The 109596-nt window shown below is 64.3% G+C and carries 116 protein-coding genes, 2 tRNA genes and 1 other RNA gene (2 of these 119 cut by a window edge); 60 read left to right on the top strand and 59 right to left on the bottom strand.

Annotation, left to right across the window (positions count from 1 at the left end):
• On the bottom strand, window positions 1-309 hold the 5' end (the start) of the coding sequence (gene xseA / locus LV82_RS10815; RefSeq protein WP_104071573.1) for an exodeoxyribonuclease VII large subunit. The gene continues 1146 nt to the left of window position 1, outside the view; the window shows 309 of its 1455 coding nt (coding positions 1-309); its start codon is at window positions 307-309; its stop codon lies off the left edge, out of view.
• Window positions 310-377: 68 nt separating this feature from the next.
• On the opposite strand from xseA, the gene purD reads away from it, so the two are divergent.
• A complete protein-coding gene (gene purD, locus LV82_RS10810; RefSeq protein ID WP_104071571.1) occupies window positions 378-1649 on the top strand; it encodes a phosphoribosylamine--glycine ligase in 1272 nt (423 codons plus the stop codon).
• A 3-nt stretch (window positions 1650-1652) separates the two neighbouring features.
• Here the strand turns inward: purD and LV82_RS10805 are convergent, their stop codons facing one another.
• Genes LV82_RS10805 through LV82_RS10795 form a run of 3 tightly spaced genes read right to left on the bottom strand, consistent with a single transcriptional unit; the run spans window position 1653 to window position 3908 of the window.
• Window positions 1653-2957, bottom strand: a complete 1305-nt coding sequence (locus LV82_RS10805; protein ID WP_104071569.1) for an MATE family efflux transporter — start codon at window positions 2955-2957, stop codon at window positions 1653-1655.
• Window positions 2950-3474 carry a PaaI family thioesterase gene (locus LV82_RS10800; RefSeq protein ID WP_104071567.1) on the bottom strand — a complete coding sequence of 175 codons (525 nt, stop codon included), beginning with the start codon at window positions 3472-3474 and terminating at the stop codon, window positions 2950-2952. The genes LV82_RS10805 and LV82_RS10800 overlap by 8 nt, the downstream gene beginning before the upstream one ends.
• Window positions 3471-3908 carry a PaaI family thioesterase gene (locus LV82_RS10795; protein WP_104071565.1) on the bottom strand — a complete coding sequence of 146 codons (438 nt, stop codon included), beginning with the start codon at window positions 3906-3908 and terminating at the stop codon, window positions 3471-3473. The genes LV82_RS10800 and LV82_RS10795 overlap by 4 nt, the downstream gene beginning before the upstream one ends.
• Before the next feature lie 99 nt (window positions 3909-4007).
• Between LV82_RS10795 and LV82_RS10790 the strand changes: the two genes are divergently transcribed.
• The 7 genes from LV82_RS10790 to LV82_RS10760 all read left to right on the top strand — a co-directional run bounded on the left by LV82_RS10790 (window position 4008) and on the right by LV82_RS10760 (window position 12255).
• Window positions 4008-5165, top strand: coding sequence for a putative manganese transporter (locus LV82_RS10790; RefSeq protein WP_104071563.1), 1158 nt, complete (start codon window positions 4008-4010; stop codon window positions 5163-5165).
• Between the two features lie 57 nt (window positions 5166-5222).
• Window positions 5223-5594 (top strand): MerR family transcriptional regulator, encoded by a 372-nt coding sequence (locus LV82_RS10785; RefSeq protein WP_104071561.1) that lies wholly within the window; start codon window positions 5223-5225, stop codon window positions 5592-5594.
• A 191-nt stretch (window positions 5595-5785) separates the two neighbouring features.
• Window positions 5786-6178 (top strand): MerR family transcriptional regulator, encoded by a 393-nt coding sequence (locus LV82_RS10780; RefSeq protein ID WP_104071686.1) that lies wholly within the window; start codon window positions 5786-5788, stop codon window positions 6176-6178.
• 31 nt (window positions 6179-6209) lie between these two features.
• Complete coding sequence (locus LV82_RS10775; RefSeq protein ID WP_104071559.1) at window positions 6210-7988, top strand: acyl-CoA dehydrogenase C-terminal domain-containing protein; 1779 nt, start codon at window positions 6210-6212, stop codon at window positions 7986-7988.
• 99 nt (window positions 7989-8087) lie between these two features.
• Window positions 8088-8726: a glutathione S-transferase family protein gene (locus LV82_RS10770; RefSeq protein ID WP_104071557.1), complete on the top strand. Its 639-nt coding sequence runs from the start codon at window positions 8088-8090 to the stop codon at window positions 8724-8726.
• 12 nt (window positions 8727-8738) lie between these two features.
• Window positions 8739-9950: an acetyl-CoA C-acetyltransferase gene (locus LV82_RS10765; protein ID WP_104071555.1), complete on the top strand. Its 1212-nt coding sequence runs from the start codon at window positions 8739-8741 to the stop codon at window positions 9948-9950.
• A gap of 103 nt (window positions 9951-10053) precedes the next feature.
• Entirely contained in the window at window positions 10054-12255 is a 2202-nt protein-coding gene (locus tag LV82_RS10760; RefSeq protein ID WP_104071553.1) for a 3-hydroxyacyl-CoA dehydrogenase NAD-binding domain-containing protein, read from the top strand.
• Window positions 12256-12328: 73 nt separating this feature from the next.
• Here LV82_RS10760 and LV82_RS10755 read toward each other — a convergent pair whose 3' ends face one another.
• From LV82_RS10755 to mbfA, 6 genes are read right to left on the bottom strand one after another with little or no spacing between them, the layout of a single operon-like run.
• Window positions 12329-13240: an ornithine cyclodeaminase family protein gene (locus LV82_RS10755; RefSeq protein WP_104071551.1), complete on the bottom strand. Its 912-nt coding sequence runs from the start codon at window positions 13238-13240 to the stop codon at window positions 12329-12331.
• Window positions 13237-13857 (bottom strand): HAD family hydrolase, encoded by a 621-nt coding sequence (locus LV82_RS10750; RefSeq protein ID WP_104071549.1) that lies wholly within the window; start codon window positions 13855-13857, stop codon window positions 13237-13239. The genes LV82_RS10755 and LV82_RS10750 overlap by 4 nt, the downstream gene beginning before the upstream one ends.
• A 10-nt stretch (window positions 13858-13867) precedes the next feature.
• Window positions 13868-14701: an S-formylglutathione hydrolase gene (gene fghA / locus LV82_RS10745; protein WP_104071547.1), complete on the bottom strand. Its 834-nt coding sequence runs from the start codon at window positions 14699-14701 to the stop codon at window positions 13868-13870.
• A 16-nt stretch (window positions 14702-14717) separates the two neighbouring features.
• Entirely contained in the window at window positions 14718-15647 is a 930-nt protein-coding gene (locus LV82_RS10740) for an AEC family transporter (protein WP_104071545.1), read from the bottom strand.
• A 3-nt stretch (window positions 15648-15650) separates the two neighbouring features.
• Complete coding sequence (locus LV82_RS10735; RefSeq protein WP_104071543.1) at window positions 15651-16358, bottom strand: nitroreductase family protein; 708 nt, start codon at window positions 16356-16358, stop codon at window positions 15651-15653.
• Window positions 16359-16387: 29 nt separating this feature from the next.
• The gene (mbfA, locus tag LV82_RS10730; RefSeq protein ID WP_104071541.1) at window positions 16388-17362 is read right to left on the bottom strand and encodes an iron exporter MbfA; all 975 of its coding nucleotides are present in this window, start codon (window positions 17360-17362) and stop codon (window positions 16388-16390) included.
• Window positions 17363-17556: 194 nt separating this feature from the next.
• Between mbfA and LV82_RS10725 the strand changes: the two genes are divergently transcribed.
• The 3 genes from LV82_RS10725 to LV82_RS10715 all read left to right on the top strand — a co-directional run bounded on the left by LV82_RS10725 (window position 17557) and on the right by LV82_RS10715 (window position 18834).
• Window positions 17557-17745 (top strand): hypothetical protein, encoded by a 189-nt coding sequence (locus tag LV82_RS10725; protein ID WP_104071539.1) that lies wholly within the window; start codon window positions 17557-17559, stop codon window positions 17743-17745.
• 156 nt (window positions 17746-17901) lie between these two features.
• Entirely contained in the window at window positions 17902-18543 is a 642-nt protein-coding gene (locus tag LV82_RS10720) for a TetR/AcrR family transcriptional regulator (RefSeq protein WP_104071537.1), read from the top strand.
• 12 nt (window positions 18544-18555) lie between these two features.
• Window positions 18556-18834 (top strand): acylphosphatase, encoded by a 279-nt coding sequence (locus tag LV82_RS10715; RefSeq protein WP_104071684.1) that lies wholly within the window; start codon window positions 18556-18558, stop codon window positions 18832-18834.
• A gap of 178 nt (window positions 18835-19012) precedes the next feature.
• Here the strand turns inward: LV82_RS10715 and LV82_RS10710 are convergent, their stop codons facing one another.
• From LV82_RS10710 to rpiA, 6 genes are all read right to left on the bottom strand, one after another.
• The gene (locus tag LV82_RS10710; RefSeq protein WP_104071535.1) at window positions 19013-20467 is read right to left on the bottom strand and encodes a DegQ family serine endoprotease; all 1455 of its coding nucleotides are present in this window, start codon (window positions 20465-20467) and stop codon (window positions 19013-19015) included.
• 190 nt (window positions 20468-20657) lie between these two features.
• Window positions 20658-20861, bottom strand: a complete 204-nt coding sequence (locus LV82_RS10705) for a DUF2065 family protein (protein ID WP_104071534.1) — start codon at window positions 20859-20861, stop codon at window positions 20658-20660.
• Window positions 20861-21733 carry a protease modulator HflC gene (gene hflC, locus LV82_RS10700; RefSeq protein WP_104071532.1) on the bottom strand — a complete coding sequence of 291 codons (873 nt, stop codon included), beginning with the start codon at window positions 21731-21733 and terminating at the stop codon, window positions 20861-20863. Before hflC ends, LV82_RS10705 begins: the two co-directional genes overlap by 1 nt.
• The gene (hflK, locus tag LV82_RS10695; RefSeq protein ID WP_104071531.1) at window positions 21733-22896 is read right to left on the bottom strand and encodes an FtsH protease activity modulator HflK; all 1164 of its coding nucleotides are present in this window, start codon (window positions 22894-22896) and stop codon (window positions 21733-21735) included. The genes hflC and hflK overlap by 1 nt, the downstream gene beginning before the upstream one ends.
• 61 nt (window positions 22897-22957) lie before the next feature.
• Window positions 22958-24316, bottom strand: coding sequence for a glutathione-disulfide reductase (gorA, locus tag LV82_RS10690; protein ID WP_104071682.1), 1359 nt, complete (start codon window positions 24314-24316; stop codon window positions 22958-22960).
• Window positions 24317-24329: 13 nt separating this feature from the next.
• The gene (rpiA, locus tag LV82_RS10685; protein ID WP_104071529.1) at window positions 24330-25118 is read right to left on the bottom strand and encodes a ribose-5-phosphate isomerase RpiA; all 789 of its coding nucleotides are present in this window, start codon (window positions 25116-25118) and stop codon (window positions 24330-24332) included.
• Window positions 25119-25354: 236 nt separating this feature from the next.
• Here rpiA and LV82_RS10680 point away from each other — a divergent pair, with 236 nt between their 5' ends.
• Window positions 25355-26731 (top strand): L-serine ammonia-lyase, encoded by a 1377-nt coding sequence (locus LV82_RS10680; protein ID WP_104071527.1) that lies wholly within the window; start codon window positions 25355-25357, stop codon window positions 26729-26731.
• Between the two features lie 4 nt (window positions 26732-26735).
• Here LV82_RS10680 and LV82_RS10675 read toward each other — a convergent pair whose 3' ends face one another.
• Both LV82_RS10675 and LV82_RS10670 read right to left on the bottom strand, forming a co-directional pair.
• Window positions 26736-27392, bottom strand: coding sequence for a sulfotransferase family 2 domain-containing protein (locus tag LV82_RS10675; RefSeq protein ID WP_104071525.1), 657 nt, complete (start codon window positions 27390-27392; stop codon window positions 26736-26738).
• A gap of 10 nt (window positions 27393-27402) precedes the next feature.
• On the bottom strand, window positions 27403-28323 hold the full coding sequence (locus LV82_RS10670) for a DMT family transporter (protein WP_104071524.1): 921 nt from the start codon (window positions 28321-28323) through the stop codon (window positions 27403-27405).
• 94 nt (window positions 28324-28417) lie between these two features.
• Between LV82_RS10670 and LV82_RS10665 the strand changes: the two genes are divergently transcribed.
• The 3 genes from LV82_RS10665 to LV82_RS10655 all read left to right on the top strand — a co-directional run bounded on the left by LV82_RS10665 (window position 28418) and on the right by LV82_RS10655 (window position 31888).
• Window positions 28418-30043, top strand: a complete 1626-nt coding sequence (locus tag LV82_RS10665; protein ID WP_104071522.1) for an AMP-binding protein — start codon at window positions 28418-28420, stop codon at window positions 30041-30043.
• A gap of 121 nt (window positions 30044-30164) precedes the next feature.
• The gene (locus LV82_RS10660; RefSeq protein WP_104071520.1) at window positions 30165-31298 is read left to right on the top strand and encodes an aminodeoxychorismate synthase component I; all 1134 of its coding nucleotides are present in this window, start codon (window positions 30165-30167) and stop codon (window positions 31296-31298) included.
• Window positions 31295-31888, top strand: a complete 594-nt coding sequence (locus tag LV82_RS10655) for an aminotransferase class IV family protein (protein WP_245873143.1) — start codon at window positions 31295-31297, stop codon at window positions 31886-31888. Before LV82_RS10660 ends, LV82_RS10655 begins: the two co-directional genes overlap by 4 nt.
• A 15-nt stretch (window positions 31889-31903) precedes the next feature.
• Here the strand turns inward: LV82_RS10655 and betA are convergent, their stop codons facing one another.
• The 3 genes from betA to betI all read right to left on the bottom strand — a co-directional run bounded on the left by betA (window position 31904) and on the right by betI (window position 35652).
• On the bottom strand, window positions 31904-33559 hold the full coding sequence (gene betA, locus LV82_RS10650) for a choline dehydrogenase (RefSeq protein ID WP_104071516.1): 1656 nt from the start codon (window positions 33557-33559) through the stop codon (window positions 31904-31906).
• Window positions 33560-33622: 63 nt separating this feature from the next.
• Window positions 33623-35074, bottom strand: coding sequence for a betaine-aldehyde dehydrogenase (gene betB / locus LV82_RS10645; RefSeq protein WP_104071514.1), 1452 nt, complete (start codon window positions 35072-35074; stop codon window positions 33623-33625).
• On the bottom strand, window positions 35071-35652 hold the full coding sequence (gene betI / locus LV82_RS10640; RefSeq protein WP_104071512.1) for a choline-binding transcriptional repressor BetI: 582 nt from the start codon (window positions 35650-35652) through the stop codon (window positions 35071-35073). Before betI ends, betB begins: the two co-directional genes overlap by 4 nt.
• A 220-nt stretch (window positions 35653-35872) precedes the next feature.
• On the opposite strand from betI, the gene LV82_RS10635 reads away from it, so the two are divergent.
• From LV82_RS10635 to choV, 3 genes are all read left to right on the top strand, one after another.
• On the top strand, window positions 35873-36811 hold the full coding sequence (locus tag LV82_RS10635; RefSeq protein ID WP_104071510.1) for a choline ABC transporter substrate-binding protein: 939 nt from the start codon (window positions 35873-35875) through the stop codon (window positions 36809-36811).
• A gap of 110 nt (window positions 36812-36921) precedes the next feature.
• Window positions 36922-37758 (top strand): choline ABC transporter permease subunit, encoded by an 837-nt coding sequence (gene choW, locus LV82_RS10630; protein WP_104071508.1) that lies wholly within the window; start codon window positions 36922-36924, stop codon window positions 37756-37758.
• Window positions 37755-38783 (top strand): choline ABC transporter ATP-binding protein, encoded by a 1029-nt coding sequence (choV, locus tag LV82_RS10625; RefSeq protein WP_104071506.1) that lies wholly within the window; start codon window positions 37755-37757, stop codon window positions 38781-38783. Before choW ends, choV begins: the two co-directional genes overlap by 4 nt.
• A 4-nt stretch (window positions 38784-38787) precedes the next feature.
• Here the strand turns inward: choV and LV82_RS10620 are convergent, their stop codons facing one another.
• Both LV82_RS10620 and LV82_RS10615 read right to left on the bottom strand, forming a co-directional pair.
• Complete coding sequence (locus LV82_RS10620; RefSeq protein WP_104071680.1) at window positions 38788-39681, bottom strand: DMT family transporter; 894 nt, start codon at window positions 39679-39681, stop codon at window positions 38788-38790.
• Between the two features lie 50 nt (window positions 39682-39731).
• Complete coding sequence (locus LV82_RS10615) at window positions 39732-40337, bottom strand: LysE/ArgO family amino acid transporter (protein WP_104071505.1); 606 nt, start codon at window positions 40335-40337, stop codon at window positions 39732-39734.
• Between the two features lie 86 nt (window positions 40338-40423).
• Here LV82_RS10615 and LV82_RS10610 point away from each other — a divergent pair, with 86 nt between their 5' ends.
• Complete coding sequence (locus LV82_RS10610) at window positions 40424-41302, top strand: LysR family transcriptional regulator ArgP (protein WP_104071503.1); 879 nt, start codon at window positions 40424-40426, stop codon at window positions 41300-41302.
• Window positions 41303-41311: 9 nt separating this feature from the next.
• On the opposite strand, the gene LV82_RS10605 is transcribed toward LV82_RS10610, so the two are convergent.
• The 5 genes from LV82_RS10605 to mgtE form a co-directional block, all read right to left on the bottom strand.
• A complete protein-coding gene (locus LV82_RS10605; protein WP_104071502.1) occupies window positions 41312-42052 on the bottom strand; it encodes a YebC/PmpR family DNA-binding transcriptional regulator in 741 nt (246 codons plus the stop codon).
• 196 nt (window positions 42053-42248) lie between these two features.
• A complete protein-coding gene (locus tag LV82_RS10600; RefSeq protein ID WP_104071500.1) occupies window positions 42249-44027 on the bottom strand; it encodes an SLC13 family permease in 1779 nt (592 codons plus the stop codon).
• Window positions 44028-44132: 105 nt separating this feature from the next.
• Complete coding sequence (locus tag LV82_RS10595; RefSeq protein ID WP_104071498.1) at window positions 44133-44945, bottom strand: TIGR00282 family metallophosphoesterase; 813 nt, start codon at window positions 44943-44945, stop codon at window positions 44133-44135.
• A gap of 43 nt (window positions 44946-44988) precedes the next feature.
• On the bottom strand, window positions 44989-45546 hold the full coding sequence (locus tag LV82_RS10590; protein ID WP_104071496.1) for a 5-formyltetrahydrofolate cyclo-ligase: 558 nt from the start codon (window positions 45544-45546) through the stop codon (window positions 44989-44991).
• A complete protein-coding gene (gene mgtE / locus LV82_RS10585; protein WP_104071494.1) occupies window positions 45543-46928 on the bottom strand; it encodes a magnesium transporter in 1386 nt (461 codons plus the stop codon). The genes LV82_RS10590 and mgtE overlap by 4 nt, the downstream gene beginning before the upstream one ends.
• A 131-nt stretch (window positions 46929-47059) precedes the next feature.
• On the opposite strand from mgtE, the gene guaD reads away from it, so the two are divergent.
• Window positions 47060-48349, top strand: coding sequence for a guanine deaminase (guaD, locus tag LV82_RS10580; protein WP_104071493.1), 1290 nt, complete (start codon window positions 47060-47062; stop codon window positions 48347-48349).
• Between the two features lie 4 nt (window positions 48350-48353).
• On the opposite strand, the gene hisN is transcribed toward guaD, so the two are convergent.
• Complete coding sequence (gene hisN / locus LV82_RS10575; protein ID WP_104071491.1) at window positions 48354-49154, bottom strand: histidinol-phosphatase; 801 nt, start codon at window positions 49152-49154, stop codon at window positions 48354-48356.
• Window positions 49155-49228: 74 nt separating this feature from the next.
• Window positions 49229-49591, bottom strand: a complete 363-nt coding sequence (locus tag LV82_RS10570; RefSeq protein WP_104071678.1) for a helix-turn-helix domain-containing protein — start codon at window positions 49589-49591, stop codon at window positions 49229-49231.
• A 308-nt stretch (window positions 49592-49899) separates the two neighbouring features.
• On the opposite strand from LV82_RS10570, the gene LV82_RS10560 reads away from it, so the two are divergent.
• Window positions 49900-50871: an NADPH:quinone oxidoreductase family protein gene (locus LV82_RS10560; RefSeq protein ID WP_104071487.1), complete on the top strand. Its 972-nt coding sequence runs from the start codon at window positions 49900-49902 to the stop codon at window positions 50869-50871.
• A 128-nt stretch (window positions 50872-50999) separates the two neighbouring features.
• Complete coding sequence (locus LV82_RS10555) at window positions 51000-51779, top strand: Bax inhibitor-1/YccA family protein (protein ID WP_104071485.1); 780 nt, start codon at window positions 51000-51002, stop codon at window positions 51777-51779.
• A gap of 154 nt (window positions 51780-51933) precedes the next feature.
• On the opposite strand, the gene rpmG is transcribed toward LV82_RS10555, so the two are convergent.
• The 7 genes from rpmG to gatC all read right to left on the bottom strand — a co-directional run bounded on the left by rpmG (window position 51934) and on the right by gatC (window position 56658).
• Window positions 51934-52101 carry a 50S ribosomal protein L33 gene (gene rpmG / locus LV82_RS10550; protein ID WP_090110806.1) on the bottom strand — a complete coding sequence of 56 codons (168 nt, stop codon included), beginning with the start codon at window positions 52099-52101 and terminating at the stop codon, window positions 51934-51936.
• Window positions 52102-52245: 144 nt separating this feature from the next.
• The gene (locus tag LV82_RS10545; RefSeq protein ID WP_104071483.1) at window positions 52246-52950 is read right to left on the bottom strand and encodes a tellurite resistance TerB family protein; all 705 of its coding nucleotides are present in this window, start codon (window positions 52948-52950) and stop codon (window positions 52246-52248) included.
• 63 nt (window positions 52951-53013) lie between these two features.
• An RNA gene (rnpB, locus tag LV82_RS10540) (RNase P RNA component class A) lies at window positions 53014-53405 on the bottom strand.
• Between the two features lie 33 nt (window positions 53406-53438).
• The gene (locus tag LV82_RS10535; RefSeq protein ID WP_245873142.1) at window positions 53439-54116 is read right to left on the bottom strand and encodes an N-acetylmuramoyl-L-alanine amidase; all 678 of its coding nucleotides are present in this window, start codon (window positions 54114-54116) and stop codon (window positions 53439-53441) included.
• A 7-nt stretch (window positions 54117-54123) separates the two neighbouring features.
• The gene (locus LV82_RS10530; protein WP_104071479.1) at window positions 54124-54864 is read right to left on the bottom strand and encodes a hypothetical protein; all 741 of its coding nucleotides are present in this window, start codon (window positions 54862-54864) and stop codon (window positions 54124-54126) included.
• A 28-nt stretch (window positions 54865-54892) separates the two neighbouring features.
• On the bottom strand, window positions 54893-56374 hold the full coding sequence (gene gatA, locus LV82_RS10525; protein ID WP_104071477.1) for an Asp-tRNA(Asn)/Glu-tRNA(Gln) amidotransferase subunit GatA: 1482 nt from the start codon (window positions 56372-56374) through the stop codon (window positions 54893-54895).
• Window positions 56371-56658 carry an Asp-tRNA(Asn)/Glu-tRNA(Gln) amidotransferase subunit GatC gene (gene gatC, locus LV82_RS10520; RefSeq protein WP_104071475.1) on the bottom strand — a complete coding sequence of 96 codons (288 nt, stop codon included), beginning with the start codon at window positions 56656-56658 and terminating at the stop codon, window positions 56371-56373. The genes gatA and gatC overlap by 4 nt, the downstream gene beginning before the upstream one ends.
• Before the next feature lie 117 nt (window positions 56659-56775).
• Between gatC and LV82_RS10515 the strand changes: the two genes are divergently transcribed.
• On the top strand, window positions 56776-57468 hold the full coding sequence (locus LV82_RS10515; RefSeq protein WP_104071473.1) for a metal-dependent hydrolase: 693 nt from the start codon (window positions 56776-56778) through the stop codon (window positions 57466-57468).
• Between the two features lie 4 nt (window positions 57469-57472).
• On the opposite strand, the gene LV82_RS10510 is transcribed toward LV82_RS10515, so the two are convergent.
• On the bottom strand, window positions 57473-57934 hold the full coding sequence (locus LV82_RS10510) for a nucleoside deaminase (protein WP_104071471.1): 462 nt from the start codon (window positions 57932-57934) through the stop codon (window positions 57473-57475).
• 96 nt (window positions 57935-58030) lie between these two features.
• Here LV82_RS10510 and LV82_RS10505 point away from each other — a divergent pair, with 96 nt between their 5' ends.
• The 4 genes from LV82_RS10505 to dtd all read left to right on the top strand — a co-directional run bounded on the left by LV82_RS10505 (window position 58031) and on the right by dtd (window position 61598).
• Window positions 58031-59062, top strand: a complete 1032-nt coding sequence (locus LV82_RS10505) for a pseudouridine synthase (protein WP_104071469.1) — start codon at window positions 58031-58033, stop codon at window positions 59060-59062.
• A gap of 150 nt (window positions 59063-59212) precedes the next feature.
• Window positions 59213-60184, top strand: a complete 972-nt coding sequence (locus LV82_RS10500; protein ID WP_104071676.1) for a DUF2927 domain-containing protein — start codon at window positions 59213-59215, stop codon at window positions 60182-60184.
• A gap of 50 nt (window positions 60185-60234) precedes the next feature.
• Window positions 60235-61161, top strand: coding sequence for a carbohydrate kinase family protein (locus LV82_RS10495; RefSeq protein ID WP_104071468.1), 927 nt, complete (start codon window positions 60235-60237; stop codon window positions 61159-61161).
• Window positions 61161-61598 (top strand): D-aminoacyl-tRNA deacylase, encoded by a 438-nt coding sequence (dtd, locus tag LV82_RS10490; protein ID WP_104071466.1) that lies wholly within the window; start codon window positions 61161-61163, stop codon window positions 61596-61598. The genes LV82_RS10495 and dtd overlap by 1 nt, the downstream gene beginning before the upstream one ends.
• Before the next feature lie 4 nt (window positions 61599-61602).
• On the opposite strand, the gene LV82_RS10485 is transcribed toward dtd, so the two are convergent.
• The gene (locus LV82_RS10485) at window positions 61603-62526 is read right to left on the bottom strand and encodes a DMT family transporter (RefSeq protein WP_104071464.1); all 924 of its coding nucleotides are present in this window, start codon (window positions 62524-62526) and stop codon (window positions 61603-61605) included.
• 9 nt (window positions 62527-62535) lie between these two features.
• Complete coding sequence (locus LV82_RS10480; RefSeq protein ID WP_104071462.1) at window positions 62536-63966, bottom strand: Glu/Leu/Phe/Val family dehydrogenase; 1431 nt, start codon at window positions 63964-63966, stop codon at window positions 62536-62538.
• 400 nt (window positions 63967-64366) lie between these two features.
• On the opposite strand from LV82_RS10480, the gene LV82_RS10470 reads away from it, so the two are divergent.
• From LV82_RS10470 to LV82_RS10460, 3 genes are read left to right on the top strand one after another with little or no spacing between them, the layout of a single operon-like run.
• Entirely contained in the window at window positions 64367-66010 is a 1644-nt protein-coding gene (locus tag LV82_RS10470; protein ID WP_104071459.1) for a Tad domain-containing protein, read from the top strand.
• 11 nt (window positions 66011-66021) lie between these two features.
• Complete coding sequence (locus tag LV82_RS10465; RefSeq protein ID WP_146065157.1) at window positions 66022-66573, top strand: TadE/TadG family type IV pilus assembly protein; 552 nt, start codon at window positions 66022-66024, stop codon at window positions 66571-66573.
• Window positions 66574-66576: 3 nt separating this feature from the next.
• The gene (locus LV82_RS10460) at window positions 66577-67263 is read left to right on the top strand and encodes a TadE/TadG family type IV pilus assembly protein (protein ID WP_104071456.1); all 687 of its coding nucleotides are present in this window, start codon (window positions 66577-66579) and stop codon (window positions 67261-67263) included.
• A gap of 55 nt (window positions 67264-67318) precedes the next feature.
• Here LV82_RS10460 and LV82_RS10455 read toward each other — a convergent pair whose 3' ends face one another.
• Both LV82_RS10455 and LV82_RS10450 read right to left on the bottom strand, forming a co-directional pair.
• On the bottom strand, window positions 67319-67876 hold the full coding sequence (locus LV82_RS10455) for a hypothetical protein (RefSeq protein WP_245873141.1): 558 nt from the start codon (window positions 67874-67876) through the stop codon (window positions 67319-67321).
• A complete protein-coding gene (locus LV82_RS10450) occupies window positions 67873-68460 on the bottom strand; it encodes a TetR/AcrR family transcriptional regulator (protein WP_104071454.1) in 588 nt (195 codons plus the stop codon). Before LV82_RS10450 ends, LV82_RS10455 begins: the two co-directional genes overlap by 4 nt.
• 106 nt (window positions 68461-68566) lie before the next feature.
• On the opposite strand from LV82_RS10450, the gene LV82_RS10445 reads away from it, so the two are divergent.
• The 10 genes from LV82_RS10445 to LV82_RS10400 all read left to right on the top strand — a co-directional run bounded on the left by LV82_RS10445 (window position 68567) and on the right by LV82_RS10400 (window position 77291).
• Window positions 68567-68788: a hypothetical protein gene (locus LV82_RS10445; protein ID WP_104071452.1), complete on the top strand. Its 222-nt coding sequence runs from the start codon at window positions 68567-68569 to the stop codon at window positions 68786-68788.
• Between the two features lie 125 nt (window positions 68789-68913).
• Window positions 68914-70200: a homoserine dehydrogenase gene (locus LV82_RS10440; RefSeq protein ID WP_104071450.1), complete on the top strand. Its 1287-nt coding sequence runs from the start codon at window positions 68914-68916 to the stop codon at window positions 70198-70200.
• Window positions 70201-70276: 76 nt separating this feature from the next.
• Window positions 70277-71257 carry a class II fructose-bisphosphatase gene (gene glpX / locus LV82_RS10435; protein WP_104071449.1) on the top strand — a complete coding sequence of 327 codons (981 nt, stop codon included), beginning with the start codon at window positions 70277-70279 and terminating at the stop codon, window positions 71255-71257.
• Window positions 71254-73044 (top strand): single-stranded-DNA-specific exonuclease RecJ, encoded by a 1791-nt coding sequence (gene recJ, locus LV82_RS10430; RefSeq protein ID WP_104071447.1) that lies wholly within the window; start codon window positions 71254-71256, stop codon window positions 73042-73044. Before glpX ends, recJ begins: the two co-directional genes overlap by 4 nt.
• Before the next feature lie 73 nt (window positions 73045-73117).
• Window positions 73118-73192, top strand: a tRNA-Glu gene (locus tag LV82_RS10425).
• Window positions 73193-73225: 33 nt separating this feature from the next.
• Window positions 73226-73300, top strand: a tRNA-Glu gene (locus LV82_RS10420).
• 83 nt (window positions 73301-73383) lie between these two features.
• Window positions 73384-74043 (top strand): paraquat-inducible protein A, encoded by a 660-nt coding sequence (locus LV82_RS10415; RefSeq protein WP_104071445.1) that lies wholly within the window; start codon window positions 73384-73386, stop codon window positions 74041-74043.
• Window positions 74010-74645 (top strand): paraquat-inducible protein A, encoded by a 636-nt coding sequence (locus LV82_RS10410; RefSeq protein WP_104071443.1) that lies wholly within the window; start codon window positions 74010-74012, stop codon window positions 74643-74645. The genes LV82_RS10415 and LV82_RS10410 overlap by 34 nt, the downstream gene beginning before the upstream one ends.
• A complete protein-coding gene (locus LV82_RS10405; protein ID WP_104071442.1) occupies window positions 74642-76729 on the top strand; it encodes an MlaD family protein in 2088 nt (695 codons plus the stop codon). Before LV82_RS10410 ends, LV82_RS10405 begins: the two co-directional genes overlap by 4 nt.
• A 1-nt stretch (window position 76730) precedes the next feature.
• A complete protein-coding gene (locus LV82_RS10400; RefSeq protein WP_104071440.1) occupies window positions 76731-77291 on the top strand; it encodes a PqiC family protein in 561 nt (186 codons plus the stop codon).
• A 37-nt stretch (window positions 77292-77328) separates the two neighbouring features.
• Here LV82_RS10400 and LV82_RS10395 read toward each other — a convergent pair whose 3' ends face one another.
• The 5 genes from LV82_RS10395 to LV82_RS10375 form a co-directional block, all read right to left on the bottom strand.
• The gene (locus LV82_RS10395; protein ID WP_104071439.1) at window positions 77329-78354 is read right to left on the bottom strand and encodes a GGDEF domain-containing protein; all 1026 of its coding nucleotides are present in this window, start codon (window positions 78352-78354) and stop codon (window positions 77329-77331) included.
• Entirely contained in the window at window positions 78354-78923 is a 570-nt protein-coding gene (locus tag LV82_RS10390) for a heme NO-binding domain-containing protein (RefSeq protein ID WP_104071437.1), read from the bottom strand. The genes LV82_RS10395 and LV82_RS10390 overlap by 1 nt, the downstream gene beginning before the upstream one ends.
• A gap of 68 nt (window positions 78924-78991) precedes the next feature.
• Complete coding sequence (locus LV82_RS10385; RefSeq protein ID WP_104071435.1) at window positions 78992-80545, bottom strand: trimethylamine methyltransferase family protein; 1554 nt, start codon at window positions 80543-80545, stop codon at window positions 78992-78994.
• A gap of 98 nt (window positions 80546-80643) precedes the next feature.
• Complete coding sequence (locus LV82_RS10380) at window positions 80644-81348, bottom strand: HAD family hydrolase (RefSeq protein ID WP_104071672.1); 705 nt, start codon at window positions 81346-81348, stop codon at window positions 80644-80646.
• Window positions 81349-81417: 69 nt separating this feature from the next.
• Window positions 81418-81705, bottom strand: coding sequence for a DUF3572 domain-containing protein (locus LV82_RS10375; protein WP_104071433.1), 288 nt, complete (start codon window positions 81703-81705; stop codon window positions 81418-81420).
• A gap of 97 nt (window positions 81706-81802) precedes the next feature.
• Here LV82_RS10375 and LV82_RS10370 point away from each other — a divergent pair, with 97 nt between their 5' ends.
• Window positions 81803-83182, top strand: coding sequence for a diguanylate cyclase domain-containing protein (locus tag LV82_RS10370; RefSeq protein WP_104071431.1), 1380 nt, complete (start codon window positions 81803-81805; stop codon window positions 83180-83182).
• Between the two features lie 21 nt (window positions 83183-83203).
• Here the strand turns inward: LV82_RS10370 and LV82_RS14930 are convergent, their stop codons facing one another.
• From LV82_RS14930 to LV82_RS10355, 4 genes are all read right to left on the bottom strand, one after another.
• Complete coding sequence (locus tag LV82_RS14930) at window positions 83204-83704, bottom strand: periplasmic heavy metal sensor (protein ID WP_170063403.1); 501 nt, start codon at window positions 83702-83704, stop codon at window positions 83204-83206.
• 4 nt (window positions 83705-83708) lie between these two features.
• Complete coding sequence (locus tag LV82_RS14785) at window positions 83709-84104, bottom strand: dihydroorotate dehydrogenase (RefSeq protein WP_146065156.1); 396 nt, start codon at window positions 84102-84104, stop codon at window positions 83709-83711.
• Window positions 84097-84681, bottom strand: coding sequence for an RNA polymerase sigma factor (locus LV82_RS10360; protein ID WP_104071427.1), 585 nt, complete (start codon window positions 84679-84681; stop codon window positions 84097-84099). Before LV82_RS10360 ends, LV82_RS14785 begins: the two co-directional genes overlap by 8 nt.
• Before the next feature lie 92 nt (window positions 84682-84773).
• Window positions 84774-85358: an EF-hand domain-containing protein gene (locus LV82_RS10355; RefSeq protein WP_245873140.1), complete on the bottom strand. Its 585-nt coding sequence runs from the start codon at window positions 85356-85358 to the stop codon at window positions 84774-84776.
• Between the two features lie 182 nt (window positions 85359-85540).
• Here LV82_RS10355 and LV82_RS10350 point away from each other — a divergent pair, with 182 nt between their 5' ends.
• The gene (locus LV82_RS10350) at window positions 85541-85933 is read left to right on the top strand and encodes a DUF983 domain-containing protein (RefSeq protein ID WP_104071425.1); all 393 of its coding nucleotides are present in this window, start codon (window positions 85541-85543) and stop codon (window positions 85931-85933) included.
• Window positions 85930-86622, top strand: a complete 693-nt coding sequence (locus tag LV82_RS10345) for an NUDIX hydrolase (RefSeq protein ID WP_104071423.1) — start codon at window positions 85930-85932, stop codon at window positions 86620-86622. Before LV82_RS10350 ends, LV82_RS10345 begins: the two co-directional genes overlap by 4 nt.
• A gap of 29 nt (window positions 86623-86651) precedes the next feature.
• On the opposite strand, the gene LV82_RS10340 is transcribed toward LV82_RS10345, so the two are convergent.
• The gene (locus LV82_RS10340; protein WP_104071422.1) at window positions 86652-86906 is read right to left on the bottom strand and encodes a DUF167 domain-containing protein; all 255 of its coding nucleotides are present in this window, start codon (window positions 86904-86906) and stop codon (window positions 86652-86654) included.
• 99 nt (window positions 86907-87005) lie between these two features.
• On the opposite strand from LV82_RS10340, the gene LV82_RS10335 reads away from it, so the two are divergent.
• A complete protein-coding gene (locus tag LV82_RS10335; protein ID WP_104071420.1) occupies window positions 87006-87584 on the top strand; it encodes a nitroreductase family protein in 579 nt (192 codons plus the stop codon).
• Window positions 87584-88315, top strand: coding sequence for an EI24 domain-containing protein (locus tag LV82_RS10330; protein WP_425427749.1), 732 nt, complete (start codon window positions 87584-87586; stop codon window positions 88313-88315). Before LV82_RS10335 ends, LV82_RS10330 begins: the two co-directional genes overlap by 1 nt.
• Before the next feature lie 34 nt (window positions 88316-88349).
• Here LV82_RS10330 and LV82_RS10325 read toward each other — a convergent pair whose 3' ends face one another.
• The 5 genes from LV82_RS10325 to LV82_RS10305 form a co-directional block, all read right to left on the bottom strand.
• A complete protein-coding gene (locus tag LV82_RS10325) occupies window positions 88350-88859 on the bottom strand; it encodes a CarD family transcriptional regulator (RefSeq protein WP_104071417.1) in 510 nt (169 codons plus the stop codon).
• Window positions 88860-89120: 261 nt separating this feature from the next.
• Window positions 89121-89459, bottom strand: a complete 339-nt coding sequence (gene fdxA, locus LV82_RS10320) for a ferredoxin FdxA (RefSeq protein ID WP_104071415.1) — start codon at window positions 89457-89459, stop codon at window positions 89121-89123.
• Between the two features lie 114 nt (window positions 89460-89573).
• The gene (locus tag LV82_RS10315; protein WP_104071413.1) at window positions 89574-89876 is read right to left on the bottom strand and encodes an RNA-binding S4 domain-containing protein; all 303 of its coding nucleotides are present in this window, start codon (window positions 89874-89876) and stop codon (window positions 89574-89576) included.
• A 7-nt stretch (window positions 89877-89883) separates the two neighbouring features.
• On the bottom strand, window positions 89884-92586 hold the full coding sequence (locus tag LV82_RS10310) for a helicase-related protein (protein WP_104071411.1): 2703 nt from the start codon (window positions 92584-92586) through the stop codon (window positions 89884-89886).
• A 10-nt stretch (window positions 92587-92596) separates the two neighbouring features.
• Entirely contained in the window at window positions 92597-93157 is a 561-nt protein-coding gene (locus LV82_RS10305; RefSeq protein ID WP_104071409.1) for a tetratricopeptide repeat protein, read from the bottom strand.
• A gap of 87 nt (window positions 93158-93244) precedes the next feature.
• On the opposite strand from LV82_RS10305, the gene LV82_RS10300 reads away from it, so the two are divergent.
• The 5 genes from LV82_RS10300 to LV82_RS10280 all read left to right on the top strand — a co-directional run bounded on the left by LV82_RS10300 (window position 93245) and on the right by LV82_RS10280 (window position 99676).
• Window positions 93245-93535 carry an SCP2 sterol-binding domain-containing protein gene (locus LV82_RS10300; protein WP_104071407.1) on the top strand — a complete coding sequence of 97 codons (291 nt, stop codon included), beginning with the start codon at window positions 93245-93247 and terminating at the stop codon, window positions 93533-93535.
• A gap of 4 nt (window positions 93536-93539) precedes the next feature.
• Complete coding sequence (locus LV82_RS10295) at window positions 93540-94508, top strand: alpha/beta fold hydrolase (protein ID WP_104071406.1); 969 nt, start codon at window positions 93540-93542, stop codon at window positions 94506-94508.
• A gap of 80 nt (window positions 94509-94588) precedes the next feature.
• Window positions 94589-96412, top strand: a complete 1824-nt coding sequence (locus tag LV82_RS10290) for a M3 family oligoendopeptidase (protein WP_104071668.1) — start codon at window positions 94589-94591, stop codon at window positions 96410-96412.
• 221 nt (window positions 96413-96633) lie between these two features.
• On the top strand, window positions 96634-98607 hold the full coding sequence (locus LV82_RS10285; RefSeq protein ID WP_245873139.1) for a Hint domain-containing protein: 1974 nt from the start codon (window positions 96634-96636) through the stop codon (window positions 98605-98607).
• On the top strand, window positions 98495-99676 hold the full coding sequence (locus LV82_RS10280) for a dipeptidase (RefSeq protein WP_104071404.1): 1182 nt from the start codon (window positions 98495-98497) through the stop codon (window positions 99674-99676). Before LV82_RS10285 ends, LV82_RS10280 begins: the two co-directional genes overlap by 113 nt.
• Before the next feature lie 27 nt (window positions 99677-99703).
• Here LV82_RS10280 and LV82_RS10275 read toward each other — a convergent pair whose 3' ends face one another.
• Together LV82_RS10275 and LV82_RS10270 are read right to left on the bottom strand one after the other, a co-directional pair.
• Window positions 99704-100156: a host attachment protein gene (locus tag LV82_RS10275; protein ID WP_104071403.1), complete on the bottom strand. Its 453-nt coding sequence runs from the start codon at window positions 100154-100156 to the stop codon at window positions 99704-99706.
• Between the two features lie 39 nt (window positions 100157-100195).
• Window positions 100196-101173 (bottom strand): Gfo/Idh/MocA family protein, encoded by a 978-nt coding sequence (locus LV82_RS10270; protein ID WP_104071401.1) that lies wholly within the window; start codon window positions 101171-101173, stop codon window positions 100196-100198.
• 150 nt (window positions 101174-101323) lie between these two features.
• On the opposite strand from LV82_RS10270, the gene secG reads away from it, so the two are divergent.
• The 10 genes from secG to LV82_RS10220 all read left to right on the top strand — a co-directional run.
• Window positions 101324-101677 (top strand): preprotein translocase subunit SecG, encoded by a 354-nt coding sequence (gene secG, locus LV82_RS10265; protein ID WP_104071399.1) that lies wholly within the window; start codon window positions 101324-101326, stop codon window positions 101675-101677.
• A 163-nt stretch (window positions 101678-101840) separates the two neighbouring features.
• Window positions 101841-103484 (top strand): CTP synthase, encoded by a 1644-nt coding sequence (locus LV82_RS10260; RefSeq protein ID WP_104071397.1) that lies wholly within the window; start codon window positions 101841-101843, stop codon window positions 103482-103484.
• A 108-nt stretch (window positions 103485-103592) separates the two neighbouring features.
• Window positions 103593-103796: a hypothetical protein gene (locus LV82_RS10255; protein WP_146065155.1), complete on the top strand. Its 204-nt coding sequence runs from the start codon at window positions 103593-103595 to the stop codon at window positions 103794-103796.
• A 50-nt stretch (window positions 103797-103846) separates the two neighbouring features.
• Entirely contained in the window at window positions 103847-104290 is a 444-nt protein-coding gene (locus tag LV82_RS10250; RefSeq protein WP_104071394.1) for a tellurite resistance TerB family protein, read from the top strand.
• Window positions 104287-105057, top strand: a complete 771-nt coding sequence (locus LV82_RS10245) for a phosphate/phosphite/phosphonate ABC transporter substrate-binding protein (RefSeq protein ID WP_104071393.1) — start codon at window positions 104287-104289, stop codon at window positions 105055-105057. Before LV82_RS10250 ends, LV82_RS10245 begins: the two co-directional genes overlap by 4 nt.
• Window positions 105058-105143: 86 nt before the next feature.
• Entirely contained in the window at window positions 105144-105923 is a 780-nt protein-coding gene (locus tag LV82_RS10240) for an ABC transporter ATP-binding protein (RefSeq protein WP_104071391.1), read from the top strand.
• A 35-nt stretch (window positions 105924-105958) separates the two neighbouring features.
• Window positions 105959-106678, top strand: coding sequence for a transporter substrate-binding domain-containing protein (locus LV82_RS10235; RefSeq protein WP_104071390.1), 720 nt, complete (start codon window positions 105959-105961; stop codon window positions 106676-106678).
• 49 nt (window positions 106679-106727) lie between these two features.
• On the top strand, window positions 106728-107612 hold the full coding sequence (locus LV82_RS10230; RefSeq protein WP_104071666.1) for an ABC transporter permease: 885 nt from the start codon (window positions 106728-106730) through the stop codon (window positions 107610-107612).
• Window positions 107609-108415 carry an ABC transporter permease gene (locus LV82_RS10225; protein ID WP_104071388.1) on the top strand — a complete coding sequence of 269 codons (807 nt, stop codon included), beginning with the start codon at window positions 107609-107611 and terminating at the stop codon, window positions 108413-108415. Before LV82_RS10230 ends, LV82_RS10225 begins: the two co-directional genes overlap by 4 nt.
• A gap of 188 nt (window positions 108416-108603) precedes the next feature.
• Window positions 108604-109596 carry the 5' portion of a glutamine synthetase family protein gene (locus LV82_RS10220; RefSeq protein ID WP_104071386.1) on the top strand. Its footprint extends 342 nt past the window's final position, so 993 of the gene's 1335 nt are visible here — the first part of the coding sequence; the start codon lies at window positions 108604-108606; its stop codon lies beyond the right edge, outside the window.

The raw sequence follows: 109596 nt of genomic DNA, 5'->3' as shown, positions 1-109596 counted from the left end.
CTGGTATTTCGACTGGCCCGGAAAGGTCGTCAGCCGCCCGGTCGCGATCACCTCCAGCCCCTCTTCGGGCTTGATGGACAGACGCCCCGCCTGTCCCTTCCAGCAGACGGCGGCAAGCACGGCGCGTTCGTCCTTCAGGTCGAAATACAGATGCCCCGATCCGGGCCGAGCGACACGTCCGATCTCGCCGCGTACGCGGACACGCCCGAACTCGCCCTCGATCACCCGCTTCACCGCACCCGAGATCTCGGACACGGTATATTCATGCGCATTCGCCCCGACGGGCGTTTCGTCTTCGAACAGATCCATGGCCTGACTTGTATCCTGTGTTGCCCGACCTTAGAACGCCGCAAGGGCAAGGCCAAGCGGGGGCGACGATGAATATCCTCATTCTGGGCGGCGGCGGGCGCGAACATGCGCTGGCCTGGGCGGTCAAGCAGAACCCGAAATGCGATCGGCTGATCGTGGCCCCGGGAAATGCGGGCATCGCGCAGATCGCGGAATGCGCCGATATCGATATCCTCGACGGCGCCAGCGTCGCGACATTCGCCGAAGAAAATGCCGTCGATCTTGTGATCGTGGGCCCCGAGGCACCGCTGGCTGCCGGCGTGGCCGACGTCCTTCGTGGCGCCGGGATCCCGGTCCTGGGACCATCGGCCGAGGCTGCGCGACTTGAAGCCTCCAAGGGCTTCACCAAGGAAATCTGCGACGCCTGCGGCGCGCCCACCGCCCGGTGGGCGCGGTTCACCGAGGCCGAGGCCGCACGCGACCACATCCGCGCCAAGGGCGCGCCGATCGTCGTCAAGGCCGACGGGCTTGCCGCCGGCAAGGGTGTCATCGTCGCCATGACCGAGGAAGAGGCCCTGGCCGCCGTGGACGACATGTTCGCCGGCGCCTTTGGCGCAGCCGGGGCGGAAGTGGTCATCGAGGAATTCATGCAGGGCGAGGAAGCCTCGCTGTTCGTTCTGTGCGACGGAAAGAACGTCCTGCCCATCGGCACGGCGCAGGACCACAAGCGCGTGGGCGACGGCGATACCGGCCCCAATACCGGCGGCATGGGGGCCTATTCCCCCGCCCCGGTGCTTGACGATTCCGTGCTGCAACAGGCAATGGATCAGATCGTCCGCCCGACGATCGCCGAGATGGCGCGGCGCGGCACGCCTTTCCAGGGCGTGCTGTATGCAGGCCTGATGATCCAGGACGGGCGGCCACGGTTGGTCGAATACAATGTCCGCTTTGGCGACCCGGAATGTCAGGCCCTGATGATGCGGCTGGGTGCGCAGGCGCTGGACCTGATGCAGGCCTGTGCCGAGGGGCGCCTGGACGAGGTCTCGGTCAATTGGGCCGACGATCACGCGCTGACGGTGGTCATGGCCGCGCGCGGCTATCCGGGCAGCTATGAAAAAGGCACCGTCATTCGCGGGCTCGACGCGCTGCCCGAAGACAGCAGCCACATGGTCTTTCACGCCGGCACCGCCGAGCGCGACGGCGCGATCGTGGCTGCGGGCGGGCGTGTCCTGAACGTCACCGCGCGCGGGTCCAGCCTGCGCGAGGCGCGCGACCGGGCCTATCGGATGGTCGACCGGATCGACTGGCCGCAGGGATTCTGCCGGCGCGACATCGGCTGGCGCGCGCTGAAGGACGCCTAGGCTTCAGGCGGCGGCGCGCTCGGCGCGCGGATAGAGCGCCGCCATGGTCAGTCCGCGCACCATGTTCAGGATCATCAGCGCCGCCCAAAGTCCATGATTGCCCCAGACCGGCGGCAAGCTCAGCAGCGCCACCACATAGACCGCGACCGAAACGATCATCGCGTTGCGCATCTCGCGTGACAGTGTCGCACCGATGAAAATCCCGTCGAGCATCCAGCTTGCAATGCCAATGACCGGGGCAAAGGCGACCCAGGGCAGATAATCGCGGGCCGCGGCGCGCACATGCGGCTCGGTCGTCAGGATGTCGATGAGGGCCGGCCCCGCCAGCCAGAAGGCGATGCCCAGGGCGACCGCGCCCACCAGCCCCCACTGCCCGCTGACCGCCGCGGCACGGCGCACTTCGCCCGCGCGTCTTGCCCCCACCGCCTGACCGACCAGCGACTCGGCCGCGAAGGCAAAGCCGTCCAGACCGAAGGCCGTGATTTGCAGGAATTGCAGCAGGACCTGGTTTGCGGCCAGCGTCACATCGCCGAACCGCGCGCCAAGAAAGACAAAGCTTGTGAATGCGCCCTGAAGCAGGACGCTGCGCAACATGATGTCGCCATTGACCTGCAGCATCCGCGCGATCCGGGCCCGGTCGAAGACCCGCGCCCAGTCGCGCCACTGCCCGCCGGCAAAGGCCGCGCGACACAGATACAGCCCCAGCGCAAGCCCCGTCCACTCGGCGATCAGCGTCGCCGCGGCCACCCCCTGCACGCCCCAGCCAAGCCCGAGAACGAACACCACGTCCAGCAGCATGTTCAGCCCGTTCGTCCAGACCTGGACGGCCAGCACGCCGCGGGTCCGCTCGACCGCGATCAGCCAGCCGGTGATCGCATACAGGCAGATCGTGGCGGGCGCGCCCCAGATGCGGATCGCCAGGTAATCCCGCGTCAGCGACTCGACCTCGGCCGAGGCCGGGGCGATGGCAAAGGCGGCGCGAAACAGGACGGCCTGCAGGAGTATGAAGGCCAGCCCGGCAACGCCGCCGATCAGCAGCGCGCGGGTCAGGATTGCCCCGGTCTCGGCCGGATCGCGCGCGCCATGGGACTGGGCGACAAGCCCCGTCGTGCCCATGCGCAGGAAACCGAACACCCAGTAGATCGTCGAAAGGATGACCGCACCCAGACCGACGGCGCCGATCGGCGCGGCCTGGCCCAGCTGTCCCACGACCCCGGTATCGACCGCCCCCAGCAGGGGCACGGTCACGTTCGACAACACGATCGGCAGCGCGATCTTCAGCACACGCCGATGCGTGATGTCAGCCATGGCGCAGCAGGCCGCCTTGCGGCATCAGGAAATGCCCCGTCGCCTGGGCGAAGAGCCGCGCGCGATTGTCCTGCCAGGCTTCGACATGCACGCTGGCATAGCGACGGCCAGACCGGTTGACGCGGGCCCGCGCATAGGCGTCGCGCGGCAGGCCGGACCGCAGGTAATCCACCGTGAAGTCGATCGTCTTGGGCAGGCGCGGCAGGCAATCCGGGCCAAGCCGCTGGGGATCCAGGCGGCCCGATTCCATCTCCTCCCAGATCAGCGACCAGGACAGTTCGATGATCGCCGCGACCTCCAGGAACGCCGCCGTCGCGCCGCCATGCAGGGCGGGCAGCAAGGGGTTTCCGATCAGCTTTTCGTCAAAGGGAAGAATGGCCGTCAGTTCGTCGCCGCGTCGCTCGAACTCGATGCCCAGAAAGCGGATATAGGGCACCGACTGGACCAGGGCGCGCAGGGCCGCATCGCGGCGCTGCTTGACGACCTGGACCGGTTCGGGCCGTTGCCGGGGACTCATGTCTCGACCTCCCTGGGGCGTTCGAGCGTGAATGCGCCATTTGCGGCGGCGACAGGGCGATCGGTGTCCGAATCATGTGCCGTGGCCCGCACGAAGGCGACCGAACGGGTGACGTGATAGCATTCGGCCCGTGCCGTGATCCGGTCCCCCGGACGCGCGGGGCGCATGTAATCGATGCGCAGATCCAGGGTCGCCGTGCCGATCGCCCCGGTCGGGTGGCTCATCACGGCGGCACCGCCGCATGTATCCATCAGGGCCGAGACCGCCCCGCCATGTATGACACCGGTTTCCGGATCGCCCACGAACCGTTCGTCATAGGGCATCGAGATCACGGCCACGCCGTCCTCGATCCGTTCCAGGACCATGCCCAGCGCGCGGCTGTGGGGGATTGCCTCGATGAACTTCCGGGCAAGCTCACGTTTGCGTTCGTCCATTTTCGCCTTCCCGTTTGCCTTTGCCGTTTATTGGCCCTTGCACGGGGCGCCGCAAGTGCTAGGTTATCAATTGCGAATGGTTCGCAATTGCAGGAAGCCATGCCATCCACGCCAACCGTCACCGCAACCTCCCCCCTGACAGCCCTTTCGGGGCCGGGTCCGATTCGCCCGCGTCGTGCCGTTCTGGCGGTCCTTCTGGTCGCCTTGGCGATCGCGCCTGGCGAACTGGGCGCGCTGACGCGCGACTTGATGCACGACGCCTTTGTGCAGGTCTCGGCCTTCGTGGCGGCGACCCTGCTGCTCTTCTACGGGTTGGAGCGTCTGTTCCGCATTGACCTTGGCCAGGCGATCGGCCGCGCGCGGGCCATGCAGGTGCCGATCGCGGCCCTGATGGGGGCAACGCCCGGCTGCGGTGGTGCGGTCGTCGTGGTCGCGGCCTATGCCTCGGGCAAGGTCACCTTCGGAGCCGTCGTCGCCGCTCTGACCGCCACGATGGGCGATGCGGCCTTCCTGCTGATCGCAACGCGGCCGGACGCAGCCATGGTCCTGTTGCCGCTGCAATTCGCCGCCGGGATCGTGACGGGATGGCTGATCGACCGCTTTCTGGTCGTCGATTACCGTCCGATGGCCGGATCCTGCCGCATGGCGCCCTTGATCGGTCGGCGCAGGAAACGCGACCTGGTCTATCTGGCCGTGGCCATTCCCGGCCTGATCGTGGGCGCGGCGCAGATCGGCGGCATCGAGATCGAAACGCTCTTCGGTGTGCCGGTCTCCGCGCTGGCCCTGGCCGGTGTCTTCGTCGGCCTTGCCATCTGGGCGACCTCTCCGGTCGATGCGATGACGAATGGCGCCGACGACCCGGTGACACGCATGGCCGAGGAGACCTCCTTCATCTCGGTCTGGGTACTGATCGCCTATCTCGCCTATGATTATGCCGCCCTGTATCTTGGGCTGGATCTTGCATCCGCATTCGGTTCCATCGCGCCCGTGCTGCCGCTGATCGCCGCGGCCATCGGGTTCATCCCCGGCTGCGGGCCGCAGGTTCTGGTGGCGACGCTGTATGTCAACGGGGCAATCCCGTTCTCGGCGCTTGTGGCCAATGCCATTTCGAATGACGGCGATGCGCTGTTTCCCGCCATCGCCCTGGCGCCGCGCGCTGCAATCATGGCGACGGTGTTTTCCACCCTGCCCGCGCTGCTTGTCGCCTATGGGCTGTACTTCCTGGCCCCGGATTTCCTGTCGGCCCCCTTGCCCTGACCGGGCGCGGTTGTAAGCTGCCGCGCCAATCGCTACTTTCGTGGCAGGAGGACCGTGATGGCCGAAGAGGAACTCAGCTTCAAGGAGATGTGCGCGCGCTTCGATGTCACGCCGCGCACGCTTCGCTATTACGAGTATATCGAGCTTCTTTCGCCGCGAAAGGAAGGCCGCGCGCGCTTTTACGGCCCACGCGAGATCGCCCGCATGACGCTGATTCTGCGCGGACGCCGCTTTGGCTTCAGCCTGGAAGAAATCCGCCAGTGGCTGCTTCTGTATGATCAGAAGGGCACGAAAGAGCAGTACCAGGTCTTCATCGACCTGGCGAACCGCCAGCTGGAAGAGCTGGAGCGTCAACGGCGCGAGCTGGACAACACGATCGCCGATCTCAAGGCCCTGCGCGACCGTACGGCCGAACTGATAACCGATTGATTGCCAATCATAACCCGTCTTCGATCCCGGCGTGATCGCGCGTCCGGGCCCGTCCCGTTTCATGACACAACGTCAGCATCCCGCGTGACGTCACGTTACAGTGACGTGCACGTAAACCCTGGTTGTATGGTATCCGAAAGGCTCCACATCAGCACACGGGGACGATGCCAGGAATGTGGAAGGGTGACGGCTTGACCGACCAGATGATGACCATTCGCGAGATGTGCGAAACCTTCGGGGTGACCCCGCGTACCTTGCGATTCTACGAATCCAAGGAATTGCTGTCACCGATCCGCCAGGGTCAGAAACGGCTCTATACCCGGCGCGACCGCGCCCGCCTGAAGCTGATCCTGCGCGGCAAGCGCTTTGGCTTCAGCCTCGAGGAGATCCGGCAACTTCTGGACCTGTATCACATCGGCGACCAGAAGCAGACGCAATTGCGGCGCACCCTGGAACTGGCACGGAAGCGGCGCGAGGAGATGGTCCGCCAACGTGACGACCTGGCCCGGGCAATCGAGGAGCTGGATGAGCAGATCGCGCTGGTCGAGAAAAGCCTGACCGCGCCACGCGAAGCGACGACTTGACAACAGACTGAAAGACATAGGGAGAGAGACCATGCCGAGCTATACGGCACCAACCCGCGACATGCAGTTCGTCCTCGACGAGGTGCTGGACATCCGCAACAGCGACGTGCCCGGCTATTCCGAGCTGGAGCCCGATTTCACCTCGGCCATTCTCGAAGAGGCCGGCAAGCTGGCCCGCGACGTTCTTGCCCCGCTGAACCAGGTCGGCGACCAGGAAGGCTGCCACATGGAAAACGGCGTGGTGCGCACGCCCAAGGGGTTCCGTGAAGCTTTCGAGGCGATCAAGGAGGGCGGCTGGAATGGCCTGGACCTGCCCGAGGAATTTGGCGGCCAGAACCTGCCCTACATCATCGGCACCGCGGTGGGCGAAATCTTCGTCTCGGCCAACATGGCCTTCAACATGTATCAGGGCCTGACCCATGGCGCGATCTCGACCATCCTTGCCCATGGAACCGAGGACCAGAAGAAGACATTCGTGCCCAAGATGATCTCGCTGGACTGGACGGGCACGATGAACCTGACCGAGCCGCATTGCGGCACCGATCTGGGTCTTCTGCGCACCAAGGCCGAGCCCCAGCCAGATGGCAGCTACAAGATCACCGGCCAGAAGATCTTCATCTCCTCGGGCGAGCACGACATGGCCGAGAACATCGTCCATCTGGTGCTGGCAAAAGCGCCGGGCGGTGGCCCGGGCACCAAGGGCATCTCGCTGTTCATCGTGCCGAAATTCCTGGTCAATCCCGATGGCAGCCTTGGCGAGCGCAACGCGGTCTCGGTCGGCAAGATCGAGGAAAAGATGGGCATTCACGGCAACTCGACCTGCGTGATGAACTATGACGGCGCGACCGGCTATCTGCTGGGCGAGCTTCACAAGGGCATGCGGGCGATGTTCACCATGATGAACGAGGCGCGCATCGGCGTGGGCCTGCAGGGCTATGCCGTGGCCGAGGCCGCCTATCAGAACGCGGTCGCCTATGCCAAGGATCGCCTGCAGGGCCGTGCCGTGACCGGCGCGTCAAATCCCGAAGGACCGGCAGACCCGCTGATCGTGCATCCCGACGTGCGCCGGGCGCTGATGGACCAGAAGAGCTTTGTCGAGGGCGCGCGCGCCTTCACCTTCTGGGGCGCGACGCTGATCGACCGGGCGCATCGCAACAACGACGCCACCGCGATGGGGCTGATTTCGCTGATGACGCCGGTCATCAAGGGCTTCCTGACCGACAAGGGCTTTGAATCCACCGTGCTGGCCCAGCAGATCTATGGCGGTCACGGCTATATCGAGGAATGGGGCATGTCGCAGTTCGTGCGCGACGCCCGGATCACCATGATCTATGAAGGCGCCAACGGTATCCAGGCGCTGGACCTCGTCGGCCGCAAGCTGGCCCAGGACGGCGGCAAGCATGTCATGGCCTTCTTCGAGATGGTGAAATCCTTCATCAAGGAGAACGAGGGCGAAGAACGGCTGAGGGCCGATTTCCTTGACCCGCTGAAGGCGGCCTCGAAGGATCTGCAATCGGCCGCGATGTTCTTCATGCAGAACGGCATGAAGAACCCGAACGAAGCCCTGGCGGGCTCCTATGACTTCATGCACCTGTTCGGACATGTCTGCCTTGGCCTGATGTGGGCGCAAAGCGCGCGGGCCGCGCTGAAGGCTCTGGATGCCGGGGCCGAGGACAAGCGCTTCTACGAAGCCAAGCTGGCCACGGGTCGCTATTACATGGCACGTCAGCTGCCCATGACCGCGACCCACCTGGCCCGCATCCAGTCCGGTGCAGCGCCGGTCATGGCGCTGGAGCCCGACGCGTTCTGATCCGCGTCTTAACGCATGTGGCGGTCCGGGCACGACTTCCGGGCCGCCGCGGCGGGCCAGGCCCCGCGATCAGGCAATGTCCAAGGGGGGAGACAGGACATGACCGCGCGACTGCACTGCTTTGGCGAAAGCGGCAATGCCTACAAGGCGGCGCTGACTCTGGAGCTATCCGGCTATGACTGGCAGCCGGTCTTTGTCGATTTCTTCAATGGCGCGACACGTACGCCCGAATTCCGCAAACTGAACGTCATGGGCGAAGTCCCCGTCTTCGAGGAAGACGGCCGCGTCCTGACCCAGTCGGGCGCCATCATGTACCATGTCGTCGAACGCACCGGAAAATTCGGCGGCCGGCCGGAAGACCGCGAGGAAGTCCTGCGCTGGGTGCTGTGGGACAATCACAAGCTGTCCAGCCAGGCGGGAATGACACGGTTCCTGATGAACTTCCTGCCACCCGAGAAGCGCCCCGCCGAGGTTATCGCCTTCATGCAGGGCCGGCTCAGGAACGCCTATGCCGCACTTGACCAGCACCTGAAGGGGCGCGACTGGATCGTGGGCGATGGCCCGACAATCGCAGATTTTTCCTGCTGTGGATACCTGTTCTATCCCGAACCCTTCGGCTTTGACCGAACGGACTGGCCCAATATCGACCGCTGGCTGGACAATGTCTCGTCCCTGCCCGGCTGGAAACATCCCTATGACCTCATGCCCGGCAACCCGTCGGACCGGGCACAGAACTGACCGGAGGATTCAATGACCGAAGCCTATATCTATGACGCCGTGCGCTCGCCCCGCGGCAAGGGGCGGCCCGATGGCAGCCTTCACGAAGTGACCTCGGTGTCGCTGTCGGCCCAGATCCTGAACGCGATCAAGAACCGCAACAACCTTGACGGCCACGCGGTCGAGGACGTGATCTGGGGCAATGTGACCCAGGTCGGCGAACAGGGCGGCTGTCTTGCCCGCAGCGCGGTGCTGCTGTCGGATCTGGACGAACGCATCCCCGGCCTTGCCATCAACCGCTTCTGCGCCAGCGGGATGGAGGCTGTGAACCTGGCCGCGAACCAGGTCAAGGGCGGCGCAGGCCATGCCTATATCGCCGGTGGCGTCGAAATGATGAGCCGTGTCCCCATGGGCTCGGACGGTGCGGCGATCGCGGTCGATCCGCAGCTGGCGATGAAGACCTATTTCGTGCCCCAGGGCATCTCGGCCGACATTATCGCCACCGAATACGGCATCACCCGCGAACAGGCCGATGCGCTGGCCGTGGAATCGCAGCGTCGCGCCGCAAAGGCGTGGGAAGAGGGACGCTTTGCCCGCTCGATCGTGCCGGTGAAGGACCAGAACGGCCTGACGATCCTTGATCGCGACGAATACATGCGCCCCCAGACGACGCTCGAGGCCCTTGCCGCGCTCAAGCCCAGCTTCAAGGACATGGGCGAAGTCATGCCGGGCTTCGACAAGGTCGCGCTGATGAAGTACCCGCATCTGGAACGGATCGAGCATATCCACCATGCGGGCAATTCCAGCGGCATCGTCGATGGCGCGGCGGCCATCCTGGTGGGCGACCGCGAGTTCGGCGAACGCCACGGGCTGAAGCCGCGGGCCCGGATCCGCGCCACGGCCAAGATCGGCACCGACCCCACGATCATGCTGACCGGCCCCGTGCCCGTGACCGAAAAGATCCTGAAGGATTCGGGCATGGCGATTTCCGACATCGACCTTTTCGAGGTCAACGAAGCCTTCGCCGCGGTCGTCCTTCTGTTCATGAAGGCATTCGATGTGGACCCCGCCAAGGTCAACGTCAATGGCGGCGCGATCGCGATGGGTCACCCTCTGGGCGCGACCGGCGCCATCATCATCGGCACGCTGCTGGACGAGCTGGAGCGGCAGGACAAGTCGGTGGGCCTGGCCACGCTGTGCATCGCCAGCGGCATGGGCGCGGCCACGATCATCGAGAGGGTGTGATGGGCGGACGATTCAATCGGCGGTCGGATTGGGGCAGACAGGGGGCGCCACGCCTCGCAGCCCAGTCCCGCCACGCAGACACCCCCCTTCAGGGAGAAAAGAAATGAGCGATTTCAAATATCATGTGGACGAAGACGGCGTCGCGATCCTGACTTGGGACGTGCCCGGCAAATCCATGAACGTCATGACACGCGAGGCCTTTGCCGAGGTCAGCGAGATGATCGACCGGGCGCTGGCCGACGACAAGGTCAAGGGCATCATCGTCACCTCGGGCAAGGACAGCTTTGCCGGCGGGATGGACCTGAACGTGCTGGCCCGCATCCGTGAGGAGGCCGGCGACAACCCTGCGCAGGCCCTGTTCGACTTCACGATGTCGGGCCACCATATCCTGCGCAAGCTGGAACGCGCGGGCATGGATCCCAAGACCCTGAAGGGCGCCAAGCCCGTGGCCTGCGCCATCCCCGGCACCTGCGCCGGCATCGGCACCGAGATTGCCCTGGCCTGCCATCGCCGCTTCATGGCCGATCGGCCGAAGGCCAAAATTGGCCTGCCCGAGATCCTGGTGGGCCTGTTCCCCGGCGGTGGCGGCACGACGCGTTATTCGCGCATGGTCGGGGCAATGGCCGCGGCGCCCGTTCTTCTGGAAGGCAAGATGCTGGAGCCCGCCAAGGCCAAGTCGGCTGGCCTGATCGACGAGGTCGTCTCGCCCGACGAACTGATGGCCCGCGCCAAGGAGTGGGTGCTTTCGGCCAAGGATGACGATTGCGTCAAGCCCTGGGACAAGAAGGGCTGGAAGATGCCCGGCGGCGCGCCCTATCACCCCGCGGGCTTCATGACCTTCGTGGGCGCGAACGCGATGGTCCATGCCAAGACCCAGGGCGTCTATCCCGCGGCCAAGGCGCTGTTGTCGGCTGTCTACGAAGGTGCACTGGTGCCGTTCGACGTCGCGCTGCGCATCGAGGCGCGCTGGTTCACCAAGGTCCTGATGGATCCGTCCTCCTCGGCGATGATCCGGTCGCTGTTCCTGAACAAGGAAAAGCTGGAGAAGGGCGCCAACCGCCCTGAAGCCCCCGATCAGCGTGTGCGCAAGCTGGGTGTTCTGGGCGCCGGCATGATGGGCGCGGGAATTGCCCATGTCTCGGCGCTGGCCGGGATCGACGTCGTCCTGATCGACGCCAGCCAGGAAGCCGCCGACCGCGGCAAGGCGCATTCCGAAGCGCTGCTCGACAAGGGCATGAAGCGCGGCAAGGTCACGGCCGAAAAGAAGGCCGAAGTTCTGTCGCGCATCACCGCAACCACGGATTACGGCGCCCTTGAAGGCTGCGATCTGGTGATCGAGGCCGTTTTCGAGGATCCCGCCGTCAAGGTCGAGGTGACGAAGAAGGCCGAGGCCGTGATCCCGCAGGATGCGATCTTTGCCACCAACACCTCGACCCTGCCGATCAGTGATCTGGCCAAGGCCAGCGCGCGTCCCGATCAGTTCATCGGCATCCACTTCTTCAGCCCGGTGGACAAGATGATGCTGGTCGAGATCATCAAGGGCCGCCAGACCGGCGACCGCGCGGTGGCCAAGGCGCTGGACTATGTACGCCAGATCCGCAAGACGCCCATCGTGGTGAACGATGCGCGCTTCTTCTATGCCAACCGCTGCATCATTCCGTATATCAACGAAGGCATTCGGATGGTGAAGGAAGGCGTGAAGCCGGCCCTGGTCGAAAATGCCGCCCGCCTTCTGGGCTTCCCCGTCGGGCCGCTGCAGCTGGTGGACGAAACCTCGATCGATCTGGGCGTCAAGATCGCCAAGGCCACGCGCGCGGCGATGGGCGACGCCTATCCCGACGATGCGGTGGACGAGGTCCTGTTCGCCATGGCCGAGCGCGGCCGCCTGGGCCGCAAGGCCAAGGCCGGGTTCTACGCCTATGATGAAAAGGGCACGCGCCTTGGCCTGTGGGAGGGACTGGGCGAATTGTGGCCGGTCGCGGCAAACCAGCCCGACCTGAAAGAGGTCCAGAACCGGCTGATGATGGCGCAGGTGCTCGAGGCCGTGCGCGCCTTCGAGGAAGGCGTGCTGATGGACATTCGCGAGGGCGACGTCGCCGCGATCCTGGGCTGGGGCTTTGCGCCCTGGTCGGGCGGCCCGTTCTCGTGGCTGGACATCATCGGCGCGCGGCGCGCGGTCGAGATCTGCGAAGATCTCAAGTCGCGCCATGGTCCTCGCTTCGAGGCTCCGGCCCTTCTGCGCGACATCGCGACCAAGGGTGACAGCTTCTATGGCCGCTATGGCAGCGGCGAAGCCGCGGCCTGATCTGTCCAGAGACACGACATGAAAAGGGGCCGGGATCATCCCGGCCCCTTGCAGTTCAGGCCCGGCGTTTTTTTCAGCCAGCCGTTGCGCGCAGGATGTAATCGGCGGTCATCAGGTCAAGATGCGCGCCACCGCCATTCTTTGCTATGGTGATTTCGTCGTCCGAGATGCGGGCAAAGCGCCCCTCGGCGATGTCGTAGAAATCCGCAACGATGTCCTGCTCGCTCAGCGCGCCCGATGCGATGGGGGCCATGATCTCTCCGATATGGTGGACCGTGGTCGCGCGGGAATCCACGAAGACACGCGCGCGGCGCATGGCGTCATCGTCCACCTCGCGCATGTCCGAACGGTAAGCGCCGATCAGGTCCAGATGTGTCCCCGGCCGCAGCCATGCGCCCCGGATGATCGGCTGGGTCGCCATCGTGGCTGTTGCGATGACATCGGCCGCGCGCACGGCTGCTTCGAGATCCTCGACCGGATGGGCGCCCGTCTCTACGGCAAAGGCGCGCGCCTTCTCGGGCGAGCGCGTCCACACGTGGAAACGCGCCTGTGGAAAGGCCGCAGCATAGGCCTGAACCATCGATCGCGCGACGGCACCGGCCCCCACGATCAGGAAATTCCGTGATTGCGGTCGCGCCAGCAGTCGGGCCGCCAGCAGACTGTCGGCCGCCGTCTTCCACTTCGTGACCAGACCGAAGTCCAGATAGGCACGCAGCGCGCCGGTCCGGTCATCGAACAGGCCCAACGCGCCCTGAACATTCGCGAGGCCCAGCGATTCATTGCCCGGAAAGATCGTGGCGGCCTTGACCGCCAGCCCCAGCCCGTCGATCCATGCCGAACGCGTCAAGAGCGTATCCGCGCGGCGCCGCAGGAAGGTATCGGCGATCTCGGCCTTGGGCAGGCGATGGCCGGCCACGATCGCGTCGGTCAGCGCGATCCAGTCCAGATGGGCCTCGGCCTCGGGGCCGACGATGGTGGGCGTCATGCGGCCTCCTCGTCCACCGGTAGCCCCAGATCGCGAAGCCGGCGCGCCAGCCCCTGCGGGCCGTCGAACAGGTGAACCTGCCAGCCGCGCGCGGCCGCGGCCTCGACATTTTCGGGCCGGTCATCGGTGAAGAACAGATCGGCACCCGACAGGCCCGTTGCGTTTTCGACATGCTGGTAGATCTGCGGGTCGGGCTTCATCAGGGCCAGATGGCCCGAGACGACCCGCAGGTCGAAGGCGCGCAGAAAGGGATAGGCCCGTTCGGCGATCCCGAAGGTTTCCGTTCCGAAATTGGTCAGCGCGACGGTTCGGACCGCATTCGCCCGCAGGCCCTGCAACAGCCGGACACTGTCCGGTATCTCGGGGCTTGCCATGTCCAGCCAATGGTCATGCCAGGCCATGATTTCGGCCGACCATTCGGGATGCTGCCGGGCAAGAGCCTCGACGGTTTCGCGAAAGGGCGCGCCAAGGTCCAGCTGGCGGTTCATGCCCTCCAGATCGACCTCGGCAAACAGGGCCTTTCGGCGCGCGACCCCGATCGTTCGGTCATAGAACCTCTCGGGGTTCCATTCGATCAACACATTGCCGATATCGAAAACGACTGCGCGCGGTGTCATCCTGCCTCCCTCAGATCAGGTCCAGCGCCCGGGCATGAAACTCGACATGGTCCCGCATGAAGCTGGCCACGAAGAAGTAGCTGTGATCATAGCCCTGCTGCAGACGGAACGCCCCCGGCTGACGCCGCGCAGCCATGGCTTCAGCCAGAGCCTGGGGCATCAGCAGGTCCAGGAACTGGTCCTCGGTTCCCTGGTCGATCAGCACTTCGCCGTCGAAGCCACGCGCCTGCATCTGCAGGGTGGCGTCATGCAGCGCCCATGCCGATTCCCGTTCACCCAGATAGGCCGAAAGCTGCTTGCGTCCCCAGTCGGATCGGGCGGGATGGGCAATCGGCGCAAAGGCCGAGACCGAGCGAAACCTTTCGGGCTGCCCCATTGCCAGGGTCAGCGCTCCGTGCCCGCCCATTGAATGGCCGGTAATCGCCTGACGTTCTTCATCGATGGGGAAGTTCGCGGTCACGATGCGCGGCAGTTCCTCGGCCACGTAATCCCACATGCGGAAATGCGTGCTCCATGGTGACTGCGTCGCATTGACGTAGAACCCCGCGCCCTGCCCCAGATCATAGGCCTCGTCATCGGGCACGTCGGGGCCGCGCGGGCTGGTATCGGGAAAGACCAGGGCCATCCCTGCGCGTGCGGCCCAGGCCTGAGCGCCGGCCTTGACCATGGCGTTTTCATGCGTGCAGGTCAGGCCCGACAGATACCACAGAACCGGCACGGACCCCGTCCGGGCCTGCGGAGGCAGGTAGACGCCAAAGGTCATCGGACAGGAACAGGCCGCCGAGTCGTGCCGATACACCCCCTGTATCCCGCCAAAGCAGCGGTTCTCCGATATCGTCTGCATGTCCCTGCCCCTTTGCTCAAACCCCCGTGATCCAGGCCACGACCAACGAAACGGTCAGGATGCTGAACACGGTCGAAACCAGAATCGCGGCGGAAACCCTGTTTGGCGCGACCCCGTAATGCCGCGCCAGAATATAGACATTTCCCGCAACCGGAAGAGCGGCAGCCGCGATCATCACGCCAGCGGCCTGACGTTCGACCGAAAAAACGAACAGTGCGGCCACTGCTACTGCGGCGGGATGCAGAACCAGCTTGGCAAATGACAGCCACAGGGCGACCGACAGCCGCTCGGCCGATTTCGTGGCCAGCGATGTCCCGATGGCAAACAGCGCACCCGGCGTGGCCGCCGCACCCAGGATCGTCAGGAACTCGTCAACCGGCGCGGGCAAGGGCCATTCCAGGGCCGACACGGCCAATCCCGCGACCATGGACACGATCATCGGGTTGTGCAGCAGCCCAAGCCCGAGGACCCGGAAGATCCTTGGGCTGATGCGACCTTCACGTGCTCCGGTAATGATCAGCGTGATCAGGCTGGAGAAGACGATCAGGTCGATCGACAGCACCATCAGCACGGGACCCACCGCACGCGCACCTAGAAGCGCCGTCAACAGCGGCACGCCCAGAAAGCCCGTATTCCCGATCACGGCGCATTGCGCCTCGACGGCGGCCTCGGTCATTGGCAGGCCGCGCAGCCGGGCAACCAGTGTCACCAGCAGATAGACTGCAAGACAGCCGGACAGATAGGCCATGGCAAAGCGCGCATCGAAGATCTCGCCCAGCGACAGTTGCGCAGCAAAGCGAAAGAGCATCGCCGAAAGGGCAAAGTAGAAGACAAAGCGCGTCAGGTACTCCGTCGCGGCTTCGGGAAACATCCGCAGCCGCCCCGCCAGCCAGCCCAGCCCGATCAGCGCGAAGAACGGCAGCGTCTTGAGAAAGATTGCCAGCATCCATCACGACCCGGGCTGGCCGTGCAGAACCGTCATGACCTCGCCCAGCGGCTTCTTGATCTTTGCGGCGGCCGGCACGGTCGCGTCTTGCGCAGCGCGGCCGCAGGCCAGGATCATGACCGGCTTTTCGTTCGCGGGCCGGCCGCACAGGTCATTCAGAAACCGCATCGGGTTCGGCGTATGGGTCAGGGTGGACAGCCCCGCGTGATGCAGGGCCGCGATCAGGAAACCTGTCGCTATGCCCACGCTTTCAGGCACGTAATAATTCTTGTAGCGCTGCCCTTCCTTTGTCACGCCGTATCTTTGCGCGAAGACAACGATCAGCCACGGCGCAATCTCCAGGTGCGGCTTCGAGGCACCCGTGCCGATAGGCTCTAGCGCACGCAGCCATTCATCGCCCCCACCGCCGTCATAGAAGGCCTGCTCTTCGCGCTCTGCCTCGGCCCGGATGCGCGCTTTCAGCGCGGGGTCCGAGATCGCAACGAAATGCCAGGGCTGATGGTTTGCCCCTGACGGCGCGCTGGCGGCAGTCTCAATACAGGCCGAAATGACCTCGCTAGGCACGGGATCGGGGCGGAAGTCGCGCACCGAATGGCGCCGCTTCATGTAGTCGCGGAACTGGCGCGCCGCCTGCAATGCCTGATCGTCCGGCATCTCGATGCGATCCGGCAGCGGCAATGGAGTATAGGCGATCCGATCCCGTGAATACATGGCGACCTCCGTTTCGAACGGGGTCGATACTATCCGCCGCCGATCAGAACGCCAGCGGCAAAGACCATCGCCCCCCCAAGAACCACCTGAAAGGTTGCACGCAGGAAGGGCGTCTCCATGTAGCGGTTCTGGATCCAGACGATCGCCCACAATTCAATGAAGACGATCGTAACGGCAAGCGCGGTTGCAGTCCAGAAATCCGCGATCAGATAGGGCAGAGCATGGCCCAGCCCGCCCAGCGTCGTCATCACGCCCGACGCCAGCCCGCGTTTGACCGGCGAGCCCCGGCCCGAGAGAACGCCGTCGTCATGTGCGGCTTCGGTAAAGCCCATCGAGATCCCGGCCCCGACCGATGCCGCCAGACCGACCTGGAAGGTCGTCCACGTATCGTGGGTCGCAAAGGCCGTGGCGAAGATCGGCGCCAGCGTCGATACCGAACCGTCCATCAGCCCCGCAAGGCCCGGCTGGACCCAGGTCAGGACAAACTGGCGGTGGGCGGCGCGGCGCTCTTCCTCGTGAACGTCTTCGGGGATACCTTCGATCAGCTCGCCGGCCCGGGTTTCGTGCTGTGCCTCGGCCGCGGCCAGATCGCCCAGCAGCTTGCGCGTTTCGGCATCCTGCGTGCGCTGCGCCGCGCGGCGATAGAAGGCCTCGGCCTCGCGCTCCATCGCGGCAGCCTCTTCGCGGATGCGATCAAGACCCAGATTCTCGATCAGCCAGACAGGACGGCGGGCATAGAAGCCTGCAACATGTTCGCGCCGGATCAGGGGGATTACATCGCCAAAGCGCGCCTTGTGGCGCTCGATCAGACGGCGGCGATGCTCGTCCTCTTCCTTGGCCATGGCCTCGAAGACGGCCGCAGATGCGGGATAATCCTTGCGCAGACGCTCGGCATACAGGCGGTAGATGCGCGCATCGTCCTCCTCGGAGGAGATCGCCAGCGCCAGAATCTCTTGTTCGGTCAGGTCCGAGAAGCGTCGTCTGCTTGCGATACCGGGGATCATTTCTGGCCCTTTTCCTGCTTCAGAGGGAATCCGGGCCTTATTTAGAATGAATCTAAAACAAAGCGCAACCGCCAGCCAGCATTGCACGCTGATCATGGCAGATATAAACTTTATGGTTCAGTTATGTCTTGATTTATGAACTATACGGTTTAGATAACGCGTGTGCTTGATACCGAACGGCAAGGAGGCACGAGATGACCCGCAAGACAACGACCGTCGCGGCAATGCTCATGGCAGCACTGGCCGCATTCGCAACTGCGATGCCCGCCAATGCCTTTGTCGGCGGGTTCGATCTGCCCCGGCTGGATTTCCCGCATGGGGACACGACCAGCCGCGCATGCAATGGATCGGCAACGCCCGTTTGCACAGCGCCCAGGAACTGAATTCTGTCCGCTTCTCCTCCCAGTGGCGTACTGGGCGGGTCCTGTGCCCGCCCATTTTTGTTCACGCCCCCAAGCGGATACGCCACGGTACCCGAATTGCCGCCTTGCGATTGCACCATGCATGGGGCTACCCTGAAAGAGAGGGGGCATGACGGGATGGACGACCAACCCAAATCGACAATTCGACGCGGTCGCAAGTTCGCGCAAGTGATCGAAGGTGCGCGCAAGGTCTTTCTGCGCGACGGTTTCGAAGGCGCCAGCGTTGACGACATCGCCGCCGAGGCAGGCGTCTCGAAGGCGACCCTTTATGCCTATGTCCCCGACAAGCGTCAGCTGTTTCTGGAAGTCGCGCGGGAAGAGTGCCGCCGCCAGGCAGATGAGGTCGAGGATCTCGTCAGCATGTCAGCCCCTCCTGAACAGATGCTGCCTGTCGCCGGACGGCGAATTGTCGATTTCATCCTGTCGGATTTCGGCCGACAGATTTACCGCGTCTGCCTGGCCGAAGCCTATCGCTTTCCGGAACTTGGCCGACAGTTCTATGAAACGGGGCCCGGCCTGCTGCGCGAACGCCTGTCTTCGTATCTGAATGGCGCCGTCGCACGCGGCCAGTTGAAAATCGATGACATCCATCTGGCCGCAGACCAGTTCGCCGAGTTGTGCAAGGCCGACATCTTTCCCTCGGTCTGCTTTGGCGTGAAGACCGAGTTCTCGGACGCCGAACGCGATCGCATCGTGCGCGGCGCGGTCGAAACCTTTCTTGCGCGCTATGGGGTGAAACGCGACATCCCGGATCAATGAATGGAGGCCACGATGACGGAAACGGCCGCATCTGTTCGTGTCACTGGTCGGGTTCAAGGGGTCGCCTATCGCGCCTGGGCAAAGGCGCAGGCCCGCGCACTGGGTCTGCGCGGCTGGGTGCGAAACCGTGACGACGGCTCCGTTGTCGCCCTGATCGCCGGCCCCGAAGACGCGGTGAAATCCATGATCGCCGCCATGTCCGAAGGTCCGGCCGCCGCGCAGGTCACCGACGTATGGACGGAAGAGGCCGATCCGGCCGATGTGCCCGAAGGCTTTGAAATCCTGCCCTGACTGGCGATCGCCGCGCGGTGAACACAGGTCAGCCCCCGATCCCCGGATCCGGCCATGTCTTGCGTAACGGATTTTCGCCCAGAGAGGCGCCATTCCGCATAATGCCTCCCCTGCAATATCGCACGCAGAAAAGGGGGCGCCCAAACGGACGCCCCCAGGTCAATGTCGCGGCGTGAGCCTATTCGACCGAAAGCGCGACAAAGCGCGGCATCCCGCCGCGACGGATCAGCAACAGCACGGACTTGCGCCCGGCCTCCTTGGCTTCGTCGATCCGCGCCTCGAGATCGGCAATCGAGGTAACCTTTTCCTGACCGGCCTCGGTGATGACATCGCCCGCACGCAGACCCTTCTCATACGCTTCGCTGGTCTCGTCGATATCGAGGATCACCAGACCCTCGGCATCCGCGGGCAGGCCCATGCGCTCGGCCTGGTCGGGCGTAAGCACCCCCAGCGTCATGCCGAACATCTCTTTCTGCATCGGCTTTGCCGGCGCCGCCGATGGGCGGGCCTCTTCGCCTTCGGCCAGTTCCCGACGGCCCAGCGTGACCAGCAGCGTCTTGCTTTCTCCGTCACGCATCACGACCACGCGCACGGTCTTGCCAACCTCGGTATCGGCCACGCGGCGAACTAGATCGCGCGTATCCTTGACCTCGACTCCGTCGAAGCTGACGATCAGATCGCCCGCCTCCATCCCGGCCTCGCGCGCGGGGCCTTCGGGCACGTCCGTGACAAGCGCGCCCTTGGGTTCGTCCAGGCCCAGCGCCTCGGCCATGTCGGGCGTGACATCCTGAATGCGGACCCCCAGCCAGCCACGCCGCGTTTCGCCATACTCCTTCAGCTGCGCGACGACCTTCGACACCACGTTCGACGCCATCGAGAAGCCGATCCCGATCGAACCCCCATTGGGGCTGAGGATCGCGGTATTCACGCCGATCACCTCGCCATCCATGTTGAACAACGGCCCGCCGGAATTGCCCCGGTTGATCGCGGCGTCGGTCTGGATGAAATCGTCATAGGTGCCGGACAATTCGCGATTGCGCGCCGACACGATCCCCACCGAGGCCGAAAACCCCTGGCCCAGCGGGTTGCCCATGGCCATGACCCAATCGCCAACACGCATCCGGTCGGAATCGCCAAAGCGGACGAACTTCAACGGCTCGTCGCTTTCGACCTTCAGCAGCGCGATGTCGGTCTTCGGATCGGTGCCGATCAGGCGCGCATCCAGGGTCTTGCCCGAGAAGAATTCGATCGTGATTTCATCGGCGCCTTCGATCACGTGGTTGTTGGTCACGATGTAGCCGTCCTCGGACACCACAAAACCCGATCCCAGTGCATTCGAGCGCCTTGGCCCGCGCGGTCCGTTCGGAAAACCGAAATCGCGAAAGAAATCCTCGAACGGAGAGCCCTCCGGCACGGTCGGAAAGCCTTCGGTCGGCGCGGCAATGACGGTCGTCGTGGTGATGTTGACCACGGCCGGGCTGACGCGCTCGGCCAGATCGGCAAAGCTGTCGGGCGCGGCGTGCAGCGGCGCGGGGGCGATCGGCCCGATCGCAACGCCCAGCCCAAGGACAAGAGCCGCGACCATCCGCGTCCATGCACCGCGGCGCTGTTTCGTTTCGGTTTGCATCGGCATCTGGCTGTTCACCTGTAACTCCCTGTCAATCTGGCGGTTCCGTCGCATGCCACACTCAAGGCAATGTGCACACGCAATCCCGTCCGCGCCAACCATCCCGGACGATCTTGCGCCAAGTCGGCCGCCGGGGAAACGGTTAATCCGCGCATGTTCGGCTCAACAGGATGTGAGGCCGTCAAGCCTGCGCATCCTAGCCTCCAAGACCGCGCGCAAGCCAGATCAGCGCCAGCCCCAGCGCCATGGCGCCCAGCCCCAGGTTCCGGCGCATCTCGACCGGCATGCGGCGGATCAACTCCAGCAGCTCGTCGATGCGCGAAGGGGCCAGTGCAAGCACCAGCCCCTCGATCACCAGGACAAGCCCTAACCCGAGAAGGATCAGAGTTGCGCCCGACATCAGCGTTCCGGCCTCGACGCCTTGAGATAATCGAAGAACTCGGAATCTGGGGCGATGACCATCGTCGAATTGCCCGCAAGAAGCGCGCGGCTATATGCCTCGAGCGAGCGGTAGAATTCGAAGAAGTCACGATCAGCGCCATAGGCTTCGGCAAAGATCGCGTTGCGTCTTGCATCAGCCTCGCCCCGGATAATCTCGGCTTCGCGCTGGGCTTCGGACACAAGCTCGACGCGGGTCCGGTCGGCCTGGGCGCGAACGCGCTGAGCGGCCTCGTTACCGCGCGCGATCTCGTCGGCGGCTTCGCGTTCACGCTCGGCCCGCATCCGGGCAAAGGTGGCGTCGAGGTTCTGCTCGGGCAGGTCGGTGCGCTTCAGGCGCACGTCGATGATCTCGACGCCCAGTGTCGCGGCCTCGGACCGCGCGGCATCGCGGATCCGTGTCGCAAGGATCGCGCGGTCCTCCGACAGGATCTCGGACGACGTGACCGAACCCAGGACCTCGCGCGTCTGGGCGCGCAGGATCGTGTCTATACGCTGTTCGGCCAGCGGCAGGCCCGCCGCGCCGACCGCCTGGCGGAAGCGACGCACATCATCGATGCGGAAGCGCGCAAAGGCGTCCACGACCAGACGGCGATCGTCCAGCGGCGTGACTTCCAGCGGTTCGACATCCAGCCCCAGGATCCGGTCGTCATAGCGAACGACTTCCTGCACCAGCGGGATCTTGAAATACAGGCCGGGCTCTTCGTGCACGGCCTTGATCTGGCCGAATTGCAGCACCAGCGCCTTCTCCCGCTCGTCCACGATGAAGATCGACGACAGAGCGGCAGCCACGGCGACCACGGCCACGGGCAAAAGCAGCGTTGCGCGGTTCATCAGTTCGCCCCCCCGACATTGGTGTTGCTGGTTGCGGGCGGATTGGTCGCCTTCCGGCCCAGCTCGTTCAGCGGCAGATAGGGCACGACGCCATTCGCGCCCGCGCCCTCATCGATGATGAACTTGTCGACCTTGCCCAGAACACGCTCCATGGTTTCAAGATACAGGCGCTTGCGCGTGACTTCGGGCGCCTTTCGGTATTCCTCGAGCACGGCCAGGAATCGGCTGGCCTCGCCCTCGGCCTGGTTGATGACCTGGGCGCGATAGGCCTCGGCCTCTTCCAGAAGCTGCGCTGCCTGACCGCGCGCACCGGCCAGAACGGTGTTGGCATAGGCGTCGGCCTCTTTCTGCAACCGGTCGCGCTGCTGCTCGGCGGACTGGACGTTCTTGAAGGCGTCGATCACCTCGCGCGGCGGGTCGGCGCGGTCAAAGTTGACACGCACGACGTTCAGGCCGGAATCGTAGCTGTCCAGCGTGGACTGGATCAGTTCCTTCAGCCGCTCGGCAATGATGCCACGGTCGCGGTTCAGGATCGGCGCCAGCTGCGACTGGGCGATGATCTCGCGCATCGAGGATTCGGCAACCGACCGGATGGTCAGTTCGGGGTCACGCAGGTTGAACAGGTATTTCGTCGGATCCGAAATGTTCCAGACGACCTGGAAGTCGATATCGACGATGTTTTCGTCGCCCGTCAGCATCAGGCCGGAATCCGCATCGCCCCGCCCGACACCGATATCTTCGGTCCGTTCGGGCGTGACCGGCACCACATAGGCCCGCACGAAGGGCCAGGGCGCAAAGTTCAGACCCGGCTGCCCGATCGAGGAAAACTTGCCCAGGAACAGCTCGACCGATTGCTCCTCGGGCCGAACGGTATAGAAGCTGGCGAATGCCCAGACCGCGACCGCGGCCAGAATGCCAAGTCCGATCGTGCCGCGGGTCATCCGTGGCCCCTGACCGCCGCCGCGACCGGCCGGACCGCGCGGACCACCGCCACGGCCACCCATCAGGACGCGCAGCTGCTCGGTTCCCTTGCGAACAAGGTCGTCGATCTCGGTGATCTGAGGGCCCTGGCCGGGCCTGTTGCCTCCGGGGCGATCCTGCCCGCCGGGACGGTCGTCGTTACCGCCCGACCCGCCTCCCCATGGGCCTCCGCTTCCTGCCATTGGCTGTATTCCCTTCTTCTTTCATACAGTATTGAAACAACTGGCCACTTGGCCGCGAAAATCAAGCCGTCCGGACGGGTTTTCGCATCGTGACCAGTTCCTCGGACATGACCGGATGCACCGCGATGGTGCGGTCGAAATCCTCCTTGGTGGCACCCATGCCGATCGCGATGGCGACCAGCTGGATCATCTCGCCTGCCTCGGGGGCCACGATGTGACAGCCCAGGACGCGGCGCGTGTCCGCGCAGACGATCAGCTTCATCATCGCGCGATCCGACTGCCCGGCAAAGGCGGTCTTCATCGGCCGAAACGTCGTCTCGTAGACCTCGATCGGCCCACGGTCGCGGGCGGCTTCTTCGGTCAGGCCGATGCTGCCCATCTCGGGCTGGGTGAAGACGGCGCTGGCCACCAGCGAATGATCGACCTTCCAGGGCCTTGCGCCAAAGACCGTATCGGCAAAGGCGTGACCCTCGCGGATCGCGACCGGCGTCAGATTGACCCGATCGGTCACATCGCCCACGGCATAAATCGACGGAACCGCCGTCTGTGACCATTCGTCCACGACGATCTGTCCGTTCCGGCCCAGCTCGACGCCCAGCGCCTCGAGCCCCAGGCCGTCACTGTTCGGCTTGCGGCCCGTGGCATAGATCACGCAGTCGAATTCGCCGTCACGCCCGTCCGTCGTGACGACGCGCCAGGTGTCGCCATCGCGCGAAATCTCGGCCACGTCACAGCCGACATGCAGGTCGATGCCTGCGTCGCGCATGTGTTCGGCGATCAGACCGCGCGCCTCGCCGTCAAAGCCGCGCAGGATTTGCTCGCCACGATAGAACTGGGTCACAGCCACGCCCAGACCGTTCAGGATGCAGGCGAATTCGCAGGCGATGTATCCTCCGCCCACGATCAGCGCACGTTGCGGCAGCCTGTCCAGCTTGAAGACTTCGTTCGAAGTCAGAACCCCGGCCTTGCGGGCGATTTCCGGCACGAAGGGCCTGCCTCCGGTGGCGATCAGGATATGACGCGCGGTAAAGCGTTCGCCGGTGTCCAGCCGCACGGTATGCGGATCCTCGATCACGGCGCGCGCGGAATGAACGGTCACGCCCGCATTGTCCAGCGTGCGGCGATAGGCCGCCTCGAGGCGGTCAAGCTCTGCGTCCAGACGCGCGCGGAAGGCCGGCCAGTCAAAGCCCGACTGCGTGACCTTCCATCCATAGGCGGCCGCGTCCTCGATCTGCGCGCCGAAATCCGAGGCAAAGACCATCAGCTTTTTTGGCACGCAGCCGCGGATCACGCACGTTCCGCCCAGACGGTATTCCTCGGCCAGCGCAACGCGAGCGCCGTGCTCCCCCGCCGCGATCCGCGCCGCCCTGACGCCCCCCGATCCGCCGCCGATAACGTAAAGGTCGTAGTCGAAACTCATTCCGTCCTGCATTTCAGTCGCCAAGATCGGCAAAGATGTTCTCGGGCTCTTCGGTGGGAACCTGGCCCAAGGTGCTGTGGCCGCTGGCATGGTCATGGATCTCGACCCGACCGTCGGGATGCCCCACGATCACCTGGTCGCAGATGTCGATGAACAGGCCGTTATCGACCACACCGGGCACCTGGTTGAGTACCAGCGCCAGCTGGCGCGGATTGCCGATACGGCCCAGATGCAGGTCAAGAACGTGATTTCCTTCATCCGTCACCAGCGGCTTGTCGCCGTCCATCCGCAGCGTGATCTGGCGCCCGAGAACGTCAAAGGATTCCAGGATTTCCTCGATCAGGCGACGGGTGGCCGTCATGCCGAATGCCAGAACCTCGACCGGCAAGGGAAAGGCGCCAAGCTGCGCGACGCGCTTGCCCGGATCGGCGATGACCACCATCCGGTCCGATGCGGTTGCCACGATCTTTTCGCGCAGATGCGCCGCGCCGCCGCCCTTGATCAGGTTCAGGTCCGGGTCGAATTCGTCCGTACCGTCGATGGTGATGTCCAGCCAGCCCGCCTCGTCAAGGGATACGACATTCAGGCCAAGTTCGGTCGCAAGTTGCGCGGTGCGTTCGGACGTGGCGGCGCAGGTCAGATCCAGCCCTTCGCTTTGGGCGCGTTCGGCCAGGCAGCGCACCATCCAGGCGGCAGTCGATCCGGTGCCCAGCCCCACGCGCATGCCGTTTTCGATCAGGCCTACCGCATGGCGCGCGGCAGCCAGTTTTGCCCTGTCGATGGGGGACAGATTTGCAAACATTCTCGTCTCCGTCTCGGCGATCGCCTTGGTTATAGGCAAGACCGGCGGCCAGCGCGAGGGGCAATCGTCTGTCCAAGCTGCACGCGTGGGCGCGTTTTCGTCTCCGAAAGGTCGTTTTCGATGTACGCGCCCGGTCCGCTGTGGCTCTATCTCTGGGCGGCAGGACATCCGACCGGCCGCATTGCGCGACGCGTCCGCCATGCACATGCCGATGAAACGCCCGAGGGAAAGCCAGCATGTTTCTGTCCGTCTTCGACATCTTCAAGATCGGCATTGGCCCGTCCTCGTCGCACACGATGGGACCGATGGTCGCGGGCGCCCGCTTCCTGGAACGGCTGCGCGCATCGCCCTTTTCGGCCCATGGCTTGCGCGCATCCCTGCACGGCTCGCTTGCCTTCACGGGCAAGGGCCACGCGACGGATCGGGCGACGATCCTGGGCCTGGCCGGTTTCGAGCCCGAAAGCTATGACCACGACCGGGCCGAGGCCGCGCTGGCCGCGCTCCGCGAAACGCGGCGGATCACGCCGCCGGGCCTTGGGCCGCTGCGCTTCGACCCCGATCGCGACCTGATCTTCGACTATGACCGCCCCCTGCCCGGACACGCCAACGCGATGATCCTGATGGCAACCGACGCTCAGGGCGACGTGATCCTGCAGGAGACCTATTACTCGATCGGCGGGGGCTTCGTGCTGACCGAGGACGAACTTGAGGCCGGCGCCGCCAAGGCATCGCAGCCCTCGGGCTGTCCCTACCCGTTCCAGAGCGCGGCCGAGATGCTGCGCATGGCGCGCGAATCCGGCCTCTCGATTGCCCAGATGAAGCGCGCGAACGAGCTGCATTTCCGATCGGCCCGCGAGTTGGACGATGGCATGGCGCGGCTGTGGCAGGTGATGAACGATTGCATCGAGCGCGGCCTTGCGGGCGAAGGCGTCCTTCCCGGCGGTCTGAAGGTCCGCCGCCGCGCCCGCGCAATCCATCAGGCGTTGCTGGCCGAACGCGGCCTCAACCTGAACGCGCCGCACACGATCAACGACTGGATCAGCGTCTATGCCATGGCGGTGAACGAGGAAAACGCCGCCGGAGGACAGGTCGTCACCGCGCCGACGAATGGGGCCGCGGGCGTCGTGCCCGCCGTCATTCGCTATTGGCTGGACCATGTCCCCGGGGCGAACCCGGTGCGGATCGGCGAATTCCTTCTGACCGCGGCCGCGATCGGCGGGCTGTGCAAGCACAATGCCTCGATCTCGGGCGCCGAATGCGGCTGTCAGGCCGAGGTGGGTTCGGCCGCGGCAATGGCAGCGGCGGGGCTGTGCGCGGTGATGGGCGGCACCCCCGAGCAGATCGAAAACGCCGCCGAGATCGCGCTGGAACACCACCTGGGCATGACCTGCGATCCGGTAAAGGGGCTGGTTCAGGTGCCCTGCATCGAACGCAACGGCCTGGGCGCGATCAAGGCCGTGTCGGCGGCCAGCCTTGCCCTGCGCGGGGATGGGCAGCATTTCGTGCCGCTGGATGCCTGCATCGAGACGATGCGCCAGACAGGCCATGACATGCACGAGAAATACAAGGAAACCTCGCTGGGCGGCCTGGCTGTGAATGTGCCGAATTGCTGAACCTTCATTCAGGATCAAAGCGGTAGCCAAATCGCGCGATGTCCGCAGAACAGATCCGCGCGACGATTTCTGCATCTGCATCGGTATAATGAACACGCCAGTCACGCGCCCGTTCGGACCTGTTTGCGACGGGTAGCGGGGACAGGGGAAAGCCCAGATGGGTTTCGAAGGGCGCGGCATCCCGCGCGAAATGTTCCAGCCGGATGAAACAATCGCAATGTTCGCGCCCGTCGGGCAGCGCGACATAGGACGCCGCCGGACTGTTCGCGATCGATTGCGCGATGGCGGGTGCACGCAGAAAGGCGGGGAAGGACAGGCTGCGGGCCAGATGGACCGCAGGGTGATCGAACTTCTGCACCCGCAACCAGTGATAATAGCTGACAAGGCGGTCCCACGGATTGCGGACCATCGTGACGACGAAGAAGCTTTCCAGCTCCTCTTGCGTGGCCAGCCCCTGTAGGTCGCTCAGGCGGGAATGCTTCCACAAACGCCCGGCGGAATTGATGCCCTGAACACGCCTGCGGCGCTTTCGGCCCTTCGGCGTGTCGGACAGGATGATGTCATCGCGCATGGCGCGCGATTCGAGCGCCAGCGTCAGCGCCGTCCCCCCCGTTTTGGGGATATGGATGAAGATGTATCTGCGGCCGCGCGAAAGGATCATGCGGCGCAGGCTATCTGCCCCTCAGCGCGATGATAAGCCCCGAGACGACGATCAGCACCATTCCGGCAAGTTCGGCGGCAGAGGCCGACTGCCCCCACAGCACCCAGGACCACGCCGCCGCCATGGGCAGCAGCGCATATTCGAAGATCGCGACACGGCTGACCTCGGCGATCTGATAGGCCCGGGTCAAAAGCGCAACCCCCGCCAGGGCGCCGACGGCCTGGAACAGGATCTGCGCCAGGATCGAAGGCGACAGGGCTACGAGCGGCCGAAGAACGAAGCCCGCCGGACCCTGTGGCACGCTGGGCTGAAGAATGGCCATCACGACCATGCCGACAGCCCCCATCACCCCAAGAGCGATGAAGAACCCCATCAGAAGCGCCTCGGGCGTTTCGCCCTCGCACCAGCGACGGGTGGCGATATTGCCAAGCGCATACAGGATCCCGGCCACGACCGGCATCAGGGCGATCATTCCCGTCCTTCCGGGTGACGGGTTCAGCACCAGCAGGACCCCCGCAAAACCAACGATTACCGCCGCGATACGGAAGCGCCCGATGGGCACGCCGAAGCAGAACCGCACGATCAGCAGCGTGAAGATCGGCGCCGTGAACAACCCCGCAGCCGCCCCGGCGACCGGCATGAAGGCCAGCGAGGCAAAATAAATCATGATGGCACCACCCAGCAGCAGGCTGCGCAGCGCGACCGCGCCGGGCCGCACCGGGCGCAGGTTCAACCCCAGCAGCGGCGCGCCCAGCCCCAGCAGGGCAAGCGCGAACATGCTGCGCATTGCGTGGAACTGCCACAGCCCGATCTCGGCCGCCAGCGGCCGGACCAGATTGTCGGTCAGCCCGATGATTGCCGCAAATCCCAGCACAAGACATGCGGCGACAAGTGTGCGATTCTTCGTGGCAACGGTCACAAGTGTCGTCATGGGCTCACCGAATGTCGATTTCCGGTATCCTGCTGGCACCACCCGTGCAATTAATCTGTCCCATGGGCGACATTTTCCGTCGGGGAGGAGAACCATGGGCTGGATGGCCGACGAAACCGGTCTTGCAAAAAACGCGGCAAACCATGTCGCTTTGACACCTCTGTCGTTTCTGCATCGTGCGGCCGATGTCTTTGCCGACCATGTGGCCGTGATCTATCGCGATGTCCAGCGCAGTTATGCCGAGTATCACCAACGGGTCACGCGGCTGGCCTCGGCGCTGGCCGCGGCGGGGGTGCAACCGGGCGATGTCGTCGCCACCCTGTTACCCAACGTCCCCGCCCAGGCCGAAGCGCATTTCGGCGTGCCCGCGGCAGGGGCCGTTCTGAACACGATCAACACGCGCCTTGATCCCGATACCGTGGGATACATCCTTGACCACGGCGGCGCGAAGGTCCTGCTTTGCGATACCGCCTTGCTGCCGCTTGCAATGCAGGCGATCGACATGATGGATGGTCCAGCGCCACGTATCGTCGAAGTTGCCGATCCGCAGGCCGGCCTGCAGGCCACGGGTGAGCACATCGCGTACGAAGACTTCCTGGCCAGCGGCAATCCGGGCTTTCGCTGGATCATGCCCCAGGACGAATGGGAAAGCCTGTCGCTGAACTACACTTCGGGCACGACCGGACGGCCCAAGGGAGTCGTGTATCATCACCGCGGAGCGTATCTCCTTGCGATGGGAACAGCGGTCTCATGGGCCGTGGGCATCCGCCCGGTCTATCTGGCGATCGTGCCGCTGTTCCATTGCAACGGCTGGTGCCACACATGGATGCTGCCGGTGGTCGGTGGCACGCTGGTCTGCTGCCGCGAGGTGAATGCGCGCAACATCTATGATGCCATTGCCGATCACGGGGTCACGCATTTCGGCGGCGCGCCGATCGTTCTGAACATGATCATCAATGCCAGGCCCGAAGAGCGCCGCCCCTTCGACCATGTCGTCCAGGTCTTTACGGCAGGCGCCCCGCCGGCTGCCGCAACGCTGGCCGCGATCGAGCCGCTGGGCTTCAACGTCACGCAGGTCTATGGCCTGACCGAAACCTTCGGCCATGTGACGGAATGCCTGTGGCGCCCGGAATGGGACGACCTGCCCCAGGAGGAACGCGCTGCGATCAAGGCGCGCACGGGCGTCGCCATGCCCTTCATGGAGGAGATCACCGTCCTTGATGCCCATGACCGGCCTGTTCCGCGCGACGGCCAGACGCTGGGCGAGATCGCCATTCGCGGCAACGCCGTGATGAAGGGCTATTACCGCAACCCGAAAGCCACCGAAGAGGCTTTTCGCGGCGGGTGGTTCCGCTCGGGCGACATCGCGTTTCAGCACCCCGACGGCTATATCAAGATCACCGACCGCGCGAAGGACATCATCATTTCGGGCGGCGAGAACGTCTCCTCGGTCGAGGTCGAGGGCGTGCTGATGCATCATCCCGCCGTCCTTCTGTGTTCGGTCGTGGCCAAGCCCGACGAGAAATGGGGCGAGGTTCCCTGCGCCTTCGTCGAACTGAAGGAAGGGCACGACGCGACCGAGGCAGAGCTGATCGCCTTTGCCCGTGCGCGACTGGCGGGCTTCAAGACACCAAAGCGTGTGGTCTTCTGCGAACTGCCTAAGACGGCCACCGGCAAGGTGCAGAAATTCGAACTGCGCGCCCGGGCTAAGGAGCTCTAGTTCCCGGGGGCATCTGCCGGCGGGCAACGCCGCGAACGGGCCGCAACATGGCGCCGGCGTGCTTGCCTTTGCGCCCGCGAACGCCCAAGTTCGCGCGCGATTCTCAACACTGCGGGATGCCATGATCCTGATCGAAGACGGCCCGTCCGGCGCGCCGGTCCTGTTCGACGACGCCGAAGAGATCATCCGCGCCGATGCGGCGGCGGAGGTGCCCGCGGCGCTTGCGCGGCTGGACGCGGCTCTCGCGCGCGGGAAATGGGTTGCGGGGCTGGCAAGCTACGAGCTTGGCTATGCGCTGGAGGCGCGGCTGATGCCGCTGATGCCCGAAGGCCGCCGGGTGCCGCTGCTGGCTCTGGGTGTCTTCGGCGGCCCCCGCCCGGCGAATGAGTTCCTGCGCGCCGCTGGGGACGAAGCCGGGCTGGCGACGCTGGCGAACATCACGCCCGGCTGGGATGCCCGCCGCCATGCCACGGCCATTTGCAGGATTCTGGACTACATCGCGGCCGGCGACATCTACCAGGCGAACCTGACGATGCGGATGCAGGCGCAGTACCGGGGCAGCGCCCGGGGTCTCTACGCAGCGCTCGCCGTACGCCAGCCGGTCCGGCACGGGGCCTTGGTCGATCTGCCCGGCATGCCCCGGATCCTGTCCCGATCACCCGAACTGTTCTTTGCAACGACCGCGGATGGCCATATCGAAACCCGCCCGATGAAGGGCACGGCCCCGCGCCACCCCGATCCCAAGCGTGATTCCGCCCTGCGCGACGGCCTGGCGCAAAGTGTGAAGAACAGGGCGGAAAACCTTATGATCGTTGATCTTCTTCGCAACGACATCTCTCGGATCTGCCGCTTGGGTTCGGTTCGGGTGCCCGATCTCTACCGCGTCGAGACCTATGCGACGGTCCATCAGATGATTTCGCGCGTGACGGGGCGTCTGCGCGACGGCGTGCGCGGCTCCGAGATCTTCCGCGCGCTCTTTCCCTGTGGCTCGATCACCGGGGCGCCCAAGATTCGCGCCATGGAAATCATCCGTGAGCTGGAGGACGGCCCCCGCGATGCCTATTGCGGCGCGATCGGCTGGATGGCACCGGATGGCGCGGCGCGCTTCAACGTGGCGATCCGCACGATCGAGCTTTACGATGACGGGCGGGCCGAATTTGGCGTAGGCGGCGGGATCGTCGCGGATTCCACGCCCGAAGGTGAATACGAGGAAGCATTGTGGAAAGCGCGCTTTGCCGACCTGACACGCGATTGATCGAAACCCTTGCCTGGGACGGGCACGGGTTTCGCAGGCTCGAGGCGCATCTGGGCCGCGCCCGGGCATCGGCAGCGATCCTGGGTTTCGCATGGAACCGCGCGGCTATCGATGAGGCCCTGTCCGACATATCGGGCGACCGCGCCCTGCGTGTCAGGCTGACGATCGGGCGGGCGGGCGATGTGCAGCTGATCACCGCCCCCCTGCCCCCGGCCCCCACCGAATGGCGTGTCGCCATCGCGTCCGAGCGACTGAACCCCGACGACCCGGCGCTGCAGCACAAGACCACCGCGCGCGAACTTTATGACCGTGCGCGCGCCAATCTGCCGGACGGCGTGGACGAACTGATCTTCCTCAACACCCGCGACGAAGTCGCCGAAGGAACGATCACGAATGTCTTTGTCGATCCGGGTCAGGGCCTGATCACGCCGCCGCTGTCCTGCGGCTGTCTGCCGGGAATCCTGCGGGGCGAACTTCTGGCCAGCCGCGCCGCGCGCGAGGGCGTGATCCGCCCGCATGAGCTTCGTGGGGCAAGGCTGTTCGTCGGCAATTCCCTGCGCGGCCTGATCCCGGCGCGGCTGGTCGAGTGACCCCGCCGGCCGGTTTCAGCGTTGCGACTCGCGCCAGCGCGGATTGATCCAGGGCTGCAGATTTTCGCGCGGCAGAGGCGTGCGCCCCAGGATGTGATCGGCGGCCTTCTCGCCCACCATGATCGACGGCGCGTTCAGGTTGCCGTTCGTGATGCGCGGAAAGATCGAACTGTCGGCCACGCGCAGCCCCTCGACCCCGATCACGCGGCATTCGGGATCGACGACCGCCATCGGATCGTCGCGCCGCCCCATCTTCGCCGTCCCACAGGGATGATAGGCGCTTTCGGCATGTTCGCGGATGAAGGCGTCGATCTCGTCATCCGTCTGGACCTTCGCGCCCGGTTGGATCTCGTGATCGACATAGGGTTCGAAGGCGGGCTGGGCAAAGATCTCGCGCGTCAGGCGCACGCATTTGCGGAACTCGTCCCAATCGTCGGGGTGGGACATGTAGTTGAAGCGGATCACGGGCGCCTCGCGCGGGTCGGATGAGCGCAGCGTGACCGAGCCGCGCGACTTCGAGCGCATCGGCCCGACATGGGCCTGGAAGCCATGCCCCTCGGCCGCGGCCTTGCCGTCATAGCGCACCGCCAGCGGCAGGAAATGATACTGGATATCGGGATATTCCACGCCCTTGTCCGACCGGATGAAGCCGCAGCTTTCGAACTGGTTCGAGGCGCCAAGACCCGTCCGCGTGAACAGCCACTGGGCCCCGATGATCGCCTTGCCCCACAGGTTCCAGTAGCGATACAGCGTGATCGGCTGCCGGCTGGCATATTGCATGTAGATTTCCAGGTGATCCTGCAGGTTCGCCCCCACGCCGGGACGATCGGCCACCACGCCGATCCCGTGTTCGGCCAGATGCGCCGCCGGTCCGATGCCGGACAGCATCAGAAGCTTTGGCGTGTTGATCGACGACGCGGCAAGGATCACCTCGGCGCGGGCGCGGATGGTCTGCACCTTTCCGCCGCGCTCGATCTCGACACCCGTAGCGCGGCCGTTCTCGATGACCACCCGGCGGGCAAGGCCGCGCACCAGCGTGCAGTTGGGGCGTTTCAGCGCGGGCTTCAGATAGGCCGTGGCGGCCGACCAGCGCCGGCCCTTCCAGATCGTGGCCTCCATCGGGCCGAAGCCTTCCTGCTTTTCACCATTGTAGTCTTCGGTCACCTCGTAGCCGGCCTGGCGCCCGGCTTCGACGAAGGCATGGAACAGCGGGTTCCTGCGCGGCCCACGAGAGACGTGCAGGGGGCCGTCCGTTCCGCGCCATGGGCTCGGCTGGCCGTTGCCGCCATGCCATGTCTCCATGCGCTTGAAATAGGGCAGGACGTCGGCATAGGCCCACCCCTGGGCGCCGCTTTCCGCCCAGTGGTCAAAATCGCGCGCGTGGCCGCGCACGAAGACCATGCCGTTGATCGACGAGGACCCGCCGATCACCTTGCCGCGCGGACAGGCCAGCCGGCGATTGTTCAGGTTCGGCTCGGGCTCGCTCTGATAGCCCCAGTCGTAGAGCCGCATGTTCATCGGATAGGACAGGGCGGCGGGCATCTGGATGAACGGCCCGGCATCGGTCCCGCCATATTCGATGACGATCACGCTCTTGCCCGCCTCGACCAGGCGCCAGGTGACAGCGCTGCCGCCGGACCCGCCGCCGACGACGACATAATCGGCTTCCATCGTTCCACTCCGCATGCGGGGCCGGTCACGGCCGGCCCGGTTGTCCTGATCTGCAGGGATCGGTCAGTAAGGCGCCTCGACCGGACCAAGGCCGACATAGACGCTCTTGATCTGGCTGTAATGGTCGATCGCGGCGCGCGAATTCTCGCGCCCGACGCCGGACAGGCCGACCCCGCCAAAGGGCGCCTCGACCGGGGTCAGGTTATAGGCATTGATCCAGCACGTTCCCGCCCGAAGCCGCGCAACCACCCGGTGCGCCCGCGCCAGATCGCGGGTAAAGACCCCGGCGGCCAGACCGAACTGGGTAGCATTGGCGCGTGCGATCACTTCGTCCTCGTCCTTGAAATCCAGCACGGCCATGACGGGGCCAAAGATCTCCTCGCGCGCGATGGTCATGCCGTCGGTCACGTCGGCAAAGATCGTGGGTTCGATGAAGAAGCCCGGGCGCTGGATACGGTTGCCGCCTGTGACAAGACGTGCGCCTTCGCGCCGCGCGATCTCGATATAGGACAGGACCTTCTCCAGCTGCTGGGCTGAAACCAGCGGTCCCATCTGCGTGGCATCGTCCAGCGGATCGCCGATGCGTATCGACTCGGTGCGCTCGCGCAGCCGGGTCAGGAATTTCTCCTTGATGGCGCGATGCACGAAGACGCGCGTGCCGTTCGAACAGACCTGCCCGGTGGAATAGAAATTGCCCAGCAGAGCGCCACCCACCGCATCCTCGATCGAGGCATCGTCGAACACGATCAAGGGTGACTTGCCGCCCAGCTCCATCGTCACGTGACGGATGCCCTCGGCGGCGGCGGAATAGACCTTGCGCCCAGTCTCGACCGAGCCGGTCAGCGAAACCTTGGCCACGCGCGGATCACGGATCAGGGTCGATCCCACGGCACCACGCCCCTGCACCACGTTGAACAGCCCCGCCGGCAGTCCCGCTTCGACGAAGATCTGGGCAATCTGAAGGGCGGACAGGGGTGTCACCTCGCTGGGCTTGAAGACCATGGCATTGCCCATGGCCAGCGCGGGCGCGGCCTTCCAGCAGGCGATCTGGGTCGGATAGTTCCAGGCACCGATCCCGACGCAGACGCCAAGCGGTTCGCGTATCGTATAGACGAAGTCGCCGCCCAGAGGCACGGTCTCGCCCGTGACGGCCGGGGCGAGGCCGCCGAAATATTCCAGCGCATCGGCGCCCGAGGTCGCATCGGCCACCAGCGTTTCCTGGATCGGCTTGCCCGTATCCAGCGTCTCGAGTTCGGACAGCGCGCGGTTGCGGTCGCGGATGATCTGTGCCGCGCGGCGCAGGATCCGGCCGCGTTCCACCGGCCGCAGGGCGGCCCATTCGCGCTGGGCGCGCTCTGCGGATGCAAGCGCGCGCTCGATGACGGCTTCGGTGGCCTCGTGCACCCGGGCGATGACCTCGCCCGTGGCCGGATGGATGACGTCGATCGGCGCGCCCGATTCATCCTCGAGCCACGCGCCGTCGACGAAGTGACTAGCCTTCGGTTGCGCCTTCATGATGCCTCCAGTTCGCGTTCCAGACAGGAAAGGATCAGTTCGGTCGCGCCCGCACCATCCGGGGCACCGGGCTTCTTCAGCGCCTGGCGGATATAGACCCCGTCGATCAGCGCCCCCAGCGTATCGGCGACCTGGCCTGCGCGTTCGCCAACGAGCGGGCGCAGGTCATGGACCAGGTTCGACCGCAGCCTGCGCTGATAGATCGACAGCAGCCGCGCGGCCTCGGGCTGGGTCTGGGCAAGGACATAGAAGTTCAGCCAGGCGCCAATGACCTCGCGCCGGAAGTTGGTCGTGGTAAAGCTGGCCCGCACGATCGCCTCGACCCGGCCCCGGGGGCCATCGGCCGAGGCAAGCGCACCACGCACCTCGGCCGCATAGACGGTCAGGATATGCCGCATCGCGGCCAGGAATATCTGTTCCTTCGACCCGAAATAGTGATGGGCCAGTGCCGACGACATGCCGGCACGGCGCGCGATCTGCGCGACCGTGACGTCCAGCGATCCCGCACGACCGATCTCGGTGATCGTGGCCCACACCAGCGCGGCCTTTCTTATGGGTTCGGCTCCGACCTTGGGCATGGCAACCTCTTGTGTTTGACGCCTGCTAGCCGATCATTTATTGATCCGTCAATCAAGAAAAAACGCGCGTCATGCCAGGCGGGTTGCTTTCACTTTGCTTCAACGTGGATTAGGCTGTCGCGCGGCACCCAACCGGATGGTGGGCGGAGAATCCGCTTGCAAACACGCCGCCGCATGAAGTTTATTGACTCATCAATCAAGAAAAGCAGGGAGCATGCGAATGACACTCTCCAAGACACTAGGGGCGGCCCTTCTGGCCGCGGTCACGCTGGCGGGCGCGACACAGGCCAGCGGCGCGGGCTGCGACAAGGTCGTCTTCTCGGATGTCGGCTGGACCGATATCACCGCCACGACCGCGGTTGCGACCACGATCCTCGAGGCTCTGGGCTATGAGACCGAAACCAAGGTCCTTTCGGTACCGGTGACCTATACCGGTCTGGCCCAGGGGGACATCGACGTGTTCCTGGGCAACTGGATGCCCACGATGGAGGCCGATATCGCCCCCTATCGCGAGGCGGGTACGGTCGAGACGATCGCGAAAAACCTTGAAGGCGCGAAATACACGTTGGCCACGAACAAGGCCGGCGCCGAACTGGGCATCACGGACTTTGCCGACATCGCCAAGCACCGTGACGAGCTGGATGGCAAGATCTATGGCATCGAGCCGGGCAATGACGGCAACCGCCTGATCCTGGACATGATCGAAAACGACATGTTCGGCCTGAAGGGCTTTGAGCTGGTCGAAAGCAGCGAACAGGGCATGCTGGCCCAGGTCGCCAAGGCCGATGCCGACGGCAAGCCGATCGTGTTCCTGGGTTGGGAACCCCATCCGATGAATGCCAATTTCGAGTTGACCTACCTGACGGGCGGCGATGACGTCTTTGGCCCCAATTTCGGCGGCGCCGAGGTCTATACCAATACCCGCGCGGGCTTTGCCGCCGAATGCCCGAATGTCGGCAAGTTCCTGCAGAACCTGAAGTTCTCGCTGGAGATGGAAAACGAGATCATGGGCGCCATCCTGAATGACGGCGAAGACCCGCGCGATGCCGCGCGCGCGTGGCTGGCGGCCCATCCCGAGGTTCTGGAGGCCTGGCTTGACGGCGTCACGACCAAGGATGGCGGCGACGCCTTGGCCGCGGTCAAGGCCGCGCTGAACTGATGCGCCCGGCCCCGCGGGTCTGACCGCGGGGCCAATGCTTTCCCTTCCCCCCAAAACGAACCCCAGCAAGACGCACCGCCCGGCATGGCGGCGCGCTCCAGGATTGAGGCATGGACTGGCTGACTGACCACAAGATCCCGGTGGGAAAGACCGCAAAACAGGCCTTCGAATGGCTGAAGGACAATGCGGCGCCCTTCTTCGACGCCATGGCAACGGCAATGGAATGGCTGATCGACAGCATCCTTTGGGTCCTGCAAACCCCGCATCCCATCGTTGTCATCGCCGCCTTTGTCGCGTTGACGTGGCTCTTGCAACGTAGCTGGAAGGCCTGCCTGCTGGTCCTTGCCGGGTTCCTGTTCATCTTGAACCAGGGCTATTGGAAAGAGACGACCGAAAGCCTGACGCTGGTCCTGTCATCATGCGTGATCTGCATGGCTGCGGGCGTTCCGATCGGTATTGCGGCCGCGCATCGTCCGCGCCTGTATGCGGCGATGCGCCCGGTGCTGGACCTGATGCAGACGCTGCCAACCTTCGTCTATCTTATCCCGGCCATCGTGTTCTTCGGCATCGGCATGGTGCCGGGCCTGATCGCCACGGTCATTTTCGTGCTGCCCGCGCCGATCCGCCTGACGCATCTGGGTGTGTCGTCGACACCGCAGCCACTGCTCGAAGCCGTGACGGCCTTTGGCGGCACAAGGCGCCAGATCCTTTGGAAGGCCGAGCTGCCCTATGCCCTGCCCCAGATCATGGCCGGTCTGAACCAGACCATCATGCTGTCGCTGTCCATGGTGGTCATCGCCGCCCTGGTCGGTGCCAATGGCCTGGGCGTGCCGGTCGTGCGGGCGCTGAACTCGGTCAACACGGCGCTGGGTTTTGAATCCGGCTTCGTCATCGTCGTCGTGGCCATCATCCTGGATCGGATGCTGAGGATCGGAGGGGCGAAATGAGCGTCGCGGTCGAATTCGACAAGGTGAACATCGTCTTTGGCGACCATCCCGAGCGCGCCCTGCCCCTGATGGACCAGGGGCTGGACCGCAGCGAGATCCAGCAACGCACCGGCCAGGTCCTGGGCGTCCACGACTGCTCGTTGACCGTGAATACCGGCGAGATTCTGGTTCTGATGGGGCTGTCCGGTTCGGGCAAGTCCACGCTGTTGCGCGCGGTCAACGGGCTGAACCCGGTCTGCCGCGGGTCGGTTCGCATCCATGTGGACGGCTGGGATTGCGACGTGGTCGGCGCCACCCCGGCCGACCTGTTGCGTGTGCGCCGCGAATGCGTGGCCATGGTGTTCCAGCAGTTCGGACTGCTGCCATGGCGCAGCGTGCGCGAGAATGTGGGCCTTGGGCTGGAGCTGGCCGGGCTGTCCTCGCGTGCGCGGCGTGAGAAGGTCGATCACCAGCTGGAGCTTGTGGGCCTGTCCGACTGGGCCGATCGCAAGGTGGGCGAGCTGTCGGGCGGCATGCAGCAGCGGGTCGGGCTGGCACGGGCCTTTGCGACCGATGCTCCCATCCTGTTGATGGACGAACCCTTCTCGGCGCTCGACCCGTTGATCCGCACGCGGTTGCAGGACGAACTGCTGGAGTTGCAGGAACGCCTGCAGCGCACGATCATCTTTGTCAGCCACGATCTGGACGAGGCGTTCAAGATCGGCAACCGCATTGCGCTGATGGAGGGCGGACGCATCGTCCAGTGCGGAACCGCACGCGAAATCATTGCAAATCCGGCATCGGATTACGTGGCCGACTTTGTGGCCCACATGAATCCCCTGGGCGTCCTGACTGCAAGCGACGTCATGGAGCCCGGCGGCGCGCGCGCACCTTCGGTGCCCGAGATTGCTCCTTCAGCCCCGATCCGCGAGGTCATGGCGCGTCTGCGCGAGGTTCCGGCCCTTGCCGTGGTCGATGGCGGGCGGTCGTTGGGACGGATCACGCGCGAAAGCGTCCTGGGCCGTCTTCTGGACCCGCGCGGATAGGCGGTCAGAACTTGCCCGCGCCCGATGATGGCGTGACGGGACGCTGCCGGATACGCGACTCGCGCCAGGTGATGTAGCTGATCGCCCCGATGATCATGGCTCCGCCCAGAATGACCATCGGGTCGATCGCTTCGTCGAAGATCGTCGCGCCAAGGATCGACGCCCAGATCAGCTGCAGGAAGGTCACGGGCTGCGTCACCGCCATCGGCGCCGCGGCAAAGGCGCGCGTCATCGTATAGTGCCCCATGGTCGCAAAGATCGCGACGACCCCCAGCCAGGCCACCTGCTCCGGCGTCGGGGGCACCCAGACGGCCAGCGCAAAGGGCGCCAGACCTGCGGTGACGATCAGCGACAGAAGCCCAACCACGACGCTTGCCGGCAGAAGCGATGTCAACCGCTTGGCCAGAAGATAGGACAGGCCAAAGGACGTGGCCGCGCCAAGCTGGGCCAGATGACCCGGAGTGATTTCGCGAAAACCCGGCCTGAGGACGATCAACGCCCCCAGCAATGCCACCGCGATAGCCAGGATCCGCCGCGTGGCCAAGTGTTCGCCCAGAAACAGCGCCGCGCCCAGCGTGACGACGATCGGGTTCAGGTAGCCGATCGCCGTGACCTCGGCCACGGGCACGCGGGCCATGGCATGGAACCACAACGTGACCGCCAGCAGGTGCAGCGCGCCCCGGCCCAGCGCCAGCCGCCACGTGCCCACCGGAATGCCCGTGCGCAGCACCGGTATCAGGGTCGGCGCGACAAAGACGATCCCGAACAGAAAGCGAATGAAGGCCGCCTGCACCGCCGGAAGACCGGTTCCCAGGTGATGCACGATGCCCGTCACCGCAACAAAACACAGCCCCGTGGCCAGCATCCACAGGACACCGACGACAGGGCGGGCTGACATGACGGCGTTCATGCCGCGAGATGAACGCATCCCGCGGTGATGCGCAAGGCTCAGGCCATTGCAAGATCGAAGGCTATCGCCCCCATGATGCCAGCCACGGCCAGGTCAAGAACACGCCATGCCGCCGGGCGTGCGAAGATCGGCCCCAACAGACGCGCGCCAAAGCCCAGAGAGAGAAAGAAGATCAACGACCCACAGGCGGCACCGATGCCAAAGGCCAGCTCGCGCCCCGGAAATTGCGAGGCAACCGATCCGATCAGAACGACCGTGTCCAGATAGACATGCGGGTTCAGCCAGGTGATTGCCGCAAGTATCGCAATGACGCGCCAGGCCGAGGACGGCGCGGCCCCCGATGCCGGGGTCAACGCCTGCTGGCCGCGCCAGGCCGACCACAGCGCGCGCAACGCATAGACCGTCAGAAAGGCCACGCCGCCCCAACGCAGGGCATCCCCCAACCACGGAAAAGCCGCATTCGCGGCCGACAGCCCGACGATCCCCGCGGCAATCAGGATCGCATCCGAGGCCGCACAGAACAGGACACATAGCAGAACATGCTCGCGCCGCAGCCCCTGTCGCAGAACAAAGGCATTCTGGGCGCCGATCGCCATGATCAACCCGATTGTCAACTTGAAGCCCGATACCGCCGCGGCGAACATGTCCGTCCTCCATTTCCGGCCCGTGGATAGCGTCGGCAGGAAATTCAGTCTATTTAATTTAATGAACCCGGGTTAAGTTCTGCTTCATGTTTGACCCCATTCACCTGGAAACCCTGGCGACGATCCTGCGCGTGGGATCCTTCGAGGCCGCGGCCCATGAACTGAATGTCACGCCATCTGCGGTGTCGCAGCGCATCCGCGCGCTGGAAGAACGCGTGGGAGCGGCGCTGATTCTTCGGGAACAGCCTGCCCGCCCCACGCCGATCGGCGCGCGGCTGGCCCGCCACGCCGAGGATCTTAGACTTCTGGAGCGCGCGCTGGCCCAGGACCTTGGGCTGGCAAGCCAGGCCGAACGCCCCGTCGTGCGGATCGCCGTCAATGCCGACAGTGTCGCCATTTGGGTCTTGTCTGCATTGGCCGAAACGGATGGCATGCTGTTCGACATCGTGATCGACGATCAGGACCACTCGGCCGAATGGCTGCGGCGCGGCGAGGTACAGGCCGCGGTTACCTCGCATCCCGGCCCGATCGCCGGTTGCGACGCTTATCCGCTGGGCGTACTGCGCTATCTGGCAACAGCCAGTCCGGACTTCGTCGCACGCTGGTTTCCCGACGGCCCCACCGCCGAGGCGCTGAGCCGCGCGCCCGCGCTGATCTTCAACCTGAAAGACCGCCTGCAAGCCGACTGGGCCGAGGAGGTCTGCGGTCGGCGACTTGCCCTGCCCGGCCATTACCTTCCGTCTTCGACCGGTTTCGTCGAGGCTGCCAGACTTGGCATGGGATGGGGCATGAACCCTGAACCGCTGGTGCGCCATGAACTGGCAACCGGCGCGCTGGTTGCGCTGGCGGACCGACCGCTGGATGTGATGCTGTACTGGCAAGTGGGGCGGCTGACCGCAAAGGCGCTTGCGCCCCTGACAGATGCGATCCGGCGTCGGGCCAGGCGCGTATTGCGCCCGGCCTGAGCCGCACGGTTACAGTTGCGCCGCGGTTTCTTCCGAGACGTCGAAATTGGCGGTGACGGACTGAACGTCGTCATCGTCCTCCAGCGCCTCGATCAGCTTCATCAGCTTCTGCGCCGTCTCGAGATCGACCTGGGTGCGGTTCTGCGGGCGCCAGACCAGTTTCGATTCCTCGGATTCCCCCAGAACCTTTTCCAGGGCGTCCGATACGGCCGAAAGCTCGGTATCGGCGCAATAGATCCAGTGTCCCTCTTCATCCGATTCCACGTCGTCGGCGCCGGCCTCGATCGCGGCCATCAGGACGGTGTCGGGGTCACCCACCGAGGCCGGATACTTGATCTCGCCCACGCGGTCGAACATGTAGCTGACCGAACCCGTCGTGCCCAGGTTGCCGCCATATTTGGTAAAGGTAGAACGCACGTTTGATGCGGTGCGGTTCAGGTTGTCAGTCATCGCCTCGACGATGATCGCGATCCCGCCCGGGCCATAGCCTTCATAACGGATCTCGGTATAGTCTGCGGAATCTCCGCCCGAGGATTTCTTGATCGCGCGCTCGATCACGTCCTTGGGCATCGAGGCCGCACGGGCGGCCTTTACGGCCAGGCGCAGGCGCGGGTTCTTTTCGGGGTCGGGATCACCCATCTTGGCCGCGACGGTGATCTCCTTGGACAGTTTCGAAAACAGCTTGGACCGCGCGGCGTCCTGCCGGCCCTTGCGATGCTGGATGTTGGCCCATTTGGAGTGGCCCGCCATGACATGCTCCGTCGATGTTTCGGGGTTTATCTGGTCGCGGGCCTCTATAGGACAGCCGCCGGGCGGGCCGCAAGCCCGACGGACATCTACCAGCGGCTACCAGCGGCGCGAAACCCTGCGCGGCGCCCCGTGTCCGCACCTCCGCAACGGATGGCAGACCGGATCCGCCATCGAACGACCGACCCCACGCATGACGTCACAACGGCCAGATGATCGGGATCATGATGCTCGCGGTAACGGCCAGCATCAGGTTGAGCGGAATGCCGGCCTTCAGATAATCGGTGAATCGGTACCCGCCCGGCCCGTAGACCAGCATGTTGGTCTGATAGCCGATCGGCGTCGAGAAGGCGGCGGAAGCCGCGAACATCACCGCGACGACCAGGCCCCGAGGATCAAGACCCAGCGAGTGGCCCAGTTGTATCGCGATTGGCGTGAAGATCACGCCCACGGCGTTGTTCGACACGATCTCGGTCAGGATCGACGCCAGTAGGTAAAGCACAAGAACGACCAGCTGGGGCGGCAAATCCTGCATGAAGGGGCTGACCCAGCTGACCAGCAAGGCGGCAGCACCCGTTTCTTCCATCGCTACGCCGACGACCAGCATTGCAAAGATCAGCGCCAGAAGCCTCCCCTCGATGAACGAGAAAGCCTCGTCAGCATCGACACAGCGGGTCAGCAGGACGATTGCCACCCCGACAAAGGACAAGGCAAGGATCGGTGCCACGCCCAGCGCGGACAGGATGACGACCCCGGCCAGAACGCCAAAGGCGATCGGTGCCATCTTGCGCCGGTAGGCCTTCACCGTCGGGCGCGCCACATCGACAAGATCCATGTCGACGGCCAGACGCTGGATGTCTTCGGGGGCGCCTTCCAGCAGAAGCGTGTCGCCCACCATGATGACGATATCGTCAAGCTGGCGTCCGATGTTCTGGTTTCGTCGGTGAACCGCCAGCGGATAGACGCCATAACGCCGGCGCAGGCGCAGCTCGCCCAGCGACCTGCCGACCATGCGGCACCCTGGCGAGATCAGAACCTCGACCGTTTCGGTTTCGACCGAGGACAGCTTGTCCACCAGACGCAGGTCGGGATTTTCCTGCATTCCCAGAAGCTCGGCCATCTCGGTGCGCAGCACGATCCGGTCGCCAGCCTGCAGCGTCACCGAAGCCAGATTGCGCCGCAGCGACGTATCCCCGCGCAGGACGTCGATGACGCGAATGCCGGGATGCTTGAACAGGTCGACGTCCAGAACCTTCTGCCCGATCAGGTTGCTGTGTTCGGGCACCGCGACCTCGGTAAAGAACTTCAGCTTGCGCCTGTCGGACAGCATCAGGCCCATCGACTGGCGATCAGGCAGGATGCGGCGGCCGATCGTGGCGATATAGGTCATGCCGACCAGAACCTGGATCAGACCCAGGGGCGTGATCTCGAAGATGCCGAAAGGCTCGAGCCCGTTTGCACGCGCCACGCCATCGACCAGAAGGTTCGTAGAGGTTCCGATCAACGTCACCGTCCCGCCCAGAATCGCGGCATAGGATAGCGGAATCAGCAGCTTGGACGGCGTGACCCCCAGCTTGCGCGCAATCGACACCATGACCGGAATCATCACCACGACGACCGGGGTGTTGTTCATGAATGCCGAGGCCAGCGCCACGACGGTAAACAGAATAAGCAGCGTCACGGTCGGCCTGTGATCGGCGCTGGCTTCGGCGGTATGTGTCAGCCATTCCAGAACGCCCGTGCGCACCAGAGCGCCCATGATCATGAACATCGCGGTGATGGTCCAGGGCGCGGGGTTGGTGAACACCGAAACCGCGCGATCATAGGGCACAAGCCCCAGAACGATGCACAGGGCCGCACCGGCAATCGCGATCACATCGACGGGATGGCGTTCACGCACGAACATGACGAACATGCCCACCACGATGCCAAGCATCAGCAGCGCGCGTCCATCGGCCGTCAGGGGAAGGTCGATCATTCAGAGACTCCGACAGGTCATCGCACGGATATTATCGACCCGCCACGGACAGGCAAACCGTGACCTGAGGCCACATCCCGCTGGTTCGTCTTGCCAAGGCACACTTCACGGTGCGGATTGCTGCAGACGGCCGCCGATGCGGACCATGCTGATGCGCGTGGCCAGACCCGTGCGATCGTCGGTTTCCACATAGGTTCCGGCCAGCGTCGCCTCACCCTCGGCGGGCGAAAAACGGTCCTTGGCCATTCCGGTGATGAAGCGGCGCATCGGTTCCATCTTTTCCATGCCGATCACCGAGTCATAGTCACCGCACATACCGGCATCGGTCTGGTACGCAGTGCCGCCCCCAAGGATCTGGGCATCCGCGGTGGGCACATGCGTATGCGCACCGACCACCAGGCTGGCCCGGCCATCGCACCAATGCCCCATGCCCATCTTTTCGCTCGTCGCCTCGGCATGGATCTCGACGATGCTCGCCTGCACGGCGGCGCCCAGAGCATAAGTATTCAGAACCGAGTCGATGGCCGAGAACGGGTCGTCGAAAGGCCGCTTCATGAAGACCTGGCCCAGGACCTGCGCAACCAGGACCCTGCGCCCCTGCGTCGCGGTGAAGACCCGCGCGCCTGCGCCCGGCGCCGTGCGGGCGAAGTTCAGCGGGCGCAGGATGCGGGGCTCGGTCTCGATAAAGCTCAGCATGTCCTTCTTGTCGAAGGCATGGTCCCCAAGGGTGATGCAGTCGGCCCCGGCCTCCAGCAAGAGCTTTGCATGTGCGGCGGAAAGCCCCGCGCCGGCGGTGGCGTTCTCGCCATTCACGACGACGAAATCCAGGCCCCAATCCGCGCGCAGTTGCGGCAGACGTTCGACGATTGCCGTTCGCCCCGACCGTCCGACGACATCTCCAAGAAACAGAATTCGCATGGCGTCTGCCTAGTGTCCGCGGCGCAAAAGGGCAAGCACGGGATCATCCTTTCGGGCGGATGATCTCACGTTCGGTGACGATCAGGTCCAGGGGTTCGTCCGTGGGTTCGATCGGCACTTCGGGCATTTCCTGCGCCGAGAAGGCAAACCCGATCGCGGTCACGGGGCCTCGCGCGCGCAGACGCGCCAAGGTGCGATCGTAAAATCCTCCGCCATAGCCCAGCCGGTAGCCGCGCCGATCAAAGGCGACGAGCGGCACGATCAGAACGCGCGGCTCGATCCATTCGCCACTTTCGGGGATGAGCGCGCCAAAGGCGCCGGGGACCATGACTGCATCCGGGGTCCAGCGACGAAAGCGCAGGGGCGTACCGGGGGACTCGATGACGGGCACCCCCACGGGGCCCTCATGGACACGCATGGCGGGCAGACAGTCGATCTCGGTTCGCATCGGCATGTAGCCCGCCAGAGCTTCGCCCGCGTGATCGGCAAGCAGTTCGATCAGCAATGCGGCATCCTTCGGGCCGTGCCGGCCATGCGCCTGCCTGCGCCGCGCGAATGCCGCCGCGCGCGCTTCGGCCTTGATCGAGGCAAGATCACTCACAGCAGAACACTTGATGCAAGTCCAAGGAAGGCGAAGAAGCCGACGACGTCCGTCACGGTGGTCACGAACGGACCGGAAGCCAGGGCCGGGTCGATGCCGAAACGGTCCAGCAGCAGCGGAATCAGGATCCCACCGCAGGCAGCGGCCACCAGCGTGAACAACATGGCGACCGCGATCACGACGCTCAGCATCGGGATACCGAACCAGAAGCCCGCGACCAGCGCCATCAGCACGCCAAACAGCATGCCGTTCGCGGTGCCTACGGTGATCTCGCGCCAGATCATGCGCATCGCGTTGCGGGGCGTCAGGTCGCGCGTGGCGATTGCGCGCACCGCGACGGTCATCGTCTGTGTGCCCGCATTGCCGCCCATCGAAGCCACGATCGGCATCAGCACGGCCAGCGCGACGAGCTGGTCGATCGTATCGGCGAACTGATTGATGACCATGGACGCCAGGATCGCCGTCAAAAGGTTGACGAACAGCCAGACGGCACGGTCGCGGACGGTGTCGATCAGCCGACCCGAAAGGCCACCCTCCTCGCCGACGCCGGCAAGACGCAGGATGTCCTCTTCGGCTTCCTCGTCCAGAACCGTCATCGCGTCGTCGATCGTGATGACACCGACCAGGCGACCGCTGTCATCCACGACAGGGGCCGAAATCAGGTGATACTGATTGAACAGATACGCAACGTCGGCTTCCTCGTCGAAAACGCGAATGACGCGGAAGTCTTCCTCGGCAATGTCCTTCAGCGGCGTCGCCCGGGGCGATGCCAGAAGGCGCCCAAGTCCGACCTGCCCCACCGGATGCCAGCGCGGATCCACAAGGATGATGTGGTAGAACTGATCTGGCAGTTCACTGGCCGACCGCAGGTAGTCGATCGCCTCGCCCACGGTCCAGTGTTCGGGCAGCGCGACCACTTCGCGCTGCATCAATCGTCCGGCGGAATATTCCGGATAGGTCAGCGATTGCTGGACCGCGACCCTGTCGGAGTCTTCCAGCGCCTGCAGGATGCGTTCCTGCTGTGGCTCTTCGAGATCTTCCACGAGATCAACGACGTCGTCGGAATCCAGATCGCGAACAGCCTCGGCCAGCACGTCCTGGGGCAACAGTTCGACGACTTCCTCGCGGATCGATTCGTCCAGTTCGGACAGGACATCGCCATCGATCCCCTGGGGCCACAGACGGACCAGAGCCTCGCGGTCGTCGGAATCGATCTGTTCCAGAAGGTCGGCAATGTCGGCCGCGTGCAGCGGCTCCATCAGCTGTTCGAGCCGCGCCACATCGCCCGCGGCGACGGCATCAAGAATGGCGTCAACGACGCGCGGATCGATGCCGTATTCGTCCTCGTCACGCTCGACGATCAGGTCCTGCTGCTCGGTCATTGGCACCCTCCCCTGCAGTTGCGCGACGAAACGGAAGCTGCTTCAGGGAAAATGCGCATAATGCGCGGATTCCCCCCGATGCGCACAGGGTTTAGACTGTCCAGCCCGAAAGGCCAACAGGTGAATGGATCATGGCGGAACTTCTTCTTGGACAGATTCTGCGTTTCGGGGGCAATCCCCTGCACGAGGGGCCAGACGCAGCGCGGCACAGCGCGCGGGGCGGGGTCCTGATCGAAGACGGCGTGATCCGCGCGGTGGGCGAGGCCGACGATCTGCGGCGCCAGCATCCGCAGGCGCACGTGACGGATTATGGCGCGGCGGTGATCTCGGCCGGTTTTGTCGATGCCCATGTCCATTACCCCCAGACCGGCATCATCGCCAGCTGGGGCAAGCGGCTGATCGACTGGCTGAACACCTATACCTTCCCCGAGGAGATGCGATTCGGCGATCCCGAACATGCAGGAAGGATCGCCTCGCTGTATCTGGATCTTGTCTTGGCAAACGGGACGACGACCGTTGCTTCCTACTGCACGATCCACCCCGCAAGCGTCGATGCCTTCATGGCCGAGGCCGAAAGCCGCAACTTGCGCGTCTTTGCCGGCAAGACCTGCATGGACCGGAATGCGCCAGAAGGTCTGCGTGATACGCCACAGTCGGCCCATGACGACAGCCTTGCACTGATCGAGCGCTGGCACGGGCGTGGGCGGCTGTCCTATGTCATCACGCCGCGCTTTTCGCCCACATCGACGCCCGAACAGCTCGAGGCGCTGGGCGCGCTTTGGGCCGCAAGACCCGATTGCCTGATGCAGACACATCTGTCCGAGCAGACCGACGAGGTGGCCTGGGTGCGCAGCCTGTTCCCCGAGGCGCGCGACTATCTGGATACATACGAACGCCATGGCCTGCTGGGACCCGGCGCTGTGTTCGGCCATGCGATCCACCTGGAGCCACGCGAGATCGACCGGCTGGCCGAGACCGGCGCCGCGGTGGTTCATTGCCCGACATCGAACACCTTCATCGGATCGGGGCTGTTCGATCTGTCGCGTCTCGCCGCGCGCGGCTTGCGCATCGGCCTTGCCACCGACACGGGCGGAGGATCTTCCTTTTCGATGTTGCGCACGATGGCCGCGGCCTATGAAATCGGACAGCTGCGCGGAAATGCCATTCATCCATCGGTCCTGTGGTGGCTGGCGACCGCGGGCTCGGCTGCCAGCCTTCGGGTTGCAGACCGTATCGGCAATATCGCCCCGGGAATGGAGGCCGATCTGGTGGTCATCGACCTTGAATCCACCCCGGCAGTCGCGCAGCGCGCGCGGCGAGCCGATGACATCTGGCAGGCGCTTTTCCCGACGATCATGATGGGCGACGACAGGGCAATCCGGGCCGTCTGGATAAATGGCCGGCCCGTTCGGCGCGACTGATCGGTCAACCGTTCAGAAGCTCGAGCGCCGCGGCATGAACATCCCGATTTGCGGCGGCGATGACCTGACCGCCTTGATGTGCCGGCCCACCCTGCCAGTTCGTCACCACGCCGCCCGCGGCCTCGATCACCGCGATGGGCGCGTGAATGTCATATGGCTGCAACCCGGCCTCGACGACCAGATCGATCTGCCCCGCCGCGACCAGCGCATAGGCGTAGCAGTCCATCCCGTAGCGGGTCAGCCGAACGCGCGACTTCAACCGCGCAAAGGCGGCCTCTTCCTCGGGCGTGCCGATTTCGGGAAAGGTGGTGAACAGGGTCGCCTGGTCCAGCGGGCGTGCCGGCCGGCAGGCAAGATCGGCCCTGCCCATCGGCCCCTCGACCCAAGCACGGCCAAAGCCGCCGACGAAGCGTTCACCGATATAAGGTTGGTCGATCACGCCGAGGAGCGGTCCGGTTGCATCGGACACCGCGATCAATACGCCCCAGGTCGGCGTGCCGGACAGATAGGCCCGCGTGCCATCAATCGGGTCGATAACCCAGGTCACGCCCGAACTGCCGTGAGTTGCCGCGAACTCCTCTCCCACGACCGAATCGTTGGGGCGACGGTGCGCCAGTATTTCGCGCATGGCCTGTTCGGCCGCGCGATCAGCCTGGGTCACGGGGTCGAAATCGGCGCCGCGCTTGCTGTCGGCCCGCAATGTGGCCGAACGGAAATGCGCCAGGGTCTGCTTGCGCGCCGCGTCGGCCAGTTCATTGGCCGTCGCGACAAGCATCTCGACTTCTGACGGATCGTATTGCGCCATCGGCGCCCCCCCCGTTTGCTGTCCGCACTTGATGCGCGGTAGAACGGCAGGCCGCGCCGGTCAAGGCGCAGGCTTCATGCAACGTCCGACAGGACCTTGGCCAGATCGAACAGCCGACGGCGCTGCGCCTCGGGGATCGCGTAATAGGACCGCACCAGCATCAGTGCCTCCTTGTCGGCGAGAATGTCGCCGTCGATCCCATCCAGCGCTTCATGACGCGACTCCAGCCCTTCGAAGAAGAAACTGACCGGCACTTCCAGCGCCTCGGCAATATCCCACAGACGCGAAGCCGAGATTCGGTTCATGCCTGTTTCATACTTCTGGATCTGCTGGAACTTGATGCCGACCTTTTCAGCCAGCTGCTGTTGCGTCATGCCCAGCATCCAGCGCCGATGCCTGACGCGCTTGCCAACATGAACATCCACAGGGTGTTTCATCATAACCTCCTACACTCTCTACCCCACGTCCAAGCAATCTTCGTGCCAAACGGGAAAAATTTTCATTGCATTTTCACCAACCCATAAGTCCCGCACCGCTTTCACCCGGGGCAGCCAAATCATCCCCAATGCGTCCCTCGCGCACAAGGCGAATGTGAAAAAAATGCACTCGCCCCACATGCTCTTTTCATTTTGCATTGCTTTTTGCAATTTATCGCCATCGGCCTGTTTGCAAGACGCGAAGAAAACGCGCTGGACCAACGGGTTCGTTGCGCATAGCCTGCGCAAGAAAATTGCGCGAGGGAAAGATGAAGGCGTTCCAGATCACCCGATTCGGTGAAACCCCGGCATTGCGGGACGTGCCGTCGCCAGAGCCGGGCCCGGGCGAGGTGCGCATCAGGATCGCTGCCTGCGGACTGAATTTCGCCGACCTGCTGATGATCGAAGGGCGGTATCAGGAACGACCCGAGCCCCCCGTGACACTGGGCATGGAGCCCGCGGGCTGGATCGACAAGCTGGGCCCCGGAGTCGGCGGCTTGACGCCGGGTCAGCGGGTGGTGGTACATGCACCAAGTGGCGGGCTGGCCGAATATGGCTGCTTTCCGGCCGACCGGTGCCTGCCCCTTCCAGACGAAATGAGCTTCGAGGATGCGGCGGCATTCCAGGTCGCCTATGGAACATCCCACCTGGCGCTGACGCACCGCGCCGGGCTCAAACGAGGCGAAACACTGCTGGTTCTTGGGGCCGCGGGCGGGGTCGGGCTGACCGCGGTCGAGATCGGCAAGCGCCTGGGCGCGCGGGTCATCGCCGTTGCGCGCGGCGCCGACAAGCTTTCCGTCGCGTGTGACGCCGGCGCCGACCATCTGATCGACAGTGAAAGCGAAGACCTGCGCGATGCGGTCAGGACGCTCGGCGGGGCCGATGTCGTCTATGACCCCGTGGGCGGAACACAATTCGACTCGGCGTTGCGCGCCACCCGGCCCGAAGGGCGTATCCTGGTGATCGGATTCGCCAGCGGGACGGTGCCGCAGATCCCGGCCAATCTTCTGCTGGTCAAGAACCTCTCGGTTCTTGGCTTCTATTGGGGCGGATATCTGCGGTTTGCCCCGCAAGCCCTGACCCAAAGCCTGCGCCAGCTTCTGGACTGGTACCGCGAGGGCGGCATTCGCCCGCATGTTTCCAACCTGATGCCGCTGGAACGAACCCAAGAGGCGCTGGAACTCTTGCGCAGCAGGAAATCGACAGGCAAGGTCGTGATACAGGTCGCCCCGGCAGAATGAAGCAGATCAAAACCGGCGACAGGTGCCGAAATCGGCGCTTCCGGACTTGAACGAAGCTGCCCGACACCCGATATTTTCCGCGGACAACCGCGCAGAAATGCGAACAGGAAACGCTGCAGGAGGCTTTGATGGCAGAATATGACACGATCCGCACGGCGCAGGTCGGCGCACGCGGATTGGCAATCGACGAGGGCCTTCGGGCCTACATGAACAAGGTCTATGGCCTGATGTCGGTCGGCATGCTGATCACGGCGGCCGCTTCGTGGGCGATCTCGGGCCTTGCAATCACGACCGATCCTTCTCTGGCGGCCGCCCAATTGGGCGGTGACCGGTACCTGACCGATTTCGGCTATGCGATCTATGCCTCGCCGCTGCGGTGGGTGATCATGTTCCTGCCGCTGGTTCTGGTCTTTGCGTTCGGCGCTGCGATCAACAGACTGTCCGAAGCTGCGGCACAGCTGTTCTTCTATGTCTTTGCCACCTCGATGGGCCTGTCGCTCAGCTGGATCTTCGCGGTCTTCACCGGCGTATCGATCATTCAGACCTTCCTGGTCACGGCAATCGCCTTTGCGGGGCTCTCGCTGTGGGGCTATCTGACCAAGAAGGATCTGTCGGGCTGGGGCACGTTCCTGCTGATGGGTGTGATCGGCCTGATCGTGGCGTCGATCGTCAACATCTTCCTTGGCTCGGGCACGGTGCAGCTGGCCATCTCGGCGATCGGCGTGCTGATCTTCGCGGGCCTGACGGCCTATGACACCCAGAACATCAAGAACACCTACATTGCCCATGCCCAGCAAGGCGATACCGAATGGCTGGGCAAGGCGGCGATCATGGGTGCGCTGAACCTGTATCTGGACTTCATCAACATGTTCACCTTCCTCTTGCAGTTCCTCGGCAATCGCGAGTAGGCGCAAATCCAGGGGGAAAGCATGCGGGGCCGGGATCTCCTGGCCCCGTTTCGCTTTCGACATGCCGACGCCGACACGGCAGGCCGCAGGGATGTTGCAAAGCAAAGGGCCGCACCATTGGTGCGGCCCTTTGTGATCCGGAATACGGCAGATCTTACTTGATCTTGCCTTCCTTGTATTCGACATGGGCGCGCTTGACCGGGTCGTATTTGCGCACGACCATTTTCTCGGTCATGGTGCGGGCGTTTTTCTTCGTCACGTAGAAGTGCCCCGTACCCGCCGTCGAGTTCAGACGGATCTTGATCGTCGTCGGCTTCGCCATCGTTTCTCTCCATCAGCCGGACGGCGTGACCGCCCGCAAAATCCTTCAGGCCCCGCCTTTTACTCGCCCACGAACCGAAGTCAACCGGAAAGGCGCGCCTGGGCGCCATTTTCCACGCCCCTGTCCGCCGCGGCGCAAGGCCGCCTATGCCGCCGGTGGTTTGCGCCCCATCGCGGCATGCAGCCGGGCCCGTGTTTCGGGTGAAAGCCCCAGGGCACGGGCCAGCTGATCCAGATACAGGCTCTCGGCCGCACTATCCAGCCGGATCGCCATCAGCGAGGTCGCATAGATCTGCTCGCGCATCGATTCGCTGACGTCGCGGGCCAGTGCTACCGGGTCCAGAGGCCGGTTCAGCTCGGCCTCGACAAAGGCGATTTCCTCGTCGCTGGCATCGCCCAGCTGGTCCAGGATCTTCTTGCGCTCCTCCTCGTCGATCTCGCCATCCGCCTTGGCGGCCTGAATCATCGCCCGGATCATCAGGCGGGCATTCTCCTCGGCCAGGGGGGAGCTTGGACTGGCACCGGTCATTGATTCCATCAGCTCGGCCATCATGCGGCTGCCGGCGGTCGTGGCTGACGTCATCGAGGCAATGAGATTGCCCAACCCCGCTTCGGCAGCCTCACCGGCACCACCGATTTTCTCATAAAACTCACGCACGGTCTTTGCGCCGCCGGGCAGTCCCAGCTTCTCGGCCTGCTGGGCCAGCTGGTCGACCGGGCCACCCGGATCGCCCGCCTTCTTCAGGGCATCCTTGATGCCCTCCATACCGCCGATCTGGCGGTATTTGTCGACCCCGCGCGCGGCGGCGAAACCGGCGGCCAATGCGGCCAGCGTGCGAACGAAACTCATGGACTGTCCTCCCTGCAATTGCAGAACCGATCATAGCCCGGGAATGCAGCGGATTGGACAGAAAAGCGCGGATGGCCTGTAAGCCGGATTCTGTCCGGGGGTTGCCCCCCTGGATGGCCATTCATCTAGGCCCGACGTTGCCGACGGGCTCGTGCTGCCAACCCGGGCCTCTCGGGATGAAGCGTCCCTGCGGCGATATCGGTTTCCCGATCAGCCCCGCGCGAGGCCCCTATTTGGCATTGCTCCCGGTGGGGCTTGCCGTGCCGGTCCGGTTGCCCGTCCCGCGGTGGGCTCTTACCCCACCGTTTCACCCTTGCCCCGGACGGATCCGGGGCGGTCTGTTCTCTGTGGCGCTTTCCCTCGGGTTTCCCCGGCCGGGCGTTACCCGGCACCGTAGCTTCATGGAGTCCGGACTTTCCTCGGGCCCAGAGGCCCGCGGCCATCCAGCCATCCGCGCAAGGCTCAGTTAGGCAGCCGCCCGCGCCAGGTCAACGGCAATCTGTGTCGTGCCCAGCTTTCACCGGATACCGGCGCGCCAGATCGGCCGCCAGGGCGCGGTCGATCATGTCTTCGGGACCCCGCGCCCACGGACGAAAGCGCAGACGAAATGCCGCCAGCAGAACGTCTTCCGGCGCCTCGGGATAGCCGAAGGCACGCAACGACCGGACCAGCGGGCGATCCCCCAGGGCGGCGTCCGGACGGGGCCAGACCGACAGACCCATTCGCGCCAGCCGTCGCCAGTCAAAGCGCGGCCCGGGATCGGCCTTGCGGCCCGGTGCCATGTCGGAATGCCCGATCACATGATGAGGAGCGATCGCCCAGCGCGCCATCACCGCCGCCAACAGGTCTTCCAGCGCCCGCATCTGGGGTTCGGGAAAGGGCCGGTCCCCGGGATTGGCCAGCTCGATCCCGATGGAATGGGAATTCACGTCGTCGATCGGCCCCCAGGCCCCTGCTCCCGCATGCCAGGCGCGGCGCGTCTCGTCCACCAGCTGCTCGGTCGCACCATCCGCATCGACAAGCCAGTGCGCGGACACTTCGGCCAGGGGGTCGCACAGTCGAGAGCGGGCCTCTGCGCAGCTGTCCATGGCGGTATAGTGGATCACGATCAGGCTGGGACGGGCTCCACCCCTTCGCTCGCCATGATTGGGCGACGGATAGCCCATCTGGCCGTCAGTTCCGCACCGTCTGGAACGGCGTCGGATCCCAGCTGCAGGCGAAACCATCGCCATCGGGGTCAAGGTTCTTCGGATCGCGCGTCGGGCCGCCCGATTTTAGAAAGGCTTCCTGGGCGGCCTCGGGATTGGGATAGCGCGCACAGGCGCGCTCGTGGCTGGCAAGTGCAAGCGACGAGCGCGGATAGATCGATTCGCCCAGTCGGTTCGGAGCCTTGACCGCGTATTCGACGATCAATGCCGTGTCTTCCCCGGGACGCTGCGGCAGTTCCCCCGGCTGCACCTGTTGATACAGGGCCCGGTTGCGTTCCAGCCTTTCCTTGTCGGATTCGATCGTCTCACGCGTTGCGACGGCCTGGAAATCCTGTTCGTCCGAAATGCCACCATGGCTCACGACAGGTGCGACCGAAGCGACCTCTGGCGCCGACGGAGACATCGGCTGCGCGGGCAAACCGGCAGCGCCGCCCTGAACCGCGACCTGCGGCAGCGATGCGGCACCCGTTATGCCTGCCCGTGCCAGCTCTTCCGCCGTCGGCGCCCCATCCATGGGGGCCGCATAGGGATCGTAGGGCGCAACCGGCGCCTGGACACTGGCCGTCCGGCCGGCCGCCGCTTCGGCTTCTCGCGCGCGCAGATAGGCGTTGTAGTCACCAAAACCCACTCCGCCCTGCTCAACGGGCGGCGGCGGCGTACAGCCAGAGGCGACCATCAGGACGATCAGGGCCGAAAATCCACGCATGCGGTGCTCCTTGCCTGTCGGTGCGACCCTACCACCATTTTTGTGGCTTGGCCGAGAACCCCGCGGCCTGTTCCAGCGCATAGGCGTGATTCAGCAGATCGCCTTCCTCCCACGGCCGGCCGATCAGCTGCAGCCCCAGCGGCAGACCCTGGCGATCCAGCCCCACGGGAACCGAAATGCCGGGCAGGCCCGCAAGGTTGACGGTCACGGTGAACACGTCGTTGAGATACATCGCGATCGGATCGGCGTCCTGCATCTCTCCCAGACCGAAGGCCGACGAAGGCGTCGCCGGCGTCAGGATCGCATCGATCCCGTCGGCAAAGACCTGATCGAAGTCGCGCTTGATCAGGGCACGCACCTTCCGCGCCCGGTTGTAATAGGCGTCGTAGAAGCCCGCCGACAGCACATAGGTGCCAATCATGACGCGGCGCTGGACCTCGTGACCGAACCCTTCGGCGCGGGTCTTTTCGTACATCTCGGTGATGCCGTCGCCCGGCCCCAGCTTGGCGCGGTGGCCATAGCGCACGCCGTCATAGCGCGCCAGATTCGAGGACGCCTCGGCCGGCGCGATGACGTAATAGGCCGGCAGTGCGTATTTCGTATGCGGCAACGAGATATCGACGATCTCGGCGCCCGCATCCCGCAGCATGTCGGCGCCCTTCTGCCAAAGCGCCTCGATCTCTTCGGGCATGCCGTCCATACGGTATTCGCGCGGGATACCGATCTTCTTGCCGCGCACATCGCCGGTCAGCATCGCTTCGAAATCCGGCACCGGCATGTCCGCCGAGGTCGAATCCATCGGGTCGTGCCCGGCCATGGCCCCAAGCATGATCGCCGCGTCGCGCACGCTGCGCGTCATCGGCCCGGCCTGGTCCAGCGAGCTGGCAAAGGCCACGATCCCCCAGCGCGAGCAGCGCCCGTAAGTGGGCTTGATGCCGACGGTGCCGGTGAATGCTGCGGGCTGACGGATCGAACCGCCGGTGTCCGTGCCCGTCGCGCCAAGGCACAGATCGGCCGCCACGGCCGCGGCCGAACCGCCAGAGGACCCGCCCGGCGTCAGCAGGCGGTCATCCACCCGCCACGGGTTCACCGCCGGGCCGTAGACCGATGTCTCGTTCGAGCTGCCCATGGCGAATTCGTCCATGTTCAGCTTGCCCAGCATCACCGCGCCGGATTCGAACAGCTGACGGGTCACGGTCGATTCATAGGGCGGCACGAAGCCGTTCAGGATCTTCGAGGCCGCCTGGCTGGGCACGCCGCGCGTACAGAACAGGTCCTTGATGCCGATGGGAATGCCGCACATCGCGGGCGCGTCGCCCGCGCGAATACGATCATCGGCCGCGCGGGCCTGCTCCATCGCGATCTCGGGCGTCTTGTGCACAAAGGCATTCAAGGCGCCTGCCGCCTCGATGGCCGACAGGCAGGCTTCGGTCAGGTCGACCGCTGTCAGATCACCCTTGCGCAGCGCATCGCGCGCCTCGGCGATCGTCAGTTCGTTGGGATTGCTCATTCCACCACCTTGGGGACGACGAAGAAGCCTTCGCGCGCATCGGGCGCATTGGCAAGGATCAGGTCCTGGATATTGCCGTCTGTCACGACGTCGGGGCGGCGCTTCAACCGCATCGGCGTGACCGAGGTCATCGGCACGACGCCTTCGACATCGACCTCGTTCAGCTGTTCCATGAAGGCCAGGACCGCGGACAGTTCCCGCGCAAGATCGGGCAGATCCTCGTCGCGCACGGCGATACGCGCCAGATGTGCCACCTTTCGCGCTGTAGTGATGTCGATCGACATGGGGCTATACTCTTCCTTTGGATCGCGGCAGGGTTTACCCGCAGGGCGCCCATCCCGCAAGGGCGCCGGTGCGATCGCACCATTCCACAGGCAACAAACCCGTTACAGGAGAGACAGATGAAGATTACCTGGCTTGGCCATTCGGGCTTTCGGATCGAGATCGAACAGGCCGTTCTGCTGGTCGATCCCTGGCTGGAAGGCAATCCGATGTTCCCGGCAGATCGTCGCGACGAAGCCATCGCGGGCGCGACGCATGTCCTGCTCAGCCATGGCCACGGCGACCATGCTTCGTCCGCGGCCGGCATCGCGCGGGAGCTGGGAATCCCGGTTGCCTGCATCCACGAGCTTTCGGTCATCCTGGGCGCGCAGGGCGTCGAGGTGATCGGCTTCAACAAGGGTGGCACGATCGATCTGAACGGCGCGAGGGTGACGATGGTGAACGCCTGTCATTCCTCCTCGGTCGATTTTGGCGAAGACGCGCCACGGGCCGGCGGGTCCGAGGCAGGCTTCATGATCGCGGGCGAAGGCCACACGATCTATTTCAGCGGCGACACGACGATCATGGCCGACATGGCATGGATGGGCGAATATTTCGCGCCCGATATCGGCATCCTCAGCGCCGGCGGACATTACACGATGGACATGAAGATGGCGGCCTGGGCGGCCCGCAAGTTCTTTGACTTCCGGGTCGTGATCCCGTGCCACTATCGTACGTTCCCGATTCTTGCGCAGTCTGCGGTCGAACTGAAAGCCAACCTGCCCGGCAGCCAGGTGATCGAGCCCGAGGTTCTGGAACCGATCGAGATCTGACCGATCACTCATCGGGGCGCCGCGCGGCAAAGAATTCGCGCAACAGCCGCGCGGCATCCTCGGCGCCGATCCCGTCATAGATCTCGGGCGCGTGGTGGCACTGGGCGTGCGAGAACACGCGCGCTCCATGCGCCACGCCGCCCGATTTCGGATCGCTTGCGCCATAGTAAAGCCGCCGGATCCGCGCAAACGAGATGGCCGCGGCACACATCGGGCATGGCTCGAGCGTCACATACAGGTCATGGCCGGGCAGGCGCTCGGACCCAAGGGCCGTACAGGCCGTGCGCAAGGCCAGGATCTCGGCATGCGCCGTGGGGTCGTTCAGCTCGCGCGTGCGATTGCCGGCCTTGGCGACCACCCGCCCGTCCGGCGCAACGACAACGGCACCGACGGGTACCTCGCCGCGACGTGCCGCGGCACGTGCCTCTTGCAGGGCAAGTTCCATATGGCTGCGAAATCGGCTCATTCCCCGTGGATGCCGCAGCGGCGCCTTGCACGCAAGCGCTTCCCTGTGACCCGGATCGGGTATAGTGGTGAGCGCCTGATTGGAACGAGGACCGGCATGAGCAGCGACAAGACCACAAGCGAAACCAAGGGCGACCGTATCGCAAAGGTGATTGCGCGTGCGGGCATCGCCTCGCGCCGCGATGCCGAACGCATGATCCTCGAGGGCCGCGTGACCGTCAACGGCCGCAAGATCGACAGCCCCGCCCTTGACGTGCGCCCGTCCGATCGCATCACCGTGGACGGCAAGCCGATCGACGCGCCGCAGCCCACGCGGCTGTGGCTGTACTACAAGCCCCTGGGTCTTGTGACCTCGGCGCGCGACGAAAAGGGCCGCCAGACCGTGTTCGACACGCTGCCCGAAGGCATGCCGCGCGTGATGAGCGTGGGGCGTCTGGACCTGAATTCGGAAGGGCTGTTGCTGCTGACCAATGACGGCGAACTGAAGCGGCGGCTGGAACTGCCCTCGACCGGCTGGCTGCGCAAGTATCGCGTGCGTGTCAACGGCCGCCCGACGGAACAGACGGTCGAACCGCTGCGCAAGGGCATCACGATCGATGGCGAAAGCTTCCAGCCGATGGAGGTCACGATCGACCGGCAGCAGGGCGCGAATGCGTGGCTGACGGTGGGTATCCGCGAAGGCAAGAACCGCGAGATCCGTCGTGCGATGGCCGAGATCGGCCTTGTCGTGAACCGCCTGATCCGGATCAGCTATGGCCCCTTCCGCCTGAACACGATGCAGCCGGGCGATGTGGTCGAGGTCAGGGCGCGCGTCATGCGCGAACAATTGGGCGGTCTTCTGGACGGTCTGCCCGGCGCCAGCGTGAACGCGCGCGCGGCATCGTCCGGCGACGGCGCCGCGAAACCGAAGGCCCGCGCCGGAAAGCCCCGCAGCAAGGGCCCCGGCGCGGGTAAACCGGCCAGGCCCGGGGCTGGCGCGTCCGACAGCGCGCCGGCCAAGCCGCGAACATGGCCATCCAGGGGCGCGGCTGGTGGCAAGGCGGGAAAACCCGGACGCGACGGGCGCGGCGCTGAACGGCCCGCGATGCGCGGGCCGGGGCGGGGCGGCAAGGGGTCCGGAAAGCGCTGAAACATTGATCCAAACCGGGGCTTTGTCTTGGCCCGCTCTCATGCCAATGTGGGCCGGAATGCAACAATGGCCGGAGTGACGCATATGCGGCAGGGATTGGGCAGATTCGGTGCGAACCCGCGCCCCGCCCTGCGCAGGATCTGGTGGACAATGGCCGGCTGCCTTGCGCTTGCCGCCTGTGAAGAGGCACCCATCGCACCACGGGACAGGCTTGCGGCCGAACCGCCCGCGCAGAGCCAACCAGCACAACCCGAACCTTCTGCCGAAAGCGCGGCGGAACGGCGATATTATGCAAGGATTCAGGAAAACTATCTTGCGCGCGGATTGCTGCGCGGCAACGACCGGATCGAGGACGCCCCCTTCGACGCCGAGGATCTGGCGCGCAACTTCCTGCGGATCGCCTTTTTCGATGAATTCGTCGAACGTGACGGCAAGCTCGTCGCCGAGCCGCGCGAGGGGCGCCTGCAACGCTGGGAGGGGCCCGTTCGACTGTCGGTGGAATTCGGACCTTCCGTCGATGAGGCACAAAGGCGCGCGGATCTGGCGGCAATTGATGCCTATGCCGCGCGTCTGGCACGCCTGACCGGGTTGCGGATCAGCCGCAGCGACTGGCGCCCGAACCACCTGGTCCTGATCCTGAACAGCGACGAGCGAAAGGAGGCGCTCGATCGGATTCGCGCCTTCGCACCCGCGATCTCTCCGGCGGCTCTGCAATCGGTTCGCGACATGGCGCGACAGACCTATTGCACGGTCATCGCCCTGTCCGACGACACCAGTCACGTCTATGTCTCGGCGGTCACCGTCATCCGCGCCGAGCTGGCGTATCGGATGCGCCTGGCATGCATCCATGAAGAGCTGGCCCAAAGCCTGGGTCTGGTGAACGATTCACCCCATGCGAGACCGTCGATCTTCAATGACAACGAGGAATTCGCGCTGCTCACACCGCAGGATGAATTGATGCTGCGAATCCTCTATGACCCACGGCTGCGACCCGGCATGACACTGGCCGAGGCCGAACCCATCGTGCGCCAGATCGCGCGGGAATTGTTGCCCGAAACGCAGGCCGAAACCGCCATGACCGTTGAAGACCGGCTGGCCTTCGGGTATGCGCGAGGACGTTAACGCTAACATCCGCGGCCAGGCAATGGCCGCACGCGAAGGGAGTGGCCACGATGATCCTGTGCTGCGGTGAGGCCCTGATCGACATGCTGCCACGCAGGACCGAAGGCGGCGAGGATGCCTTTGCCCCCTATCCGGGCGGCGCGGTCTTCAATACCGCGATTGCGCTGGGCCGGCTGGGCGCGCCCGCGGCCTTTCTGTCGGGGATCTCGACGGACCTGTTCGGACAGCTTCTGATGGAGGCGTTGAAACAGTCGCGCGTGGACGGGACGCTGACCATCCGTTCGGACCGGCCGACCACGCTGGCCTTTGTCAGGCTGATCGACGGGCAGGCAACCTATGCCTTCTATGACGAGAACACGGCCGGTCGCATGATCTCGCCGCAGGATCTGCCGGACCTGACGGATGACATCGGCGCGCTGTTCTTCGGCGGGATCAGCCTTGCCGTTGATCCCTGCGGCGCGGCCTATGAGGCGTTGATGGAACGCGAATCCGCGGCGGGTCGGCTGACCATGATCGACCCGAACATCCGCCCCGGCTTCATCCGCGACGAATCCGCCTACCGCGCGCGTATTGACCGGATGCTGTCATGTGCCGACATCGTGAAGCTGTCCGACGAAGATCTGCGCTGGCTGGAGGGCGACGGTTCGATCGAGGAACTCGCGCGCGGCATCCTGGCACGCGGACCGAAACTGGTGCTGATCACCGAAGGCGCGCGTGGGGCGCATGCCTTTACCCATCGCGTGGCGCGCTTCGTTCCCGCCCAGACGGTGCAGGTCGTCGATACGGTCGGTGCGGGCGACACGTTCAACGCGGGCATCCTTGCAGCCCTGCATCGGGCAGATTGCCTGTCACGCGCTGCCCTGTCGGAGCTGACCGACGAAATTCTGGACGCGGCCCTGTCTCTGGGCGTGCGGTCGGCCGCGATTACCGTCTCACGCGCGGGGGCAAACCCGCCTTGGGCCGAGGAGCTCGCCTGATGCGCGCGCTGATCCAACGCGTGACCGAGGCCAGCGTCACCGTCGGCGATCGCGTGACGGGACGGATCGGACCGGGCCTGCTGATCCTCGTCTGCGCAATGCGCGGCGATACCGAGTCCAATGCCGAGAAACTGGCCGCGCGGATCGCGCGGCTTCGGATCTTCCGCGACGATGCGGGCAAGATGAACCGTTCGCTGCTGGAGACCGGCGGCGCCGCGCTGGTCGTCAGCCAGTTCACGCTGGCCGCCGACACCTCGCGCGGCAACCGCCCGGGTTTTTCCGAAGCCGCTCCGCCGGAGGAAGGCGAACGCCTTTACCGGCATTTCTCGGACGCGCTGCGGGCGCAGGGAATCCATGTCGAGAACGGCGAATTCGGCGCGGACATGGATGTGCGGCTGACCAACCAGGGTCCCGTCACGATCTGGATGGACGTCTGACCGATCAGCCCTGCGGAGTCATCGCCCGACGCTGACGCGCCCTTTCGAGCCCTAGTTGGCGCTCGCGCAGGATGATCAGGATACCCGCCAGCATGACCAGCGCCGCACCCGCCAGAACGACCAGCGTCGGGGTTTCGCCAAAGGCCACATAGCCGATCACCAGCGCCAGAAGCATCGAGACATATTCGAAAGGCGCCACGACCGAGGCATCTGCGAAACGATACGAGCTTGTCAAAAGCACCTGCCCCAGCCCGCCAAGAATGCCGGCGCATACCAGCATTGCCGCGACCATCGGATCGGGCCAGACCCAGCCGAATGGCACCGTCAGCAAAGACAGAAGCGCCGAGTTGATCGAGAAGTAGAAGACGATCGCGCTGACCTTTTCCGTGGACACCAGCTTGCGCACGAAGACCTGCGCCAAGGCCGCGAATACCGCGCCGATCAGTGCCAGCAGCGCCCCAAGGGCCTCGGTCGGGGCAACCGTTCCGGCTTGCAGAGCACTCATGCGCGGCGACAGGATCACGACCACGCCCGTCATGCCAAGGGCGACGGTGAATATCCTGAAAAGCCGGACATTTTCGCCAAGGAACATTGCCGCGAAGACGACCGTCAGAAGCGGAGCCGCATAGCCGATGGCGGTCGCTTCCGGCAACGGCAACAGGCCCAGCGCGGCAAAGCTGCATCCCATGGCCGCGGTTCCGACCAGACCGCGCCAGAAATGCCCCATGAGGTTGCGAGTCGCCAGACCTTCGCGCAAGCCACGGGTCAGCAACAGCCAGACAAGGATCACCGGAACGGCAAAGGCCGAACGGAAGAACACCACCTCGCCCGGCGGCACGGCACCCGAGACCGCCTTTACCAGGCTGGCCATCGCCATGAACACACAGACCGAGGCGACCTTGAAGGCGATGCCGCGCAGGGGGGACATGCCGTGACCTTACAGGCCCTTGGAGCGATAGCTCTTGGCGACCCGGTCGATGGCCACGACATAGGCCGCCATGCGCATGTCGGGAACGTCGTCGCGGCTGCGCCAGACCTCGGCAATCGCCTGATAGGCCGAACGCATCGTGTCATCCAGGCCCGACCGCACGAGCTCGAGCTCGCCCGCGCCGCGCAGGAACTGGTCCTTGAAATTCGGCGACAGCGTCCAGCCAAGGCCGCGATCGGCCGAAAGCCGCTCCAGCTCCTCGACCAACAGGCGGTTGCGGCCCTCTTCATAACGGCGCTGCATCCGGCCAAAGCGGATATGCGACAGGTTCTTGACCCATTCGAAATAGGAAACGGTCACACCGCCCGCATTGGCATAGAGATCGGGGATGATCACCACGCCCTTCTTGCGCAGGATTTCATCCGCGCCCGCCGTGACCGGGCCGTTCGCGGCCTCGATGATCAGCGGCGCCTTGATGCGGTCGGCATTTCCCAGATGGATCACGCCTTCCATGGCGGCAGGGATCAGGATGTCGCAGGGTTCTTCCAGAACCTTGGCGCCGTCCTCGACATAGCGGCCTTCCGGGCAGCCCTTGACGCCGCCATGTTCGGTCAGCCAGTCCCGCACGGCCTGGACGTTCAGGCCGTTCTCGTTGATCAGGGCGCCGTCACGTTCGATGATCGCCGTGATGATCGCACCGTCCTCCTTGGACAGGAACAGGGCGGCGTGATAGCCCACATTGCCAAGGCCCTGCACAATGACGCGCTTGCCGTCCAGGGTGCCTGTCAGACCGGCTTCGGCCATGTCGGTCGGGTGGCGGAAGAACTCGCGCAGGGCGTATTGCACGCCGCGGCCCGTGGCCTCGACCCGGCCCGCGATACCCCCGGCATTCAGCGGCTTGCCCGTCACACAGGCCGAAGCGTTGATATCGGTCGTGTTCATGCGCCGATACTGATCGGCCATCCAGGCCATCTCGCGTTCGGATGTGCCCATGTCGGGCGCCGGCACGTTCTGGGCGGGATTGATCAGGTCGCGTTTGACCAGCTCGTAAGTGAAGCGGCGGGTGATCAGCTCCAGCTCATGTTCGTCCCATTCGCGCGGATCGATCCGCAATCCGCCCTTCGATCCGCCAAAGGGCGTCTCGACGACCGCGCATTTGTAGGTCATCAGCGCCGCCAGCGCCTCGACCTCGTCCTGGTTGACCGACATCGCATAGCGGATCCCGCCCTTGACCGGCTCCATGTGTTCGGAATGGACCGAGCGGTAGCCCGTGAAGGTGAAGATCTGCCCGCGCAGACGCACGCCAAAGCGAACCGTGTAGGTCGAGTTACAGACCCGGATCTTTTCTTCCAGCCCCGGCGACAGGTCCATGACCTTGACGGCCCGGTCGAACATCAGGTCGACGGACTGACGGAAACTGGGTTCTCGTGGCGCGGACATGCGATTTCTCCCTCATGGTCGCTCGGGGCGCAGGCGAAACACAGCGCCCAAGGCGACGGCGGAACGATGCCCGTGCATATCAGAGCGTGACGCAAAGACAAGATGCCGCCTGCCAGGATCCCGACTGGCCGGCCCGGGGCTCGGGAAGCGACGAATCGCTGCGCCCGGTCTGGACGCGCTGCGGCCTGCATCCAGACATGTTCAAGAATTCTGAACAATGGCACCAATTTGACAATCATTGAAAACGTCAGGCGTTTCAATTCACTATAGCGCCCAACTTTTGCCACAACTGGAAAGGATATTGTGCTTTCCTTGAGGGGTCCGGTACGTGCATGACACGCACACCGTTGCAACTGGAATTTTTTGGGCTGCCCCACAGCCGCCGGGAAGGGTTTGAACGATGATACGGTCTGGATTGAAGCAACTGACGCACCGGGTTGCAAGAACCGCTGCAGCCAGAGCAGTTGCGCGCTTCCGCCGCGAAGAAGACGGATCGCTGATCGTCTTCGGACTGTTCTGTTTCGTGATGATGCTTCTGATGACGGGCGTCGCGCTGGACGTGATGCGATATGAAGAGCGGCGCACCGTGCTGCAGGCAACGATCGACCGCGCCGCGCTGGCGGCTGCCGACCTTCAGCAGACCCTGCCCCCCAAGGAGGTGGTCAAGGACTATTTCGTCAAGGCCGGCCTGACGCCGCCGAAGGACGAGGACATCGTCGTCCAGCAGGGCGCCTACAACGAATACCGCAAGGTTGCCGTCAAGACTTCGGAAAACATGCCCACCTGGTTCATGCGCATGGTCGGGATCAACGAGATGACGACGCCCGCGGCATCCACCGCCGAGGAAAGCATCGGCCAGGTCGAGATCTCGCTGATCCTCGACATCTCGGGGTCCATGGGGCGCAACAACCGCCTGACAAACCTGAAACCCGCGGCCAAGAACTTCGTGGACAAGATCTTTGACTCGACCGAACCGGGCAAGGTTTCGATCTCGATCGTGCCCTATTCGACGCAGGTCAACCTGACCGACGATTTCGCCAGCTATTTCAACATTTCGGGCGAACATGGCTACTCGAACTGCATCGAGTTCGACAAGGCCAAGGGCGATTTCGACACGACCGCGATGGATGTCGGCTTTGGGGCTGGCGCGCGCGTCTATCAGCGCAACGGCCATTTTGACCCGTTCTATACCCGCAAGCCGCCGCGCCTGCTGAATTGTCGGACCGAAAGCGAAGCCAAGATCCTGCCGTTCTCGGGCAACCGGGATGAATTGAAATCCTTCATCAACAGCCTGTCGGCGGGCGGGAACACCTCGATCGATATCGGGATGAAATGGGGCGCTGCGCTGCTTGACTCCTCGCTGCAACCGGTGGTCGATGGAATGATCGCGGACGGCAAGCTGCCGGCGGCCTTCGGCGACCGTCCTTACGCGTTTGACGATGCCGAGGCGCTGAAGATCATCGTGCTGATGACGGATGGCGAAAACACCACAGAATATCGCCTGAAGCCGGCCTACGCTTCGGGGGACAGCCTGCTGTATACGAACACCGCGTATCTTTCTTCAGGCTCGAAAAGCATCGACCAATACAGTTTCTATGACCCAACCCGTTCGTCGAAAAAGTACTACAGCTTCAAGAAGGAAAAGTGGCTGGACAAGCCCTATGGCGACAATTCCGGAGATCCAGGCGACGCCGTTCGCATGACCTGGCCGGAGGTGTGGGACGCGATGTCCCTGCGCTACTACGCCTACAACATTCTCTATGAGGCCACCCGCTCGGCAAGCCGCTACTATGACTTCTTTGATGAAGCATTCTACGGCATTGCCAGCGACAAGGACGATCGCACCACGCGGCTGTGCAACGCGGCCAAGGCGCATGGCGTGAAGATCTTCACCATTGCCTTTGAAGCCCCGACGGGCGGCCAGAACCTGCTGAAAAGCTGCGCGAGTGCCGACGGCGGCTTCTATAACGTCGCCGGCCTAGACATCGAAAAGGCCTTTGCCGGCATCGTGAACTCGATCAACAAGCTGAGGCTGACGCACTGATGACGACGGTGATGAAACGCATGCGCGGCTGGCTGTGGCGCAAGTGCCGCGAGGAGGACGGTGCCTCGACGATCCCCTTCGTCATCATCGTTCCGGCCTTCCTTGTGCTGCTGATGTCGTCGCTGGAACAGGGCATCCTCCTGCTTCGGCATGTGATGCTGGAACACGCGGTTGACGTTTCGGTGCGCGATCTGCGTCTGGGCACCTGGAAAGACCCGACGCATGACGAGTTCAAGAAGGTCGTCTGCAGCCGCGCCGGCATCATCCCCGATTGCGAGAACGTCCTTCTGGTCGAACTGCGCCCGATCGACACGACGACCTGGTCGCCTTTGAACACGGGGCCGGTCTGCGTGGATCGCGCAAGCCCGATGGAACCCGAAGACATGCCGGAATTCGAGGACGGCGAAGGCGACCAGATCATGCTGATCCGCGCCTGCGTCAAGTTCGATCCGGTATTTCCGACCACGGGGCTGGGCTTCTACCTGCCAAAGGACAATACCGGGGCCTATGCGCTGGTCACCATGTCGGCCTATGTCAACGAACCCGATCTGGGGGGGAGCTGAGCCATGTCCATACTGTCACGCCTTCGGATCCGGCTGCGCGCCTTTGCCACGGACAGCGCGGGAAACATGGCCGCAGAGGGGCTTATCGCTTCGGTATTCCTGTTCTGGTGGTACATGGCGTCGTTTTCGTTCTTCGACGTCTATCGGCAGAAGAACATCAACCTGAAGGCCGCATATACGATCGCCGACCTGATCTCGCGGCAGACGAATGCGGTTGACGCCGATTATATCGAGGGGCTGAACGACCTTTTCGACTACATGACCACTTCGCGTCAGCCGACCTGGATCCGCGTCAGCTCGGTCATCTATGATGCAACGGACGACAAGTACGAGGTGGCATGGTCCTACGGCACCGGTTCGGCGCAGGCCCATTCCGATTCGTCGATCAATGCCCAACGTGGGCGTATTCCGTTCATGCCCGAAGGCGACAGCGTTCTGGTGGTTGAAACCAACATGGCATTCGAACCGGTGTTCAAGCTGATCGGGATCGATCCGCGCTGGTTGACGACGTTCATCACGACGCGCCCGCGCTTTGCCGCCTGTGTGCCTTTCGACAAGAAGGACGGCTCGACGCCGGCCTGCATCTATGACTCGGCCATCGACCCGGACGGCGAGGTCCATGACGACGTCACGACCGAGGTTACCGTAACGACGGGAGATGGCAGCGATCCGGTATCGACGGGCGGCTGAAACATCCGCAAACGCGTGGGAAAATGGCCGTCCGGACCGGGCGGCCATTTTTGTCTTATCCGGGGTCGTTGGCTTGCCGTTGCTGCAACGCGACGGACAGCAGATCAGCCATGTTGCGCCCTTCGGCACCCGAAATCGTGCCCCCCACCCCGACCCGGCGACCCAGGCGCCACCACAGCCCCGGCTCCCATCTGCGGCTGTGCGATGTCGTCAGGTGCAGCAGGAAGCCGTTTGACGGCTTGAAGGCAAAGGCGCCACGCTCGACGCGCTCGACATCCTGAAGACGTGCGATCACCGTCCCCTCGCTGTCACGCAGCTCGTCTTGTGTCAGGATCAGCGATCGCGCGGTGGCACGATACATGCGCACGCACAGGACAAGTGCAAGCACCCCGAAGACGACAAGCATCCCCGAAACCAACCCAGACCCCGACGGAATCGAAAAGGCCAGGTACACCAACAGAAAGCCCAACGCGCCCAGCACGCCCAGCGCGAAAAGCCGGCGGGGAACCGAAGGCGTGATACGCGCCAGAATCTGGTCGTTTCGTTCATCGTTCATGCCGGTCAGTTGCTCCCCAATCGTCTCGTCAACGGCACCGCGGGCGGAATCCATCATGCTGAAACCGCCTTGCGGACCATGTCCCAATAGATGTCGCCCACGCGGTCGCGACTCAGGCGACCGCCCTCGCGATACCATGTCGTCACGCCGGTCAACATCGCGATGATCGCCAGCGTCGCGATCTTGGTGTCGGGAATCGAAAGAAGGCCCTGCCGGACGCCGTCGCGAAGGATTGTCTCCAGCTCATCTTCATAGGCCCTGCGCAACGACTCGATCCGCCGAAAGTTGTCGGGGCCCAGATTGCGCAGTTCCATGTATGACAGAAAGACCGCATCGGGCCGCTCCAGGTTGAACCGGATGTGAAAGCGAACAAAGCGTTCCAGCCGCGTCAGGGGATCCTCATCTTTCGGCTCGGCCTCCCATGCGGCAAGAAGCTCATCCATGTGGGACTTGAGCAGATCGAACAGCAAGGTTTCCTTGTCAGGCGTGTAAAGATACAACGCCCCGGCCTGCACACCGACCTCGGCCGCAATCTGGCGCATGGAGACGGCGGCAAAACCATACCGCGCAAACAGCCGCAACGCCGCATCGCGGATGCGCGGCCCCGTAATTTCAGAATGGGATCCGGTCTTTCTTGCCATGTCGCCAAGTTAACTGAACGTGTGTTCAATACAAGATCGCAGCGAAGCCGCTTGCGCGCTGGACTGCCCCGCAATAGCCTTCCGCGCAACCGGATCAGAGCTGACGATGCCCCGCAAATTCATCCTGACATGCCTGCTCTTCATGCTGACCGGCTGTAGCGTACCGGGCGCGCGGAAGGAAACGGGTGCCCCATGGCCAAGGCTTGTGCCCCTGTCCGACATTGAACAGGCCGCCCCCGCCACACCAGCCGATGACCCGACCGGATTGCTGGACAGGGCGGCCGCGCTGAAGGCGCGCGCGGCAAGTCTGCAAGGCGAAAGCAACTGACATCCGGGCTGACGCCCATGCAACGCAGCCATGCATCTGCCTCCAGACGGATTGCGCAGGCTCGCGCGACGGGCTAACACCCTGCCCCAAGGGCCACGTCGGCCAGAACACCAGCGGAGTTTTCCATGACCAAGCCCCTGCGTCTTGGCATTGCCGGACTTGGCACGGTCGGCATCGGGACAGTCAAGATCATTCAGCGCCATGCCCAGATGCTGGCCCGGCGCGCAGGCCGCGAAATTCGCATCAGCGCCATCAGCGCCCGCAATCGCAAGCGGGACCGGGGCGTCGATCTGTCCGCCTATGCCTGGGAGGACGACCCGGTCGCACTGGCCCGGCGCGATGACGTCGATGTCTATGTCGAACTGATGGGCGGAGAGAACGGCCCGGCCAAGGCCTCGATCGAAGCTGCCATCGCCGCTGGCAAGGACGTGGTCACCGCCAACAAGGCCCTGCTGGCCATACATGGGCACAACCTTGCGCTCGCCGCCGAGGCGGCTGGCCGCGTGATCCGGTTCGAGGCGGCCGTGGCGGGGGGCATACCCGTGGTCAAGGCGCTGAGCGAGGGGCTTGCGGGCAACGAGATCCGGCGCGTCATGGGTGTGATGAACGGCACCTGCAACTACATCCTGACCCGGATGGAGGAATCGGGCCTGACCTATGACGCGGTCTTCGAAGAGGCCCGCCAGCTGGGTTATCTCGAAGCCGACCCGAACCTGGATGTGGGCGGGATCGACGCGGGCCACAAGCTGAGCCTTCTGGCTGCAATCGCCTTTGGCACGCGTGTCTGTTTCGACGCGGTCCAGATCGAAGGCATCGGCCGGATCTCGATCGACGATATCCGGCGTGCCCGGGACATGGGCTACCGCATCAAGCTTCTGGGCGTAGCCCAGATGACCGGCCGGGGACTGGAGCAGCGCATGACGCCCTGCCTTGTCCCCGCCGACAGTCCGCTGGGTCAGCTGCAGGGCGGCACGAACATGGTCGTGATCGAAGGCGACAGCGTGGGCCAGATCGTGTTGCGCGGTGCCGGGGCAGGCGAAGGCCCGACGGCCTCGGCCGTGCTTGCAGACATCATGGAGATCGCGCGCGGCTGCCGCGTGTCGACCTTCGGCCAGCCGGCGGCCTCGCTGAGCGAGGCGGTGCCGGCCGCAACAAGCGCCCCGGCGCGTTGGTATCTGCGCATGCAGCTTGCCGACAAGCCCGGCGCGCTGGCCAAGGTGGCGACCGTCCTGGGCGACGAAGGCATCTCGATCGACCGAATGCGGCAATATGGCCATTCCGACGCCACGGCCCCCGTTCTGATCGTGACGCACAAGACGACACGCGAAGCGATCGACCATGCGCTGAGCCGCCTGCCCGAGACCCGCGTCGTCGAGGGCGATCCGGTGGCGATCCGCATCGAGACCGTCTGAGTCCCGCCTGCCCTTGCCCGCGCCACGGCTCTGCGGCTAGATGCAGCCAAAGGCAATTCATGGGGGAGCCACAGGCATGGCCGACAAGAAGGAATTTCAGGACCGCATGCTGTCGCTTGGGCTGGCGCGGGTATCCGAGGCCGCAGCCCATGCCGCTGCACGCCTGATCGGACGGGGCGACGAAAAGGCCGCGGACCAGGCCGCCGTGAATGCGATGCGCGATCAGCTGAATCTGCTGGACATTCGCGGCACGGTTGTGATCGGCGAAGGCGAGCGCGACGAGGCCCCCATGCTGTATATCGGCGAAGAGGTCGGATCGGGTAATGGCCCCGAAGTCGACATCGCGCTGGACCCGCTGGAAGGCACGACACTGACCGCCAAGGACATGCCGAACGCGCTGACCGTCATCGCCATGGCGCCGCGGGGCACCCTGTTGCACGCCCCGGACGTGTACATGGACAAGCTGGCCGTCGGACCCGGCCTGCCGAAAGATGTCGTCAGCCTCGACATGAGCCCCGCAGAACGGGTGAAGGAGCTTGCCAAGGCCAAGAATTGCGCGCCCAGTGACATCACCGTGTGCATCCTTGAACGCCCCCGGCACGAAGACATGATCGCCGAGGTCCGCTCGACCGGCGCGGCGATCCGGCTGATCACCGATGGCGACGTGGCCGGCGTCATTCACTGCGCGGAATCCGAACTGACCGGCATCGACATGTACATGGGCGCAGGCGGCGCCCCCGAAGGCGTCCTTGCCGCGGCCGCCCTGAAATGCATGGGCGGGCAGATGTGGGGGCGGCTGCTGTTCCGCAATGACGACGAACGCGGACGTGCCGCCAAGGCCGGGATCACCGATCTGGATCGGGTCTATGCGCGCGACGACATGGTGAGGGCCGATGTGATCTTTGCCGCGACGGGCGTGACCAACGGCTCGATCCTGCGTGGCGTGCGGCGCGAGCCGACCTTCATCGAGACCGAAACCATCCTGATGCGGTCCAAGACCGGATCGGTTCGCCGCATGATCTATCGCAATCCGGTGCGCCCAGCGAATCGCGCATGAGTGTCGATGCGGCAAGCGCGACCCGGGGCGCCTTTCTTGGGGTCGAACGATCCCTGAGCGGGCGCCGCTGGATCGGCCCAGGCCCCGAGCAGGACCGCCTGGCCGAGGCCATGGCCCAGGCGACGGCCCTGCCCCTTCCTCTTGCGCGCATTCTGGTCGCCCGCGGCGTGACTCCTGCAGAGGTCGACCGGTTCCTCGAGCCTCAGCTGCGCGATCTGCTGCCCGACCCGCGCAGTCTGAAGGACATGGCCGCGGCGGCCCAGCGCATCCTGCGAGCCGCACGGGGACGCGAACGGATCGCCATTTTCGCCGATTACGACGTTGATGGCGGCGCTTCGGCGGCGTTGCTCATCACATGGCTGAAGGCCATGGGACGGCAGGCCACGCTTTATGTGCCCGACCGGATCGAAGAGGGCTATGGGCCCAATGTGCCCGCGATGCGCCAGCTTGCACGCGATCATGATTTGATCGTCTGCGTCGATTGCGGGACGCTCTCGCACGAGGCGATCGGAGCAGCCAGTGGGGCCGATGTCGTGGTGCTCGACCACCACCTTGGCGGTGAAACCCTGCCTCCCGCGCTGGCCGTGGTGAACCCGAACCGTCAGGACGAAGATGGCGAGCTTGGCCATCTTTGCGCCGCCTCGGTCGTTTTCCTGCTGCTGGTCGAGCTGAACCGCCTACTGCGCGCGGATGGCGTGAACGGCCCCGATCTGCTGGGGCTTCTGGACCTCGTGGCGCTGGCCACGGTTGCCGACGTTGCGCCGCTGACGGGCGTGAACCGCGCCTTTGTCCGCCAGGGATTGCGTGTCATGGCGCGGCGCGAACGCCCCGGTCTGCGTGTTCTGTGCGATATCGCCAGGCTGGACCGCGCGCCGGAATCGTTCCATCTGGGCTTTGTCCTGGGCCCACGCATCAATGCGGGGGGGCGCATCGGCGCGGCCCATCTGGGCGCGCGGCTTCTGGCCACCGATGACGAAGCCGAGGCCCGCAGGATTGCCGAGCAACTTGAGGCGCTGAACGCCGAACGCCGCGAGATCGAGAATCGCATTCGCGACGCGGCACTGATTCAGGCGGAATCTCGCGGTCTGGACGGTCCGCTGGTCTGGGCTGCCGGTGACGGCTGGCACCCGGGCGTTCTGGGCATCGTCGCGGCGCGACTGAAGGAGGCGACCAATCGCCCGGCCATCGTCATCGGACTTGACGGAAACGAAGGCAAGGGCTCGGGCCGCTCGGTCGAAGGCGTCGATCTGGGGGCGTCCGTTCAGCGCGTCGCGATGGAGGGCCTGCTGATTCGTGGCGGGGGGCATCGGATGGCCGCCGGGCTGACCGTTTCCCGCGATCGGCTGGAGGCCGCGATGGAGCGGCTGGGGTCGCTGTTGCAGCGCCAGGGCGCGATTCGCGTCGGACCGCGCGACCTGCGCCTTGATGGGCTGCTCATGCCCGGCGCGGCCACCCCCGAGTTGATCGAGGATATCGAGCGCGCCGGCCCCTTTGGCCAGGGTGCGCCGGCGCCGCGCTTTGCCATGCCCGACATGGTCGTGACCCATGTGCAGCGCGTCGGCGAGTCTCACCTTCGCCTGGGGGTGACGGACGGGGCCTCGGCCAGCTTGCAGGCCATCCTGTTCGGCGCATTCGACACGCCACTTGGTGATATTCTGGCCGCCGGAAAGGGGCGTCGTTTCCACCTCGCCGGGCGTGTCGAGATGAATCACTGGCAGGGCCGCAGCCGGGTTCAGTTGCGACTCGAGGACGCCGCCGAAAGCGGGGCACAGACGGCGGGCGAGTGATGCGAAAAAGTCGCGAAAAACCTCTTGCGCGGTTCTCGCGGCTTTAGTAGACACCGCCCCACGCCGGAACCGCGGCCCGTTCGTCTATCGGTTAGGACGCCAGGTTTTCAACCTGGAAAGAGGGGTTCGATTCCCCTACGGGCTGCCACTTCGGTCGCTGCGTCGGATGGCGCGCCAGCGCGGCCCGTTCGTCTATCGGTTAGGACGCCAGGTTTTCAACCTGGAAAGAGGGGTTCGATTCCCCTACGGGCTGCCACTTCTTTCCTCGACATGTCGCATCAACACTTGTGGCGCATGGCTGCGTCAGTCTCTAACATCGCGCCAGAGAGGACCCGACGCATGACAATCCATGTCCCCCACACAACAGGACATCCGGCGCTGGGACCGCTGGACGAGCTGATCGCGTGCCCGACATGCGACGGCCTGCATCGCCTGGTGCATGTGGCGCCGGACATGACGGCCCGGTGCCGGCGGTGCCACACGGTCCTTCTGGCCCCGCGCCGAGGCGCAATGACCCAGATCGTCATGCTGGCGGCAACGGCTGCGATCCTGATGATCGCTGCAATCTTCTTTCCCTTTCTGGAGCTTCAGGCCGGGGGCCTGAACCAGCGGACCTCGATCATGGGCGCGGTTCTTGCATTCTCTCATGCCGGGATGCTGCCCCTGTCGCTTGCGGTGGCTGCTTTCGTCGTTGGCCTGCCACTGGCGCGGTTCGTGGCCCTGATCTATGTGCTGGCGCCCATGGCTCTGGGCTGGCGGCCCGCACGCCATGCGGCACGCGTCTTTCGCTGGTCGGAATGGGTCCGTCCCTGGGCCATGGCCGAGATCTTCATCATCGGCGTGGCCGTAGCGCTGGTCAAGGTCGCGGGTCTGGCCAAGGTCACCCCGGGGCCGGCCTTCTGGGCGTTTGCCGCGCTGGTTCTGGTAACGGTACTCAAGGACAACTTCATGTGTCGGTTCACGATATGGCGAACGCTGGACGAACGCACGAAATCCTGACCGCGCGGCGCGCAGGGCTGGTGGGTTGCACGACCTGCGGCAAGGTGCACCCGCTGGATACCCGTGTCTGCCGCCGATGCGGCGCGGCGCTGCAAAGCCGTGACGAAACCAGCCTGCAGCGCGTCTGGGCATGGCTGATCGCCGGCCTCGTGGCCTATATCCCGGCCAATGTCTATCCGATGCTGATCACGCAGACCTTTGGCAAGCGCCAGGAAAGCACCATCGTCGGGGGCGTCATCGAGCTTGTCCATCACGGCAGCTGGGGCGTCGCCCTGATCGTCTTCGTGGCGTCGGTCGTCGTGCCGATCGGCAAGTTCATCGCGATTGCCTGGCTTGCGATCTCGGTGCGCAGCCGATCTGCCGCCGATGGGCATACCCGCCAACATGTCTACGAGATCGTCGAGTTCATTGGCCGCTGGTCCATGATCGACGTCTTCGTGGTGGCCATCCTTGCCGCGCTGGTCCAGCTTGACTTCGTGGCCAGCGTCAACCCGGGCACGGCCGCCGTCAGCTTTGCGCTTTCCGTTGCATTCACGATGCTTTCAGCCCAGAACTTCGATCCCAGGCTGATCTGGGACGCCTATGAGGCAGATGACACATGAATGACCTGATCGAACCCGCCGAACCCGATATCGAACCTGCGCGCCGAGGGTTCTTCCGCAATCTGTCGCTTGTCTGGCTGGTGCCGATTGCCGCACTGATCGTTTCACTGGGGCTTGCCTGGCAAAGCTACTCGCAGCGTGGTGTCGCGATCACCATCACGTTCCCCAATGCGACAGGCGTCACGCCGGGCGAGACGGTCATCAAGTACCGCGATGTCGTGGTTGGCACGGTCGAGAAACTGACCTTCACCAGCGACCTGTCCGCGGTGGTCGTGCACGCCCGTGTCGACAAGGACATCGCCCCCTACCTGGACGAAGATGCGCAATTCTGGATCGTCTCGCCCAAGGTCACGGCGCGGGGGGTCAGCGGCCTGTCGACCGTTCTGTCAGGCGTCTATATCGAGGGCGCATGGGATGAAACGCCGGGCGAGCAGAAATACAGCTTTGTCGGCGCCGACGGGCCGCCCCTGGTCCAGCCGGGAAGGCCCGGCAAGCGGATCAGCCTGATCACCAATGACGGCCGACTGGTTTCGGAAGGCGCGCCCGTCTATTTCCACGGGATCGAGGTCGGACGCCTGGAAAAGCCGCGGCTGATCCTGTCCTCGGACACGATCATCGTCGATGCCTTTATCGAGGCTCCGCATGACCGGCGCCTGACCACGGCCACGCGGTTCTGGGACACGTCGGGCGTGTCCTTCAAGATCGGCACGGGCGGGGTTTCGCTGGACTTCGACTCGCTGGCTTCGATCATTGCGGGCGGGATCGAATTCGACAACCTGTTCGAGGGCGGCGAGCCTGTCGGGCCAGGCCATGTCTTCAATATCTACCCCGACGAATCCGAGGCACGACGCAGCCTGATCGCGCGCACGCCCGGCGCGACGGTCACGGTCGCGGCCCAATTCGACGAATCCATCAGCGGGCTCGAACCCGGCGCCGATGTCACGTATAACGGCCTGAAGGTCGGTGAGGTCAAGGCGCTCTCTGCCAAGGCCGAGGATACGGCGGAAGGCCCACAGGTCCGCCTGTTCGCCAACCTGACCATCGAACCCGACCGGCTGGGCCTGAAAGCGGGCGCGACCGAGGACGAGGTGCTGCAATTCCTGGAAGAGGCCGTGGAGCGTGGGCTGCGCGCGCGGCTTGCGACGGCATCGATTTTCAGTTCCGCCCTCATCGTCGAACTGGTCGAACTGCCCGACGCCCCGCCCGCGAAACTGGACCGCACGGCCGAGCCCTTGCCCATTCTTCCCACCGTGCCGTCGGATCTGCCCGATTTCACCGCAACGGCCGAAGGTGTGCTGGAGCGGATCAACAAGCTGCCGATCGAGGATGTGCTGAACCAGGCAATCAGCCTGATGGCCTCGATCGAGCAGGTCGTGCGCGCAGAAGGCACGCAGAAGACCCCGGACGCGGTGCTGGCCCTGATCGAGGACACGCGCAGCCTGGTGAACGACGAGGCGACACGCGCCTTGCCGTCGGACCTGCGCGCCGCGGTCACGGATCTGCGCCAGATCGTGGCCGAGATGAAGGAGGCCGGGACTTTCGAAACATTGACCCAGGCGATCCAGCGCGCGGATGCAGCGGTGGCAAATATCGAAACGGCCTCGGAACAGATCCCGGCATTGGTCGAGGATTTGCGGGCATTGGCGGCCAAGGCGAATTCATTGCAGGCCGAAGAGCTGATCGCGTCGGCCACGCGCGTTCTGGACAGCGCCGACAAGTTGATCGGAACCGATGCCGCACGCGAGCTGCCCCCTGCCCTGACCGGAGCACTGGAAGAGATCCGCGCGGCCGTTGCCGAACTGCGCAAGGGTGGTGCCGTCGAAAACCTCAACGCGACGATGGCGTCCACGCGCGATGCGGCCGAATCGGTCGCCGCTGCGGTCGAGCGGCTGCCCGAACTTTCGGCGCGGCTCGAGCGTCTGGTTGCGCAGTCCGAGGCACTGATTGCCGCCTATGGTGACCGGTCGGAGTTCAACGACGAAACGCTTGCGACGCTGCGCGAAGTTCGCAATGCTGCTCGCTCGGTCAGCCAGCTGGCCCGGGCGATCGAGCGCAATCCCAATTCATTGTTGATGGGGCGGTAAGATGCGACTGACACCAATCCTGATGAGTGCTGCGATACTTGCAGCCTGCGGTTCGGGCAATGAGGCGCGCTACCTGATTGATCCGCCCGCCGTTTCGGCCGAACGTCCGGCGCGGGTCGCCACGGTCGAGATGCGCGATGTCAGCCTGCCGGCCTATGCCTCGGCCGTCGAGATCTCGCGGCTGGAAGCCGACGGGGCCTTGCGCAATCTGCCCGATTCCCTGTGGGCCGACGACCCCGTGCGCGGTGTGACGCATGCATTGGCCAGAAGTCTGGATGCCGCATCGCGGGCCACCGTCGCGGCCGAGCCATGGCCCCTGTCCGATCCGGCGCAGGCCGTCGTGGATGTGCGCATCGAACGCTTGGTCGCGCGCGCCGACGGCAAGCTGGAGCTGGCAGCCCAGTATGCCATCGCCTCGCCCGATGGTCTGATCCGCGAGCGCATCGGTCGTTTCCAGACGACGGTCGAGATGGGTGGCGAAGGGCCGGACGCGATCGCTGCGGCGGCTGGTCAGGCAATCGCAGAGCTCGCCGATCGGCTGGCCGAGGAATTGTCGCGCTAGTTCAGCGACCTGCCCCGGGAACGCAGCCGAACCAGGATCACGTTCGCGCTGACGCGGCGGTTTTCTCGGAATGGACGCGATAACAGCCGCGGCCGCTTCGCTTGGCCTCGTACAATGCGGCATCCGCATCGCTCAGCATCCGGTCCGGATCTGGGCTGGCGTAAAGAGACGACATGGTGATGCCGATACTGCCCGAGATGCGGCAAGCCTCTCCCTGCCACTCGATCGGTTGTTCGATGTTGCGGATAAGCCTTCGGGCCACGCGGCGCAGATCTGCCGGTTCCGTCAGCCCGGGAAGCAGGATGACGAATTCATCGCCGCCCACACGCGCAATGAAGTCCTGACTGCGAAAGACCTTGCGCAGGCGCTCGGCCGCCACGGTCAGGACATGGTCGCCGGCGGCGTGTCCCTTGGTGTCGTTCACGACCTTGAAGAAGTCCAGATCGATCTGCATCAGCGCGAATCCAGGCCCGCCGCGCAACACCCCAGCCACCGAGCGTTGCAGTTCCATGTCCAGAGCGCGGCGATTGTGCAGGCCGGTCAGGGGATCTGTAAGGGCCTGAGCCTCGGCCCGCTGACGCGCGACTCGCAACCGACCATTCAGCGCGACAATCTCGGACATGACGGCCGCCTTGGCTTCCTTGAGGTAAAGGAATTCGATCGCAAGATCCGTCGGCGCGAAATCGGCCGCCGTCAGTCCGTGACTCCGAACCGCCTCGGCCAGGCCGATGCCGAAAGACAGGTTGAACAGCAATCCCTGGCCTGTCGCCAGTTCGACACAGGTTCCGCGAAAGGCGGTGAAGGGCGACTCGCGCAGGCGCAAATGCAGCCTTTGTCCCGTCAACCTGCGAAGATCGCCCAGGCTGATCGAAGTGTGCGGCTTGCGCAATTCGAACCGTTCACGAAATTGCGAATGCAGAAGCGGCCGCCCAAGCCGCAGGCGCGCAATGGTCGTCCCCACCGAGGCAATCTCGCCTTCCGCCGAAATCACGATGTGCATCGGCATCAGGACGCCCAGCGCCGTCGGGTCGATGCCTATGGTCCCGCCGACCATCGTATCCATCAAACCGCCCCCCCTTTTGTCAGATCGAACGCGCGCCCTCGCGCGTGGCGTTCGTCCAGAAGATCGATCGTCACGCGTCCCCCGCCGGCGCATTCGATCAGGGCAAGTGCGCCGTAATCGTCGGCCATGGCCCGGACCAGACCGGCAAGCATGGACGAAAATCCGAACCGGTCAGGCTTGCAGCAAAGCTCGAAATGTCCGTTTTCTCCGCCCGATATTTCCAGATCGGGCATATCCAGATCCGGCACCGCCAGATGGGCGCGATCAGGCAACTCATCAAGGGACAGAAGAAAGTCGATGTATTCGACTCCGCCGAAACGCAACAACCGGCGCAAGGGCTCATACCCCACAAGATAGGCGCCGACGTCTTCGGCAATCGCCTCGACGGGCCGGTCCAGCCGGATCGCGGCGGCCCGCAGCAAATCATTGGTCACGGCATCGTCATAGACCATCATGGCCTCGAAGCCCGCCCGGTCGATGCCGGCCTGATCGGCGATTTCGCCCCAGGTTTCGTTGCCATAGGTGTGGCGAAGAAACGATTCAATGGATCGATTGACCAGTCCATGCATCGTGCACCCCCTTTTCCCGACGCCATGCTAGGAAGATGCACGTTAACAATCCGCGAATCCGGGCCGGTTCAGTAATCGGTTGGCGCGCCGCCCTCTCTTTTGCGGCGGGCAACGAAGTCGGACAGTTCCTCGCGTATGGCGTCATCCATTGGTGGCGGGACGAATTCGGCCAGGATCGACCGGGCAATGCGATGGGCACGCTCCGAGGTCCAGACCGCCCCATCGGCGGTCCAGGCTTCGAAATTGCGCCAGTCCGAGGCGAAGGGCTGATGGAAGGCGGTGGAGTAGCGCTGCTGCGTATGGGCGCAGCCGAAATAATGGCCCTCATGTCCAATCTCGGCGATCGCCGACAGGGCCAGGGCGTTCTCATCGGTGGCCCACAGCTCCGGCTCCATGTAGCGTTGCAGCATCTGCAGCACTTCGCAGTCCATGACGAACTTGGCCGGGCTGGCGATCAGGCCGCCTTCCAGCCAGCCGGCAGCGTGATAGACCATGTTCGTTCCCGATTGCATCGCGGCCCACAGCGAATTGCAGGTTTCCCACATGGCTTGGCCGTCAGGCACATTGGCGGCGCAGACGCCCGACGAGCGCAATGGCAGGCCATAGAACCGGGCCATCTGGCCCGTCATCTGCGTCGCACGAACATATTCCGGCGTGCCGAAGGCCGGTGCGCCCGACCTCATGTCGACATTCGAGGTGAAGGTCCCGATCACGACAGGCGCTCCGGGCGCCGCATATTGCAGCAGCGCGATCGCGGAAAGTGCCTCGGCGATCGACAATGCCACCGCCCCGGCCAGGGTGACCGGCGCCATCGCCCCGGCCAATGTAAAGGGCGTGACGATCACCGCCTGTCCATTGCGCGCCATCCGCAGGGCGCCATCGATCATCGGCTGGTCATGCTTCAAGGGCGAAACCGAGTTGATGTTGGTGAACATGCGCGGCTGACGCCGGAAGTCGTCTTCGTCCAGCCCCGCCGCGATCCGAACCATCTGCATCGCGTCCTCGATCCTTTCGGGGCCAAGGGCATAGGCGTGGCATGCCTTGTCGGTCAGGGTCAGCATCTCCAACAGGCATTCGAGATGACGAACCGAAGGGTGGACGTCCAGCGGCTCGACCGGGTAGCCACCGCAGAAATGAATGCAGTTGAAGTATTGGGTCAGCTTGACCAGGTCGCGATAGGCCTCCATCGCGCCGGGAAGCTTGCCGCGCTCGATATCCCACGTGTTTGGCGGCGAGGCAACATTTCCAAACAGGATGTGACGGCCGCCGATGGGGATCGCGCGTTCCGGATTGCGCGGGGTGATCGTGAAACCGGACGGGGCACGAGCGACCATTTCGGTCACGAAATCCGCGTCCATGCACACGACGTCGCCCCTGATCCGACAACCCGCACGACGCAGGATCTCCAACGCCTCGTCGTTCAGAAAGCGAATGCCAATATCGCGCAGGATGCGCATCGCGGCGTCGTGAATTGCCCGGACGCCGTCCTCGTCCATGGGGTCGGTCGGGCGATCGGGGTTCGACGGAATGCGCCAGCCCATCTGCTGCACACTCTGCGTTCCCAGCCTCTCGGCATGTCCTGCGCGGCCGCCTGCACGGCGCCGCGCGGAGGTGGCTGTCATGGTCCTTCTCCCCGCGGGTCACAGGGAAAGGATCGGGCAGTACGACAGGCCTTGCCCTTCGCACTGCGACAGCGGCAGGTCGCTTTCGGGCGCCGCGATCAGGCCGGCAGACCGTCCTGTGCGTCGATCCAGGCCGGCAGGTGCCCGATATCGGGCAAGACACAATCGGCCAGCGATTCAAGCTCGGCCCGACCAGCAAGCCCCGTCAACACGCCCACACAGCGCATCCCTGCGGCACGGGCAGCCGCGAGATCATGCAGGCTGTCGCCCACCATGACCACCGAATCCGGCGGCAGGCCCTGCCCCTGGGCAAAGGCAAGCAGGGGCTCGGGGCTTGGCTTGGCGCCGTGGCCGCTGTCGAACCCGGCGATGAAGTGGAAATGGCCCACAATTCCGGCATCGCGCAGATGCGTCTGGGCGGGTGCCTCGGCGTCATTCGTGATCAGACCCAGCCGAAGATCCCTTTTCGAAAGATCTTCGAACAGGGCGTTCAGGTCGGTGGCGGGCACCTGGGGCGTTTCGGCCGATACCGCGTTCATGCGCGCAACCAGCGTCGACAGATCGGCCGCGGGCAGGTGTGGCAACAGGCACTGGGCGATGTCATCGGGCGTGCCCGCGATGATCGGACTGTCCGGATCGAAGCTGCGCGTCGTCATGTCGAACCCCGTGGCTGTGGCCAGACGATCGGCCAGTTCGGGATCGCCTCCGGCCAGCTCCATGAATGCCCGGCCTGCCCATGCGCCCCACGTCGCGCGAAAGTCGAAAAGCGTGCCATCCTTGTCGAAGATTACGCCGCGTACCATCCTGACCTCGCTGCTGTCCTTGGCCGGCGCAAAGACTGAACCGTCCATCGTGATCGCGCAAGGCGCCGATCAGGTCCAGTTCGGCTCGGCGCCACCCGGCAGGGATTGGCGCGCGCGCATCGGCGCGTCATAGGCAAGTTCGGCCGAGTCGCAAAACGCGCGCACCCATTCGTCATCCATCAGGACGAAATCAAGAACACCGCGCAGAAAGGCAGGATCATCCGCCCTCTCGCGCATCTCGGCCAGGCTGGTACCGGTCGCCCCCAGAAAGATGGGCAGCAGCTCGTCCTTTCCTGCCAGCCAGCCCAGCGCCATCACGGCCACCGTTTCGGCAAATTCCGGCCCAGCCTGCTTCATTCCGCTCTTGCTCCTCGGATTGGGAAAGTCTTTGTTAACCATCTGGGTCAAAGGATGATCAACGCGAACAGGCTTGTAAACGGGGCGGAGCAGCCAGGTGGGCGGCCGTATATTGATCGTGGACGATGTGGGGGCCAACAGGTTCGTCATGATGCGCATGTTGTCGAATGCGTTCTACGAGCCGATCGAGGCCGCAAGCGGCCATGAGGCCCTGGCGCTTGCCCGGGACACGAATCCGGATCTTGTTCTGCTGGATATTGAAATGCCCGACCTGGGCGGGATCGCGACGTGCCAAAAGCTGAAGGCCGACCCAAGGACGGCAGGGATACCTGTCGTGATGGTGACCGCCTACAACGATGTCGGTCGCAAGATGCAGGCGCTGCGCGCCGGTGCCGAAGACGTCATCGGCAAACCCATAAACGAAACCGTCCTGCTGGCGCGAATCCGCAGCCTCTTGCGTGCCCGCGAGACCGAGCGTCAGCTGGGATTGCGCGAAAGCACATATCGCGAGTTCGGATTCGCCGAGCCACCGGCCGCCTTTGCCCCCCGCGCCCGTGTCGTCATCGTCGGGCCCGCCGCGCCAGAGCTCGCCCGGTCCACTTCGCCCCATCTTGATGCCGACATTGTCGCGGCCAACCGCGAAAGCATCCTGCGTGACAGCCAGAAAGGCCGCGCACCCGACGCCTTTGTCGTGGCACTTGGCGGCGGCGGCAGCGTGCGTGAGGGGTTGATGCTGATCGCCGAGCTGCGCGCGCGCGCCGAGACGCGCCACGCGGCGATCTGCGTGCATATCGCGGGGCTTGATGAGGACGACCGCGGCCAGGATGCGGCCGCCATGGCGCTGGATCTTGGGGCAAATGACCTGATCGAACCCGATGCCACGCCAGAGGAGATCGCCTATCGCATTCGCGCCCAGATCGACAGAAAGCTGCAGGCCGACCGCCTGCGCGCGTCGGTCGAAACCGGATTGCGGCTGGCCATGACGGATCCGCTGACGGGGCTGCACAACCGGCGCTATGCGATGCCGCATCTTCAGAAAATGGCAGATGCAGCACGCCGCGAAGGCCGGCGCATCGCGGTCATGGTGCTGGATATCGACCGGTTCAAATCGATAAATGACACGCACGGACATGCCGCGGGAGACGCGGTTCTCGTGGAAATCGCAGACAGGCTGCGTTCGAACCTTCGCGCGGCAGACCTGATTGCCCGGCTCGGGGGCGAGGAATTCCTGGTCGCCCTTCCCGACACCACACCGGAAGCGGCTCAGGCCACCGCAGAACGTCTGCGCCGGGTGATCGCCGCGCGTCCCGTGCCGCTGCCACGCGGCGAAGCCGACATTTCCGTCACCCTTTCGATTGGCCTGGCCCTGGGTCCGACCGATTCCGGTATCGAAGATCTGATCGACCGGGCCGATCGCGCGCTTCTTGGTTCGAAATCGGCAGGACGAAACCAGGTCACGATCGGCCAGACAGCCTGAACGGCGCAACACGCCAGCGGATCATTTCCTGCGCGGACCACGCCAACCATTCTGCAGGCGGTCCTCGATCCGTTCGGCGATGGCGCGGCGCTCATCGGAGGGCAAGGTCGTCAGATGGTCCAGCAACAGCTGGCGGCCCAAGGTCATGCGGTCGCGTGCGCGCTGTTCCTGCCGTGTCAGGATCGCTTCGATCCGCGCGCGATCCAGCGTCTCGGCCCGAAGGGCCTCAGCCAGTTCCGAAAAATCGCGCAATGCTTCGCGCCGCTCTGCCCGAAAATCGGGCGCGGCCGCGACAAAGGCGTCGCGCAGGGCTTCACGATCCTCGGGGCGCAGGACCTCGGTCAACAGGCCGACGCCCACATCGCGAATCGGGGGCTGATGCGCGTCATGGCCATGTCGATGGAGGGCCGCGCCAACAAGCGCCGCCGCCCCGAAGAAGTTCAACGCCAGAGAAAACACCAAGGCAACGCGGACCGGCGTCCACCGCTTGCCACCCTGATCGCCAATCGTCTGCTTTGCCATCGGCTCACTCCACATCCCAGGCCAGCGCAAGAAACTCGCTGCCGGGCATAAGTTCAACCATGTCGGCAGTTTCGGTGCTGGTCTGCACGCCGGACAGCGTGGCCGTCCCGGCAAGCCCGGCATAACCGATCCAGAACCCGGCGAGCGTCGCCGTCGCCAACCCGCCGATACCCTGCCATCCGCCCAAGGCGTCCTTGATCCAGCCGATCACCCTGGACAGGCGCGACTGCTGCACCACACCATACCCGGCCCGCGCCTCGGCCATTGCGGTACGCGGCGCCAGTCGCGCGGCATCTTCCATGACCCGCGCCATCAGGTCTGGCGAGGGTTCGGGAGCTGCCGTCCGCGCCTGCGTGAACAGCTCTTCCAGCGCCGTGTCGTTCATATCCCTCTCAGCCATCGCCATACCCCAATTCCTCGCGTCGCCCGGAAAGGGCGGATTTCAATGCACGCTTGCCACGCGCAATCAGGCTTTCCACCGCCTCGACACCGACCCCCATGACCTCGGCAATCTCGGGATTGGCCAGCCCCTCGATATGACGCAGCACCACTGCCGTTCTCTGGCGTTCGGGCAATTGCATCAGCGCGTGTTGCAGCGCCTGTTGCCTGTCGTGCTCGATCATTCGCCCAACTGCACCGGGATCATCGTCGGCAGGCTCGGGGATCTCGTCCAGCCCCACCGAGCGCCGACGCCGCAACCGGTCGGTCGCAAGGTTCGTCGCCACGCGATACAACCAGGTCGAAACCTGCGCCGTTCCGCGCTGCCAGTCGGGCGCTTGCCGCCACAGGCGCAGCATGGCTTCCTGGGCGACATCCTCGGCCTCGGCGGCGTCGTTCAGCATGCGCAGGGCAACGCGATAGGCCAGAGGCGTCAGACGCAAGGTCAACACGCGCGCAGCCGCCACATCTCCCTGACCGTAAAGGGTCAGAAGATCCTCGTCAGACAGGTCGTCCCGGGCGTCGAAAGCCATTGCCATGATGTCCCACTGGTATAACGCGCGGCAACTGGCCACAAACGGGGATGTGGCCCCGGCGCGACATTTGTGCGCCGAGGCCGCATCATCATGGCCTAGTTGTCGCCCTGTCCCCAAGGGAAGAAGGGATGGCGCGGACCATGGCCGTCACGGTCACCTCGTCCATGGTGTGCGCCCATGCGGCCGCGACCTTCCTTGCCGCGCTCCATCATCCGCTCACGTGCCGCGTCGGCCTCTTCCTTGCTGATGGCACCGTCGCCGTCGGCATCAAGACGCTCGAACATGTCCGGACGTGCCGGAGGCGCCATCATCTCGGCTGCACTGATCTTGCCGTCGCCATCCACGTCACGTTCGGCAAAATGACGTTCGACCATCTGCGTGGCCCGCTCGGTGGCCCTTGCCGTGGCGAACGCGGTCATCTCGTCCTTGCTGATGAAACCGTCACCGTCGGCGTCCAGACCCGCGATCGCGGCCGCGCGGTGGGCTGCGATCTCCTCACGCGTGATCTTGCCGTCCCCATTGGCATCGACTTCGTCGAAATCGGGCATCGGCGCCATCATGCCGGGCCGATCCATCCCGTCGCGCCCCGGGCCGCGATCATGTGCGGAAGAAACCGCCGGAACCAGCGTAGCGGCGCCGGCAAGAAGAGCGACCAGAACACCTGCTCGTTTCATCGTCATCGTTCATTCTCCTTCGATGGTGCGGCCAATTTTCCCGGCCGTCTGATCGTCAAACGCAGGCGCACCGGAATTCCGTCGCGGATTTTTCGGCGCATGCGACATTTCTTCCGATGCGACATGCGGCCAGGGGCCTTCGCATCGCGCCGCCCAGGTGGTAATCAGGCGCAGATGGGAGAACCGAAATGACTGCGATTTCCGCAACTGCCGAAGACCGTCCGTTGGGCCGCGCAATGCGCCGCGGTTTCTTCGGCCGCTGCCCCGCCTGTGGGCGTGGGCGCCTGATGCAGGGTTATCTGCGCGTCCGCGACCGCTGTCCCGAATGTGGCGCGGTCTATTCGCATCACCGCGCCGATGACGGGCCGGCCTATCTGACGATCCTGATCGTCGGTCACCTTATGGCGCCGCTCATCATGTGGGCCTTCGTGAAGTACCGCCCCGATCCGGTGACGCTTGCCACCGTCTTTGCCGTGGGGTGCATAGCGCTGTCTCTTGCGCTGTTGCCACGCCTGAAGGGCATGATCGTCGGCATCCAGTGGGCCAAGCGGATGCACGGCTTCGGAGACGACACCGAATGACCGAAGGGGCCGCGCAAGTCAGCCCCTCGATTCGCAACGCGGCAACGATCATACTCTTGCGCCGGGACGGCGCTGCGGGCCCCCGTGTCCTGATGGGCAGGCGCGGCGCAAGCGCCGCTTTCATGCCCAGCAAATATGTGTTTCCCGGCGGCGCGGTCGATCCCTGCGACGCGCAAGTACCCTTGGCCGACCCTCTTGATCCGGTCTGCGCGCGTCGACTTGCCTGGCGCGCCGCCGGCGCATCTGCCAATGCGATCGCCGCCGCGGCAATCCGCGAATTGTGGGAGGAAACCGGGCTGATCCTAGGCCAGCCCGGAACATGGCCCCATCCCGCCCCACCGGGATGGCGCGGTTTCGCCGATACGGGCCATCTGCCTTCGGCCGGGGCCTTGCGCTTTGTCTTTCGCGCCATCACGCCCCCAGGACGCCCGCGGCGCTTTGATGCGCGCTTTTTCCTGGCCGATGCGGATCACGTCGCCGGGAATGTCGATGACTTCTCGCGCGCCTGTGATGAACTCTCGGCGCTTGCCTGGGTACCGCTCGCGCGCGCACGCGATCTGGACCTGCCCTTCATCACCGAGGTTGTCCTGGCGGAAATCCGGGCGCATCTTTCGCGCGAAACCCAACCCGGCAGCGTTCCCTTCTTTGACAATTCCGATGCGGAATCGCGCTTCATCCGCATAGAGTGAGATTCGGTCGGCAATGACCAACGGCCCGGTCAGGGGTCGATCTGGAACAGCTTGTCGCGCGAGGTTTCGCCCCGCACAAGGGTCAGCCGCGACTTTGCCACGCCCAGCGCCTTGGACAACAGCTTCACGACTGCGGCGTTCGCCTTGCCGCCTTCGGGCACCACGGTCACATGAATGCGGATCGTGCCATCGTCATCGACAGTCACGGCATTACGTGAGGCGCGCGGGGTCACCCTGACGGGGATACGCGCGCCGGGCTGGGCGATATGGGACAGGTCGGTCATGGCAGCCACATACCGTATCCGGACTTTTCAGGCCAGTGCAGCCCTTGACCACGCAGCGGCCCGGGGCCAAGTCTGACCGCAACGATCAAGGAGACCGCCATGCCAGAACGCAACGATCCGGTGATGAACTTTCTGCTGACGCGCCGATCGCGCCCGGCCCGCACGCTGACAGCCCCGGTACCCACGCACGAGGAATTGCGCCCGATCCTGACCGCCGCGGCGCGGGTGCCCGACCATGGCAAGCTGGAACCCTGGCGATTCATCGTGGCAGAGAAACCCGCCCTGCAGCGCCTTGCCGCGCTGGCCGAGGCGCGCGCAGCCGAACTTGGAATCGACCCCGAACGCGCGCGCAAGGGGATCAGCCAGTTTGCCGATGCGGATCTGGCGGTCATTGTCGTACATGTCCCCAAGGATTCGGACAAGGTTCCCGAGATCGAGCAGATCCTTTCGACCGGCGCCGCCTGCATGGCGCTGCTGAATGCCGCATTGGCCTCGGGCTGGGGGGCCTGCTGGCTGACCGGCTGGCATGTCCATGACCCCGAATTCTGCCGTCGCGGTCTTGGGCTGAAGCCGGGTGAATGGGTCGCCGGGGTTATCCATATCGGCACCGAGACAATGACCCCGCCCGAACGCCCCCGCCCGGACATCGACGCCATCACCACCTGGATGTCGGAATGATCCTCGCAGATTTCCTGAAAGCGTTGGGTCAGCTGGGCGACCGGCACTTTCTGAAGATCCTGGGCCTTGGCGTGGCGCTGTCTCTTGCGCTGCTGGTCGTTTGTTATGTCGGGCTTGTACAAGGCCTGGACTGGCTGCTGCCCGACGCACTGGTGCTTCCGTGGTTCGGCGAGATCACCTGGATCGACAGCCTGATCAGCTGGGGTTCGTTGCTGTTGATGCTGGTTCTTTCGGTCTTCCTGATGGTGCCGGCGGCCTCGATGTTCACCGGGCTGTTCCTGGATACCGTGGCTGACGCGGTCGAAGCCCGCCACTATCCGCATCTGCCGCCGGCTTCGCAGGTGGGCGTGATGGATGGGTTGATCGACTCGATCAACTTCTTCGGTGTGCTGGCAGCCGTGAACGTCGTGGCATTGCTGCTGTATCTGCTGGTCGGACCGCTGGCGCCGCTGCTGTTCTGGGCGGTGAACGGCTATCTGCTGGGCCGCGAATATTTCCAGGTCGCCGCCATGCGCAGGCTGGGGCGAAAGGGCGCGCGCGAGCTGCGCAAGCGACATGCGGGCCAGATCTGGCTGGCGGGAATCCTGATGGCTGCCCCGCTGTCGATACCGCTGGTGAACCTTGTGATTCCGGTTCTGGGCGCGGCCACCTTCACGCATCTGTTCCACCGCCTGAACGGTACGGTACGGTACGCGCCTGACCCGGCCGACAAAAAAAGCGCGCGAGCCTGACTCGCGCGCCATGGAATTGCGACTGCCCCTCTGATCAGGCAGCGCGCGACATCAGCACTTCGCCCACGCGCTTTTGCGCCCCGGCCTCATCGACCCCCGAGACGGCGGCGATCTCACGGGTCAGGCGCTCCAGCGCGGCCTCGTAGAGCTGGCGTTCGGAGTAGGACTGCTCGCGCTGATCGTCCGTACGGTGTAGATCGCGCACGACCTCGGCGATGGCCAGAAGATCGCCGGAATTGATCTTCTGTTCATATTCCTGGGCACGGCGAGACCACATGGCGCGCTTGACCCGCGCCTTGCCCTTCAGCGTCTCCAGCGCCTTTTCCACCAGATCCGGCGACGAAAGCTGGCGCATGCCGATTTCCTTCGCCTTGTGGGTCGGCACGCGCAGCGTCATCTTGTCCTTCTCGAACGAGATGACGAACAGTTCGAGCTTCAGTCCGGCGATTTCCTGTTCCTCGACCGCCAGAATCTTGCCCACGCCATGCGCGGGATAAACGACAAAGTCGTTGGGACGAAACTCGGTCTTCTTGGTCTTGCTCATATGGGCCCTTCCTTGCACGACAGCGGAGCCGGCGGGTGGGGCAGAGAAAACGGCATTGCCGGACGCCAGAGGCCCCGTCAACACCATCAATTCGCAAATTCATCCCCACAGGGCGGTATTGCCACCCTGCACCGGCCAGATGTCCTCATCCATGTGTAACAGGAATATATCACAGAATCGGCGCCCACTCAAATGTGGACCGCGGCTTCAGGATATCGCGCCTGCCGGATTCCCGATCACCGGCCCTTGCGGCCCGCAGGTCTAGTCGCCCGAGCCCGGCTTTTCCGAGAAATACTTCTCGAGCTTGCCAGGTTCGCCGTCATGTTTCTCGGCGTCCGGCAGCGGGTCCTTGCGCTGCGTGATGACGGGCCAGAGCTCGGCATATTTGCGGTTGAACTCGACCCACTTCTCCATGTCTGGTTCGGTATCGGGTCGAATCGCATCCGCGGGGCATTCGGGTTCGCAGACGCCGCAATCGATGCATTCATCCGGGTGAATGACCAGCATGTTCTCGCCCTCGTAGAAGCAGTCCACGGGGCAAACCTCGACACAGTCGGTGTATTTGCAGGCAATGCAGTTGTCGGTAACGACATAGGTCATGGCACGGCGTCCGCTTGCTGGTTTCGCGGCCTAACTAGACGCTGGCGCGGGATCATTCAAGCCTTCGGCGCTTGATCGGACCGATTGTCCGATTCCACGCGCCGGGCCGGAATGTCATTCGTCAGCCGCGCCAACAGACGGGACCGATCGTCCAGGATCAAGGTCGACGTAAAGAAGACTCGCCTCGTCCGCAGAGCCGCGCCGGGTTCCGCAAGCGATGATGCGCACGATCCGTATCGCCCTGCCCTGCGGGAAGGTCAGGACATCCCCCGGCCCGACGGCGCGGCCCGGCTTTGACATGCGCGCGCCGTTCAGACGCAAGCGCCCCGACGCGACAAGCGTCGAGGCGATCGAACGCGTGCGAAAGAAGCGCGCATGCCACAGCCACTTGTCGATGCGGATGCGGTCTTCGGCCAAGTCGGTCTCAGAGCTTGTCGCGCAGTCCCATCAGGGCCGCGGCGAACGGATTGTCCGGATCGATCCGCTCTTTGCGCGGCGGGCGTGCCGAACCGCCTTGCGGCTTGACGTCCTGCTTGCCGCGGGGCGGCTTGCCCTTTGCACGACGCTCTTTCGCGGCGGGCGCTGTCGCACCCGGTTTGCGGCGGGGCTTGTCGGCACGCGGCGCGCGTTTCGGCGCCCAGCGGAAGGTGTAGAAGACCTCGGTTTCGGCAATCTCTAGCGCGGCGGGCTCGTCTTCGGGGATCGGGTTGGCCGGAGCTTCCGGGTCTTCGGACTTCACCACGGGTTCGAGCCGCTGCTTCTCGCGCTCGCCGCGTTCCGCGACATATCCGAGGCCCTGCATCAGGTCGGCGAACTGCTCGAGCGTCAGACCCGTGATCGACAGCATGTCGGGATTGGCCTCGAACCCGGCGCGCGAATCCTGCGTCCGCAGAAGGTCCGCCAGGCGTTCCAGCATGTCGATCCGAATGGCCCGCGACCCCGCCGGGAAATAGCCCGACAGGGTGTAATACCCCTTGGGCACATCGGGCAGGTTCGGCACGGTGACCAGCCCGGGCGGCGGCGCTTCAGGAAATTCATCCAGATCGTTGAACAGCGCCCAAAGGACAAGACGCAGCCGCGTCGGCGCAGGCTTGAGCAAGGCAGGCAGGAAGATCGTGTACTGGCCGAAGCGAACGCCATGCTTGCGCAGGCTGCCGCGCATGTCCTGGTCCAGGGCCTTGACCTCGTCGGCGACGCCTTCACGCGGCAGGATGCCCAGCGCCTCGACCAGACGGAAGGCAAAGCCACGCGCCAGCCCCGAAAGCTCCTCGTCGCGCGACAGGTTCAGCAGCGGCTCGAACAGCGTGGCGACCTTGCGGTCGATGAAATGCTGCAGACGACGGCGCACCTTTTCGGTCACGTCATGACCGGCCTCTTCGTCGACGAAGGGTTCGACCTGCGGGCGCAGGACGTCCACGCCCTTGACCAGCTTGCCGACCGCCTGATCGCCCCACATCAGGCCGCCCTGCTCGGTAAAGTCGATCTCGGTATCGGGTGCGTTATAGAAGCGATCCGCCCGCAGATGGAACTCGGGTCGCAGCGCCTCATAGGCGGCCTGTCGCAATGTCCGCGCCTCGTCGGGCGAAGCAGAGTCATCCTGACGGAAGCGGAACCCTTCCAGACGGCCGACGAACTCGCCCTCGACCATCACTTCACCCTTGTCGTTCACCTCGGCCACAAGGCTCTCCTTCTGCTTGAGCCGGCGGAGAAGGACAGATGTCCGCCGGTCCACGAATCTTCGCGTCAGTGCGCCGTGCAGCGCATCCGACAGCCGGTCTTCTACCGCGCGCGTTTCCTCGCGCCAATGGGTTTCGTCACTTACCCAGCCGGAACGCTGCGCGACATAGGTCCATGTGCGGATATAGGCCAGGCGCCGCGACAGGACATCAATGTCGCCGTGCACCTTGTCGATTCGGCGAATCTGGGCCGCCAGCCAGTCATCCGGAACATGGCCTTCCTGCAGGAAACCGAAGATACGCAACAGCAGATTGGCATGTTCCTGCGCCGAAATGCCCTGAAAGTCCGGAACGCGGCAGACTTCCCACAGGCGTTGAATGTCGCGCGGCGTGCGGGCGCGATCACGGATCACGGCCATGTCGGCCAGCATCTTCAGCGCGCGCAGATCGTCGGCCTCGCGCCCGCGGGTCAGCCACGTATCGGCAGGCTGGACCTCAAGCGACTCGATCAGCCGATCCAGCGAGCCGAAGTCCAGATCGCGCGAGCGCCAGTTCAACCGCTCGATCGGCCGGAACCGATGCGATTCGATGGCGTCGATCACTTCGGGCGACAGGGCCGCGGCCTCGCCCGTGACGCCGAACGTGCCGGGACTGGTATGCCGCCCGGCCCGGCCCGCGATCTGTCCCATTTCGTGCGGAAAGAGATTGCGAATGCGCCAGCCGTCGAACTTGGCCGTCGCCGAAAAGGCAACGTGCGAAATGTCGAGGTTCAGACCCATCCCGATCGCGTCGGTCGCGACCAGATAGTCCACGTCGCCATTCTGATACATCGCGACCTGGGCATTGCGGGTCCGCGGGCTGAGCGCCCCCATCACCACCGCCGCTCCGCCCTTTTGTCGTCGGATCAGCTCGGCCATCGCATAGACGTTCTCGACCGAGAAGCCGACAATGGCAGATCGCGGGGGCATGCGGCTGAGCTTCTTCGAGCCCGCATAGGTCAGGGTCGAGAACCGTTCGCGCCGGACGAACTGTACGCCCGGGACCAGGGCGGCGATGGCGCCGCGCATCGTGTCCGAGCCCAGGAACAGGGTTTCGTGCAGACCGCGCGCATGCAGCAGGCGGTCGGTAAAGACATGGCCACGCTCGGGGTCGGCACAAAGCTGGATCTCGTCCACGGCCAGAAAGTCCGGGGCAAGGTCGGTCGGCATCGCCTCGACGGTGCAGATCCAGTATTTCGCACGCGGGCCGATGATGCGCTCCTCACCCGTCACCAGCGCCGCGACCGAGGGCCCGCGCGCGGCCACGACACGGTCATAGACCTCGCGCGCCAGCAGACGCAGGGGCAACCCGATCACACCGCTGCGATGGGCGAGCATCCGTTCGATCGCATAATGGGTCTTGCCGGTATTCGTCGGCCCGAGGACCGCCGTGATCCTCGACTGCGGCGCCATGGGCACACTCCTACAGGTCGATTCCGGTTGACTTGCGTTCCAGCCGCTCGAGAGCCGCGCGAACTTCGTCCAGATGCGGATGAATGGCAAGGGCCGCGCGATATGCGGCCATGGCGCGTTCGTCCTGGCCCAGTTCCTCGAAGATGCGGCCAAGCCCTGTCAGGGCGCCGAAATGATTGGGATTCAGTTGCAGCGTGCGCCGGATGTCGGCAAGAGCCGGGCCAAAGCGGCCCGCCATGAAATAGGCCGTCGCGCGGGCATTCCAGCCTTCGGCAAATTCCGGCGCGTGATCGGTCAGCGCCGTCAGGTGTTCGATCGCGGCGCGGGTGTCGCCCCGCTCCAGCGCCTCGCGCCCGCGCCGCAACAGCAGATCCATGGCCGGCGACCCCGAAAGCGACCATTCGCGCAGGATGTCGGACTGTATCCGCCGCCAGTCGGGGTTGGCCGGATCGGCCAGCTGGCGATACAGATCCTGCAGCGCATCGGCCCGCGCCGGATCGGCGGCATCGACCGATGACGCTGCGGCACAAGCGGCCAGCAGGACCGCATGGAGGGTGGCGCGACGCATCATTCCACGGCAGAGTGTATCCGAAACCCGTCGGGAAAGGTAAGAGCCCGGCGATCACATTTCGATAACATGATCACTTCGGAGGAAAGAATGAGCGACGTCGTCAACGCTGCCGTGAAGGCGCTGAACGAAAAGCTGTCGGGCGGCTTCACGGCCGGCAAGGCCAAGTTCGTCATCGAGGGCGAAGGCGCCGTGATCCTGGATTCGGAGGGCGTCCGCGCGGGCGATGAAGATGCCGACGTGACCCTGACCGCCGATCGCGAGACCTTCGAGGGCATCCTGTCGGGCGAGGTCAATCCCACCGCCGCCTTCATGCAGGGCAAGCTGTCCGTCGATGGCGACATGGGGCTTGCGATGCAATTGGGCTCGGTCCTGGCCTGAGTCCATGGAACAGGCGCCGTTCTTTGCCGAGGTCACCCAGGCACCAAAGGGCGTGACCTGCGCCTGGCTGAATGCCGATGACGGCGTTCGGTTGCGCGTGGCTGCCTGGCGGGCGGGCGGCAAAGGCACGGTGCTGCTGTTCCCGGGGCGCACCGAATATATCGAGAAATATGGCCCCGCGGCCGGCGAATTCGCCGCGCGGGGTTACTCTGCCCTTGTCATCGACTGGCGCGGTCAGGGCTTGGCGGACCGGCTGATCCCCGATGCCCGTCGCGGCCACGTCGAACGGTTTTCCGACTATCAGCGCGACGTTGACGCGGCGGTCGCCTTTGCGCGCGAAATGGACCTGCCGCAGCCGTGGTTCCTTGTCGGCCATTCGATGGGCGGGTGTATCGGCCTGCGCGCCCTGCATCGGGGCCTGCTCGTGCGCGCCGTGACCTTCTCGGCACCCATGTGGGGCATCAAGATGCACCCGCTGATGCGGCCCGTCGCATGGAGCCTGTCCTTTGCCGCCACCATATCCGGACAGGGCTGGAGAATGACGCCTTCGACCACGCCCGACAACTATGTGCTGACCAATCCTTTCGAGGACAACTTCCTGACGCGCGACCCCGAAATGTACGAGTTCATGCGCAGGCAGCTGGTCGCGCATCCGGAACTGGGCATCGGGGGGCCCACCCTGCAATGGCTGTATGAAGCGTTGAAGGAAACGCGGGCCCTGCTGCGGATGGATGCGCCGGATATCCCCTGCCTGACGGTCCTGGGCTCGGACGAACGTATCGTGCATTCTGCGGCGATCCATGAACGCATGCGCCGCTGGCCTGGGGCCGAGTTCGACCTGATCGGAAATGCCGAACACGAACTGATGATGGAAACGCCGCCAATCCGGCGGAAGTTCTTTGACCGCGCGGCCGAGCTGTTCGATTGCCACGCAACCGCCGCGCCATCCGCCTCCAGGATCTCGGGCGACTGATCGCCCTTCACGGCCCGCCCCCCCTTGTCTTGCACGTCCGGCGCTGCCATGTCTGGGCGGCAAATGACAAGGAGAAAGCGATGACGATCCACCTGCCAAGCCCGGTTCTTGACGCCAATGCCTCTGGTGGTGCGCTTGGCGAGTTGCCGGAATGGGATCTGAGCGACCTCTACCCCTCGCCCGACGCGCCCGAGATTTCGCGCGATCTGGACTGGCTGGAACGGGCCTGCGCCGATTTCGCCGCAAGCTATGAAGGCAAGCTGGCCACGCTGGATGCTGCGGCTATGCTGGAATGTGTCCGCGCCTATGAACGGATCGAGATGAAGGCCGGGCGCATCATGTCCTATGCCGGGCTGCGCTACTACCAGAACACGACCGACGCCGCCCGGGCCAAGTTCCTGTCGGATTGCCAGGACCGGATCACGCGCTACACGACGCCGCTGGTCTTCTTCTCGCTGGAATTCAACCGGATCGACGATACGGCCTATGCCGCGCTATTCTCGGCCGACCCCGAGCTTGCCCGCTATCGCCCGGTCTTCGACCGGATGCGGGCGATGAAGCCGCACCAGCTGTCCGACGAGCTGGAGCGCTTCCTGCACGACATGTCCAGCGTGGGCGCATCGGCCTGGAACAAGCTGTTCGACGAAACCATGGCCGGCCTGGAATTCGAGGTCGAAGGCGAGACGGCGCCGCTGAACCTCGAATCCACGCTGAACCTTCTGACCGATCCCGACCGCAAGCGGCGCGAGGCGGCCGCGCGGGCGCTGGCACTGGTCTTTGGCCGAAACATCAAGCTGTTTTCGCGCATTCACAACACGCTGGCCAAGGAAAAGGAAATCGAGGATCGCTGGCGCAAGATGCCCACGCCACAGCATGCGCGCCATCTTGCCAACCATGTCGAACCCGAAGTGGTTCAGGCCCTGCGCGACGCGGTCGTGGCGGCCTATCCGCGCCTGTCGCACCGCTATTACCGGCTGAAGGCGCGCTGGATGGGGCTGGACAAGCTGCAGGTCTGGGACCGCAACGCCCCGCTGCCCATCGAACAGCCGCGCATGATCGGCTGGGACGAGGCGCGCGAGACGGTGATGTCGGCCTATGCCGACTTTTCGCCCGAAATAGCCGATATCGCCCGTCCGTTCTTCGAGCGCGGCTGGATCGACGCGGGCGTCAAGCCGGGCAAGGCGCCCGGCGCGTTCGCACATCCCACGGTAACGGACGCGCATCCCTACATCTTGTTGAACTATCTGGGCAAGCCACGCGACGTGATGACGCTGGCGCATGAGCTGGGCCATGGCGTCCACCAGGTTCTGGCTGCCGCTCAGGGCGAATTGTTGAGCCACACGCCATTGACCCTGGCCGAGACTGCCAGCGTCTTTGGCGAGATGCTGACCTTCAACAAACTGCTGTCGCAGGCCACGACACCGCCAGAGCGCAAGATTCTTCTGGCGGGCAAGGTCGAGGACATGATCAACACGGTCGTGCGCCAGATCGCCTTCTATGACTTCGAGTCGAAACTCCATGCCGCCAGGCGCGAGGGAGAGCTGACGCCCGACGACATCAACGCCCTGTGGATGAGCGTTCAGACCGAAAGTCTGGGCGATGCCTTCGAATTCATGCCGGGTTACGAGACCTTCTGGTCCTATGTACCCCACTTCGTGCATTCGCCCTTTTATGTCTATGCCTATGCCTTTGGCGACGGGTTGGTGAATGCACTTTACGCCGCATACGAGGAAGGCCTGCCCGATTTTCAGTCGAAGTATCTGGACATGCTGCGCGCGGGCGGATCAAAGCACCACCGCGAACTGCTGGCCCCCTTCGGCCTTGATGCATCAGATCCGGCATTCTGGGACAAGGGCCTGTCGATGATCGCCCGAATGATCGATGAGCTCGAGTCGATGGAATAATGGAATTGGCTAGGGGGCACATGGCCGTCCCGTTCGGGCGTAGAGTGCCTTCCTTGCCTGCATGTTGCAGCCTAGCATTGCATTGCGAGGCGCTGCGTGGCAACCTGCTCACCCGATCGGTCGTTACGGTTTGTTCGCAAAACGGATGATACGATTGTGACGCTGGCCGACAGCCACCTAGCCGGCCATGGGTATTTTGACGATAGGAGAATTTTTCGAGCATGCCCACGACGTTCAAGTGGATCTACCTGGGCACCGGCCCGAGCATCGACCCTACAGAAGGGAACACTCAAGCAGAAAACGCCAGCTCGCTGGTGGGGCGGACCTTTGGCACGTCGACAGATCCGCTTTATGGCCGGATCACCTCGGCCACGATGGTCAATAACGATAATGATACCTGGCTGGATCAGAACAACAATAGCTCGAATGACCAGTTCATCACCGATATCGGCAACGGGTCCCAGACATTCACTTTTGACGGAACGTCGGTCTATAACGCAACCCTGACCTATGCCGACGGAACGACACAGACCGTTACTGCCGTCATCGCACAGGACACGAACGGAAACCTGTTTCTTGCCCCGGAATCGCAGAGCGGGAATTTCGATTCTGCTGACACGGCTGCCTATGAAGCAAAACCGATCGTCTCGATCACGCTCAACAGTCTCGTTGGCAATAATTACGTTGGAATGTCGATCGACCGCGTATTCACCGGTTTTGACGACGGATTCATTGAAGGGACCAGCGGCGATGACCTGATCGACGCCAATTACGTCGAACCCATCTCGAATGGAACGGACAAGATTGACAACGGCGACGGTCTGTCCTCGGCCACGACGGGATGGAACGACGATCAGGTGCGCGCTGGCGCGGGCAATGACACGGTTATTGCCGGCAGCGGTGACGACTGGGTCGATGGCGGCGGAAACAATGACTCGATCCTCGGTGGCGCAGGGAATGACACGCTACTGGGGGGCATTGGCAACGACACGATCGACGGCGGCAGCGGAAACGATTCCATCGACGGCGGGGATGGCAATGACTCGCTGCTGGGCGGCGGCGGGCGCGATACGATATTGGGGGGCGCGGGGAGCGACTCGATCGATGGCGGCAATTCGCACGATTCGATCGATGGTGGCGACGGCGATGATTCCCTTCTGGGCGGCTCGGGTAACGACACCCTTCTGGGCGGAGCCGGCGGCGACACGATCGACGGTGGCGCGGGCAACGACAACCTGACCGGCGGCCTGGGCAGCGATCGCTTCGTCGGGCTGGGCGCGGGCGACACCGTGGACGGGTCGGAAGACCCCGACAATTCCGACAATGACGTGCTGGACCTGTTCGGCTCGGGCTGGACCAAGGCCAACACGAACATCATATTTTCCGGCCCCAGCAAGGAAAACGGCACCGTCGAGTTTCTCGATTCCAACGGCAATGTCATCGGCACGTTGTCGTTCTCGAACATCGAAACGGTCGTGCCGTGCTTCACACCGGGGACGATGATCGCGACGGACCGCGGCGATGTCGCCGTCGAGGATCTGCACGTCGGCGACAGGGTCTTGACGCTTGACCACGGGTATCAGCCGATCCGGTGGATCGGACAAAAGACCCTGACCGGCGCCGACCTTCGGATGGCGCCAAACCTGCGCCCGGTCCTGATACGCCGCGGCGCGCTTGGTTCCAACCGCCCCCTGCGGGACATGCGTCTTTCGCCCCAGCATCGGGTGCTGATCGCCTGCCCCGAGGCCGAGCTGGCGACCGGAGAGCCGCAATTGCTGGCCCCGGCGATCCAGCTTGTCGGACAACCCGGAATCTCGCAGGAAACGCCATCGGATGGCGTCACCTATATCCATCTTCTGTTCGATCGGCACGAGATCGTCCTGTCCGAAGGGATCTGGAGCGAAAGCTTCCAACCCGGCCAGGCAACCCTGAGCGACATGGACGACGATCAACGCGCCGAGCTTCTTGCGCTGTTCCCCGAGCTTGGAACGCTGGCGATCGCCTCCTATCCTGCGGCAAGGCCTACGACCCGCCGCTATGAATTGCGTGCGATCCTGAAGATGACCCGGACGGGAGGAAAAAATGAGGCGTTTCCTGGCATGGAGTTCTGCCCTGACGACACTGGCGATCGCGGCGTTCTTCACGCTGGGACCGGGAATCGCCGATCGTCTGCAAAACCCCGTCGCGCCGCATGAGCCCTGGCCGATCAGCCCCGAGGCACAGGCCCTGCACGACCGCCTGATCGTCGGGGACCTGCACGCCGACGCGCTGCTATGGGATCGGGACCTGACCCGCCGGCACGACCGGGGCCATGTGGACCTGCCCCGCCTGCGAGAGGGCAACGTCGCGTTTCAGGTCTTCACGACCGTGACGAAAAGTCCGTCGGGCCTGAACTATGACCACAATTCGGCCGAAGCGCGCGACAACATCACCGCCCTGTTCATCGGTCAGCTGCGACCGCCGCGGGCGTGGTTCGACCTGACCGAACGCGCGCTGGTCCAGGCCGAGGCGCTGGCGCGGATCGAAGCCACGAAACCCGACCTGCTTCGCATCGTTCGCACGGTCGATGATATCGACGACGTGCTGCGCCTGCGGACGGCTGGACAGCCCGTGATCGGGGCGATTCTGGGCGCCGAGGGTGGGCACGCCCTGTCCGGTGATCCTGGCAACCTGGGGCGGCTGTACGACGCGGGCTTTCGGCTGATCGGATTGACGCATTTCTTCGACAATGAACTTGGCGGTTCCCTGCATGGCGAAAACACCTGGGAAAAGGGTCTGACCGATTTCGGGCGCGAGGTCGTGCGGGGCATGGTCGAACGGGGCATGATCATCGATCTTGCACATGCGTCCGTTCGGATGGCGCGCGATGTCCTGCAGATCACCGACGTGCCCATCATCGTCAGCCACACGGGTATCCATGGCCACTGCCCGAGCCGACGGAACTTTCCCGACGACCTGATGCGCGACATTGCCGCGACCGGTGGCGTGATCGGCATCGGCTATTGGGCCGATGTGACCTGTGACGACACACCGGCAGGCATCGCCGATGCCATTGTCGCCGCGATTGCCCTGGTCGGAGAGGACCATGTCGCGCTGGGGTCGGATTTCGACGGCGCGGTCAAGACCACGCTTGATACGTCCGAACTGGCCGCCCTGACCCAGGCGCTGATGGATCGAGGACTTTCGGAACCGACGATTGCCAAGGTGATGGGCGGTAACATGATGCGCGTCTTGCGCGAGATTCTGCCGCGACGCAAAGCATAGGCGAAAGCCAATCGCCCCGCAGACATATCACATCGGCATGATATCGGCGAAATGGGCCGGCAGATCCCTGGGCGGGACCTTGGTCAGATCCTTCGCCAGATCGCGATACAGCGCATTGGCCAGATCGCCCTTCAGGCGTGTCCGCAACGCGCCCAGCATCTTGGGTGCCGCCGCCAGGATCAAGCGATCGGCCTTTTGACGCCGCCACTCGCGCTCCAGCTCGGCCACGACATGGTCGGCGAACCGCGCGCGTCCGGCTTCATCGGCGGTTTCGTGCGGATCGAACGCGTGCCGTCCCATATCGCCCGGTCCACCGGTCTGTCGGCCGCGATTGTCCTCGACCTCGATCTGCGTATCCGAAAACGCTTCGGCCGAGATGCGGCGAAGTTCTTCCAGCCCCTTGCCGATGCCCGTGTTCAACATAAAGCGCGCCATGCCATCATCGGCCAGCACGACGAGGGTGCGGATCGGTTTTACCATGTGCCCTCCTTTCGACGCCGGGAACGAGTCCCGTTCCGATTACAAGGCCGAGGCGACCACCTGGTCAATCATCGACTGCGTTCCCCGCGCATCCTCCAGGGTCCACGGATAGGGGGTTCCGTCGCGCAAGCTTCGCACGAACGCTTCGACCTGGTTGCGATACTGGCGGACGCCGGGGAACCGTTCGATGTGGTCCGCCTGCCCCTTGCGATACATCTGGACCTGGGCCTCGCCAAAGACCCCCGCATTGAACGGCGCCGTCAGGCGTATCAGGCCGCGCTCGCCCTGGAAGACGACTTCCTGCCTGGGAAAGAGCCGCATCGACGTCATGGCGTGAAAGGTGAATTCGCCACTATCGCCTGCCATGCGGCCTGTGACCTGCGCGAAGACATCCACACCGTTTTCATGCCGAATCGTGGCCCGCAACGCGACGGGCTCGGCCTGTGCGGCCCAGCGCAGGCATCCATAGGTATAGACCCCGATATCGGGGATCGAGCCACCGCCGGTCTCCGGTCTGTTGCGGATATTCGTCGGGTCGGCCCGGTTGTCATAGGTGAAATGGGCATCCGCATGCAGGATACGGCCGATCGCCCCATCCGCGATCAGGCCGCGCACCCGCTGCCACTGGGGATGGTGCACGATCATGTAGGCCTCGGCCACCAACAGGCCCGAGCTGTCGCGCGCCCTGATCAATTCGTCGATCTCATCGGCGCGCATGGCGATTGGTTTCTCGGTCAGCACATGCTTGCCGGCCCGGATGGCTTTCAACGTCCATTCGACGTGAAGGCTGTTCGGCAAGGGGATATAGACGGCTTCGACCCGCGGATCGGCCAGCAGCGCGTCATAGCTATCGTGCACGATCAGATCGGGGCAAAAGGCCTGGAATCCATGCGCCCTGGACGGGTCGGACGTCGCCAGCGCAAACAGCCGGGCACCCTCGGCCTCGTGTATCGCGCGCGCCATGTGCTCGCGGGCAAAACGCGCCGCACCCAATACTCCCCAGTTGACCGGCTTCATCCGTTCCTCCGCTGCTTGACAGGCTACAGGGATGATTGACCCTTTGCCCTGGTCCGCGCAAGCCACCGCCCACCGCGGCCAAAACGCCTTGCACCGCGCGGCGCATGCGCCTAGATAGGCGCGTCACGACATGCCAAAGGCCGAATACCGATGGAAAACGTCCTGCTCACCATCCTGCTGATCCTTGCCCTGCTGCTGATCGGGGTCGTTCTGCTTCAGCGGTCCGAAGGGGGCGGGCTTCTGTCGGGCGGCGGCGCCTTCACCGCACGCGGCACGGCCAACGCGCTGACGCGCCTGACCTGGATCTTTGGCATCGGCTTCATGGCGACCTCGCTGGCGCTGACCATTGTCGCTGCGCGGAATGCCGATGGCGGCTCGGTCCTTGATCGCATCGACACGGGCACGGTCGAGGCCCCTGCGCCCGTCGTGCCGGATCTTCCCGAAGGCAGCCTGGTCCCGCCCAGCGCGGCGGATGCACCCGTCACGCCACCGTCGGCCGAGTGACATTTTCACAACCGTTTGGCCGCTGGCCAGGACAAATCCACAACACCTAGCGGTCTGGTTGCGGGCAGGGCACGAATCTGTTACCTGTCAAATCCCGTGATGCTGCGTCCGGTTGGCGCGGCAGGCCAGAACGTTTCGGGACAATCGCGGGGAATCTCTTAGAATGGCGCGTTATGTTTTCATCACCGGCGGTGTGGTCTCGTCGCTTGGCAAGGGCCTGGCTTCGGCCGCCCTGGGGGCTCTGTTGCAGGCGCGGGGCTATTCGGTCCGCCTGCGGAAGCTGGACCCCTATCTGAACGTCGATCCGGGTACGATGAGCCCGTTCGAACATGGCGAGGTTTTCGTCACCGATGACGGCGCCGAAACCGACCTGGATCTGGGTCATTACGAACGCTTCACGGGGGTCCATGCCCGGCGCACCGATTCGATCTCGGCCGGCCGCATCTATTCCAACGTGCTGGAAAAGGAACGCCGCGGCGACTATCTGGGCAAGACCATTCAGGTCATTCCCCACGTCACCAACGAGATCAAGGACTTCATCGCCATCGGCGATGACGAGGTCGATTTCATGCTGTGCGAGATCGGCGGCACCGTCGGCGATATCGAGGGCCTGCCGTTCTTCGAGGCGATTCGCCAGTTCGCGCAGGAACGTCCGCGCGGGCAATGCGTCTTCATGCATCTGACGCTGCTGCCCTATCTTCGCGCCTCGGGCGAGCTGAAGACCAAGCCCACCCAGCATTCGGTCAAGGAGCTGCGCTCGATCGGCCTGCAGCCCGACGTGCTGGTCTGCCGCTCGGAACACCCGATCCCCGAGAAGGAACGCGCCAAGATCGCGCTGTTCTGCAATGTCCGGCCCGAAGCCGTGATCCCGGCCTATGACCTCAGCTCGATCTACGAAGCGCCGCTGGCCTATCACCGCGCCGGTCTGGACCAGGCCGTGCTGGATGCCTTTGGCATTGCGCCCGCGCCAAAGCCCAACCTGTCGCGCTGGGAAGACGTGATGGACCGGCTCACCAATGCCGAAGGCGAGGTCCGCATCGCGATCGTCGGCAAGTACACCCAGCTGGAGGACGCCTACAAATCGATCGCCGAGGCGCTGACCCATGGCGGCATGGCCAACCGGGTCAAGGTCAAGGCCGAATGGATCGACGCCGAGATCTTCGAGCGCGAGGACCCGACCCCGTATCTGGAGGACTTCCACGGCATTCTGGTGCCGGGCGGCTTTGGCGAACGGGGAACCGAGGGCAAGATCCGCGCCGCACAATTCGCGCGGGAAAAGAAGATCCCCTATCTGGGCATCTGTCTTGGAATGCAGATGGCCGTGATCGAGGCTGCGCGAAATGCCGCCGGCCTGACACGCGCAGGATCAGAGGAATTCGACCACGAAGCCGGCGCCAAGAGGTTCGAGCCCGTCGTTTATCACCTGAAGGAATGGGTGCAGGGCAACCAGACGGTCGAGCGCCGCGTTGACGACGACAAGGGCGGCACGATGCGGCTGGGCGCCTATACCGCGCATCTGAAGGAAGGCTCGAAGGTCGCGCAGATCTACGGCACCACGGTGATCGAGGAACGTCACCGCCACCGCTATGAGGTGGACGTGAAATACCGCGACCAGCTGGAAAAATGCGGCCTGATCTTCTCGGGGATGAGCCCGGACGGCAAACTGCCCGAGATCGTCGAGTGGAAGGACCATCCCTGGTTCATCGGCGTCCAGTTCCACCCCGAGCTGAAATCCAAGCCATTCGAACCGCACCCGCTGTTCGCGGATTTCATTCGCGCTGCCAAGGAGGTCGATCGGCTGGTCTGAGGCTTCGCTTCAGGCGTGCATTTGCCCGTGCGCATTCCCCATTTGCGCCACATTTGTGGCGTCAAATGAACCAATGCGTAAACGGGATGCAGCGCAATGATGCTTGGCATGCTGATCATCGGAAGCCTCGTCGGACTGGTTGCCGGCGCGGTTGCCGTCTTCTGGTTCGGGCTGCCCGTCTGGCTGGGACTGGTGATCTGGTCGGGCCTTGGCGGCCTTGTCACGTGCATCCCGCTGGTTGCCCTTGCGCTGCGCGTTTCTTTCGCAACGCCACGACCGGATGAGGCGACCGGCAGGGATTTCGTCCGCTGACTGGCCCGGCAATGCTTTGCAACGGCGTCTGATCCGGCCTATATGGCCGCATGATCGGACGTCTTCTGAACAGGCTCTTGAGCCCCGCCCCCGCCCCATTGGACCCGATGGATGCGCGACTGGCCCTGGCCGCCCTTCTCGTGCGGCTGGCCCGCGCCGATGACCATTACACGCCCGAAGAACGCGGCCGGATCGACCGCATCCTTTCGGCGCGCCACGCCATGGCCAGTGAAGATGCCGCCCGTCTGCGCCAGGAGGCCGAGCAACTGGAGGCGCAGGCCCCGGACACGGTTCGTTTCACGCGCGCGCTGAAAGAGGCCGTGGCGCATGAAAACCGCATCGAACTCATTCAGGCGATGTGGGAGGTGGCTTTGTCCGATGATCAGCGCGACGGACGCGAAGATGCGTTGATTCGCGTCGTGGCCGACCTTCTTGGCGTCAACGATGTCGAACGCGCGATCGCGCGCCAGCGTGTCGAGGATACGCGGAAATGATCGCCAGCCTGGCAATGTATGACTGGCCCCAGATGCGAGCCGATCATGACCGTCTGTGGAGCCGGATCGCCGCGGCACTGGGCCGGCGTGGCATCGCCGCGCCGGAACGTCTGACCCGCGACACGAGTCTTTGGAAAATCTGGCTAAGCCCGGACCTGTTGCTGGCTTTGACTTGCGGCCTGCCCTATCGCGATCGCCTGCATGGCCGGGTGACACTGGTGGGCACGCCGGACTATGGGCTGCCCGATGCTCCGCCCGGATACTATTACTCGGTCTTCGTCACGCGGCAGGCGGAAAAGGGCGGTGTCTGCGATTTTCTGGACCGCACCCTTGCCTATAATGGCCAGGACAGCCAGTCCGGCTGGGCGGCGGCGCAGAACCATGTCCGGCCGGCAATGTTCCGGCGGGTGCTGCATACCGGATCCCACCGCGCCAGCGCCGAGGCCGTGGCCGCGGGGGTGGCCGATACGGCAGCGATCGACGCCACCACGTGGCGACTGATCACGCGATTCATGCCCGACATCGCGGCGCGCCTGCGCATCATCGAAGCTACCGCCCCCACGCCCGGCCTGCCATTGATCACGGCTCTGGGCAACGATGGGGCGGCGCTGCGGGCCGCCTTTGACGAGGCCGTTGACACGTTGCCGCCCGATACCCGGCGCAGCCTTGGGATCGGACCGACCGTCACGATAGCAGCCGAAGCGTATCTGAGCGTGCCCACACCGCCGCTGCCTTCCCAGGATGAACTGGCGATGATGCCAACATGACGAAAGATCGGGTCAGCGCCTGACAAAATGCACATTGTCAATTGCCGAAATATCCGCACTACTCTCGACCCCGGGGGGAAGATCACTTGCAAGACCAGAACACGCCAGTCATCGAAGTCCGAGACCTGCACAAGGCCTATGGCAGTCTCGAGGTCCTGAAAGGCGTCTCGCTGGCCGCGCCGCGCGGCCATACGATCGCGCTGATCGGGTCGTCGGGGTCGGGCAAATCCACGTTGCTGCGTTGCTGCAACCTGCTCGAGGACAGCCAGCAGGGCGACATCATCTTCATGGGCGAAAAGGTGCGCTGGAAGGGTGAAGGCCCGAATCGCCACCCCGCCGACCGGGATCAGCTGGTGCGGATACGCACGAATCTGTGCATGGTGTTCCAGCAGTTCAACCTGTGGTCCCACATGACGATCCTGCAAAACGTCATGGAAGCACCGATCACAGTACAGAAGCGCGACCGGGCCGAGGTCGAGCAGGCCGCGCGGCGTTATCTGGAAAAGGTGGGAATCGGCGACAAGGCCGATGCCTATCCGGCGCAGCTCTCGGGCGGCCAGCAGCAGCGCGCCGCCATTGCGCGGGCCTTGTGCATGGAGCCGATGGCCATCCTTTTCGACGAACCGACCTCGGCACTGGATCCAGAGCTGCAGCAGGAAGTCGTGCGCGTCATCAAGGCCTTGGCCGAGGAACATCGCACGATGATCATCGTCACGCATGGCATGCGCCTTGCGGCAGATGTTGCCGATCACGTGATATTCCTGCATCAGGGAAGGATCGAAGAGGAAGGTCCGCCGGACCAGGTCTTCGGCAACCCGCAAACCGAACGGCTGCGCCAGTTCCTGAGTGCGTCTGGCGCCGCCTGAAGATGAAGACAGATCAACAACCGGGAGAGTAGAACATGAAAAAGATCGTCCTGACCGCCGCCGCGCTGGCCCTGACCGCCGGAATGGCATCGGCCCAGACGGTGCGCATGGGCACGGAAGGGGCCTATCCTCCGTACAACTTCATCAACGACAAGGGCGAGGTCGACGGGTTCGAGCGCGAGCTGGGCGACGAACTGTGCCGCCGGGCCGAGCTGACCTGCGAATGGGTCACCAACGACTGGGACTCGATCATCCCGAACCTGCTGTCGGGCAACTACGACACGATCATGGCCGGCATGTCGATCACGCCCGAGCGTGACGAAGTCATCGACTTCACCCAGCCCTATTACCCGCCGACCGCTTCGGCCTATGTGGCGACATCGCCCGACGCCGACCTGACGGGCGTGATCGCGGCACAGACGGGTACGATCCAGGCGGCACATGTGGCCGAAACCGGCGCGACCCTGCTGGAATTCCCCACGCCGGACGAAACGATCAACGCAGTCCGCAACGGCGAGGCCGACGCCGTGCTGGCCGACAAGGACTTCCTTGTGCCGATCGTCGAGGAATCGAATGGCGAACTGGTCTTCGTGGGTGACGACGTGCCGCTGGGCGGCGGCATCGGCATGGGCCTGCGTGAATCGGACACCGAACTGAAGGAGAAGTTCGACGCCGCGATCCAGTCGATGAAGGATGACGGCTCGCTCAACGAGCTTCTGAAGAAGTGGTTCGGCGACGACACCACCCTGTTCTGATGCCCCCGGGGCGGGGCCGGATCGGCCCCGCCCCATGGAATCGTGGAACATGTTCAGTTTCTGCTCGGACCCCTCGTCACTTGAAGGCCTCGCTTGGCTGTCGTGCTACCTGACCACGGGCAAGCACATCGAGATGTATTGGGCGCTGGGAACGGTGCTGTTGCTTCTGGCAATCACTGCGCCGACCGCTCTGGCCTTCGGTTTTGGCGGCGCCATGGCCGCGCGCAGCCGCTTCCTGCCGGTTTCGCTGTTCGGCCGGGCCTATATCGCGATCGTCAGGGGCGTGCCAGATATCGCCTTCTTCATGTTCTTCGTCATCGCTCTGGATCAGCTGTTCGAGGTGATCCGGCACAAGCTGAAATGCCCCGACTGGCCGCAGGACATCTGGCAGGGCAACGATTTCGTCGTCTGCCCCGAGGCCAAACTGCCGCTGGGGACCGCACCGCAATGGGTCCATGAAACCTATGGATTCTTCCTGGCCGTCCTGACCTTTGCGATCGTCTTTGGCGCTTTCGCGGCAAATGTCCTTTTCGGAGCCATGCGCGCGGTCCCGCGGGCACAGGTGGAAACGGCCGAGGCCTATGGGATGACCCAGCGCCAGGCCTTCTGGCGAATCATCGTGCCGCAGATGTGGGTCTATGCCCTCCCCGGCCTTTCGAATCTCTGGATGGTCCTGATCAAGGCAACGCCGCTGCTGTTCCTTCTGGGCATTGAGGATATCGTCTATTGGGCGCGCGAACTGGGGGGGGCGAAGACTGCGCGTTTCTCGGACTACCCGCATCCCGACTGGCGCATGTGGTATTTCCTGGCCCTTCTGATCTTCTATCTGCTGTTCACCCGGGTATCCGAAATCGTCCTTGACCGGATCATGCGTCGCCTGACGCGCGGCCAGGCGACCGTGGCCGGCGAAGCGCAACGAAAGGCTGCCGCATGAGCTGCTGGGAAACGATCGCGGATTATGGTCTGCGCAGCCTGGGCATCGGCGAACGACTGCTGCCGCGCAGCGATTTTACCCTGTGCCAGCAATTCACGCTGATCGGCTCGGGCCTGATCTGGAACATCTATTTCGGCACGCTTTCGCTGCTGACCGGCTTTTTCCTGGCCAATGCGCTGGCGCTCGGCAAGGCGGCGCGCAACCCGTTGCTGCGCAAGCCGGCCGAATGGTTCATCTTCGTCTTTCGCGGCTCGCCGCTGTTCATCCAGTTCTTCTTTGCCTACTTCCTGTTCCTGCAGCTCAAGTCCGTCTATCCGTTCCTTGCACCGCTGACGGCGGCGTCGCTGGGCGCGCTGATCGTCCTTGTCCTGAACACGGCGGCCTATTCGGCCGAGATCTTCTACGGCGCGCTGATGTCCGTGCCCAAGGGCGACATCGAAGCCGCCGACGCCTATGGCCTGACCGGGTGGCGGCGATTCCGCCGGATCATCTGGCCAACGATGATGCGCCTTGGCTGGCCCGCCTACACGAACGAGGCGATCTTCCTGTTCCATGCCACGACGCTGGTCTTCTTCTCGGGCTTTCCCACGACCCATCAGAAGGGCGACGCGCTGTATTATGCGAACTATTTCGCCGACAAGACATTCAACCCGTTCGTTCCCTACCCGATCCTCGCCTTCTATTTCATTCTCCTGACCCTGACGATCATCGGCATCTTCGGCGCGATCAATGCCCGGCTGAACCGCCATCTGCCACGGGTTCAGCAGCCAAGAATTCGCTTGCTTCCCCAGTTTCTTCGATAGTATCCCTTATTTGATCAAAATCTGACGCTTACCGAAGCACGACATTTCATAGGGTTGTGCCGCATTGATCGTGAATTCGTTGGATTTGATCATGTAAGCGATGGCCCAGGAACCGGGCCGGAGCAGCACTGGGGACGTATCGTCGTAACCGGGGTGGCATCCGGCCGGTCCCCCAAACCGGTGCGAAAATGAAGGAATGGCTGCTTGAACATCCCGAGGTGCGCACGATCCGTGTCGCCGCGGCAGATCTAAACGGACAGGCACGCGGCAAGCGCATCCCCGCCCGATACGCGGCATCCGTGATCGAGAACGGCACGCGTTTTCCGATGTCGGTTCTCAATCTCGACATCTGGGGAGAGGATATCGAGGACAGCCCGCTGGTCTTCGAGACAGGAGACCGTGATGGGGTGCTTAAGCCAACCGAACGCGGCTTCATGCCAATGCCGTGGCTGGACGCCCCAACCGCGCTGCTGCCGATCTGGATGTTCCACGAGGATGGCACGCCCTATGAGGGTGATCCACGCCATGCCCTGGCCCGTGTCGTCGAGCGGTATCGCGCGCGTGGCCTGACGCCCGTCTGCGCCATGGAGCTGGAATTCTTCCTGATCGACGATTCGGGCAAGACGTTGCAGGTTCCGCCATCGCCGCGTTCCGGCAAGCGCCGCAAGGCGGCCGAAATCATGTCCGTCCGAGCCCTGGATGCGTTCGATCGCTTCTTCACCGACCTCTATGAGGCCTGCGAGGCGATGGACATTCCCGCCGATACGGCGATCTCCGAAGCAGGTCTGGGCCAGTTCGAGATCAACCTGGTTCACGGCAACGACCCGCTGAAGGCAGCCGACGATGCGTGGCTGTTCAAGATGCTGGTCAAGGGCTTGGCGCGGCGTCATGGCTTTGCGGCCAGCTTCATGGCCAAGCCATACCCGGAATATTCGGGCAACGGACTGCATACGCATTTCTCGGTGCTTGACCGCGATGGGCGCAACATCTTTGACAATGGCGGCCCCGAGGGAACCGAGACCCTGCGCAACGCGGTCGCTGGCTGTCTATGGGCGATGCGAGACTGCACCCTGATCTTTGCGCCCCATGACAACAGCTATGAGCGTCTGGTGCCCGAGGCACATGCCCCGAACGGCATCTGCTGGGCCTATGAAAACCGAACCGCCGCAATTCGCATCCCC

Source organism: Albidovulum inexpectatum (assembly GCF_002927635.1).
Taxonomy (GTDB): Bacteria; Pseudomonadota; Alphaproteobacteria; order Rhodobacterales; family Rhodobacteraceae; genus Albidovulum; species Albidovulum inexpectatum.
Note: the sequence above shows the minus strand (reverse complement) of the source record. Positions and strands in the feature narration are given on the sequence as shown.

What these genes read in the sequence shown, in the direction of transcription:
- purD (WP_104071571.1), top strand. Translation starts at nt 378, where the DNA reads ATGAATATCCTCATTCTGGGCGGCGGCGGGCGCGAACATGCGCTGGCC.
- LV82_RS10805 (WP_104071569.1), bottom strand. Translation starts at nt 2,957, where the DNA reads ATGGCTGACATCACGCATCGGCGTGTGCTGAAGATCGCGCTGCCGATC.
- LV82_RS10800 (WP_104071567.1), bottom strand. Translation starts at nt 3,474, where the DNA reads ATGAGTCCCCGGCAACGGCCCGAACCGGTCCAGGTCGTCAAGCAGCGC.
- LV82_RS10795 (WP_104071565.1), bottom strand. Translation starts at nt 3,908, where the DNA reads ATGGACGAACGCAAACGTGAGCTTGCCCGGAAGTTCATCGAGGCAATC.
- LV82_RS10790 (WP_104071563.1), top strand. Translation starts at nt 4,008, where the DNA reads ATGCCATCCACGCCAACCGTCACCGCAACCTCCCCCCTGACAGCCCTT.
- LV82_RS10785 (WP_104071561.1), top strand. Translation starts at nt 5,223, where the DNA reads ATGGCCGAAGAGGAACTCAGCTTCAAGGAGATGTGCGCGCGCTTCGAT.
- LV82_RS10775 (WP_104071559.1), top strand. Translation starts at nt 6,210, where the DNA reads ATGCCGAGCTATACGGCACCAACCCGCGACATGCAGTTCGTCCTCGAC.
- LV82_RS10770 (WP_104071557.1), top strand. Translation starts at nt 8,088, where the DNA reads ATGACCGCGCGACTGCACTGCTTTGGCGAAAGCGGCAATGCCTACAAG.
- LV82_RS10765 (WP_104071555.1), top strand. Translation starts at nt 8,739, where the DNA reads ATGACCGAAGCCTATATCTATGACGCCGTGCGCTCGCCCCGCGGCAAG.
- LV82_RS10760 (WP_104071553.1), top strand. Translation starts at nt 10,054, where the DNA reads ATGAGCGATTTCAAATATCATGTGGACGAAGACGGCGTCGCGATCCTG.
- LV82_RS10755 (WP_104071551.1), bottom strand. Translation starts at nt 13,240, where the DNA reads ATGACGCCCACCATCGTCGGCCCCGAGGCCGAGGCCCATCTGGACTGG.
- LV82_RS10750 (WP_104071549.1), bottom strand. Translation starts at nt 13,857, where the DNA reads ATGACACCGCGCGCAGTCGTTTTCGATATCGGCAATGTGTTGATCGAA.
- fghA (WP_104071547.1), bottom strand. Translation starts at nt 14,701, where the DNA reads ATGCAGACGATATCGGAGAACCGCTGCTTTGGCGGGATACAGGGGGTG.
- LV82_RS10740 (WP_104071545.1), bottom strand. Translation starts at nt 15,647, where the DNA reads ATGCTGGCAATCTTTCTCAAGACGCTGCCGTTCTTCGCGCTGATCGGG.
- LV82_RS10735 (WP_104071543.1), bottom strand. Translation starts at nt 16,358, where the DNA reads ATGTATTCACGGGATCGGATCGCCTATACTCCATTGCCGCTGCCGGAT.
- mbfA (WP_104071541.1), bottom strand. Translation starts at nt 17,362, where the DNA reads ATGATCCCCGGTATCGCAAGCAGACGACGCTTCTCGGACCTGACCGAA.
- LV82_RS10725 (WP_104071539.1), top strand. Translation starts at nt 17,557, where the DNA reads ATGACCCGCAAGACAACGACCGTCGCGGCAATGCTCATGGCAGCACTG.
- LV82_RS10720 (WP_104071537.1), top strand. Translation starts at nt 17,902, where the DNA reads ATGGACGACCAACCCAAATCGACAATTCGACGCGGTCGCAAGTTCGCG.
- LV82_RS10715 (WP_104071684.1), top strand. Translation starts at nt 18,556, where the DNA reads ATGACGGAAACGGCCGCATCTGTTCGTGTCACTGGTCGGGTTCAAGGG.
- LV82_RS10710 (WP_104071535.1), bottom strand. Translation starts at nt 20,467, where the DNA reads ATGCCGATGCAAACCGAAACGAAACAGCGCCGCGGTGCATGGACGCGG.
- LV82_RS10705 (WP_104071534.1), bottom strand. Translation starts at nt 20,861, where the DNA reads ATGTCGGGCGCAACTCTGATCCTTCTCGGGTTAGGGCTTGTCCTGGTG.
- hflC (WP_104071532.1), bottom strand. Translation starts at nt 21,733, where the DNA reads ATGAACCGCGCAACGCTGCTTTTGCCCGTGGCCGTGGTCGCCGTGGCT.
- hflK (WP_104071531.1), bottom strand. Translation starts at nt 22,896, where the DNA reads ATGGCAGGAAGCGGAGGCCCATGGGGAGGCGGGTCGGGCGGTAACGAC.
- gorA (WP_104071682.1), bottom strand. Translation starts at nt 24,316, where the DNA reads ATGAGTTTCGACTACGACCTTTACGTTATCGGCGGCGGATCGGGGGGC.
- rpiA (WP_104071529.1), bottom strand. Translation starts at nt 25,118, where the DNA reads ATGTTTGCAAATCTGTCCCCCATCGACAGGGCAAAACTGGCTGCCGCG.
- LV82_RS10680 (WP_104071527.1), top strand. Translation starts at nt 25,355, where the DNA reads ATGTTTCTGTCCGTCTTCGACATCTTCAAGATCGGCATTGGCCCGTCC.
- LV82_RS10675 (WP_104071525.1), bottom strand. Translation starts at nt 27,392, where the DNA reads ATGATCCTTTCGCGCGGCCGCAGATACATCTTCATCCATATCCCCAAA.
- LV82_RS10670 (WP_104071524.1), bottom strand. Translation starts at nt 28,323, where the DNA reads ATGACGACACTTGTGACCGTTGCCACGAAGAATCGCACACTTGTCGCC.
- LV82_RS10665 (WP_104071522.1), top strand. Translation starts at nt 28,418, where the DNA reads ATGGGCTGGATGGCCGACGAAACCGGTCTTGCAAAAAACGCGGCAAAC.
- LV82_RS10660 (WP_104071520.1), top strand. Translation starts at nt 30,165, where the DNA reads ATGATCCTGATCGAAGACGGCCCGTCCGGCGCGCCGGTCCTGTTCGAC.
- betA (WP_104071516.1), bottom strand. Translation starts at nt 33,559, where the DNA reads ATGGAAGCCGATTATGTCGTCGTCGGCGGCGGGTCCGGCGGCAGCGCT.
- betB (WP_104071514.1), bottom strand. Translation starts at nt 35,074, where the DNA reads ATGAAGGCGCAACCGAAGGCTAGTCACTTCGTCGACGGCGCGTGGCTC.
- betI (WP_104071512.1), bottom strand. Translation starts at nt 35,652, where the DNA reads ATGCCCAAGGTCGGAGCCGAACCCATAAGAAAGGCCGCGCTGGTGTGG.
- LV82_RS10635 (WP_104071510.1), top strand. Translation starts at nt 35,873, where the DNA reads ATGACACTCTCCAAGACACTAGGGGCGGCCCTTCTGGCCGCGGTCACG.
- choW (WP_104071508.1), top strand. Translation starts at nt 36,922, where the DNA reads ATGGACTGGCTGACTGACCACAAGATCCCGGTGGGAAAGACCGCAAAA.
- choV (WP_104071506.1), top strand. Translation starts at nt 37,755, where the DNA reads ATGAGCGTCGCGGTCGAATTCGACAAGGTGAACATCGTCTTTGGCGAC.
- LV82_RS10620 (WP_104071680.1), bottom strand. Translation starts at nt 39,681, where the DNA reads ATGTCAGCCCGCCCTGTCGTCGGTGTCCTGTGGATGCTGGCCACGGGG.
- LV82_RS10615 (WP_104071505.1), bottom strand. Translation starts at nt 40,337, where the DNA reads ATGTTCGCCGCGGCGGTATCGGGCTTCAAGTTGACAATCGGGTTGATC.
- LV82_RS10610 (WP_104071503.1), top strand. Translation starts at nt 40,424, where the DNA reads ATGTTTGACCCCATTCACCTGGAAACCCTGGCGACGATCCTGCGCGTG.
- LV82_RS10605 (WP_104071502.1), bottom strand. Translation starts at nt 42,052, where the DNA reads ATGGCGGGCCACTCCAAATGGGCCAACATCCAGCATCGCAAGGGCCGG.
- LV82_RS10600 (WP_104071500.1), bottom strand. Translation starts at nt 44,027, where the DNA reads ATGATCGACCTTCCCCTGACGGCCGATGGACGCGCGCTGCTGATGCTT.
- LV82_RS10595 (WP_104071498.1), bottom strand. Translation starts at nt 44,945, where the DNA reads ATGCGAATTCTGTTTCTTGGAGATGTCGTCGGACGGTCGGGGCGAACG.
- mgtE (WP_104071494.1), bottom strand. Translation starts at nt 46,928, where the DNA reads ATGACCGAGCAGCAGGACCTGATCGTCGAGCGTGACGAGGACGAATAC.
- guaD (WP_104071493.1), top strand. Translation starts at nt 47,060, where the DNA reads ATGGCGGAACTTCTTCTTGGACAGATTCTGCGTTTCGGGGGCAATCCC.
- hisN (WP_104071491.1), bottom strand. Translation starts at nt 49,154, where the DNA reads ATGGCGCAATACGATCCGTCAGAAGTCGAGATGCTTGTCGCGACGGCC.
- LV82_RS10570 (WP_104071678.1), bottom strand. Translation starts at nt 49,591, where the DNA reads ATGAAACACCCTGTGGATGTTCATGTTGGCAAGCGCGTCAGGCATCGG.
- LV82_RS10560 (WP_104071487.1), top strand. Translation starts at nt 49,900, where the DNA reads ATGAAGGCGTTCCAGATCACCCGATTCGGTGAAACCCCGGCATTGCGG.
- LV82_RS10555 (WP_104071485.1), top strand. Translation starts at nt 51,000, where the DNA reads ATGGCAGAATATGACACGATCCGCACGGCGCAGGTCGGCGCACGCGGA.
- rpmG (WP_090110806.1), bottom strand. Translation starts at nt 52,101, where the DNA reads ATGGCGAAGCCGACGACGATCAAGATCCGTCTGAACTCGACGGCGGGT.
- LV82_RS10545 (WP_104071483.1), bottom strand. Translation starts at nt 52,950, where the DNA reads ATGAGTTTCGTTCGCACGCTGGCCGCATTGGCCGCCGGTTTCGCCGCC.
- LV82_RS10535 (WP_245873142.1), bottom strand. Translation starts at nt 54,116, where the DNA reads ATGGGCTATCCGTCGCCCAATCATGGCGAGCGAAGGGGTGGAGCCCGT.
- LV82_RS10530 (WP_104071479.1), bottom strand. Translation starts at nt 54,864, where the DNA reads ATGCGTGGATTTTCGGCCCTGATCGTCCTGATGGTCGCCTCTGGCTGT.
- gatA (WP_104071477.1), bottom strand. Translation starts at nt 56,374, where the DNA reads ATGAGCAATCCCAACGAACTGACGATCGCCGAGGCGCGCGATGCGCTG.
- gatC (WP_104071475.1), bottom strand. Translation starts at nt 56,658, where the DNA reads ATGTCGATCGACATCACTACAGCGCGAAAGGTGGCACATCTGGCGCGT.
- LV82_RS10515 (WP_104071473.1), top strand. Translation starts at nt 56,776, where the DNA reads ATGAAGATTACCTGGCTTGGCCATTCGGGCTTTCGGATCGAGATCGAA.
- LV82_RS10510 (WP_104071471.1), bottom strand. Translation starts at nt 57,934, where the DNA reads ATGAGCCGATTTCGCAGCCATATGGAACTTGCCCTGCAAGAGGCACGT.
- LV82_RS10505 (WP_104071469.1), top strand. Translation starts at nt 58,031, where the DNA reads ATGAGCAGCGACAAGACCACAAGCGAAACCAAGGGCGACCGTATCGCA.
- LV82_RS10500 (WP_104071676.1), top strand. Translation starts at nt 59,213, where the DNA reads ATGGCCGGCTGCCTTGCGCTTGCCGCCTGTGAAGAGGCACCCATCGCA.
- LV82_RS10495 (WP_104071468.1), top strand. Translation starts at nt 60,235, where the DNA reads ATGATCCTGTGCTGCGGTGAGGCCCTGATCGACATGCTGCCACGCAGG.
- dtd (WP_104071466.1), top strand. Translation starts at nt 61,161, where the DNA reads ATGCGCGCGCTGATCCAACGCGTGACCGAGGCCAGCGTCACCGTCGGC.
- LV82_RS10485 (WP_104071464.1), bottom strand. Translation starts at nt 62,526, where the DNA reads ATGTCCCCCCTGCGCGGCATCGCCTTCAAGGTCGCCTCGGTCTGTGTG.
- LV82_RS10480 (WP_104071462.1), bottom strand. Translation starts at nt 63,966, where the DNA reads ATGTCCGCGCCACGAGAACCCAGTTTCCGTCAGTCCGTCGACCTGATG.
- LV82_RS10470 (WP_104071459.1), top strand. Translation starts at nt 64,367, where the DNA reads ATGATACGGTCTGGATTGAAGCAACTGACGCACCGGGTTGCAAGAACC.
- LV82_RS10465 (WP_146065157.1), top strand. Translation starts at nt 66,022, where the DNA reads ATGAAACGCATGCGCGGCTGGCTGTGGCGCAAGTGCCGCGAGGAGGAC.
- LV82_RS10460 (WP_104071456.1), top strand. Translation starts at nt 66,577, where the DNA reads ATGTCCATACTGTCACGCCTTCGGATCCGGCTGCGCGCCTTTGCCACG.
- LV82_RS10455 (WP_245873141.1), bottom strand. Translation starts at nt 67,876, where the DNA reads ATGATGGATTCCGCCCGCGGTGCCGTTGACGAGACGATTGGGGAGCAA.
- LV82_RS10450 (WP_104071454.1), bottom strand. Translation starts at nt 68,460, where the DNA reads ATGGCAAGAAAGACCGGATCCCATTCTGAAATTACGGGGCCGCGCATC.
- LV82_RS10445 (WP_104071452.1), top strand. Translation starts at nt 68,567, where the DNA reads ATGCCCCGCAAATTCATCCTGACATGCCTGCTCTTCATGCTGACCGGC.
- LV82_RS10440 (WP_104071450.1), top strand. Translation starts at nt 68,914, where the DNA reads ATGACCAAGCCCCTGCGTCTTGGCATTGCCGGACTTGGCACGGTCGGC.
- glpX (WP_104071449.1), top strand. Translation starts at nt 70,277, where the DNA reads ATGGCCGACAAGAAGGAATTTCAGGACCGCATGCTGTCGCTTGGGCTG.
- recJ (WP_104071447.1), top strand. Translation starts at nt 71,254, where the DNA reads ATGAGTGTCGATGCGGCAAGCGCGACCCGGGGCGCCTTTCTTGGGGTC.
- LV82_RS10415 (WP_104071445.1), top strand. Translation starts at nt 73,384, where the DNA reads ATGACAATCCATGTCCCCCACACAACAGGACATCCGGCGCTGGGACCG.
- LV82_RS10410 (WP_104071443.1), top strand. Translation starts at nt 74,010, where the DNA reads ATGGCGAACGCTGGACGAACGCACGAAATCCTGACCGCGCGGCGCGCA.
- LV82_RS10405 (WP_104071442.1), top strand. Translation starts at nt 74,642, where the DNA reads ATGAATGACCTGATCGAACCCGCCGAACCCGATATCGAACCTGCGCGC.
- LV82_RS10400 (WP_104071440.1), top strand. Translation starts at nt 76,731, where the DNA reads ATGCGACTGACACCAATCCTGATGAGTGCTGCGATACTTGCAGCCTGC.
- LV82_RS10395 (WP_104071439.1), bottom strand. Translation starts at nt 78,354, where the DNA reads ATGGATACGATGGTCGGCGGGACCATAGGCATCGACCCGACGGCGCTG.
- LV82_RS10390 (WP_104071437.1), bottom strand. Translation starts at nt 78,923, where the DNA reads ATGCATGGACTGGTCAATCGATCCATTGAATCGTTTCTTCGCCACACC.
- LV82_RS10385 (WP_104071435.1), bottom strand. Translation starts at nt 80,545, where the DNA reads ATGACAGCCACCTCCGCGCGGCGCCGTGCAGGCGGCCGCGCAGGACAT.
- LV82_RS10380 (WP_104071672.1), bottom strand. Translation starts at nt 81,348, where the DNA reads ATGGTACGCGGCGTAATCTTCGACAAGGATGGCACGCTTTTCGACTTT.
- LV82_RS10375 (WP_104071433.1), bottom strand. Translation starts at nt 81,705, where the DNA reads ATGAAGCAGGCTGGGCCGGAATTTGCCGAAACGGTGGCCGTGATGGCG.
- LV82_RS14930 (WP_170063403.1), bottom strand. Translation starts at nt 83,704, where the DNA reads ATGGCAAAGCAGACGATTGGCGATCAGGGTGGCAAGCGGTGGACGCCG.
- LV82_RS14785 (WP_146065156.1), bottom strand. Translation starts at nt 84,104, where the DNA reads ATGGCTGAGAGGGATATGAACGACACGGCGCTGGAAGAGCTGTTCACG.
- LV82_RS10360 (WP_104071427.1), bottom strand. Translation starts at nt 84,681, where the DNA reads ATGGCAATGGCTTTCGACGCCCGGGACGACCTGTCTGACGAGGATCTT.
- LV82_RS10355 (WP_245873140.1), bottom strand. Translation starts at nt 85,358, where the DNA reads ATGACGATGAAACGAGCAGGTGTTCTGGTCGCTCTTCTTGCCGGCGCC.
- LV82_RS10350 (WP_104071425.1), top strand. Translation starts at nt 85,541, where the DNA reads ATGACTGCGATTTCCGCAACTGCCGAAGACCGTCCGTTGGGCCGCGCA.
- LV82_RS10345 (WP_104071423.1), top strand. Translation starts at nt 85,930, where the DNA reads ATGACCGAAGGGGCCGCGCAAGTCAGCCCCTCGATTCGCAACGCGGCA.
- LV82_RS10340 (WP_104071422.1), bottom strand. Translation starts at nt 86,906, where the DNA reads ATGACCGACCTGTCCCATATCGCCCAGCCCGGCGCGCGTATCCCCGTC.
- LV82_RS10335 (WP_104071420.1), top strand. Translation starts at nt 87,006, where the DNA reads ATGCCAGAACGCAACGATCCGGTGATGAACTTTCTGCTGACGCGCCGA.
- LV82_RS10325 (WP_104071417.1), bottom strand. Translation starts at nt 88,859, where the DNA reads ATGAGCAAGACCAAGAAGACCGAGTTTCGTCCCAACGACTTTGTCGTT.
- fdxA (WP_104071415.1), bottom strand. Translation starts at nt 89,459, where the DNA reads ATGACCTATGTCGTTACCGACAACTGCATTGCCTGCAAATACACCGAC.
- LV82_RS10310 (WP_104071411.1), bottom strand. Translation starts at nt 92,586, where the DNA reads ATGGCGCCGCAGTCGAGGATCACGGCGGTCCTCGGGCCGACGAATACC.
- LV82_RS10305 (WP_104071409.1), bottom strand. Translation starts at nt 93,157, where the DNA reads ATGATGCGTCGCGCCACCCTCCATGCGGTCCTGCTGGCCGCTTGTGCC.
- LV82_RS10300 (WP_104071407.1), top strand. Translation starts at nt 93,245, where the DNA reads ATGAGCGACGTCGTCAACGCTGCCGTGAAGGCGCTGAACGAAAAGCTG.
- LV82_RS10295 (WP_104071406.1), top strand. Translation starts at nt 93,540, where the DNA reads ATGGAACAGGCGCCGTTCTTTGCCGAGGTCACCCAGGCACCAAAGGGC.
- LV82_RS10290 (WP_104071668.1), top strand. Translation starts at nt 94,589, where the DNA reads ATGACGATCCACCTGCCAAGCCCGGTTCTTGACGCCAATGCCTCTGGT.
- LV82_RS10285 (WP_245873139.1), top strand. Translation starts at nt 96,634, where the DNA reads ATGCCCACGACGTTCAAGTGGATCTACCTGGGCACCGGCCCGAGCATC.
- LV82_RS10280 (WP_104071404.1), top strand. Translation starts at nt 98,495, where the DNA reads ATGAGGCGTTTCCTGGCATGGAGTTCTGCCCTGACGACACTGGCGATC.
- LV82_RS10275 (WP_104071403.1), bottom strand. Translation starts at nt 100,156, where the DNA reads ATGGTAAAACCGATCCGCACCCTCGTCGTGCTGGCCGATGATGGCATG.
- LV82_RS10270 (WP_104071401.1), bottom strand. Translation starts at nt 101,173, where the DNA reads ATGAAGCCGGTCAACTGGGGAGTATTGGGTGCGGCGCGTTTTGCCCGC.
- secG (WP_104071399.1), top strand. Translation starts at nt 101,324, where the DNA reads ATGGAAAACGTCCTGCTCACCATCCTGCTGATCCTTGCCCTGCTGCTG.
- LV82_RS10260 (WP_104071397.1), top strand. Translation starts at nt 101,841, where the DNA reads ATGGCGCGTTATGTTTTCATCACCGGCGGTGTGGTCTCGTCGCTTGGC.
- LV82_RS10255 (WP_146065155.1), top strand. Translation starts at nt 103,593, where the DNA reads ATGCTGATCATCGGAAGCCTCGTCGGACTGGTTGCCGGCGCGGTTGCC.
- LV82_RS10250 (WP_104071394.1), top strand. Translation starts at nt 103,847, where the DNA reads ATGATCGGACGTCTTCTGAACAGGCTCTTGAGCCCCGCCCCCGCCCCA.
- LV82_RS10245 (WP_104071393.1), top strand. Translation starts at nt 104,287, where the DNA reads ATGATCGCCAGCCTGGCAATGTATGACTGGCCCCAGATGCGAGCCGAT.
- LV82_RS10235 (WP_104071390.1), top strand. Translation starts at nt 105,959, where the DNA reads ATGAAAAAGATCGTCCTGACCGCCGCCGCGCTGGCCCTGACCGCCGGA.
- LV82_RS10230 (WP_104071666.1), top strand. Translation starts at nt 106,728, where the DNA reads ATGTTCAGTTTCTGCTCGGACCCCTCGTCACTTGAAGGCCTCGCTTGG.
- LV82_RS10225 (WP_104071388.1), top strand. Translation starts at nt 107,609, where the DNA reads ATGAGCTGCTGGGAAACGATCGCGGATTATGGTCTGCGCAGCCTGGGC.